Genomic DNA, 115343 nt, shown 5'->3' on the forward strand with positions numbered 1-115343 from the left:
TACCAGCTAAAGCACCGGCGATAACAGGAATCTGGTCGTAAGGAGTGACACGCAGTCCGTCTTTTTTCACGGTTGCCAACTGGAGTTTGCCCATCAGATCGTCCACCAGATAGCCGCCACCATGAACTATTACAATCGCTCGCTGCGCTGACTGCTGATAATCCTTAATGGCACCAAACAATTTTCCCAGCGTTTCGCCGCACTCTAGTGCGGCTCCGCCCAGTTTCACGACAAGTGGATTCTGTGTACTCATCATCAAATTCCTTATATCAGTGCTGTCAGTGGCTCATAGCCAAAACGTAGGTTAAGGCATTGCATTGCTTGACTGGATGCGCCTTTCAAAAGGTTATCTATTGCTGAAACCACAATGACGTGCTCGCCCTGTACCTTCCAGCCCAAGTCGTTAAACGGCGTGTTTTCGACTTGCTGAATCGCAGGTAATTTGTCACCGAACAAACGCACTGCAGGTTTGTCGCCATAAGCATTGTGGAAAGCGTCAGCGACGGCTTGCTCCGTCACACCTGCTTTTAGCTTCATAGTAATAGTCGCCAGAATGCCACGCTTAAAGTTGCCAAGGTGAGGCGTGAAGATAACGTCACAACCCAAGTGAGACGCAATTTCTGGCTGATGACGATGGGCAAATACACCATAAGCCTGCATGGACACTTCGCAGAAGCTATTGGTCATAGTCGCTTTTCTTCCGGCGCCGGATACACCGCTGGTCGCGTTAATCACTGGCCATTGATTGGTGTCGACTAATCCTGCATTCAGCAATGGTTTAATAGCCAATTGGGAAGCCGTTGGATAACAGCCTGGAACCGCAACGAGTTGTGCTTCGGCGATATCGGCTTCGTTCCATTCAGCAAGCCCGTATGCAGCTTTATCTAGCCATTCAGGATTGCTGTGATCGAAGCCATAAAAAGTCGGGTAAAAATTTTCTTTCTGAACACGGTATGCGCCGGACAAATCAAACACGGTGCACCCTTGTTCTAACAAAGTCGGCGCTAAGTCGTGGCTGACTTCATGAGCAGTAGCAAGAAAGACGACATCAGAGTCTTTAGCCACTGCTTCAATATCAGTAAGAGGTGTTACAGGCATGTCCACGACGCCAGTCAGTTTTTTGTGTAGCTCTGAGACTGGCTTATTTGCGTCGACGCTATTGGCGGACACATACAAACCTGATAGCTTGAGATTCGGGTGTTTGGCAACCATTAAGGCAAGTTCTGCCCCTGTATATCCGCTGGCACCTATGATCGTGGTTTTTAACATCTGCAACACATCCAATTCGCGGGTCACTTCATTTAGTGAAAAGTGACTATCCATACTTGATTATTAGCTCAATTTGAGTTTTTATTCACTTATTGTGATTTAATATGTGTTTTATCGTTTTCAGCTTTATCTGTCAACAGTGGAAGTGAAGTTAATATGCAATTACCTGGTTTTATCGATATCTACGGTGGCTTAATTTCCACCTCTTCTATTAGCTCAAGTGATCCAAGTTGGGATGAAGGGAACAGTGAAGTTATTGCCAAGCTGGCTACCTGGTTTGAAGATCTGGGGTTTGAGACCCAGGTTGTCGAGGTAGAAAAAGGCAAACACAACCTGATTGCCAAGATGGGGAAAGGGGAAGGCGGTCTTTTACTAGCAGGGCATACGGATACCGTTCCTTTCGATGAAGGGCGATGGAATTACGACCCACACGCACTAACCGAAGCCAACGATCGCTTTTATGGTTTGGGCACAGCAGATATGAAAGGTTTTTTTGCTTTTATATTAGAAGCAGTAAAAAAGACAGACTGGAGCCAGCAAACCAAACCTCTTTACGTATTGGCAACCTGTGACGAAGAAACCACCATGCTTGGTGCAAGACACTTTACCGAAGATGCTCCCTTCAAACCGGACTATTGCATCATTGGAGAGCCAACCAGTCTCGTCCCGATTCGTGCGCACAAAGGTCACGTCGCAAATGCCATTCGCGTCACGGGTCACTCAGGTCATTCCTCAAACCCAGCACTCGGTGTCAACGCAATTGAAGTCATGCACGAAGTGTTGTTTGCTTTAATGAAGCTTCGGGACGACCTGATTAAAGCGTACCATCACCCTGGCTTTGATATTCCCAACCCAACTTTAAACCTTGGGCATATTCATGGTGGAGATAGTGCCAACCGAATTTGTGGATGCTGCGAGCTGCACTACGATGTTCGCCCTCTTCCGGGAATCAGCTTAGATGGCTTAGATAATATGCTGCGAGAAGCGCTCAAAGAGGTCGAAGCCAAATGGCCAGGCAGAATAGAAATTAAACCACTGCACGAACCCATACCGGGCTATGAGTGCGATCACGAACATCCGTTTATTGAAGGCATGGAGCAAATTTGCGAGCAGCCTAGCGAAACCGTGAATTACTGCACTGAAGCACCATTTCTTCAACAACTCTGCCCGACTCTAGTGTTAGGTCCTGGTTCCATTGACCAGGCTCATCAGCCTGATGAGTTTCTGGCATTTGAATTTATCGACCCAACCATCAAGATTCTCGACAAAGCCATTCATCAATACTGTTTCTAAACATTTCAGAAAGTTATTAATGGGAGCGACCTTATTCGCTCCCTTTTTAACCACGCCTAAACCTGATTGCAGCAAGCCTCAGCAAAAATTGAAAGAAAATTTCACAATGCAGTTACATTGACCGTATCAAAAGTGAGCAATATCAATAGTTGCTCGAAATCAGCCCTTTCAGTGTCGGATTATTTGACTCACGCCAAACAATTTCGCTAGATTGTGTCCTTACACACAACAACGGATGTAATAAATTTACGAGGTGGGACACAATGAATGAAAAATATGCCGCGCTAAAAAGCAATGTGAGCATGTTAGGTCGATTGCTTGGCAATACCATTCAAGATGCACATGGCGAAGCGATCCTAGAGAAAGTCGAAACCATTCGTAAACTCTCAAAATCAGCAATGGCTGGTGGTCAGGAAGACAGAGAGAACCTCATCAAAGAAATTGAAAGTCTGCCCGATGAGCAACTGACACCGGTTGCCCGCGCATTCAATCAGTTCCTTAACCTCACTAACATGGCAGAGCAATACCACACGATTTCTCGCCATTGTGAGGAACACGTCTGTGAACCAGACGCTTTAAATAGCTTATTCTCAAAACTCAGCCAGAACAGCATCAGCAAGCTCGACACGGCACAAGCCGTTCGTGACTTAAACATTGAGCTTGTGCTGACCGCGCACCCGACTGAAATCACGCGCCGCACCATGATCAACAAGCTGGTGAAGATCAACGAATGCTTGTCGAAACTGGAGCTGAGTGACCTTTCTTACAAAGAGCGTCAGAAAACTGAGCGCCGTCTGGAGCAGTTACTCGCTCAGGCATGGCATTCTGACGTTATTCGTCAGCAACGCCCTACACCTCTTGATGAAGCCAAGTGGGGCTTTGCCGTTGTAGAGAACTCTCTATGGCAAGGCGTACCTGACTTTCTGCGTGAACTCGACGAGAAGCTAAAAGGCTACCTGGATGAAGGTCTTCCAATTGACGCTCGCCCAGTGCACTTCTCTTCCTGGATGGGTGGTGACCGAGACGGTAACCCGTTTGTTACCCACACCATCACACGTGAAGTAATGTTGCTTTCTCGCTGGAAAGCGGCAGACCTTTACCTGAATGACATCAATGAACTGGTCAGCGAACTGTCGATGACCAAGTGCAGCGATGCGCTACGCGAACTGGCAGGCGAAGGACAACACGAACCTTACCGCGCCATTCTGAAACGCATTCGCGATGTGCTGACTGAAACTCGTGACATTCTTGAAGCAAAAATCAATGGTGAGCAGTTAGCGGTCAAAGCGCCGCTTAAATCCGTTGATCAGCTTTGGGAACCACTGCACGCGTGCTACCAGTCATTGCATGAGTGTGGCATGGGCGTCATTGCTGACGGCTCTCTGCTTGATACACTTCGTCGAATCAAAGCGTTTGGTATTCATCTGGTTCGTCTGGACATCCGACAGGAAAGTACCCGTCACTCAGACGTACTGTCTGAATTGACTCGTTATCTTGGTATCGGAGATTACGATCAGTGGAGCGAGCAGGACAAAGTTGCCTTCCTAACCGCAGAGCTGAGCTCTAAGCGTCCTCTTCTCCCACGCGACTGGGAACCTTCAGAACCCGTTAAAGAAGTACTGGATACCTGTCGTATCGTGGCAAGCCAGCCACGTGAAGCATTCGGTGCTTATGTTATCTCAATGGCGAGAACCGCATCTGACGTTCTGGCTGTGCATCTTCTTCTGCAAGAATCAGGCTGTCCCTACCGCATGGACGTATGTCCTCTGTTTGAAACGCTGGACGATCTGAACAATGCGGAAGCGGTGATTACCCAGTTAATGGGTATCGACCTGTACCGTGGCTTCATCCAGAACCATCAAATGGTGATGATTGGCTATTCCGATTCCGCCAAAGATGCTGGTGTAATGGCAGCAGGCTGGGCGCAGTATCGTGCCATGGAAGCCTTGGTTAAGGTTTCTGAAGAAGCAGGCATTGAGCTGACTCTATTCCACGGACGTGGCGGTACGGTGGGTCGTGGTGGTGCTCCTGCACACGCTGCACTGCTGTCTCAGCCACCTAAGAGCCTTAAAGGCGGCTTACGTGTAACGGAGCAGGGCGAGATGATTCGCTTTAAGCTGGGCTTGCCAGAAGTCGCAGTGAACAGCTTCAACATGTATGCCAGCGCAATTCTTGAAGCAAACCTGTTGCCACCACCAGAGCCGAAGCAAGAATGGCGTGATCTGATGGATGTGCTTTCAGAAGTCTCCTGTGAAGCTTACCGAGGCGTGGTACGTGGTGAACCTGACTTCGTCCCTTACTTCCGTGCTGCGACGCCAGAGCTGGAACTGGGCATGCTGCCACTGGGTTCTCGCCCGTCTAAGCGTAACCCTAAAGGTGGAGTAGAAAGTTTACGTGCGATTCCGTGGATTTTCTCATGGAGTCAGAACCGTCTTGTTCTTCCTGCGTGGCTGGGTGCTGGTGAAGCCATTCAGTACTCAGTAGATAAAGGGCATCAGTCGCTATTGGAAGCTATGTGTCGCGAGTGGCCATTCTTCTCGACTCGCTTAGGCATGCTGGAAATGGTGTACTCGAAATGTAACATCGAGATTTCCCGCCTCTACGATCAGAAGCTCACAGACGAATCATTGTGGCCTTTAGGCGATAAACTGAGAGCTCAATTGCAAAAAGATATTAAAGCTGTTCTTAATGTTGAGAATAACGAAAACTTGATGCAAAGTGATCCATGGGGATTGGAATCTATACGCCTTCGCAACATCTATGTAGAGCCGTTGAATATGCTACAAGCAGAACTGCTATACCGCACAAGGCAGACAGAAACTCCGTCATCTGAGCTTGAAGAAGCATTAATGGTCACAATTGCTGGTATTGCTGCAGGAATGCGCAACACCGGCTAGGCAGTGTATTATTCTTCAAATGAGACAAAAAGCCGCTAAATGCGGCTTTTTGTATGGCACCAAAACACTATTGAGAATTTTGTCAGTTTTTACAACCAATCATATTCTTTATTCTACTTAATGCTTATTATTATTGATAAGCTATCTAATCGCTGTAACTATTTCTAATAACTATCCGCAGCATCTCTATGGCATTGAATTTGATCTTTTAGGTCTCATATTCAATAGCTGCCATTTTCTAGGTGATATAAGGCTAAGAAGGTGACAGGGCCATCTAAATTTGTCTTTAGATTGGTATGAGCACTAATTCACACAACATAAACGTACCGTAGAAGTACAACCGGTGAATTGGCGTTCAAGTTTTACAGTTTGATTGACCATTGGATTGAAGACATGTCATTACCGCACGTAATCCTTACTGTTTTAAGCACTCGAGATGCAACTGGATACGACATCACTAAAGAGTTCTCATACAGTATTGGCTATTTTTGGAAAGCGAGTCACCAACAGGTATACCGCGAGCTAAATAAAATGGCTCAAAACCAACTTGTGACTTGCGTGCTTGAGCCGCAAGAGGGCAAACCAGACAGGAAAGTTTATTCGATAACAGAAGAAGGACGCCGAGCACTTGGGGAGTGGTTTGACCAACCTACTGCACACCCGACCGTTCGCGATGAGTTCTCTGCCAAGTTAATGGCATGTTCCGTACAACCTTCTACTTCTTATATCGAACAGTTGACTGGTTTGATTGAAGAGTCCCGTCAGCTAGTAAACCACTACAAAGAAATTGAGTCGGTTTACTACGCAACGCCAAGTACTTTGGACAAGCAGGCTCGTTTAGAGCGCCTGACTTTGCGTCGCAACTTGTTGCTACGTGAAACTTGGGTAACCTGGGCTGAAGAAGTGCTTGCTGAACTTGAGGCGATGGCGTAATTACTCGCCTCTCACAAACAACAAAGGTTGGCGCATGCGCCAACCTTTTTTTATTTCTATTGAGCAGCAATTACCCCTGTGGGCGAACACCTAGGGTGTGGCACAACGCGTACGTCATTTCTGCACGGTTCAGAGTGTAGAAGTGAAAGTCTTTCACGCCTTCACGACTCAGGATACGCACCATATCAATCGCCTGACTCGCACCCACTAACTGACGAGTGGTCGGATCATCATCCAAGCCTTCGAATTGCTTCGACATCCACCCAGGAACTTTCACGTTGTTGATGGCAGCAAAACGAGACGCTTGCTTAAAGTTCGACACTGGCAATATCCCAGGTACGATTTCCACATCAATGCCCGCTGCAACACAGCGATCGCGGAAGCGAAGGTAGCTCTCTACATCAAAAAAGAACTGAGTGATGGCACGGTTTGCGCCTGCGTCTACTTTACGCTTCAGGTTAAGCAAGTCTGCCTGCGCACTTTTCGCTTCTGGATGCACTTCTGGGAATGCCGCTACAGAGATGTCGAAGTCGTGCTGAGATTTCAGCAGCTCAACTAAATCTGATGCGTACATGTCTGGTGCACCGCCACCCGGTGGAATATCACCACGAAGCGCAACAATGCTTTCAATTCCATTGTTCCAGTAATCGTTCGCAATGTTCACCAATTCGTCACGAGAAGCGTCAATACAGGTTAGGTGCGGCGCAGCGACCAGGCCAGTCTGGTCTTTGATCTCTTTAATGATGGAGTGCGTACGGTCTCGCTCACCAGAGTTTGCACCATAAGTTACAGACACAAACTTAGGTTGAAGGGTTTTCAGGCGGTGAACGGAGTTCCAAAGGGTCTCTTCCATCTTTTCACTGCTAGGCGGAAAAAACTCAAAGGAAACGTTGATGTCATCAGAAAGTTCAGCAACGTTCTGATTCAAAGCATCTATATGACTGGCGTGGGTATAACTCATGCTTCTCTCCCTGTGGCACCACCACAAAAAACTCTTTTTTAATCCGTAACGACGTTTAGACGTCTATATGTCCAAAGAATGTCTTTTATCCGATTTAATGTCAACTGGATCACTATGAATTTTCTTCATGATGCTACTGAACATTTTTCAACATGAAAAATTACGGCATTTTTAAGAGATTGGGAATATATACCCAAGTGACCTCAAGTTGCAGGATTCAGAGCTTCATATACTGTTTCAGTTCAAGGAAAAGAATGCAGCGGAATGACGAGTCCTTTCCAAATTCTTTGACGCCGAAATGGGACAGTATATGAGCTCCCAAGGGCGAGTTTAACTGGCTTTCATACTGCGTTACCGATTCTAGATTTAGAACCACTAGATCTTCAAATCGGTTTCTTGTCTGAAAACCAGTTAATTCTCACTGAACCTAACATCTTGAGGTCACTTGGGTATGAAAAAGGGCGTTACACGCCCTTTTCTTAAAGAAGACCAGATAGCCTGTTGAGGTCTGATTGAATCGCCCCAGCGGTCACCGCTTTACCTGCACCAGGCCCGCGAATCACCAGCGGGTTATCTTTGTACCATTTACTCTCGATAGCAAAGATGTTGTCACAAGGAAGCAGGTTCGCTAAAGCATGCTCTCGTGGAAGCGCCTCAACACCGACAGAGGCTTTGCCGTCTTTTTCTAGCCTTGCTACATAGCGAAGCACTTTGTCTTCTCTCTGAGCCTTTTCAAGGCGCTCTGCAAGGAGCTCGCTTAAGATTTGTCCGTTGTCTAGGAAGTCATCCAGAGGCAAATCTCTCAAAGACTCTGGTACCAAGGACTCAACTTTTACGTTTTCTGGTTCAAGCTCTAAACCCGATTCACGCGCCAGAATCACCAGCTTACGCATCACGTCGGAGCCATCTAGGTCGCAACGAGGGTCAGGTTCAGTTAAACCTTGCTGCCAGGCCAGGTCCACCAAGTCGCTGAATGGTACCTGTCCATCAAACTGCTGGAACAACCAGGATAAGGTGCCTGAGAAAATACCGGACAACGCCAATATGTCATCGCCACTTTCACGCAAATCGCGAACGGTATGGTTAACTGGTAAGCCTGCCCCTACCGTCGCGTTGTAGAACCAGTGGCGACCCGTTTTTGAAAACGCGTCCTGTACCTGATGGTAAACCTCACCCGGTGCGGAGCCAGCCACTTTGTTTGCAGAAATCAAATGAAAACCGTGTTCTGCAATACTTACGTATTGATCGGATAGTGCTTCACTTGCAGTTACATCCAAAACAATGACTTCATCGTACTTCTGTTGGTGGGCAAGTTTGTCCAGCCATTCTGTGCCGTCATTGCTGATCGCTTCATCGTCAAACCGACCGAATACTTCATTGGCATCAATGCCACTAAAGTCGAGCCAGTAGGTCTGGCTGTCTACTACCGCTACCAGATCAAAGGTTTTGCCGTAGCGCTTTTCCAGTTCGTCTTTCTGTTCTGAAAACAATTCAAGCCAGCTGGAACCGATGTTGCCTTTACCACACAATGCGATAGCCACACGTTTCTGCGCTTGAAATAGCTGGCTGTGAATACCGGTAATCAATCGTGAAGTGTCAGTCTTGCGAAGAATCGCCACCAGACTCAGTCCAGATTCTGCTTCGCTGATAAACTCCACCGGACCGTTTTTCAGTTGCTGGTAGAATCCATAGCAGTGGTTCGGGTTATTGGTCACGCCCGCCCCCACAGCAGCAACCAGAGAATAGCCTTCTTTTAGTTTAATCTCGGCGCCAATGGACACATCCTGAAGGTGGGATAGCGCATCCCCCGCCACTTCGCTGGTGTAAGCCAGAAGTAAACAGCCCTGATCTTCTTGTGCTTCAAAAGCCAGTGGGCTTAATTGAGCGCGAGTTAGAGTGGTGAGTACTTCTTTCGAATGATGATCAAAATCATGACCATGCCCGAAGTCCACTTTCACTAACAACACTTCATCCAGAGAAGTAATGATTTTTGCGCCGCGACCAGACGCCAGAACGCGCTCGATACGGGTCGAACCCGATTCAGGTTGGTAACTACAACGCAAATGCAGTTCCATCGCACTTTGAGCGACAGGCTGAAGTGTACGGCTATGGAGTACAGGAGCAGCCAGACGAGCCAGTTCACTGGCTTCATCAAGACGAAGCAGTGGCAATAGACAAGCATCAGATACCTTGCGCGGATCTGAGCTGTATACCCCGGCAACATCACTCCAGATAGTCACGCGAGTAGCTTCAGCCAAAGCACCGATTACCGTTGCAGAGTAGTCCGAACCATTACGACCAAGCAAAACGGTTTCACCATCGTCGTTTTTTGCCATAAAGCCCGTAATCACCACTCGGCACTGACGGTGCTGCGCCAGCGACTCTTTGATAAGTGGGTAAGAGCGCGCGCGATCCACTTCGGGCTGCGCACCGTGCTCTGCTCGAAGAAAGTCACGCGAATCCTGAGAGACGGCCTCAAGGTTGTTGTGGTTCAGCAGTTCAGCCAGCAGTCTTGCCGACCAAAGCTCACCGTGTCCCATTGCGGAAGATTTTTGCGCGCTTGAAAGCGGGAACGAAAGCTCACCCAATCCGGAGAATTCGGTATTCAGAGCATCCAATAACCCAGCTGCACGCTCTTCAGGCAATAGGCTTTCAATCAGATTAGTCTGGTATTGTCTTAGTTCTTGCAACATCTCATGAGCGACACGACCGTCTTTTTCTAACGCCCCTAACCAGGCAATCAGTTGGTTGGTGGTGCTTCCTGCCGCCGACACCACCACAAGGTCGTTCGGCTGAGAATATTCTTTAAGGATGTTGACTACGCGCTGGTAGCACTCTGCATCAGCCAGGCTGCTACCACCGAATTTGTGTAATTGGCGTTCAACCGTCATTACGCCACCTCCCTGGCTTTGACAAACGCTTGTTCTAGGTCAGCGATCAGGTCATTCACGTCTTCAAGACCGACAGAAAGACGCAACAATGTTGGTGCAATGCCAGCTTCAGCCTGTGCTTCATCGCTCATGGCACGGTGCGTCATAGAGCCTGGATGACAAATAAGACTTTCTACGCCACCCAGCGATTCTGCTAACGAGAACAGAGTCAGCGAGCTGGCAAAGACCTTCATCTGCTCCACGCTTCCGTTAAGTTCAAAACTCAGCATAGAACCAAATCCAGACTGCTGCTTTTTGGCAATATCATGACCTGGGTGCTCTGGCAAACTTGGGTGATAAATGGTGCCCACCAGCTCGTGCTCTTTCAGGTAAGCCAGAATCGTGTTTGAGCTTTCTTCATGCACGCGCATACGAGCACCCAACGTGCGTAATCCACGCAATGTCATGTAGCTGTCGAAAGGCGTACCAGTTGCACCAATACAGTTACCCCACCACGCCAGTTCTTCTGCATGTTTTTCGTCTTTGCAAATCAGTACACCGCCAATCACATCCGAATGACCATTAATGTACTTGGTGGTCGAGTGGATAACAAAGTCAGCACCAAGCGTTAAAGGCTTTTGGTACACAGGTGTCAGAAAGGTGTTGTCGACCGCAACAAGTGCACCAACCGCTTTGGCTTGCTGGCATATTTTTTCAATATCCACCACGCGAACCAATGGATTTGAAGGGGTTTCCAGCAATACCAGTTTTGGTTTCTTGCTGATTGCAGCTGCCAGCGCCTCATCGTCTGACTGATCGACAAACTCAACTTTGAAATCTCCTTTCAAAGCGCGAGTGTTGAATAAGCGATGGGTTCCGCCATAGCAGTCGTGTGGCGCAACGATAAGATCATCAGGACCCAGAAATGCCGTTACCCACAGATTAATTGCTGCCGTACCTGTGTTGGTAATGATGGCATTTGCGCCTTCTTCGAGTTCAGAAAGCGCTTGCTCCAGCAACCCGCGGTTTGGGTTTCCGGAGCGGGTGTAATCGTATTTTGGTACTTCACCAAAAGACGGAAAACCATAGTTTGTCGACAGATAAATCGGTGGGACAACCGCGTGATACTGGGTATCCGCTTCAATACCAGTTCTTACGGCAATAGTGGCTGGCTTTCGTTGGCTCATATAGTTGGTCTTCCTTTCCAGTGGTGCGTTTTACTTGAGCATCTGTTATACCAATTACAAACGCTGGATAACATGCAAGTGACGTGTTTTAACTGAGAGTGTCACGATTAATGTGCAACACTTTAGCGTCATCATTTTGGGACGTCAACACTTCTAGACGTCCATATGTCTTTGCTTATGGCGGTAAAAGTCGCTAAAATCCCACTTTATGAAAGGCTAAGTCGCTAAAACACATGAAAACAGCTTGCTGGGCGAACTAGTCATCCATTTTAGATAAATTATAACTGAAGGTGCGCAATGGCAGATTGGAATGGCGAGTACATCAGCCCCTATGCTGAACATGGCAAAAAAAGCGAACAAGTCAAAAAAATTACCGTATCAATCCCGCTAAAAGTACTAAAAGTACTGACTGACGAGAGAACCCGCCGCCAAATCAACAATTTGCGTCACGCGACTAATAGCGAACTGCTTTGTGAAGCCTTCCTTCACGCCTACACAGGTCAGCCTCTTCCAACGGACGAAGACTTGCGTAAGGATCGCCCGGATGACATTCCAACCGAAGCGAAAGCCATTATGACGGCAATGGGCATCGAATTCGAAGCTTACGATGACGAATAAAAAGAAGGGACAGCAAATGCTGTCCCTTCTTTATTGAATCGCACGACTTGGCAATTTATCCAAGTCGTTTTTTATTCCACCTAGTTTTTATTCTAATTGGCTTTTATTCCAAATAGCTTTCAGGCATGTCGATTCTCGCAACCCCAGAATCAATCGCTGCCTGAGCAACCGCTTTTGCCACTCGAGGCAACAAACGTGGATCCATAGGTTTAGGAATAATATAGCCAGCGCCAAATTCCAGGTTCTCTACTCCCGCTGCTTTCTTCACTTCTTCCGGCACGTCTTCTTTTGCCAGTTGGCGAATCGCGTCAACCGCCGCCAGTTTCATTTCATCATTAATCTCGCTGGCACGAACGTCCAATGCACCGCGGAAAATGAATGGGAAACAAATAACATTGTTGACCTGGTTCGGGTAATCACTGCGACCGGTTCCCATGATCAAATCGTCACGAACTTCGTGCGCCAGCTCGGGTTTGATTTCCGGATCAGGGTTAGAACACGCAAACACTACTGGTTTGTCTGCCATTAGCTTTAACGCTTCTGCTGGCAGTAAATCAGGGCCAGACACACCCAGGAACAAATCGGCACCGTCAATGACATCCTCAAGCGTGCGTTTGTCGGTGTTATTGGCAAACAGTTGCTTGTACTCGTTCAAATCGTCGCGACGGGTGTGAATCACCCCTTTGCGGTCCAGCATGTAGATTTTCTCACGCTGCGCGCCACATTTAATCAAAAGCTCCATGCAGGCAACGGCTGCCGCACCAGCGCCCAAACAGACGATAGTGGCGTCTTCCAGCTTTTTACCTTGTAGTTCGATGGCGTTCAGCATACCAGCAGCAGTAACGATAGCCGTACCATGCTGGTCATCGTGGAAAACAGGCACGTCACAACGCTCAATCAAGCGTTGCTCAATCTCGAAACAGTCTGGGGCTTTGATGTCTTCCAGGTTAATGCCACCGAAGGTGTCGGCAATGTTGGCAACCGTATCGACAAACTCGTCGATGGTGCGATGCTTTACTTCAATATCAATCGAATCCAGACCAGCAAAGCGTTTAAACAGAAGGGATTTCCCTTCCATCACGGGTTTTGACGCCAGAGGACCCAAGTTACCCAAACCAAGGATGGCGGTTCCGTTGGAAATAACGGCAACCATATTTCCTTTAGCGGTGTACTTGTAAACGTTATCGGCGTTTTGCGCGATTTCACGGACTGGCTCTGCCACACCAGGACTGTACGCAAGAGCGAGGTCTTCGACGGTATTGGCAGGTTTTGTCAGTTCGACAGAAATCTTTCCGGCTGTAGGTTGAGCGTGATAGTCCAGAGCTTGTTGGCGAAAATCTTGTAGGGTGTTGTCTTCAGACATGTGGGGACGTTCCAATTATTGTTTTTTGTTGGGGTAAAGTGCATTTGTTGCATGGTGAGCTGATACCGACCGCAAAAAAGGCTCAAGCTCTGTTGTTATACTAAAGTATGACTTGCATTCTTCATAGATTAGCTAAGTTAAAGAAAGGCAATTTTGGAAGAGCTAAGACCACTTAACCGAGAGCTAAATCAAAAAATATTTATTTCATCAACGAAAAAAGGACGCCGAGGGCGTCCTTTTCAAATTTGGTCAGTATTACGAGTACGTAATTACTTCTTGCTGCTTAGAGCACCGAAACGCTTGTTGAAGCGATCTACACGGCCGCCAGTATCAACGATACGCTGCTTACCTGTGTAGAATGGGTGACATTTGTCACATACGTCCAGGTGGATTGACTCTTTTTCTAGAGTTGTCTGGAACTCAAACGTGTTGCCACAAGAACAAGTTGCTGCAACAGATTTGTATTCTGGGTGAATACCTACTTTCATGGGATAACCTCAAATTGGGCCGTGTCGCTATCCGATTCTATGCCGGACACCACACGTAGTTTAGATAATTCGATGCAGAATGACCACATCATCAAGGCGCAGTATAGTAATGAAACATGAGGGTAGGATCAACCTATTTGGCAGTTTTTTCGCCAACTATTTTCACAAACAGTGTGGTTTTATTTCGCCTTACCCTAGAGGGTAAGACATTCGAATTTCAGTAACACAACACCGTTAGGTTACCTGACCTTACTAACTCAGTTATAATCAGATCATTCCTATCAGGTTCATTATAAAAGATTTATGCGCCCTTCTATTGCCAGAGTCGCCTTGCCCGTCCCATTAGACAAGCAATTTGACTACCTTATCGCTTCCCACCAGTTCCCGGTTATTGGTGGGCGCGTTAGCGTACCTTTTGGCAGGCAGACTCTGGTAGGCGTTGTGACCGAGCTTGTTTCTCAGTCGGAGTTTCCTCTACACCAGCTCAAAACCATTAAAGAAGTGCTTGATGACAAGCCTGTGTGGTCAGACTCGTTATATTCTCTTCTTCATTGGTGCAGCCAGTTTTACCTTTATCCGCTTGGTGACACGCTAGCTAACGCCATGCCTGCAATGTTGCGAAAAGGGCGTGCCGCCGACTTTACTGCGTTGAAAGAATGGTTCATCACTCCGGCAGGTAAAGACCGCTTGATGACTGGTTTTGGGCGTGCGGTTCAGCAAGCAAAGGTAATGGGATTACTGGAAAATGGACCGGTTTCCCATCAGGCGATGCTGGATAATGAAGTCTCCAGCTCCGTTTTGAATACCTTAGAGGACAAAGGCTGGATAGAGCAGCGAGAACGCCAGCCCAAAGCCATTAACTGGTCAAACGAAGTAGAAAGTGACGACGACAAGCCCAAGTTGAATGAAGAACAGTCCGTCGCGATTGCTGCGGTAAACAGCCATCAAAGTTATGGCTGCTTCTTACTTGAAGGGGTGACAGGTTCAGGCAAAACCGAGGTTTACCTCAATATGATCAAGCCTGTTTTGGAAAAAGGCAGGCAGGCATTGGTACTGGTTCCTGAAATCGGGTTAACACCACAAACCATCAATCGCTTCAAACGGCGCTTTCAGGTTCCGGTTGAAGTGATCCACTCTGGGCTGAACGATACCGAGCGCCTTAACGCCTGGTTGGCTGCGCGGGATAAGCACGCAGGCATCGTAATTGGCACTCGCAGTGCGCTCCTGACGCCGTTTGCTGACCTGGGCATCATCATCGTCGATGAAGAACACGATGCCTCCTACAAGCAACAGGACAGCCTTCGTTATCACGCGCGGGATGTGGCAGTGATGCGCGCAGCCAAAGAAAAGATTCCTGTGGTTTTGGGTAGCGCAACACCCGCACTCGAAACGCTGCACAATGCCCTGACGGGCAAATATCATCACTTAACGCTTTCAAACCGAGCGGGGTCTGCCGTACCCACCACCAATAAAGTATTGGATGTAAAAGGGCTGTATCTCGAAAGCGGGCTGTCTGCTCCGCTGATAGCGGAAATGCGTAAACACCTCAATGCGGGCAATCAGGTGATGTTGTTTCTTAACCGACGCGGTTACTCCCCTGCTCTGATGTGTCATGAATGTGGGTGGATAGCGGATTGCCATCGCTGCGATGCTTATTACACCTTTCACCAACACAGCCGTGAAATGCGTTGTCACCACTGTGGGGCACAACATCCTGTCATACACCAATGCCAGGGCTGCGGCTCAACACAACTGGTTTCCGTGGGAGTGGGCACAGAGCAGTTGGAAGAACAGTTAGCCACTTTATTCCCCGATTTTAAAGCCATTCGAATAGACCGAGACAGCACTCGTCGAAAAGGCAGCCTGGAAACCGCGCTTAAGGCGATTCGTAATAACGAGTACCAGATTCTGATTGGCACACAAATGCTGGCGAAAGGGCATCACTTCCCGGACGTCACGTTAGTAGGGCTTATCGATGTGGACAGCTCACTCTATAGCTCAGATTTTCGAGCATCAGAAAGACTGGCTCAATTGTTCATTCAAGTGGCAGGGAGAGCAGGGAGAGCCAGTAAAGCCGGTGAAGTTATCCTTCAGACTCATCACCCAGAGCACCAACTTCTACAGGCGCTCATTCATAAAGGCTATCGTCATTTCGCCAGCACAGCTTTAGAAGAAAGGAAGCTCGCGCTGCTGCCGCCTTACGCTTTCTTGACCTTATTTCGCGCCGAAGCGAATCAGGAAGGAGCTGGAGAATTATTCCTGCGTCAGGTCAGGCAAACTATTGAATCACATCCGCTTTTCAATGATGAATGTATGGTGTTGGGACCAATGCCTGCACCTCTGGCACGCCGTGCGGGAAAATCACGATGGCAATTAATGTTGCAAGCCCCATCACGTTCTTTAATGCAACAGTTACTGTACAGTTCAAAACCAGTCATCGACACATTGCCGATGGCGAAAAAAGTGCGCTGGACCACTGACATCGAACCGCAAGATCTCTCCTGATAAGTAAAATCTCTGTAAATTGATGTGATGTCAGTTCTGTTACTGGATCAGACTTTGTAGCTAGTTTGAGAAAACGAATATGATCCTATGTGATTGATGTCACGGTACTCATGCAAAATTTGTTAATCTGCCCGTAAATTAATCTTAATTTAGAGCATAAAATATCCAATAAAAAGTTGCTCACGTCAGCGCTAGGTTTAATTGTTATAGATGCTTAAATACAGCCATGAAAAATAAAGAGGACAACTTATTATGGCGACAATGAAGGATGTTGCCCAGCTAGCAGGAGTTTCAACTGCAACGGTATCGAGGGCTTTGATGAATCCTGAGAAGGTTTCGTCGACGACACGTAAACGTGTGGAAAGCGCCGTTTTGGAAGCTGGTTATTCGCCGAATTCACTGGCAAGAAACTTACGACGTAATGAATCCAAAACTATCGTTGCAATCGTCCCTGACATTTGCGACTCCTACTTTACAGAGATCATTCGCGGCATTGAGGATGTAGCCGTGGAAAACGGGTATCTCGTATTGTTAGGAGACAGCGGTCAGCAGAAGAAACGAGAGAGCTCACTGGTCAACCTGGTCTTTACCAAACAAGCAGACGGCATGTTGTTATTGGGGACACACCTGCCGTTTGATGTCAGCAAACCGGAACAGAAGAACTTGCCACCACTGGTCATGGCTTGTGAATTCGCACCGGAACTGGAATTGCCGACAGTGCACATTGATAACCTAACGTCTTCGTTCGAAGCGGTGAACTACCTCACCCAAATGGGTCATTCGAAGATTGCTCAGATTTCAGGGCCTGACGATGCAGCATTGTGTCAGTTCCGTAACCAAGGTTATCAGCAGGCTTTACGTCGCGCTGGCATCACCATGAATCCAACCTATAAGGAAATGGGCGATTTCACCTTTGAATCAGGGCAAAAGGCAATCGCAAAACTTCTGGCACTTCCGGAACCACCAACTGCCGTTTTCTGCCACAATGACGCCATGGCAATCGGCGCTATTAAGGGAGCAAAAGCGGCTGGATTGAAAGTACCTCAAGACCTGTCTGTTGTCGGGTTTGATGATATTCAGTTCGCGGAGTTCTGTGATCCACCATTGACGACGATTACCCAACCTCGCTACGAGATCGGTCGTCAGGCAATGTTGATGCTGCTTGAGATACTCAAAGGCAGAGATGTACATGCCGGATCACGTCTACTGGAAACAGAACTGAAAATCCGAGACAGCGCAGCGCCTCCAAGAAGCTAAGGCTTCATGGGTCTGTGACCCAAAAGATGGACACACCTGCAAGCTTTTCAATGGTAACACTGGTTTTCCAGAGTAATTCTGGATTACCATGTTACCCGTTTTTTATTGAACGCAAGCTGTTAAACCGTGGCAAATAAAGATTACGTAAGAAGAGGACGTGGGCAAAAAAAGCCTACCAGAAAACAAACATCCAATAAGAAGCCGTGGAAAGCAGGCATCGTCGCCATATTACTGGCTGGCGCATTTGGTTATGGGCTTTATACACTAAGCCAGGACCCGGAACCGCCTAAACCACAAGTGGCGGAAAAACCGAAAAAGCCCGTCAGCAAACCAAAACCACTGCCACCTCCACCAGAGGAAAAGTGGGAGTACGTTGAATCACTGCCCAAACGTGAAGTACAGGTCGAAGCCAAAGAACAAGTGGTTTCTGATATTCCTTACATCATGCAGTGTGGTGCATATAAAACTCTGGCGCAGGCAGAAGCTCGTAAAGTGGATATTGCTTTTCAGGGGATCAGTAGCAAGATTCGTAAGAAAGAAGGCAGTAGCTGGTATCGCGTCGTATTGGGGCCTTACACCTTCAAACGCGATGCGGAGCGCGATCGCCATAAACTACAACGGGCAAAAATCGAACCGTGCGCTATTTGGAAAGAATCGCAATAACCGATGTATAAAACACAAAACATCAAACATTCTCAGGGGAGCCAGCCGGCTCCCTTGTTTTTTTCTCTCCTGCCCTCATATTTCACATATATCGCGAGCGAAACAAAAGGTTAATAAAAGTGACTACTATCGTATCTGTACGCCGAAATAATAAAGTCGTCATTGCTGGAGACGGTCAGGTTTCTTTAGGAAATACCGTCATGAAAGGCAACGCAAAGAAAGTACGCCGCCTCTACAATAATAAAGTACTGGCAGGTTTTGCTGGCGGTACGGCTGATGCATTCACACTATTTGAGCGCTTCGAAAGCAAACTGCAAATGCATCAAGGGCATCTGACCAAAGCCGCAGTAGAACTGGCAAAAGACTGGCGCAGTGACCGCGCACTGAGAAAACTCGAAGCACTGCTTGCGGTTGCGGATGAAACCGCTTCGCTGATCATCACAGGTAATGGTGATGTGGTTCAGCCAGAAAACGACTTAATTGCCATTGGCTCTGGTGGTAACTTTGCTCAGGCAGCCGCTACTGCTTTACTGGAAAACACCGAGCTTGATGCCCGAGAAATTGCTGAAAAATCACTGAAAATTGCTGGTGATATCTGTGTATTCACCAATCATCACCACACGGTCGAAGAACTCGACACAGCAGCGCAAGAATCATAAGGAATTCAATATGTCTGAAATGACGCCAAGAGAAATTGTTCACGAATTGAATCGCCACATCATCGGACAAGACAAAGCAAAGCGCGCTGTGGCGATCGCTCTTCGTAACCGCTGGCGCCGCATGCAGCTTGAAGAAAGCTTACGCGTCGAAGTCTCCCCCAAGAACATTCTGATGATCGGTCCGACTGGTGTCGGTAAAACAGAAATCGCTCGTCGCCTTGCCAAGCTGGCCAATGCCCCATTCATGAAAGTGGAAGCCACTAAATTTACGGAAGTGGGTTACGTGGGTAAGGAAGTGGAAACTATCATTCGCGATCTGACGGATGTAGCCATCAAGATGACTCACCAGCAAGCGATGGAAAAAGTAAAATTCCGCGCTGAAGAGCAGGCAGAAGAACGCATTCTGGATGCCCTACTTCCGCCACCGCGTGAAGGCTGGGGTTCCGGAGACGCCACTGAAGAAAAGTCCAATACACGTCAGATCTTCCGCAAGAAACTTCGCGAAGGTCAGTTAGACGACAAAGAGATCGACATCGAAATTGCGGCTCCGCAAATGGGCGTAGAGATCATGGCGCCTCCTGGCATGGAAGAGATGACCAATCAGCTTCAGGGCATGTTCCAGAACCTTGCTGGCGACACCAAGAAAAGCCGCAAGATGAAGATAAAAGACGCGTTCAAAGCTCTGACAGAAGAAGAAGCAGCAAAGCTGGTCAATCAGGAAGAGTTGAAAGAACAAGCTATCTACAATGTTGAAAACAACGGCATTGTCTTCATCGATGAAATCGACAAGATTTGTAAACGTGGTGAGAGCTCAGGTCCGGACGTATCTCGTGAGGGGGTTCAACGTGACTTGCTTCCTCTTATCGAGGGCAGCACCGTTTCCACCAAGCACGGCATGGTTAAAACTGACCATATCTTGTTCATTGCATCTGGTGCATTCCAGGTAGCGAAACCATCAGACCTGATTCCAGAATTGCAGGGTCGTCTGCCAATTCGTGTGGAACTGGAAGCGCTAACCAGTGATGATTTCAAACGCATTCTGACAGAGCCTAAAGCTTCTCTGACCGAGCAGTATTCTGCTCTGATGGCGACAGAATCCGTTGACGTTTCATTCACTGAAGAAGGTGTTGATCAAATTGCCAATGCCGCGTGGCAAGTGAACGAAACCACTGAAAACATTGGTGCTCGTCGTCTTCACACTGTGATGGAGCGTCTGATGGAAGAGATTTCGTTTGAAGCAACCGACAAGAGCGGAACTGCTGTGAAAATTGACGCCGAATACGTGAAATCCAAGCTGGGTGAGTTTGTTGAAGACGAAGATCTCAGCCGCTTTATCCTGTAAGTCTGCATTGGATACATCCAAATATTTGATGTAAAACAAGCCCACCTCAGTTAGGTGGGCTTTTGGTATTCCCCTCTGCTGGCGCGTTGATATACTGAATACAAATCGGTCAACGACGTACGACGCATGAGACAATCACTAAGTGTATGGCTTGATGCCGCTCGCCCCAAAACACTGCCACTGGCGTTTGCTTCTATCGCAACAGGCAGCAGTGTTGCTTTATTCAATGGTCATTTTTCATTCCCAGTCATGGTACTGGCTCTTCTTACCGCAATACTGCTGCAAATCCTTTCCAACCTTGCGAACGACTATGGTGACGCAATAAAAGGGACGGATAATCAGGACCGTATTGGTCCGACTCGCGCCATTCAGTCTGGTGCGGTGACTCCACAGACCATGAAACAAGCCATCATCATCAATATTATTCTGACTGTCGCATCGGGTCTCGCGCTTATCTTCTATGCCCTGCAAACGCCTACCAGCATCATGGCATTCATCGGGCTTGGGCTTTTGGCTATCATCGCTGCCATTGCTTATACCGTGGGCAACAAACCTTATGGCTACATTGGCTTGGGGGATTTGTCGGTGTTTATCTTCTTTGGTCTGCTTGGCGTGGCGGGCACGTTCTTCCTCCATACAGGGTTTATTGATGCCGCCACATTTTTACCTTCAGTCGGATGCGGTTTGCTGGCGGTAGCCGTTCTGAACATCAACAACATGCGAGACATTGAGAATGATGCAGCCTGCGGGAAACGCACTATGGCCGTTCGTCTGGGAGCGGAGCGAGCCAAGCGCTACCACCTGCTTTTACTCACCGGTGGGATTGTTCCTTTTATCGCATTTTTAGCTCTGCACAATACCGCATTAGCCTGGGGTTTAGCCATGCTGCTGGCGGTGCTTCTCACTGTTAATCACGGTAAAGCGGTACTGGCAGCGACGACTCCAACTGAGCTTGCGCCTATGATGCCAGTTATCGTCAAATGTGCTCTGGTCACTAACCTGTTGTTCTCAATCGTGATCACGGGTCAAACTCTGATGACTTAATTGAGTCTTGTCATTGCATTGACTTACTAGGCATATATACTCGAATACAGAACTGTGTAACAGAAGACGACATTGCTTATGGAATACAACACCTCAGCACTATGCGATATCTATCAGGATCAGGTAGATGTAGTGGAGCCTATGTTCAGCAATTTTGGTGGTAGCGCCTCATTTGCAGGTCAGATTACAACCATCAAATGTTTTGAAGACAACGGGCTGATCCGTAACACGCTTGAACAAGATGGTGTTGGTCGAGTATTGCTGATCGATGGTGGTGGTTCATTACGCCGCGCGCTTATCGACGCTGAGCTTGCGTCTCTGGCAGAAGAAAACGAATGGGAAGGCATTGTTGTTTACGGATGCGTTCGCGAAGTTGATGAACTGGAAGACATGAATCTCGGTATTCAGGCCCTAGCCTCAATTCCCGTTGGTGCCGCGCAGCAAGAAATTGGCGAGCAAGATCTAGCCGTTAATTTTGGTGGAGTCACCTTCTTACCTGACGACTACCTTTACGCTGACAACACAGGCATCATCATCTCTCAGGAAGCTCTTGATTCCGACCTAGAAGGCGAAGAAGAAGACGAATTCACCGAAGAAGACGAAGAATAAGACTTCCGTTCACCCAATACCAAAAAAGCAGCCATCGGCTGCTTTTTTCGTTTAGACGGTAATTTTTCAGCAAAGTACGCTTGTGGATTTCTAGGAGGTGGCGCGGAATTTATAAGCATAAATGAGCACCACCGACAACGAAATACGCGAGCGTACGAAGCGGAAAAGTGATTTACTCTACTTCGTCCATCTTGCCGAGTAGATTCCGAATACGCTCCTGCCATGCATTATGCTCTTCACGCATTTTAAGGTTTTGGCTTTCCAGTTCCTCACGGCTGTTTTTCAGCTCGTTTGCTTCAGAGTTAAGTTGAGCGTTCTGCTCTTTCAACTCTTCTACTTCCATTTGTAGAAGTGCGATGGTATCAACTGCGGTTTGGATTTTTGCTTCTAGCTGCTCTAGGACTTCTAAAGACATGTTAGCCACCTGTTTATTTTGATTCAGTCTACGTGAATGAAAGTTCACAAATTATTCCACATTCTACTCAGCATCCCGCGTCGACACACGTTCAAAATTGGTGATCTTTGCTCGGTTGGTCAAAAAAAAGGCTATCTTTAACCAAAATTTGACGTTCGCTATCAATCTATTGGCGATCACTGGAAAAAATTGATGCTGAGCAATCCACAGGGCGTTTCACGGATGAAATAGCAAACGTTTCAATATGGCTGTGTTAGAATCGCCGCCAATTCTTTCCTGTTTTGGTTTCGTATCTGGAGTTCACATGAAACGCGATTTGGCGATGGCTTTTTCCCGAGTCACTGAGGGTGCTGCACTGGCTGGTTATAAATGGCTGGGACGTGGTGATAAAAACGCAGCGGATGGTGCTGCAGTTGAGGTCATGCGAGCACTACTGAATAAAACGGAAATCTCGGGTGAAATTGTCATCGGTGAAGGTGAAATCGATGATGCGCCTATGCTGTACATTGGTGAGAACGTCGGTATTGGTGGCGATGCGGTTGATATTGCTGTTGACCCGATTGAAGGCACTCGCATGACCGCTATGGGTCAGTCCAATGCATTAGCGGTATTGGCGGCAGGTGAAAAGGGCAGCTTTTTGAAAGCACCTGACATGTACATGGAAAAACTGGTTGTTGGCCCGGGTGCAAAAGGGGTGATCGACTTAGACAAACCTCTGGCTGAAAACTTAACCAACGTAGCTGAAGCTCTCGGCAAAACGCTGGACACTCTGACGGTGATCACTCTGGCGAAACCAAGGCACGATGATGTGATCGCAGAAATGCAAAAAATGGGTGTACGTGTATTTGCTGTGCCAGACGGTGACGTGGCAGCATCTATTCTAACGTGTATGCCAGACAGTGAAGTAGACGTTATGTATTGTGTGGGTGGCGCGCCTGAAGGTGTGGTTTCTGCTGCGGTTATTCGCGCACTAGACGGCGACATGCACGGTCGCTTATTGCCACGCCACGAAGTGAAAGACGATACGGAAGAAAATCGCGCTCACGGTGAGCAAGAGCTGGAACGTTGTAAAGAAATGGGCGTCACGGCTGGCATTGTTTTACGTATGGAAGACATGGCACGCAGCGATAACGTGGTATTTTCAGCAACAGGTATCACCAAGGGTGACTTGCTTGAAGGCATTACTCGTCAGGGCAATATTGCAACAACGGAGACGCTATTGATTCGTGGTCGTTGTCGTACCATTCGTCGTATCAAATCGATTCATTACCTTGAAAGAAAGGATGATGAAGTCCGCAACATCATTTTATAGCCCAGGCTCAAATCGAGTGTTATCAAAGCGCAGCCAGGCTGCGCTTTTTTAATCCTGAAAATGGTGATTTTTCCTGAAAAAATTAACTATCAAGGTCACGCGTTAATGCGTCTTTAAGTTCTGATACCAAAACTTCAGCACTATTGCGGATTTAATCAAGAGTTTGCTTTATTAACTTCATACCTCATAATAGTCCCAAGGGTGAATGCCCTAGCTATGAGGGGAAGAATGAAAACAACGGATCGTATCTTACATAAAATCAAGCGTGAAGGTGCCATCACCGCTAAGAAGCTATCGCAAGACTTTTCCATGACTACCATGGGCGCTCGCCAGCACCTACAGAGCCTGGAAGAAGATGGCTTATTGATTTTTGAGGATGTGAAAGCCAAGGTTGGACGCCCCACTCGCCACTGGTCGCTGACAGATAAAGGTCATGAACAGTTCTTTGACGGTCATAGCGATCTGATGATCAACATGATTGATGCTGTCGAAGCGGTGTTCGGTAAAGAGGGAATGAAAAAAGTCACCGCCGAACGTGAAGCCAGCACACTTCGTCAATACCGCTCAGCCATGGCACATTGTCAGACTCTCGAAGAAAAACTCAACATTCTTGCAGAGCTCCGCGAAAGTGAGGGCTATATGGTTGAGTTGCTAAAAAACGATCAAGGGTTTGAATTAATTGAAAATCACTGCCCAATTTGTCGTGCTGCGAAACGCTGCCCTAGCCTCTGCCTTTCCGAGATAAATGTCTTTCGTAAGCTTTTAGGAAAAGAATACTCCATCGAACGCACCGAACATATCATCCAGGGTAAACGTCGGTGTAGTTACCAAATTAGCGCGCAATAATTTCCCAACGGTATCATTTACTTATACAGCAAGCTCATCCTGTCGCTTTTGTTTATTGGCTCAATTGCATATATCAATTGTGAGACTGAACAATAATAGAGCAATTAAAGTGCATTTTTTGAGCTAATTTTATCGTATGCTCTGCTCATGTGCTGTAACAAAGAAGTAGGAGGGTGCAGATGGGACGCGCTCAATATGATCAAACTTTACCTCCATTTGAGGAGCTTGTCGCTCTGGCTCAGGATGACCCAGAAGCGTTTAACGAATTTCGTCAAAAGATGTGTGAAGAGATGATCACTTACGCTTCGGTTGAGATGCAGCCTCGATTAAGAGCTCAGCAAAGCCATATCGAGAGAGTGATCGACCGATGCAAGAATCCAACGCATGCCAATGTGGCACTAATGAATGAGCTGACAATTCAAATCGGCAAGTTTCAAGATGCGTTGCACGGTGATATCACCAAAGAATCCGCCGATATTGTTCCGTTCAATCTAGAACGCAAGCAATAAGGTATGAAAACAAAAACGGACCTGAATTCAGGTCCGTTTTTTCATTCGTAGACAAATCACCTTTCCGGGGGTGCGCCGTACTGGTTCTCTTTTTGGTCGCCGGGTAAAAATCCACATTCGACAAGAATCCATGCTCCTGCAACTAAAGCGAGTAAAGAGGCAACCGTCTCGATTGCGGTTGTCTGCATCTGAACGCCCGGAGCCGCAACAGGCGCAAGAACACGCCCCGCAATAACTGGGATGTGCAGCGCAAGCCAGTACACCGATTTGCCTCTGTCATGCCAGCGCTTTGCGGTGATCGCCAGATCGGGATAAAGCATACATGCCAAAAAGAAAATGGCGATAACGTTGCCCAGCTCTGGGAACAGCCCTCCTGCCCCGTAACTGAATCCAATCACTATTAAGTAGTAAAACGCGTTCCAGATCCAGAATACCTGACGTCCGACACGTCCTTGAAAAGAAAACAAATATTGCTTAATCGACATCTCTTACCTTTGCTCAATTGAGCACTTTTTGAAAACATTTGGTGTCCATATCCCGGACATTGATCGTCAAACTATGAACAGCGCTTGCCTGCTCCTGGAGAATATCCATCAGTTGACGAGACAGGTTGCGCTTTTGCTCTTCTGTTCGTCCGCTCAGAAGATCGAAGGTGATATGGATGAAATCCACCGTATCTTCCTGATCACCCACCAGCCAGTGGTGGCAACGGAAAGCTCGTGACTTAACAGAAGCGACGTCAAACAACCCACTCTCTATGGCTGCCTGATGCAGATCTTCCAACAGAAGCGGAACATTAACGCGCTCGTCCACTGAATTTGAATACTCCATCACTAAATTTGGCATTGCTACATCCCTGTTATTCTTTATTGTGACAGCGCTTAACATACAGGAAAATAAGCGCCTTGGTGCACCACAGACTGGATTTTGCCTGCCTGATCACTGCAAATTACTTTCTTAGTGACAACATGAGATCTGACCTTACAGCCAGATCGCGGAAAGACATGACACCAGTCATGATTTAGCGGTATTAATCTGTTATATTCTTTCGCAATCACGTTTATTTTTTACATTAATTAATGGAGATATTCCTATGCGTCGTCCTGTAGTGATGGGTAACTGGAAACTTAATGGCAGCAAAACTATGGTCACTGAGCTGCTAAACGGCCTTAATGCGGAACTTGAAGGCGTAACTGGCGTAGACGTTGCAGTTGCTCCACCAGCACTTTACATTGATCTGGCTGAGCGCTTGATCAAAGAAGGCGGCAACAAAATCATCCTAGGTGCGCAAAACACTGACGTGAACAACAGCGGTGCATTCACAGGTGATACTTCTCCAGAAATGCTGAAAGACTTCGGTGCGTCTCACATCATCATCGGTCACTCTGAGCGTCGTGAGTACCACGTTGAGTCTGACGAGTTCGTTGCTAAGAAATTCGCTTTCCTAAAAGAAAACGGTCTGAAGCCAGTTTTCTGTATCGGTGAGTCTGAAGCACAAAACGAAGCAGGCGAAACTGAAGCAGTTTGTGCTCGCCAAATCAACGCAGTAATCGACGCTTACGGCGTTGAAGCGCTAAACGATGCAATCATCGCATACGAGCCAATCTGGGCTATCGGTACTGGTAAAGCAGCAACAGCTGAAGATGCACAACGCATTCACGCTTCTATCCGTGCTCTAATCGCACAAAAAGATGCAGCAGTTGCAGAGCAAGTAATCATCCAATACGGTGGTTCTGTTAAGCCTGAGAACGCAGCTTCTTACTTCGCACAACCAGACATCGACGGTGCTCTAGTTGGCGGTGCGTCTCTAGACCCTAAAGGTTTTGCTGCTATCGCAAAAGCAGCAGCGGAAGCAAAAGCTTAATTTCGCTTTTCCTCCAGAATGACAAAGACCAGCCTCGGCTGGTCTTTTTTGTTGTGTGTGTTTACCTTCACTCAAACTGCACTTTTGCCAAAGCATTAGCGGCTTTATTGAGAAAGGGGAGGTAAAGCCTTAGCTCTTCCAAAGATTTGCGGATTTTAGGGGCATGTACAGACACGGTAAAACAGACACTGCCTTGTTTGTCCCTCACTGGTACAGCAATCGCCACCATACCTTCCATAAATTCTTCCCGGTCAAATGCAATACCTTCACGACGAATCTGATCCAGCTCTTCTTGCAGTTGATTAGAGTCCGTTAAGGTAAAAGGTGTGTAAGACTTTAATGGCGTCGCATGAACGAGCTTATCCCGCACTTTGGGCGTCATATGTGCCAACAGCATTTTCCCGCTGGCGGTACAGTGCAGTGGCAACTGCGACCCGACGGGCAGTTGTATTCGATAGGGCCAGTTGGCTTCCACGCGATCAAAATAAACCGTGTGGTCACCATCCAGCATGGTGCAGTTGCAGGTTTCATCTACCTCCTGAGACAGCACTTTTAAGATGGCGTGCCTTGGAGCACTGAGCGCATGATTCGACATGATGCCCAGCGAAAACTCTCTTGCTCTGAGACCGGGAATGTAACGCCGGCTGACGGGTTCTCTTTCCACCAGCCCTTCCTGTTCCAGTTGCTGAAGAATACGATTTAACGTGGGCTTGGGCAGCCCAAGCTCCTCAATTAAATCGGATGTTGATACGGGTTTGGGGGCCTGTACGACTTTCTCCAGAACCACAAACCCTCGCATGATAGTGGGATGTGTTGCTCGTTCCCCGTCCATCTGCCTTTCCTTCTTTTATGCACCACCACACTGGAGGTGATTGACTTAACCAGCTCCGCCGAATTGCAGCAGGAATGTTGAAAGCGGAGGCCAGAAAGCAATAATAAGCCAAGCCACCATCAATGCGAACAGATACGGTAAAACATGACGAACAATCGTGAAGTACGGTATCCCGGTCATCCCACTGGCCACATAGAGATTTAGCCCGTAAGGCGGCGTAATAAACCCGATGGCATCGCCCACTAAGAACACCACTGCAAAGTGAATAGGATCAACACCCACACTGTAAGCAATCGGTGCCAGAATAGGGGCTAAGATGATAGTGTTGGGCAAACTTTCCAGTACGGTTCCCGCCATTAATACCAAGAACATACACGCTAATAGCACGAATGTTGGATCGCCGATACTCGACATCCAGCCATTCACTACCTCCCCAGCCCCTAGTAAAGACAACAACTGTTGCATCACCACAGAAACCGCAATCAAAGGCGCAAGCATGCCTGTGATCTGACCGGAACGAAGCAATATTTCAGGTAACTTAGACAGCTTTATCTGACGTGTCACCAACACACCCGCTATCAGGCAAAAACCGACGGTTACGCCTGCCGCTTCTGTTGGTGAAAATGTACCGGAATAGATGCCGTAAATAACAATCGCAATTGCCAGTATCCCTAGATACGCCCTAAACCCTGCGCGCACAATGCGTTTCGGCTCAAAGCGAATCATGTCGCCCCAGTTATTGCGTCGGCTGACGAGATAGCAGGTGACCTGCATGGCAATCACCATCAAAATGCCTGGAAGCATGCCTCCGATGAACAGGTCACTGATCGACAAATCGAGCAAAAAACCGTACACGATAAAGATAATGCTGGGAGGAATGATGATTCCGACCGTCCCTCCGGCAGCCACTGTTGCCGCCGCGAATCGCTTGTCGTATTTGTTGTTTTCCATTTCAGGCTGCATGATCGAGCCGATGGTGGCCGTTGTTCCGGCATTCGAACCAGAAATAGCCGCAAACATCCCACAGGCTCCGATAGTTGCCATCCCCAGTCCGCCTCGCACCCAGCCCAATATGGAATAGGCAAAGTCCGACATTCGCTTCGCAATCCCCGCGGCATTGATCAGGTCGCCCGTCAGAATAAAAAGCGGGAGTGCCAGCAAACCAAAGAAGCTCAACCCTTCAAACAAGGTGACCCCCACGTTTGCCAGAGTAAAGTCAATCACCAGGCTGCACCCTACAACCCAGAAACCGATCACAAGAAAAATCGGCACTCCCAGCAAAAATAGCCCCGTGACACCAATCGATATCAGGGTAATTAACGTTCCATTATCCATTTGTACTCCTTAATCCAATAGCGATGCCTGGAGCACAAACGGCTCTTTGTTGCGGTAACGTGCAATGTCCTGCATCAGATTCTGCAGCACCCGAATCACAATCAGCCCCCAAGCCAGAGGGGTCGCTAGGTAAAACCACCACTCCATTACATTGTCTGTACCTCCGACAATGGCAAAGTTGTCATAGGCGAGCCAGGTTTGCTGGTAGGTGTAGTAAATGACGATGATGGCGAACGTAACCCAGAGAACCGCATCGAGCACGAAACAGAAAAACTGCATGCGATACGACAGACGAGACCGAATTTCAGTCAGCGCCAGATGAGTGCGCTTTTTAATGTTGTATGACGCACCAAACCAAGTAACCCATAAGAACAGCAAAACAGGAACCGTCGTACTCCATGGCACCTGCTGGTTGAATAAGAAGCGCCGAATCACCTCAACAAAGATAATTCCCGCCATGGAAATGTAAGTAATCAGAATGATCACTTTTTCGGTGTTGTTATCCAGCCAACGAAAAAGCACTCGAAGAAACGTCATATCCCTATCCTGTATTCCATTGAATGAAAGCGGCAGCGGATGCACAACACACCCGCTTCGCCTGTGTTTAGCTTTGCCACCAGCGCTGAGGCTCAACGTTTACCGGAGCCATGTCTTTGGGGATCTCGCGCGCAATGTCATAAATTTCCTGATAGGTATCATGACCACCCGACCATTTGTTCAGGCGCTCACGCCACGCTTCCCAAGGTTTTGGATTGAATTCTGGCGAACACATCTCTTCCGCTTTTCTCAGCTCGGCATCAGACAGGGTTGCCACGCGGACGTTGTTCTCAGCAAAGATGGTGCCTGGCTTTTGCGGGTTGGTTGCTCCGACAATGTCGTACAAACCTGCCTCGTTCATCCCCTGAGTGTAGATTTGAGCAAGATAGGCCGACTCCATCACCGCGTCTTGCAGCTCCGAACCCAGCTTGTCGAACACCGACAGGTTCATCGCGGTGTGCTCCGTACCACAGAAGAATTTCAGATCGACACATTGCGAGACCACTGGCGCCATACCGGCGTACGCCACTGCACCCATCCAGGTTTCAGCGCCATCAATTAAGCCTTGCTTCAATCCGTCTAACGTTTCTTCCCACGCAATGGGAACCGGATTCAGGTTCATTAGCTCCATGGCGATTCGCCCAAGCTGCGTCCCCGTGACTCGGTTCTTTGTTCCTGCTAACTGGTCGACGGACGTCACGGTCGGTTTGTCCTGCCATTTCAATCCAAGCTGTATGCCGCGCAATTCGCAGTGAGTAAACAAGAACTGGACATTATGGCGTTTTCGCAAAGGTTCACGAAGCAGTGCCTCACTCTTTTTGCTGTAGAAGAAGTGGTATTGCGCCGCGCGAGACGGGAACATGTAGGCGTAATCCAATACATTCAGATATGGTGCGCCACCAGCTGAGTTCTGAGTCGAGGCAGAATAAATATCAACAATGCCCTGCTGGGTCTTCTTAATGCAGTTGGTCTGTCCACAGATTTGGTTGCTGCCAATAAACTCCACCCGAATAGCACCATTGGTACGCGCTTCCAGATCTTTGGCAAAGAACAACTGACCCGACTTTTGAATATCGAGGTTTTTTTCGTTAAAGCCCGACGCGCCGAACTTCAACTGAAACTTGGGTTTCACGGCATAGCGCTTTTTGGCGGTTTGCTCAGCAGCATTTGCCAGCTGAGACAAAGTTGCTCCGGCACCCAATGCGCCAGCAGCCAGTAGTGTGGATGTCGCCCCGTATCGGGCAGACACTTTCATAAATCCACGTCGGGTTAATTTTTCGTCTCTCATGGTTATCACTCCATTGACTAAAAATGAACAGCGCTTCCCTATTTCTGACTACCGCTTTTCGACAAACTCAGGGGTTTCTCACCTCAATACACAAGCATTGCAATAGGTCGAACAACACGCCGTTGTAGTTATTGAATCTCCTCACATTGCCCATTTTTAACCCAAGCAAATGTTAAATTTTCTGATTCAACATTGCTCATTTATTACACAAAAAAATAAAAAAACAACCCTTGACTTAAAAAATTGAGCCGCTTAGTCTCAATAAATGAAACTTAAGACTTATTGGATTTGATGGCGAAAATTTCTGAGTCGCCATCACACGATGACAGGGAATGTGAAAAAAATGAGCACATCGGAAGCGCAGTTTGACTACATTGTGGTTGGGGCAGGATCCGCTGGATGCGTGTTAGCCAACCGGCTTTCTGCTAACCCCAAAAACAAAGTTCTGTTGTTGGAAGCGGGAGGGAACGACAACAACCCATGGCTGCACATTCCGGTTGGTTATTTTAAAACCATGCACAACCCAAAAACCGACTGGTGTTACCTCACCGCCCCCGACAAAGGCATCAATCATCGCCAATTACAATGGCCGCGAGGGAAAGTTATTGGCGGTTCCAGCGCTCTCAATGGTCTGTTGTATGTTCGTGGTCAGGCGGAAGATTACGATCACTGGGAAAAGCTGGGGAACAAAGGCTGGTCATACGAAGAGGTGCTGCCATACTTCAAAAAGTCTGAAGATCAGGAGCGCGGAAAGAGTGAGTTTCACGGTGTCGGTGGACCGCTCAAGGTGTCGGATTTGCGGTTGCGTCGCCCCATTGCGGATTTTTTCATTCAGGCTGCCGTGCAGGCAGGTATACCAGAAAACCCAGACTACAACGGAGCATCTCAGGAGGGAGTAGGTTATTTTCAGCAAACTGCTTACAAGGGCTTTCGCTGGAGCACGGCAAAAGGTTTTCTGAAACCCGTACTTTCCAGACCGAACCTGACAGTGGCATTGCACGCTCAGGTTCACAGAATACTCTTTGAAGGAAAAACGGCGATTGGGATTGAGTACCAGCAGAAGCAATCCAAAGTCATCGCCAAAGCTTCAAAAGAAGTCATCCTGTCTTCTGGTGCCATTGGATCGCCTCAGATTCTTCAGCTTTCTGGAATTGGTAATCGTGATCTGATGGATCAACTTAACATTCCATTGATCCACGCCTTACCCGGAGTGGGCCAAAACTTGCAGGATCATCTGCAAATCCGATTGGTGTTCAAAACCAGCCAACGCACACTAAATGACGAGGTCAACAGTGTATTCAAACGCCTGTGGGTAGGCATGCAATACGCGTTTAACCGCACTGGACCTCTGACCTTAGCTGCCAGTCAGGTGGCGGTATTTACCCAATCCAATGAATCGCTTTCCAGACCCGATATTCAGTTTCACATGCAACCACTGAGTGCTGATAAACCAGGCGAAGGTGCACATCCATTTTCGGCTTTTACGTCTTCGGTTTGTCAGCTTCGCCCGTACAGCCGTGGGTATGTGCAGATAAAGTCTAGTGATCCAGCAGAGCATCCGGAAATACAGCCAAATTATTTGTCGGATGAAAGAGATGAAAAAACAGTGGTAGACGCCATCAAAGTAGCCAGAAAAATTTCGGCACAGCCAGCGCTGGCAAAGCACATTCTCGAAGAGTTCGTCCCGGGAGGCCAGTATCAGACTGATGAGGAGTTACTGGAAGCCGCAAGAAACTTCAGCCAGACCATTTACCACCCCACCAGCACCTGCAAAATGGGCAATGATGATATGGCAGTGGTGGATGAACGTTTAAGAGTGCATGGGGTGAAACGGCTTAGAGTGGCAGACGCATCCATCATGCCGGAGATCGTATCAGGCAACACCAACGCCCCCACTATCATGATCGCCGAAAAAGCCGCCGATATGATTCTGGAGGACAATGGAAACTAGGGAGTTAGTCACTAACTTTCAATAGGATGCGAATAAAATGTTCGTCTTCGTAATCGACGTCATAGTCAAACTGACTGTTGGCGTATATCGCCCCTAAAAAGGTGTGTCGGTGAGACTGATTGCCGCGAAACAACATGGGAATGCCCACCTGAAGCTGGTTGGTATCGTTAAAGTGTACGTTCAAATCTTGTGAAAGCACCGCCACCAGACAGCCATTTTTATTGTGGTCGAGATCCAGCGCTTCTGGCGTTGAAAGCACAACCGTTGTCCCGAGTTTCTTTTCTATCTCATTGATCAGCAGCAGGTAGCCATCAAGATGCGGGTAACCGGGTTTTCCGTCTTCACCCAATACCAACCCTTCAAGAAATCGCTCTAAATTGGCGTTCGAATGCTTATTTAGCTGTACAAAAAGCTTGATTTGCTTGCGGATGGATTTGTATTTATTGAGCTTTAACTTGGGTTTGAACCAACGCACCAACGCCTCGTTTTTCTTTGCTGTTGAAAGCAAAGTGCGAGGGTTTGACTGAATTTGAAACTGAAGATGCAGCAACGCATGTAGAGTCAGAGTTTTAAAAAGTTGCGAGTGTTCCATTTAACCGACGTTATGATTTTATTATTAGAATTGTGAAGGAGGAGTTTACAGGCTCCAAAGACTATAAAACCACTTGAGCGACAATTACTCAAGTGGTTCAGTTGGCGATGTGGACTATATACCGTCTCCGCCGATGAAAGTCTGGGATTTGCCGTTAAATTGCTGATCCATGTCGAGTGAGGGCTTGTCACTTTTTGGTCGACCGACGATTTTGGCCGGTACACCAGCGACGGTGGTATGCTCAGGAACCGCCTGTAAGACCACAGAACAGGAGCCAATCTTAGCGCCTTCGCCTACCTCGATGTTGCCAAGAATCTTAGCACCAGCTCCGATCATGACACCTTCGCGGATCTTCGGATGTCGGTCGCCGCTCTCCTTACCCGTACCACCTAACGTCACGTCCTGCAAAATAGACACATCATCTTCAACCACTGCGGTTTCACCGATGACGATACCCGTTGCGTGGTCGAGCATGATGCCTTTTCCTATCCGCGCCGCCGGGTGAATATCCACCTGACATGCCACCGAAATCTGATTTTGCAGGTAAGTGGCTAGCGCAACGCGCCCTTGTTTCCACAACCAGTTTGCCACTCGGTAACCTTGAAGTGCGTGAAACCCTTTCAGGTAAAGCAATGGCATAGAATACATGGCAACCGCTGGATCTCGATTGACCGTCGCACAAATGTCGCATGCTGCAGAGGCTGTCAGATCGGGATCTGAATTAAATGCCTGTTCCACCACTTCACGTACTGCCATAGCTGGCATTGAGGCTGTCTTGAGTTTGTTGGCTAAGATGTAACTCAGCGCAGCCCCCAAACTGTCATGATTGATGATGGTTGCATGGTAGAAACTGGCAAGCATCGGCTCTTGCTCCGATTGCTCTCTCGCCTCTCTGACGATGGCTTTCCAGACCTTCTGTTTTTCACATTGCTTCATTGTGGTATTCCGATCTTCCTTGAAAATGAGGCAGCGCCAACTGCCACAAAGTCATTTAAGCTTCTGCTTTTTTGTCACGCGCGAGCAGGTCTTGGGCCGCCATGCGCGCATCCTTACCTTGATACAATACTTGATAGATTTGTTCAACTATTGGCATTTCAACACCCATGCGCTCTGAAAGTACCCACACTTCTTTGGTGTTGCGATACCCTTCGACTACCTGACCAATTTCTTCCTGAGCAGTATCTACATCTTTGCCCTGCCCAAGTGCCAAACCGAACCGACGGTTTCGAGACTGGTTGTCGGTACAGGTCAGTACCAAGTCGCCTAATCCGGCCATTCCCATAAAGGTTTCAGGCTGCGCTCCTAATGCAGCGCCTAACCGGGTCATTTCAGCCAGACCTCGGGTGATCAGTGCCGTTCTTGCGTTGGCACCAAATCCGATGCCATCAGACATACCGGCACCGATGGCAATCACGTTTTTCACTGCACCGCCAAGCTGCATACCAATAAAGTCGCTATTGGCGTACACGCGGAATGTCTTGCTACAATGGATTTTCTCCTGCAGATCTTTCACAAAGTCCGAATCTGGAGACGCCACTGAAATAGCCGTTGGCAATCCTTGAGCTAATTCTTTTGCAAACGTAGGACCAGACAACACCGCTAAAGGATAACGTTCACCAAGTTGTTCTTGCGCTACCTCTTTTAGCAAACGACCTGTTTCCGGCTCCAAACCTTTCGTCGCCCAGCAAATTCTGGAATCTTCACGCAAAACAGGTTTGATGCTATCCAATACAATGCCAAAGACATGGCTTGGGACAACCACCAGCAGATCGCGGCTTGCCTGTACGGCTTTCTCTAAGTTGTCTTCAATAATCAGTGTGGGTGGGAATTCAATTCCTGGCAGAAATTCGTGGTTTGCTCTGTCGGCTTGCAGACGCGCCATATGCTCCGGCTCGTGCCCCCACAGAATCACATTTGCACCATTGCGCGCTAATGAAATAGCCAGAGATGTGCCGTAAGAACCAGCGCCAATCACAGTCATGGCTATCTCTTTGCCATTGTAATTATTGGTACTGTGTTGGTTGCTTTGAGGTTGTGTCATCGTTCCACCCGATACATGTCGTGAGTATGGAGTTAGTATACTCAAAAAACGTTACCGTATGCTTGTGAGGCAGGTACATAATAAAAATGCACATCGCATCGTGAGATTTGATGTGCATAACAATCAAAATTCCACAGCCTTTTCAGGCTGTGGTTAAGGCGATTAAGCTTGCGCTTCGCCTTCCTGAGCTTGCTGCTGTAGGTAGTTCATGAACAGAGCGTCGAAGTTAACTGGCGCTAGGTTCAGTTGAGGGAACGTACCTTTAACCACTAGGCTGGAAATCGTTTCACGAGCGTATGGGAATAGGATGTTCGGGCAGAAAGCACCTAGGCAGTGAGCCAGTTGACCCGCTTCCATGTTTTCTGCTGTGAAGATACCACCTTGCTGAACTTCACATAGGAAAGCAGTTTTCTCATTTTCTGTGTCACCGTTTTTCACAGTAACAGTCAGACGAAGTACAACTTCGTATACGTTCTCACCCAGTTCACGGCTTTGCGTGTCCAGATCCAGTTTTACGTCTGGCGTCCATTCTGTTTGGAAGATTTCTGGAGAGTTTGGCGTTTCGAAAGAAACGTCTTTTAGGAAGATACGTTGAATTGCAAAGTTTTGGTTTGCTTCTTGAGGTGCTGCTTCAGCCATTGTCAAAATCCTTTAATCAATATATTTGCCCCGGCAACGCCAAGGCATGAAAACCTGTGTAGGTATCTGTGAAAATTATTTCTTACCACGAACCTTATTTCTTACCACGTACCAATGGTAGATTCGCTTCATTCCACGCAATCAAGCCATTTTTCAGTAAGTAAACCTTCTCAAAACCAGCTTTGTTCAGCTCATTCGCACTTGCTTGCGCAGTTTGACCTGTTTTGCATACCACAATGATTGGGTTCGATTTATGCTTTTCAAGGCTCGCGATGGAACCATTTTTGATATCTGAAGGCAAAATGTGAACTGCGCCTGTAATATGACCTTTCTTGAATTCGTCCTTGGAACGAATGTCAACAACCACGCCATCTTCGCGGTTCATCATGTTGGTCACTTCTGCGGCAGTCACTTCTTTATAGCCTGCGGTTTTGCTCTTAAAAATATTGACGACAAGGGCGACGAAAATACCGGCCCATACCATCACTAGAATGGTGTTATTGGAAATAAAATCTAAATATTCTTGCATGTCCTACGCTCTTGCAACGCTTACGCGGGTGTCTGTAAAGGGCAGAGTATAACGTCGAAGGTGCCGAAATTCGATAATGGTTGTTGAAAGAAGTGAAATAAGAGGCAATGCTCACCTTTCAGGTCTCCAATCTTTGGCTTCTGACCCAAGATTGACAATAGTTTTGGGGTTTTGAACCAAACTCATAAAAATCGATACTATTGAATTAAATCAACAACATATGCAATGACATTTATACAAACCGTTGGAGATATTGTATAGTCTGCGCACAATTGCAATTAAATACGACCAGTTGAACTATTCGGTAAAGGAACCGCCATGAGACGACTTGTTCAAATCACGCTTGCTTTCGCTTTGACCCTTTGCTCATTTCTGTCATGGGCAGACGCCAAAATCAGCTACCTCGGGAATTACACGCACAACGGTGCTTCCGCCATTATTGTGCAGTTTGATGAGCAGGTGCCTTTCCAGAATGCGGTGTCCATCTCGACCAAAGGTGGTGAGGAACTACCGAATACCTGGGTATTCAATAAAGCCAAGACGGCGCTTATCTATGCAGACATCGAGGTGGGGAAGAATTACGTTCTCACTTTGAATCAGGGGCTGAAATACGAGGATAAGTCAGAACACACGGTCAGTATCTATCGAAAAGACCCAACGGTGGAAGTCATCGGGCGAGGACCTGTGGTGCCAGCCAACGGAAAGCGCAGTATCCCGATTTCTACGGTGAACGTTGAACAGGTTTCAGTTGAAGTATTGAAGGTTTCTAACCCTGCAGCGTTTCTCAACACTTCGCATTACTCTTCACAACCTGATCGATGGGCACTGAACCGGCTGACCAGTTCAACGGCTCCGATAACGGTTCTGAATTTCGATATTCCTGCTGGCAAAGCCAATCAGTCCCAATACACTGAGCTTTTCTTACCTGACGAGCTGGTCAATGGCTGGTACCTGTTGATTATTAAACCGACTGGCAGCTACAGTTACGACAGTGAAAAAGCCATTCAGGTGGCACTGACCGATGTCGGTATTCAAACCAAAGTCTTTCCTGAGCAACTGGCGGTCTACCTCTCTTCTTTCTCGGATTCATCTGCCATCACTGATGCCAACATTTCGATCCATCACAGAGACGGCAATGTCACGGCACTTGGCAAGTCGACGGACGGTTTTGCTCAATTCGATTACGAAGTCAAACAGGGCGATATCCTGTTCGTTCAGAAAGGCGAAGAGGTCAGCCTCCTTCCACTTCGTGAAATGCCTCTGGATCTCTCGGATTACAAAGTAGCGGGCAGACAATATCAAGACCACGAAGCCTTTATTTATTCCAATCGGGATCTGTTCCGTCCGGGAGAAGTTCTGCCTCTCAATATCATTGCCCGAGATCAGGATGGTGAAGTACTGCAGGACGTGCATCGCTTGTATGTGGAATACATCAAGCCCGACCAGAGTATTGCCGCAAGTCGTTGGTTAAACCCTGCTTCAGCAAATGGCTTCTTCAGTGACGAATACGCCATTCCAGCCAGTGCGCCATTAGGTAAGTGGGTCGCTCAAATAAAGCTACACAAAAAAGCCAAAGCGCCGATCAGCACATTCACCTTTGATGTGAGCGAGTTTGTTCCAGAGCGTATGGACTTGACGGTGGATATGCCTAAATCCATTAAATTAGGAGCCGCTAAAACCACGGTAGAACTGGAAGGTAAATATCTGTTTGGATCACCGGCAGCACAGAATCGTGTCTCGATAGACACGCATTACCAGCCAACCCATTACTTTGACACCGACCTGAGTGATTTTTATGTCGGTCAGCCGTTTAACATTTCTTACTGGCGCGATGTTCCTGATATCGAAGACATCAAGCTTGATGACAATGGTAAGTACTCCCTAACCTTCCCACTGTATGCGCCTGAACTGATGAAGTCGCCGGTCAATGCCTTATTCACGTTTGAACTGTTTGAGACGGGTGGTGCAAGCGTTTCTCGCAATCAGCAGCGTCAGTTGTGGTCAGGAAAACCATTAGCCGGAATTAAAGCACCAGATGATGACATTAACTCATACAGCAGCGTTGAATTTCAGGTGGGTTTGCTCAGCGGAGATGGTAAAACCCTGCAAGCAGGCAACCTTGATTATGTTTTAGAGCGCAATGCGGGCGGATACTACTGGGTTTACAGCGAAAGCAGTGGCTGGGATATTCGCAGTGACGATAAATGGCGACCAGTCCAGGCAGATAACCTTCTCACTGAAGCAGGAAAAGCCATTCCACTTCAAGTGAATGTCGAGTGGGGACGCTATCGCCTTACGATAACCACCGAGCAAGGTACAGTTACACGATTCCCTTTCTGGGCTGGTTGGAATGAAGGCAGCGCACAGCAACCTGTAAAACCGGATCAGTTGTCTATGACGCTTGATAAAAAGCGTTACACGGCAGGCGATGACGTTCAGGTAACCGTATTCAGCAAGCAAGCGGGTGAACTTCAGTTGAGCCTGGATGGCGGACAGTCGCTTTTGCAGCAGCGTCATGTGATTGAAGCAGGCGAACATCAGTTCACTCTGCCAATTGATGCCAGCCTGAATCGTCACGACCTTTATGTCACTGCCACGTTAGTCAGCAGTGCCGCTGAGCAGCAAGCAGGAGCTAAAGCTCTGCCTAGACGTTTCTTTGCTATTGCCCCCGTAATGCTTGATCGCAAAGACAGGGTTTTACCTGTGAGTATTGAGCACGCGGATAAGCTGCTGCCACTAGAGCCTGCTACCATCAAGGTCAAGCTGGACAAACCCTTAGAGCAAAAAGCGTGGGTCACGCTTTCTTTGGTAGACAGAGGCATCATCAATCTCGCGAAGTATGAGCCGCCTGTGATGGCAGACTGGTTCTTCTCGCACCGTCGCTACCAAAGTGATGTCATCGATATGTATTCCCGCTTCTACCAGATTCGTCCGGATTCCTTCGTGACGCGTCACCGCTATGGCGGCGATCAGGAGATTGACCTGAACGTGAGCAATGATGATCTGGTAGAAAGCAAAACCATCACCATTATGTCTGAATTGGTGCAGTTCGACCAAAATGGCGAAGCCAACATCACCGTGGATATCCCGGATTACAATGGTCAGGCTCAGGTTGTGGCGATGGCATTTACCGACAGCCAATATGGTCAGTCGGAGTCTAATGTGACTATTTCGGCACCTATTGTGGCGGAGTTGGCAGTACCACGTTTCCTGACTCCAGAGGATTCGAGTCAAACTTACATGGAGCTGTTTAATACCTCCGGTACAAATCAGACGGTGAAAGCTTCGATAGAAGGTGGAGACATTCTCTCTTTACCGGGGGAAACGTCGTTCGAGTTTACCCTTCAGGATGGCGAGCGCACTGGTGTGCCCGTTCCGTTCAACATTGGCAAAATTCAATCAAATTCAGAAATTATCACTCTGAAACTCACCATAGATGCGACGGGTGAAGATGGTACTCGCTACCACCAGCAGCGTGACTGGGATATTCCAGTGCGTATCGGGCAGCCCATGGCAAGCCAGCGCACTCTGATTACACTAGCGCCCAGTTCGGATGCTATTGATTCAGGTACCGCCGAAGGCAGCACTTACACCCTTACACCGGACTTATGGAAAGATTACCAGGACTTTACCGAGCAGTTTGCCGCTGTCACCTTCTCTCGCTCGCCTCAGGTCAACATTGCTGAATACGCTCAGGGGCTGTTCCGCTACCCGTATGGCTGTGCTGAGCAGACCACCAGTAAAGCAATGCCGTGGTTGTTTGACGATTCAGACTTAACGGCAATAAAAGCCAAAGCAGCGGGCGATAAACCCGTTCGTCAAATCATTGAAGATTCGATGAACCGTTTGTCTACCATGCAGAAAAGCAACGGCAGCTTTTCCCTGTGGAGCAGACATGGTGACGCGGACGACTGGCTCAGCATGTACGTGACCGAATACCTCCTGGAAGCCAATGCACGCTTTCATGATGTGGTTCCTGCCAAGATGCTGGAGCGAGCAAAAGAAAACCTGACACGACTCATCCGAAATGGCAAAGCAGATCAAGCCAGTCATTTCTATGCCTTGTGGCTCGGAGCTAAAGCTGGTCTGGTCAACAATGCTCAGCTGTACAACACATCGCAGCAGTTGACCGACAAACCAAATCACGCCATTTCACGCTTATCCGCAGCGCATTTTGGCGGCGCATTCCTTCTGAACGGTCAAACCAATCAAGGGGAGAAATTCTTCAGTTGGACAGAGTCGGACACGATGCGCAGCCGGACTCGTTATTACGAATACGGCAGTAATATTCGCGATATGGCGATGACGATTGCGATCCTGGAAGACGTTCGCAAGGTGATAAAACTGAGCCCTGAAATGCTTTCGCTGAGAAACCGACTGGCAATTCGCGTTATGGAACTGTCTGCTCAGAGAAACTGGCTCAGCACTCAGGAACGCATGGCACTAGTTCGTGCAGGTATTGCATTGAAGCAAGATAGCGGCACATCGGTTTCCATCGAGATTTCTGAAAATGGCACTGAGCGTGAGTCGACGGCGAAATCTTCTGGGCACGAGCTGCTGGCAGTAGGAAGTACCCTTTCCAATCCGAGTAATCAGCCCGTTTTCATTCAGATCGCAACCAAAGGGCTAGCTAAACCGGAATACTTACAATCCACGATTCAGTTCCGACAAGCCATCCGTTCTTACCGCTATGAAAACGGCGATAAGTACAAGGGAGAACCACTCAAGGTCGGTGACAAGCTGATAGTGTCTGTCGATTACAATCTTAGGGAAAAAACAAACAATGCACTGATTGTTGAATACCTTCCGACGGGCTTTGTGCTTGAGAACCCTCAATTCACCAACAGCGCAGAAATCATCAAAGCAGCGAAAGTGGTGAAAAGCAGCAGTTGGGACATGCTTGAGTATCGCAACGATCGTCTGGTGGCTTCTACTAACATGAAATCGGGCAGTCAGTATCGCATTAACTATGTATTACGAGCTGAAACCCCAGGAGAATCGGCAATTCCAGCTATGTTTATGGAAAACATGTATCAGCCTGAGAAGCTGATTTACAAGCCTTATCAATCCATTCCGTCGATCACCATTCGACCATAGAGGCTAAGCCGAGGTATGGCTTTGAAACTCAGAAAAGGATTGGTTTGGGCTGCAAGTATCACCGGCGTCATGGTGGTACTTGCAGTCTTGTCTTTTTTTGTTGCCAATGCTTTGTCTCCTCTGGATCTTGAGGAAAAGTTTGACCACAGCACGACTGTCTACAGTCGCAATGGTGAAGTCCTCAGACAGTTTTCTAATTCCAAAGGTATATTTCGCATTCCAATCCATCATCAGATTGAGGAAGGCAATGTTAGCCGACCGGTGTCTGAGGTTTATCTCAGCGCCCTTTTGGAGTACGAAGACAAGTATTTTTACTACCATCCGGGGTTTAATCCCTTTTCGTTGGCTCGCGCCCTTGCTCAGCAAGTTTTAAACGGGCGTGTCATTTCAGGCGGTTCAACCATTACCATGCAGGTCGCTCGTATGTTTTACCCGTATGAGCGTTCTTATTGGGGTAAGGCTGAGCAAATTTTTCGGGCTCTCCAGCTTGAACTTCACTACTCAAAGGAAGAGATTCTCGATCTTTACCTGACGCACACCCCTATGGGTGGCAACATTGAGGGAGTGGAAGCGGGTGCCCAGCGATATTTTGGTAAGTCGGCTCAGGATTTAAATTTAACGGAAGCACTGACTCTGGTGGTACTTCCACAGCGCCCCACCAGCACCAGACCAGATCGTCACCCCGAAAAAGCCTTGGCGGCAAGAAACAAAGTGTTGAAGCGCGTTCAGAGTGAGTTAGCACTTACCGATGAAACGTTAAAGCTCTTGTTGGCGACACCTCTGGATGCCTCTCGCTATTTCCCGCCCGTTTTAAGCCCTCTTCTGGCGAGAAGGCTTCATTTAGCCAGCCCTGAACAGCCGACGTTTAGCACTTTTGTTGATCAAACTTTGCAGGCGTCGATTGAAGACTTGATAACTCAGCGTTCAGTGAGTTGGTCAACCGCGCTGTCGAGCGCTGTTTTAGTGATGGATAATGAGTCAGGGGAAGTGATTGCTTACAAAGGATCTGCCGACTTCAATAACCTGCGCCGTTATGGACATGTGGATATGGTGCACGCATTACGCTCTCCGGGTTCCACGCTCAAGCCTTTTATCTATGGTCTTGCTCTGGAAAAAAGACTGGTTCACAGCGGCAGTTTACTGATGGATATCCCCATTTCGCATGGAGACTATCAACCGCAAAACTTTAATCGCTATTTCAGTGGTCCTATTCGGTTAGATCGAGCATTGCAGCTTTCAAAAAATGCCACCGTTGTTCAGGTGCTGAGTCAGATGGGATCACAACAATTTCTCGACTGGCTCACCAGCAGCCACATTCCCTTAAAAGCGAATGACCCGAACCTTACGGTTGCACTTGGCGGGGTGGGTACTAACTTATCGGGATTAGTTTCTTTGTATTCAGCGCTTGCCCGACACGGAACCGCTGTTCATCCCAGATATGTAAAAGACGCTCCCAGCCACGTAACACCATTACTCTCCCCTTCTGCAAGCTGGGTAATATTCGACATCCTCTCGCAGATTCCGCCACCCGAGCGTTTTGCGCCAGCTTATGGCAGAAAGGTGGCATGGAAAACAGGCACCAGCTACGGTTTTCGCGATGCCTGGTCTATCGGGGTCAGCAAAAAATATACGGTCGGCGTATGGGTTGGCAGACCGGATGGCTCTCCTAACGTTGGAAAGACTGGCGCCAAGCAAGCAGCGCCCATTATGTTTGATATTTTTGACCTGCTTCCACCAGAAAACGAACCAATACTCAAACCAGAAAATGTCACGGCCAGTGAGGTTTGCTGGCCAAGTGGACTAATGAAAAACAGTGTTGAAAGCGAACACTGTATCAGTGCACAAACAGCCTGGCTCATTGATGAACAAGCGCCACCGACGTTGCGCTTCCAGGAGCCTTTAAACACGTTACACAAGTGGCCAACACCACTTCTTCAGTGGTCTTTAGCCAAAGGTGTTTCCTTAACGGACGAGACAGAAAGTGCCACCAAAAAAGTGAAGGTACTCTCCCCACAAAGCGGGATGCAGTTTTTTCCTTATCCAAACCAAACTTTTCAATTGAAAGCATCGATAGAACAGGTTGACTGGTATTTGAATGATGTGCCGATAGAAAAATCTATTCTAACCTTTGATTCTATGCCAACAGGCAGCCATACGCTGACAGCGTGCTCTATTCATTGCGATAGCATAGACATTTATGTTTACAAGTAACACTGAGCCAGCATAATTCGCCCCTCCCCAATTGCGCTACTGATGAAAATCATTTTCTTTATGGTGCATAATTCGCAATAATTCCCGGCAGATAGCGGTGATTTTGAAAACTTGTAACAGCCAAGCCTCATCATTATTTGATCTAAGGCTACAGTTTGCCCTAAGAAGTGTAGTAAAATTACGCTAATTTGATTTAACAGTTACTTTGAATTTGACGAGGTTAGAACTATGTCAGCTAAGAAGCCAATGGCTCTTGTTATTCTGGATGGGTGGGGACACCGTGAAGAAATCGAAAGCAACTCGATTGCGAATGCAAATACACCGGTAATGGACGATCTGCTTGCCACTTGCCCAAACACTCTGATCTCTTCATCTGGTATGGATGTGGGTCTGCCTGACGGTCAAATGGGTAACTCAGAAGTGGGTCACACCAACATTGGTGCTGGTCGTATTGTTTACCAAGACCTAACCCGCATTACAAAGTCTATCGCGGATGGTGAATTTGAGCAGACAGAAGCACTCGTTAGTGCTATCGACAAAGCAGTTGAAGCTGGCAAAGCAGTTCACCTGATGGGTCTGATGTCACCAGGTGGTGTTCACAGCCATGAAGATCACATCTACGCAGCTGTTAAAATGGCAGCAGCACGCGGCGCTGAAAAAATCTACCTACACTGCTTCCTAGACGGTCGTGACACTCCGCCACGCAGTGCAGAGAACTCACTAAAGCGTTTTGATGCACTGTTCGCAGAGCTAGGTAAAGGTCGTATTGCTTCTCTGGTTGGTCGTTACTACGCTATGGACCGTGACAACAACTGGGATCGCGTGCAAGCGGCATACGAACTTCTGACTGAAGCAAAAGCAGAATTCAGTGCAGACAGCGCTGTTTCTGGTCTTGAAGCGGCTTACGCTCGTGACGAAAACGACGAGTTTGTTAAAGCGACGGCTATCAAAGCAGAAGGTCAAGAAGACGCAAGTATTCAAGACGGCGATGCAGTACTCTTCATGAACTACCGCGCTGACCGTGCTCGTCAAATCACCCGCACTTTCGTTACAGATTTTGCTGGTTTTGAGCGCAACGTATTCCCATCTGTTGAATTTGTCATGCTGACTCAATACGCTGCAGACATTCCTCTTGCAACAGCTTTCCCACCAGCATCTCTAGACAACACACTAGGTGAGTGGCTATCTAAGCAAGGTAAAACTCAGCTTCGTATGTCTGAAACTGAAAAGTACGCACACGTAACTTTCTTCTTCAACGGCGGTGTTGAAACTGAATTTGAAGGTGAAGATCGCAGCCTGGTTGCTTCTCCAAAAGTCGCAACTTACGACCTTCAGCCAGAAATGAGCTCAGAAGAGCTGACAGACAAATTTGTTGAGGCGATTAAGTCTGGTAAGTACGACTCCATCATCTGTAACTACCCTAACCCAGACATGGTAGGTCACACAGGTGTTTACGAAGCAGCAGTAAAAGCTATCGAAGCAGTAGATACATGTGTAGGTCGTGTAGTTGAAGCCATTCGTGAAGTAGGCGGCCAGGTTCTGATCACTGCGGACCACGGTAACGCAGAAATGATGGTAGACCCAGCAACAGGTGGCGTTCACACGGCGCACACGACTCTTCCTGTACCGCTAGTATACGTAGGTGAGCGCAACGTTGAGTTTGTTGAAGGTGGTAAGCTTTCTGACCTTGCTCCGACTATGCTTGAGCTAACAGATACAGAAATCCCTGCGGAGATGACTGGTCAGGTAATCGTTAATCTGAAATAATCATTGTCATAATCAAGAGGCTGAGGAGATTCAGCCTCCCCTTATGGCGGAATTATTGTTAAGGATGAACCTGTTTCAATCACAGCATTCATTTAACGCCAGTGCCTTTCGCACTGGCGTTTTGTCATGTTTTCTGGCTCTCATTTTCCCAGCTCTCAGCGTCAATGCCGCAACGCAAACCGAGTTAAAAGGCGTTAAGTCAGAGATTTCACGCCAGCAGACGCAGCTCAACAAGAATCAAAAGCAGCTTAATCAGCTTCAAAGTGCGCTAAAGAAACACGAGCTTTCTATCAACGCGATAGAGAAAGCAATCAGCCAGACTCAATCTGCCCTAAAAAAAGCCAATGGCAACCTGACTCAGTACCAAAAACAGAAATCTGAATTGGAAGCCCAGCAGAAGGTGCAAAGCGATACGCTAAAAGAGCTGGTCAAAACCTACTACATTACCCGTCGCAAGTACGATGCCGCCACACTGCTTCAAAGCGACAATAAAGCCGAATTAGATCGAATTGGTCACTACTTTCAACACCTTGCTAAAGAGCGCACTAAAGCCATAGAAGCGCTCCAAAAAACAGAAGCCGATTTAGAACACAACCACCGTGCACTGACTCAAAAGCAAAAAGAAATCTCTGACTTGTTAGCAATGCAGAAATCTAAAAAGAAAGAGCTAACCACATCGCAATCCAGCCGTAAGAAAACCGTTTCTAAAATTAAAAGCACGATAAAAAACGACAAAACCTATCTCGCCGAACTTCAGCGCAACGAAAATCGCCTGAAAGCCGAGATAGCCAAAGCCGCCAAGCGCGCTTCCATTCCAATGAATGGTCTAAGCAGACAAAAAGGCAAGCTACCATGGCCATTAAGAGGCAGAGTGCTTCACAACTACGGTACTAAACAAACCGGTCAGGTAAACTGGAAAGGCATGGTGATTTCCGCCAAGCACCAACAACCAGTTAAAGCGGTGTACCCTGGTACTGTTGTCTTCGCTGAATATCTTCGTGGGTATGGGTTATTGGTACTTCTAGACCACGGGAAAGGGGATATGACCCTGTATGGCTTCAATCAAACCTTGATGAAAAAAGAAGGCGATAAAGTCACCGCCGGAGAAACCATCGCATTAGCGGGGGACACTGGCGGGCAAGACAAAACATCACTTTACTTCGAAATTCGCCGAAACAGCAAAGCGCAGAATCCTAAATCTTGGTTGGTGCGGTAATCCAACATTCAGATAAAAGAAAGGGAGCGTTGAAGCTCCCTTTCTTTTAATAAGTCGAATAACCAGATTTAGTCACTACCAAATAAATCGCGTGTGTACACTTTTTCCGTTACATCGTTGAGCTCTTCAACCATACGGTTAGATACAATCACGTCAGAGACTGACTTAAATTCTTCAAAATCTGTCATCACACGGGAATTAAAGAATTGTTCTTCCTTCAACACTGGCTCGTAAACGACAACTTCAACACCCTTTGCTTTCAGGCGTTTCATAATCCCCTGAATACTTGAAGCGCGGAAGTTATCAGAACCCGCCTTCATTATAAGACGATAAATGCCTACGACTTTTGGCGACTTCTTCAGAATCGACTCGGCAATAAAATCTTTACGAGTGCGGTTGGCATCAACAATCGCCTGAACGATGTTGTTTGGTACATCCTGGTAATTCGCCAGAAGCTGCTTCGTGTCTTTTGGTAAACAGTAACCACCATACCCAAACGATGGGTTGTTATAGTGGTTGCCAATTCGGGGATCCAGCCCAACACCTTCAATGATTTGTCTTGTGTCTAGTCCCAGAGATTCTGCATAAGAATCTAACTCGTTAAAATACGCTACGCGCATGGCAAGGTAAGTATTAGAGAACAGTTTAACTGCTTCTGCCTCTGTCGAGTTTGTGAACAAAACTTCGATATTTTCTTTTTCAGCGCCTTGCACCAACAAACTCGCAAACTTCTCTGCTCGTTCACTCTGTTCACCAACAATAATACGAGACGGGTAAAGGTTATCGTAGAGCGCACGCCCTTCTCTCAAGAACTCTGGAGAAAATATCAGATTCTCACAACCTAGTTCTTTTCTAATACGTTCGGTATAACCCACTGGCACTGTAGACTTAATCACCATAGTCGCGTTTGGGTTGATTGCCATAACGTCTTTGATAACAGCCTCGACTGAAGAGGTATTGAAATAGTTGGTAACCGGGTCGTAATCCGTTGGAGTAGCGATGACGACAAACTCAGCATCTTTATATGCTTTTTCTTTGTCCAATGTGGCGACAAGGTTTAATGGTTTGTCCTGAAGAAAAGATTCGATCTCACTGTCTGATATCGGTGAGAGCTTGTCATTGATTAGGTTTACTTTTTCTTCAATGACATCCACTGCTATTACTTGGTTATGTTGAGCTAACAAAACTGCATTGGATAAACCTACGTATCCCGTCCCTGCTATCGCAATTTTCATCTATACCTACCCTACCGACAAAGTCAGATGCGTACCTGTTTAATAAGTACAGCATCAATCTAGATTTGCGCAACTTACACGCTTATTTCGCTCAATGAAAAAGACAATGAGCTTTGTGGTAAATCTAACAAACTAGATTAGGGTAGGATTATGAAACGGGGATGAAATCAAAGACTAAGAGAGTATGAGGGAGAAATATAAAGAATAGAAAAAAGTAGCGACCTACTCATTTGTACAGATCACACATGAAGACTAACTCTCCTTTAAAATCCACCTCTTGAAAACTTCAACTCTCGTTGTCCTGAGTTGAAAAGAAAAACTCGTTAAACCGAAAGGTAAGTTTGTACAGTAGCTTCTCTAAGATGCTGGGGTGTCATTTGGACTAACTTGCTGTATATAAATAGTAAACGCATTTTGGTACATAAAAACTACATCTGCGAGCTGTTTTAATGGTATGCTTACACATCCCTCTGTAGGGGAATTTTAATAAATCTCAAGCATATAAATTCAACTTTACGTCATGTTTCTAGAACTACTATTTGTATTCTTCTCCTCGTTTGCTACGTTATTTTTGATGCGTAAGGTAGCCAAGCGTATTGGTTTAGTCGATACCCCTAATGCAAGAAAAATACATACGGGTACAATACCTCTGGTTGGGGGAATATCAGTTTGTATAACTCTGAGTCACTTCATTTTGTTTAAGTCCGATCTCATCCAAAATAGCGAGCTATTTCTAGGGTGTATTGCATTTCTTACAATTCTGGGGGCTCTTGATGACAAATTTGACGTCAGCTTCAAAATTAGGATGGCTTGCCAAGCTTCACTTTCCATTATCATGGTGTACTTTGGGGGATTAAGCCTTCATTTTCTTGGAGACATGTTTGGTATTGGCAATATTATTTTTGAATCTCCGTTACTCAGCTTGTTTATAACTACGCTTGCTGTAATTGGAGCTATAAATGCATTCAATATGGTAGATGGTATTGATGGATTATTGGGTGGTCTATCAATAGTAACTTTTGGTGCGATCGCAATATTGTTGAGTTTAGATTCTCAGCATAATTTAGCTTACCTTTGCTTAGTGATTGTTGTCGCAATGATACCCTATATATGCATGAACTTAGGCTTATTAGGCAGAACTCGTAAAGTATTCATGGGAGATGCAGGCAGTATGCTAATTGGATTTAGCGTTATATGGATACTCTTAAGTGCCAGCCAAAACAGTAGAGAGGCAGGAGAAACTTTGATACGGCCAGTGACTGCTTTATGGCTAATAGCCGTTCCATTGATGGATATGGTCGCTATTATGTTTCGTCGTATCCGTAGAGGTGACTCACCATTTAAACCTGACCGGGAGCATTTACACCATATTTTCCAACGTATGGGACTAGGTCCAAAACAAACTCTTGTAACAATTTGCTCTATTGCTATGTTGTATGCGAGTTTCGGAATTTATGGCGAAACTGCAAACATTTCAGAAGCAATTATGTTTGGTCTCTTCGTTACGTGCTTTGTCATTTACTCGATTACGTTAGCATACATCTGGAAAATAACTAGCTACTTAAGGGCTAAATTAGGCAAAGCACCTAATGTTCAACGTTCAAAGGCGTAGTCCAACTCAAAATGTGTTTGGAAGACTAGATATGTTAATAAATATCGACACATACTTCTTAGCGAAAAATAGATCATTATGGATTATGCTCAAGTAATCATTGTACTTCAGTGTAATAAGTGGGGCTAAAGTATTCTTTCGAGGGATGCTGGAAGAAGGTTTTATTATTAGGTTAAGCTTCAGCACGTGACAATATTACCTAGTCACGCAACCCTGTTGCTAAGATTTCATGGGTGAAGTGCATACCATACTTTTCGATAAAAAATATGACGTCAACCCTTTTGTAAACATCTCTTCTTTAGTAGTGGCATCCTAAGTTAGAGTTTTCCAACAATTTTAACTTAGTAAGGAATTCTAATGGGGTCATGTCAAGTGAGCACATTCATCTTTACATCCTCAAATCTAGTGTTCCGTTAATTCTCGTACCTTTATTAATGTTATGAACACATACATATTGAGTATTTCATATTGCTCCGCCAATTCAGCTAAAGTGGTTGAGACGAGCTCCAGACTGTTGTTCACGCAACCGACTCGGATAAGCTAACCACGCGATGATGCGCTCCAATACATGAATAACCCTTTGAGCGGGAAGGTTCAGTCAATTTCAATGATCAGCTCTTCACAGTTAAAGTCATCGATAACATTGAGCGCCCTGAAGTGTCTACCCACATTAGTGAGTCACTCATGAATTCCATTGTTCAGCATTGGTCGAATGTATTTTGGCATACAGAGAAACAATGGCTATCTTGTTGATAACCACTTTTTCCCACGAAGGCATTTGTTCAGCTTCAGTTCGCAGCAGAGTCGATGTATACGCTTATGATATCCCCATCTATGAATAGTATGCCAAAACCGTATACAGAGTAACGTTCATCGGCTGCTTGCAAGACAATAATAACAAGGGTATCTCTTTACCTATCTGGTCAATAACGGTACGCCCATTACGCCAAAAGCTCTTCGCAGGCTCACGTCGTGATAGTTCTTTACGTAATCCGAACTCATCAAACGGCTGTTTTACATCTTTCTTTTTGACGCTATCCTTAATAGCCCTGTGGTCGATACAGAGTTCAGTGAACGTTTGCTTCAAACATCAACTCTCTTCTTCAAGCTCTATTCAGTCGCTTCATATCAAAGAAATCCATACCACCGCACTTGGATATCCAGTTATGGTACGTTGCCAGAGGTGCCATACTCTCGATGGACCTGTTTGAGCAGCCTCAACTTTTTTCTGGACCTTAACAAGTTTCATTTCTGTATAAGGTGCCTTTTTCATCAGCGTTCTCCGATTGGTTTTAATCTAAACCGCAAACTCTAATTCTAGATGCCTCTAGTCTAGGGAGATGATTACATCTTATATAGGTTTGTTCGGGCATCACTGTAATAGTAAAACGCAATTAAGGACAAAATACAGACAAAGAAAGCTGGATGGAGCTTAATATAAATACCGCTACTTGGTTGAAAACGCATTTGAAAGAGTTAAACATTATTAAGCTATTTCAACCAGATTCAAAAATTTGAAAGGAACGATACCAGCATAGTATCACTGGTATTCATGTTAGTGCGACTATCAAGGTATTATTGGCTGCAATAACATACAAAAAGATCAACAAACTCTAATAAAAATGAAACGCTTTACGCCCAGATCTACAGTTTTATGAACCTAACGAACCTTTACGATTGTACTGACGCCTTTATGTCCGTTTAATAGTTCTAAAACTGAGTCAGACATTATGTACGTTTAAGCGGTGAAGTGAATGACACATATTTATCTTTTAAAAAACCTGCTAAGTGAATCATCGGGAAGCCACTTCCTCAGAAACTCATGAGTTTTTTTTCATTTCTTACCAACTTCTTGTATAGAGTAACTCAGCCGCTTCATTATGCACTGCCTCTGATATTTATTTATGAATTCATGGCGCTTTGAGTCTGTATTAGATAGCTCATTAAGAGCTGAAACTGCCTTTTCTGCGTTTCGAGGAGGAAAAACTGCAGAATTAGGTAACTCGCATGAAATAAAATCTGCTGCGTATCCAGAAACACCAGCCCAAATAGGCTTCCCTGTTGCACCATATTCAAATAGCTTAGACGGAAGTACCTTTTCAAATGCTTCATAAGCATTTAGATGAAGAAAAAGTATGTCCGCTTGTTTGTACAGCTTATTTAATTGACCTCTATCTACCGGTGGCAGGATCTCCACATTTGGTATTTCTTCGGATTGTCTAAGAAGTTCATTTTTCCTCCCACCATCTCCGATTATCATAAATTTGAATTCTGGTAATTTTTTTGCCAAACGGGGAATTATATGCTCTAACCCCTGTCCTTCACCAATATTACCTGCATAAAGAACGGTGTTACTTGGAGATTCGTTTTGGTAATCATAACCAATAAAATTATCATCGATACCATTAGTGTAAAGACTATATGAAGAGCATGAAAATCTATCTTTGAAGTAACTCTCGAACCCTTTTGAAACTAAATTGATATGATTAGCACGATTGAATGTGTACTTTTCTATCGATTTTAGTATTGGGGCAAGCAATTTGAATAAAGTCGGGGGCAATACGTCTTTTAAAGTATCGACAAATATATCCCTAACATCCAAAAAAACGGGAGCTTTATTCTTCAGACCTATCCTTACTCCTAAAAATGCAGTAAACAACCTAGAGCTTGTCGCATATACCAAGTCGTACTCTTTATCACTGGTCAGCTTTAATGCCTTTCTATAAAAGCTAAAATAAGAAATCACTTGATCAAGCATGCCACTTTTATGAGAAGGAAGAGATACACGGTGAACAACCACATTTTCGTCTTTTTCATAATTTTTAGCTTCTGATTTAAAAGACGAGTATCGATTTGGCTTTGTTGTAACTACATCAACCTCTACTTCAGAATTTTGCTTTAGCTGCTCAACTAAAGCTGTCGTTCTAAACGAGCCAGCACTTAGGTCGGGTTTAAAGTAAAATGATAAAACCAGTATTCTCACGAGTCCCTCTTAATTTGTTTAATTTCCGTTCTTAAATTGCCGTTTGCAAACTCTATCTCAATCTTATTATTTGCAATGGACTTACCAAATTCAGGGTGCCAAGTACTGTCTTTGATATTTATGGGCTCTGCGCTACTAATTAAGCAAAGTACTTCATCATCTTTTGTGATTTTAAGCTCTTTCTCTGAAAGTTTAATGACATCAATATCTGGGTGAAGATGCAGGTGAAAACAAGCAGGGAGCTGTTTTGATAACATGTCACTGATAATGACACTGTCAGGAGAACACAGTAGTTCTCGTGTATGCTTAACCTTGGGGCTTTGCTGCAAATAGCCATTGTGACTGGCGACTAACTGTACATTATCTGTGCTACTGACTGACTTTTCTAATTTTGCATACGCCCGTTTAGCCACCCTAAAACCTGACCAAACCTGTGAAGAGTCGCACCCTAAAACAGAGACAGTGTTATGTGCTGCTGTTTGACGTTGCCTTATACGCTCGGCGCTTGTGCCATATAGAGACGTACCAGAGTTTACGAAGACACGTTGTTTACCCATTGATAATTCAAAGCTTAACGTATCAGCATGTGCGTGCCCTGGTAAATAGTCAGGTCCAACATTGGCATGGTCGAAAATAATAGCATATTGCTCGTAAGAAACACGGCTATATCCACTATCTTGATTGGTAATTAACTGCTGATTTATTTTATCGTGATTGAGCCCTAACTTGCGTGCGTAAGAAAATATCTGTTGTGGTTGCATCGCGATACCAATAGCAGCATCATTAAAAAAGCTTACTTCGCCATCTTCATGAATCATGGATGACAGCCAATTCAATGCTTTTCTTGCGATACCAGTCCACTTGGGTAAATGCTCAGTTAGCTCAGGTTTGCCACTCGTAATCGCCAAATCAATCAGTTCAAGCAAATCCCATAACAAGATCTCATGGTACATTGGTGAGAGTTCAAAATGAGCACCATCTGGTAAAAACTGCTCATCAAGCTCTTCATCCAGTAGCTTGATCCCTTGCGCTAACAACTGTGCAGAGTTTTCTCCTTGCAAATAAGCGCCAACAAAGGTTAATGCCTTGGCATTGGCAAATAAATGATTTCCAAGGATATGATACTCTAACAGCTGCGTTAGCACATTTGCTTGGTCAAGCATACTCTGAAGACACTTGGGAGGCACTTGGGGCTGCACACTACACCACTTGACCCAATTTACCAACCGCAAAGAAATAGGGTAAGGTTCCCAACCATTCCCACTGCACGGTGGGTTTTCTGAAATCCATTTTTCAATAAAGTCTTTATGAAGAGTGTATCTCTGCACACCATCTTGTGAGCTCAAGTCATCAAAATAATGTAAGTTATATAACCATAACTTAGGCTTACTTGCGCAATTCCAATCGGCAGGAGTTTTAATCGTCCCCGCTTGGTTAAGAAACTTAACATCGGTATTGCTGAACAAGCTCTGCGTATTCAGTAATGGTCCGGACCACTGCCATTCAGAGCTGTTTGGCTGACCACTCTCGATAAACTTTGGCTTACGGAATCGAAAGTAAGCTCTGAAATATACCTGTTTAAACTTAAGATATTTCACAGTGTGAAATATCTTAAGTATCCTTTCTAATTGACCACTCATTGTTGTCTAAGTTGCTCGGCTATATCGATAGATATCTTCGCAACTTCAAAAATCTCATTTATATCAATTGGCGCCTTTTTCCCGTCACGGATTGAGTCTAAGAACAATTGCGAGCAGAGGTTTTGACCTTTATCTTGTTTCCAAAGGTTCATTTTCTTGAATCCTTTAAAGCCAAAGCCCTTTAACTTTACAAAGTTATCTAGCTGTAAAACTTTACCGTCAACAAACACTTCTATTCGCTCTTTAGGGAAACTTGCCGCACCATTGGCATAATAATGAATCGTGCCAATTGAGCCATCAGCGAAACCGAGTATGATCGCAGCTTTGTCTTCCGTGATGTCTATCGCATCACTATCACCTATTCTACGCGCTTGTACCGACACAATTTCGCTACCAACAAAGAAGCGCATTAAGTCCACAAAGTGACAAGCTTCTCCGATAATTCGCCCACCACCAACAGTGATATCTTGAGTCCAATGATCGGCAGGAATACTACCCGCATTCATGGTCATAATGAACGACTTCGGTCCTTTTATTGGATCAATCAAAGATTTCATTTTTCGTATTTGTGGCGCAAACCGACGGTTAAAGCCGACCATTAACTTAGGAGGATTCGCGGACTGAGAGGCTTCTTCATAAGCAGATTTAACCTCCTCAAGTTCCTCATGAGTGATCGCTAGAGGTTTTTCTACGAAGACATTCTTTCCGGCATTTAAGGACTGCTTAACAAAATGAGCATGGCTATTGTGGCGTGTAACAATAGCCACTGTGTTTATCTCATCACTTTCAATTAGCGCGTCAGTGTCAGTTGTCGCTTCTTTAAATCCTGCCTGATTTCCATGGATAGCGCCGTTAATCCCACCTGATGTAGAGATGCTACTTAGCTGTGCTCCTGCATTTTTGAATGCGGGGATAAGTACTCGAGACGCATAGTTGCCAGCGCCTACAAACCCGACAATAGGCTCACCAGTTTTATATTCTACCTGAGGGTTTAATACTACCTTAGATGCATGACGAGACTCAGAAGCAGAACTATACTGTAGCAAAATACCTAATGCAGACTTATCACTGGTCAACAAATCATAGGCTTCTGTCGCATTTTCAAATAAAATACGGTGTGTAATCAATGGCTTTACATTAAGTTGACCACCAGCCATCATATCTAGAATAGCTTCAAAGTTTCTCTGTTCAGTCCACCTAACAAAAGGTAATGGGTAGTCATTACCTTTATTTTCATAGTTAGGATCATAACGACCTGGTCCGTAAGAACAAGACACCTGGAAAGTCAACTCTTTTTCATAAAAGTCGGCACGACTTAGCTCTAAGCCTGTTACACCGACTAAAATAATGCGACCACGTTTACGGCTCATGCGAGCGGCTTGTGTTACAGGTTCATTCGATTTGGTAGATGCGGTTATAATGACGCCATCAATACCATTGCCGCGGCTAAATGCCATACCAGCAGCGACGGGATCTTCACCTAGACCGGGGTTACAAATTTCTGCCCCAAATTCTTTTGCCATATCCAACTTAGTTTGGTCAAAATCTATAGCAAGAACTCTGCAACCCTGCGCTCGTAGCATTTGTACGGTTAACAAGCCAATGAGTCCAACACCAGTAACAACAAAAGACTCTCCCATCGTTGGATTAGCAAGACGAATGCCTTGCAAACCGATACTTGCCACTACAGTAAATGCGGCTTCTTCGTCAGAAACATTCGCAGGGATTTTTGCAACAAGATTTTTAGACACGCGCACCACGTCAGCATGTGGTCCATTTGAAACTACTCGCTGTCCGACTTTAAACTCGTCTATTCTACTACCGACTTGCTCAACAACGCCTACATTACAATACCCTAAAGGCAAGGGCTGAGCTAATTTGGATTTCACAGCATCGACAGTGGTCATAAGTCCATCAGTTTGAACTTTTTCGAGAACCATTTTGACTTTATCAGGCTGAGAGCGAGCTTTATCTATTAAGTTTGCTTTACCAAAATCCACAAGCATTCTTTCCGTACCAGCAGAAATTAATGTTGTGGTAGTATTAATGACAACATGGTTCTTAGTTGCTTTTGGAGCCGGAGCCTCAACAATTGACGATCCACCTTTCGCCATATCCTGTAGAATTTGCTTCATGTTACTTTCCTAATTGTGAGCGTGCGATCTTTCTGATCTCAGCTAGGGTATCTTGAGTTAAGTAGTTGATTAGCACTGCTTTATAAACACCTTTAAAGACAAAAAAGCTCCCTGCAGAGGCTCCAATGACTTTAAATTTTCCAATCAGTTTTAAGATGTCTTCTGATGAACCTGCGCCGCCAAGTATTGTCAGTGGCACACTAGCAAGATCTCGCACCTTTTCAGCTAACTTCATATCGTAGCCTTTCATCATTCCATCTTGATCTATTGAGTTGATGACGAGCTCACCTATCCCAATTTCTTCGAACTCAGATATAACTTGCTCAAGTTTCTTTTTTACTTTTTTCTTACCGTTATGTGTGTAGATCTCATAACTACCAAACAAGGTCTTTTTGACATCCAAAACCACAACTACACTTTGTTTGCCGATAATATCAGCCATTTCTCGAAGCACAGAAGGGTTGTTCAACGCTTCGCTTGAAACTGCCACTTTTTCAACGCCCAGTTTAATAATTTCTTGCGCTTGTTGAGGTGTTTTAATACCTCCGCCATAGCACAATGGCATCCTGCTCTCATTAGCGAGGTGCTTGATCATTTGATAATCAGGTGACTTGTTTTCAACCGTTGCGTCTATATCTAACACAATCAATTCATCGACTTCTTTCTCATTAAAGATTTTGACTGCATTAATCGGGTCCCCAACATACTTCGAATCTTTAAACTTTACTGTTTTGACTAGCCCTTTATTGTGGACGAGCAAACAAGGGGATACTCTAGATCTCAACATAATGAAAACTCAGCAAAATTCTTAAATAAGTTAATACCATTAGAATGACTTTTTTCTGGATGAAACTGAAACCCGAAAATATTATCTTTTCTTACGGCACAGCAAAAGTCAGCACCGTAGTGAGCTTTTATTAGCACATCCTTTGGATCGTGTGCATCAAAGTAATATGAATGGATAAAATAGAACCCTTTTTCACAATCTATGCCACTTAAAAGCGGGTGTGATTCTGTCGGTTCAATCTCATTCCACCCCATATGCGGCAGCTTTGGCTTAAAATCTATTTTTGATTCATCGAATTTCTTAACTGAAGCATCAAACCAACCAAGTCCAGGTAGTTCACCTTCATCACTACTTTTCGCCATCACTTGCAAACCAACACAAATCCCTAAGACAGGTTTCTTTTCAACCATTGCAAAGTGATCTAGTGCAGCCCGCATCCCCGACTTTTCTAGTTGGTTCATCGCTTCATCAAAAGCACCAACCCCTGGCAAAATAATCTTGTCCGCTTTTTTAAAATCTTCTGGTGTACTTGCAAAAAAGGTATCTATCTTTAACTTAGTAAATATGTTTTGAATGGCTTGAATATTCCCAGAGCCATAATCTACTATTGCGATCATCTTTTGCCGCCTTTCTCAAGACCAAGCTTTCTCATCACCTTCGCACCTATATCATAAATAAATTGTTGGTTTTTATAATCTTTGTAAGTTTTATTAGGTGCTTCAAAATAATCTTTTAGTTCATCGGATGTGATACCGAGCTTGTTGGCAATATAACTAAAATCATCATCGATCGTCTCTGGGTCATATGGTGGCTTTTTGAGTCTTTCCAATGCGTCTTCGCGAGTCATTTGACCAGTAACTATCAAACTAGAGTACTGTACTTTTCGTGTGTCATAACCAAACTTTTCATAAAGCCAATAAGCCTCATAGAAGCGTGTAAAGCGGGACTCGAAGTGTTTTTGCGCGTAGCGCTGATAGCCGAAGTTATCAACTAAAAACTGCGTTGCTTCCTCTTTATCGTAAGGCATGAAGTCAAGCGGTCTATAGAGCTTAATCCCTTTGATATAAGGCAAGTAAACTTTGTGCCATAAGATATTTGTTAGTGGAAAGTTTTTCAGTTTTTTAGTACCAAACTTCTCCTGAATATCTTTAATTTGACGAGAGTCAGACTGGAAATACATCCATTCCAATGGGTTTCGAATACACTCAGTTGAATAATTACCACCTGTCAGGATGTGCTTAATTTTATGTTTTGAGGCAAACTTGTACATAGTTGCAAAAAAAGCATGATCTTGAGGTGTATCCGTATGAGAAACACCAGCCTTAAAGAAAGAAAGTTGTAAGTCTTTCATTTCTTCCCAGTCTATGACTTCTGTATAGAGATCTAAGCCTAGACGATCGACGATTTGCTCTATATTGTGCACAGCCTGTTGTGAATTCCAACCAGCATCAACATGAAAAACCAACGGGCGTAAACCCAACTTTTCCTTCGCTAGATATACAAGATATGAGCTATCAATACCACCACTCATACCTATAATGCAGTCAAACTCTTTGCCTTCGCCTTCTTTTTTAATATCGGCAGCAATTTTGGTTATCTCAGCCCATCCCGTTTCATCTGTGTGCCAATTAGGCTTAATATCATTGTAAAATGTCGTGCAATGATCACACACACCATTGTCATCAAAGATAATTTTTGAATCTGTCGTGTCCATAACACAATTAGAACAAACCTGAATTTTTCTGTTTTTCATATTGCTAGTAATCGCCTTAGAATATAGCCATAAAGCTATTTATTAAAAATCTAAAAAGTATTTCCCATAAGAAAGAATCAACAACCTATACCCGTGATCATTGAAGATGCTTGATTTTTCCTTAAAGCAGGAACATGCTAAGCACCAAGTAAACTATACTGACTCCTCAACAAAAGCAGCAGCTTGAACAGATGCACGATTCTACTCGTGATTGACGAGTGTGTGACCGTATTAAAGCGGTTTTACTTGCTTCTGAAGGTTGGAGTCAGACCATGATTTCTCAGGCTCTTCGCACTTATGAATCGACTGTCGCTCGCCATCTCAGCGACTACGTTCTTTCAGAAAAGCTTAAGCCGAAAATGGTGGCAACCAAAGCAAACTTCCTGCCGCTCAAACCATGCAACTCATCGAACATTTGACTGAGCATACCTATGCTCATACTCATCAAATTGTCGCTTATGTTCAAGAGACGTTTGACCTTAGCTATAGCGTTTCAGGAATGAATAAATGGCTTCACCACAATGGTTTCAGCTACAAGCAACCGAAAGGTATTCCGCACAAGTTTGATGAGACAAAGCAGCAAGCTTTTATTGAAGCTTACGACGATCTAAAAGCGAGTTGTGGCAAGAATGAGTCGATAGTTTTTATTGATACCATTCATCCCACACTGTCGACCAAAATCTCCCATGGTTGGATACGCACTGGTCAAGATAAAGTACTGGAAACAACAGGTAATCGTAGCCGACTGAATATAATTGGTGCACTGAACCTGTCGGATATCGGAGCGACTATTGTTAGCGACTACGAAAGCATTAACAGCGAAAAAATTGTTCGCTTTTTCTACAAGTTCAGAGAGAGCTATCTATTGACTCACAAGCTCCATATCATCTTAGATGGAGCAGGATATCACCGCAGTGATTTAGTTAAAGATGCGGTATTTGTCCTTAATATTTAGCTGCATTACCTCCATCATTACAGCCCAAACCTCAATCCAATAGAGCGGCTCTAGAAGGTAATGAACGAGAAGTCGAGGAATAATGTTTACTTCAAAAATAAGTGTGACTTCAAGGAAGTAATTGACCAACTCTTTACGGTGACTCTTCCAAAGATCGCAGGCTCATTGACACCTCGAATCAATGATAATTTTCAGGTGTTCAAACCTGCATCTTCAAGTTGATTAGGTATAGTTATTATTCTTTGACACTTCACTCAAGATCTTCCAAGTTTCTTCAGAGCAATTCTTCCAAGTGTAGCTCTGCGATAATAATCTCGATTTTCTATTTTTATCAATTCCTAATTTTTCTTCGTTTTTTATTTTTAAGATTGCATCAAATATACTATCAGGGTTTTCAGGATCAAAATAGCTTCCAGTATTTTGCAAAACCTCGGGCATTGGACCACGATTTGAACAAGCGACCGGCAAACCAGATGCCATTCCCTCCATCAGGGTAATTGGCATATTTTCACAACTTGAAGCAAACACAAAAACATGAGATTTTGCAAGGATTTCTGGTAGTTCTTCATTTTCGACAAAAGGTAATTGAATTACAAAGCTTTTTTTAGGATCAAACCTTTCTATAGCCCTATCCAATAGCTCTTGGGCTGTACCTTGACCGCCACCGACCAATAAAAGCTGAGAGTGAACGCCATATTTATTCAATATATCTACAGCTTCCACCACCTTCCATTGGTGCTTGTACATTGCAGCATTTGATATATAAACAATTTTTAATACGTTCTCATCAGTTGCTACCTCAGGCTTCTCAACCCTTAAAAATCGCTCATTGATACCATGATTAACCACTATTGTACTTTTAAAGCCTCTAGTATGAGCCTCAATTGTTTTGCGTGCATAGTCAGTAAGAAATAAAGCTACATTTGCACGTTTAAGAGATGATAATTGTACGTATTTTAATATAAAAAGTCTGAGCCAAGATTTTCCAAACCAATAACGATCCATTTCACCTTTCTCAAAGGAAAGCATATCTTGACTTAATGTAACACATGGGGTAAATGTGCAAACAGTGCCCGCATCGGTATTGAAAAGCACATTGCAACCATGTTTCTTAGCTTCTTTAGGTAAACTGTAAAACTGCCACCACAACTGAGAAATTATATTCTTACTAGTACATTCTGGTTCTATTTTGATTAGCCAATCGTAGTTAGGAAGTTGATCTAATAAGTCTTTATAACCCCATAATACAATCTTGTTAATATCATACTTGCCATGTTCATAGTGTAAAATTATACCTTTAACATGAGCGACTGCACCACCAGAACGGTTTCTAGTAGCGTCTACACCTATATTAACCTTTATCAAACCTGTCACCATATTCTATAGCTGAAAGTAAACTTGCTGCACAAACTTCAGGCGAATTCCTATAGGATAAATCTAAGCTACGTTTCCCCATTAAAATCCGCTCTTCACTATTCATTGATTCCATCTGCTTCATTCGATTGGCAAGCTCAATAGCAGAACCAGATTCAAATATAAGGGCATTATAATTATGTATGCCAAATACAGATGCAGCACCTACATTAGAAGATAGAATTAACGGTAACCCTGAGGATGCTGATTCGTGAACCACTAGTGGGAAAAAATCCCTATGACTTGGCATAATAAATGCGCTAGCTTGAGCAAACTTTTCTGCAATAAAAATCGCGCTTGAAAAAGGAAGTAATTCAACGTCTTTTAAATTCTCCAAATCACGCTTTAGTACCATTTCCGATACATGTCAAACCCCAAGTACCAAGTAACTTTTCTTTATAAATTTTATATGCATCGACTAAAACATCGATACCCTTTTCTGGAGAAAATCTACCTACATATATGAAAGTAGGTTGTCGTTCTTGAACTTTCCTAGTACGAAATATCGTTGTATCGCATGTCAGGAGGTTATAAATTACCTCCGCATCAGAAAATCCAATGCGTTTAGCATACTCATACTGCCTTGGTCCTGCCACCCAAGCGTGGCTGTAGAATTTTCTTCTTATCCATTTGGGACAAAAAGATAAAATTCTTTGTTTGACTGTCCCTTTCCACCAATCATCAAAACCTGTTACAACTGGGATTCCTAACTTTCGAGCTGAATAAACAGCCTTCATATAGCCTTTATCCATCCAACCTGAAACAAAAATAATGTCATACCCTCCTTCAATAATTAGGGATACTAACTGGTTTGATGAAAAGCTAGACCGTGGTAAGTAATTGACTCCTTTAACACTAGATGGAGTATAAGGGGTTTTAATCTTTTTATCCCAATAAACAACATCAACGTTTGAATTATAATCAGTAGTCAATACTTGAAAAGTAGGTAACCAACTAGGAACCATTTCTGCATATAAGAATAAAACATTAGTCATTAATTTCGCTCTCCAATAAGGAAATATATTTTAACGCGACTGAATCCCATGAGAAATGCTTAAGTACATGCTGTCGCCCTTCAAGACCTACTTTCTCTAACTGGTCCATTTGCGACAGCAAATATATTAATCTATCACAGTATTTACTTCTATCATTTTCAATAAATCCGGTTTCTTCATCTATCATATTTATAGCATCTGCGACTAAGTTATTTGTCAAAACTGGCACCCCCATAGCCATAGCTTGGAGCACATTATTTTTAATACCAGCACCTATATCTATAGGTGCCAAAAAACATAGAGCGTTTTTGAATGCGTCTCGAAGGTCATCTACGTCAGACATCAACTGCACATAATCAGGGATAGCACTCTTCAGTGATGCCGTTGGTTTCCTACCCGCAACAACAAATTTAATTTTTGGTAGTTTATCTCTAATCAAAGGGAAGACTTTGTCAAGTAGAAACAAGCACGCCTCTTCGTTACCAGGATTTGATAATACGCCAGTAAAAACTAAAGTGTCTCTATCAACATATTTTATTGGTGAAAAAAATTCCGAATCTACGCCATTTGGTATAGTTTTAACATCTTGCTTAACTACGCTAGATAGCTTATACGCATCATCTGAACTAACTGCTGTAATAGTAGTGAACTTAGAAAAATAATACCACTCTATAAATCTACGCTGTGCACCTAAAAACTTTAGAAGAAAACTCTTTATGGTTGAAGGTTCTAATTCAGACTGTAGGAATGCGGAAAAAGAAATTGCATCCACCGAAGACATCACTTTTGGTAAGCACCTAAACTCTGTAACATATTGTGACATAAAAGTTTGTTCTACAAATATGGCATCTGGTTGATAAGTGTTCAAAGCCGACTGAACTGCGTGCTTAAACTCTTGTGAGTAATAGCGTCGAGGCGAAACTGTCTTTTTAATTCCTCCTAACACTCCTCCTTCAAATTCAAAAGGAATAACATTATAGGTACAAAATGACCTTAATTCACTTTCTTCAGCACTACTGAGAGTGTGCTCACCAAAAGAAATGAGGTGTATGTCTACATAATTTGATAAACTCTTAAGGAGATTGTATACCCTTACAGTTAGACCATCCTTATAAATAGGGTAAGGTAATGATTGAGACAAAAATAAAAGTTTCATATATTAGCTTCTTAATTTTTTGTTTGATATATTAAACAAGAACTCAATAATAGTTAAAAAGGCACAGACTAAAGTTAATCTATATATTGAATCATCTACTGTACCTGCCATTGTTGAATTCAAAATTTCAAATGCCAAAAAACATTTTAAGCTAACTTCAAAATGCTTTAACTTACTTGACAAAGACCATATTAACATTAATAAGAAATAGTAGATTACAACCAAGACAAACCACATATTACCGGCTAAAAGTAATGAAGCTCCCAGTAATGAAGGACTAGAAGCATGACCTGACATGCTTAATCTCAAAACTTCCCTAGTATAATAGTTTGCTACTGAACCGTATTCAAAAAAGGCGTTAAAATCTTGAACTTCCACCCCCATAGCAACAATTCCTGCTAATTGTGTAAACCCTAACAATCTGTGAAAAAAGCTTGATATAGCTGATGTTATCATCCCCCCATTGCTAAAAGAGGAACCTAGTTCCCCAGAAATAGAGGTAACGTAACTTGTATCAAATAAAACGATTCGATATATAGTAACGATCGGAAACATCGCTACCGACAAAATAAATACCCAAATAATGAATTTTCTACTTAAAGTATGTGAAGTATCTATACCTCTAAAGTAAAGGATCAAATACAGGACAAACAAATAAAGGGCTAAATTTAATAGAGGAGATTTGGAAGCTCGAACTATAATTTCAGAAATTGCTAATAAGAAAAACACTGCCACAGCTAAACGAAATATTTTCTTATTCTTTTTACAAATACTTAGCTCTAATATATATATAAGAATAATAGGTATGAAAATGGTTCGACCATAATAAAGCAAGCCAGATAATCCATAAGGTAGACTTACTCCTTCAGACCCCATAACAGCAACTCCATAATGCTGCATTACAATAGCGGAAACACTAATGAGGACAGCAGAAAAATAACATAAAGAGGTTGCTAGCCCGTTAGCTATGTAAGATTTAACATGAAAACTTACATTTTGTTCATTAACATAGCTATATAATGACAGAAGAAGCACTAGAATAAAGTGTGCAGCTAAAATAACCCACAGAGACTGTACATATGCATGTTCATCAATAAATACCCTTATTGTTGTGTAAACATATTTTGAGTTCAACCCTGTAGCAGGTATAACAATCGCTTTAAGCACATAAATAAAAAAAAAGCTAAAATACGCTATAATGAAAAATAAAGATTCTTTTTTTACATCAACTTTCAACAAAACAAAAAAAGTAATTGCTGAGTTCGAAAGAATGAATATGAGCATCTCTACCTTGGAGCTTTCAATAAAAAATAATGCTAAAAAAGCCATTATTAGGTATAAAATTGAAAAGAAAAATAAAAAAAATTTTTTAGTCATTCTTGTCTTCACTCAATCGATGACCATCTACTAAAATGGCTTTTAAAACCTCTTCAAGTTTTACTAAACTATAGCCAAATCTTCTTTGATAAAAATCCCGTTCACTAAGTTTTAAAAAGAAAACTGTTAAGATACTCATCTTAATATCAAAATGAGTAAATTTCATATGGAGTAATTCATCTTTGATAAGGTTGATTAAGTCATCCACTAAAAAATCAATAGAAGACAATTTAGACTTCAAGTCTACACCATTGATTTCTTCACTCTCCATTATATATAAGTAACAGTAATCAAAAGCAGGGTGAAAATACAAAATTTTATCAAAATCAATCAAAACCGGTTCACTTTGATCATTAAACATTATATTTTCTACCCACATATCACCATGGCATAATCTGAATTTCTTCTTCCACTCACCATTCTTAGCTTCTTCTATCTGGCGAGCAAGTCCAACATATGGTGTTAACTCAGCATCACTTTCAAAGTCATGCAAAGCATACATCAAACTTATTCTAGAACTTAAAGTTATTCGCGTCTTTAAGTCTGAGGTTACGTCCAAATTATTAATAGATAGCAAAGGTTGCTTAGAGAACCTTATTAGATCAGAAACACAATAAGAAGAAGCAGCATCTAAGAGCTTTTGTTGCTTCAATAGTAGGAATTCGTTATCTAACTTAATTTCATAACCAGTAATAATATTTAGAACATAATATAGATCTGAGTAAAACTCAAAATTATCTAAATAAAATTTACGTACAATATCCTGCTCTATTACAACAGCAGTAGAATTTGTTAGATTTACATGTACTCCCCCAAAAAAAGAAACCCTAGAAAAAAAGAGTTTATATCCGTTATACTTACGCCTTTTAATTTTAGATTTGATTAGTTCAAAAAAATTAAAACACACTGTAGAATAAATAAAACATAAAACAGATAAAAAGTACTTTAGGTAGCTATCAAAAAACTTTGAAGAAATTAAGAAATCATTATTATACCTAAAAAGTCTAAAAACTTTTTTCTCCGAGTAAACTTCCTGATTTATTATTTTTATATATTTCCTATACATATTTATACTTATATCACAAAATTATTTCTTGAATTTCCATGAATACATCCTCTACACTCTTTGCAGTGTCTACATAATAGATATTAGTCTTATCGACGTTTTCTAAAATCAAATCATCCAAAACCTGTTTCTTATTTTCATATACTTCTAGGGGATGTTCTTTTTTTCTCTCCCATAATGTAATAGTGTCTCCAGTTAAATAAATGACAAGATCAGGTTTAGGGGCTATCAAGTGAAGAAGCTTATCATAAATTGTATATTTACTAGTAGACTTTATAGTTTCAAAAAGAGGATGGCGATCTGTAATAGTCATCACTCCCGTATCCGTTTGCATGGCTCTTTTAAAGAATTCAAATGGCAAAATAATTAAAAAAACCAAAAGATAGAACTTATATAAAACACCTTCGGAGGAGTCTCGAAGACAATTTATTTTCTTTATTATCCCTAACTCATATCCAGAATAACCTAGATAGATAGAGTTATATGGAATTCCTATTTCAACAAGCTTTTCTTTAAGAAGAGAAATATAAGTGCCTTTTCCGGCACCATCCAAACCAACGAATGTAATATTTTTATTTAAAGACCTCTCTGAACGAACTTTATCTGGCATATGTAATGACGGTCTTCTACTCTTTTGATTATAAGCAAGAGCTTTTATTAAAACCCCTTTGCTATATTCAATGCTACTTTCTGCGTTACTCACATTTTGAGTGCTAAATGTCACATTTATAATATTTAACCTATCATTTAATACTCTCTGAAACTTATAGAGTAAATATTTTTTACTATTTGAGGCTGGTTTTCGAGAAACCTTAAATTTCACAGGCATATTACTTAACAGGGCTTCTAAAGCAGTTTTAACGTCTTGAGATTTCCCGTCGCCCATTGGTGGCAACTCGATATAAACCCCCTTTTTGGTTGATAATCTTTTTAACTTATTTAAAAATTTTGTCGACTTACTTTTAAAGTTTGATGATTGGTGAATACCAAAATAGTGTAAAATCTCAGATTTTATCGAAAGTACTCCTAGATGATCACCATTATATAAATAAGAAAAAACATTCGCCCCCAACTCCCTCCCAAGGAAAACTGTAAGGGAGTTACGTAACATGTTCGAGTCAGCTAATGCTCCTTCTTTTGCTTCTCGCCAATATTGTTCTTTGAACGTTCCTTTAAGTATTGATCTGATTACTTTGAGAGCTATCAACATTGAATTAGAAAGCTTATAGCTACCATCTGAATATTCACATTGAGTCAGGATTTTATCAGCACTTAAAAGCACTTTTTGATTCCAATCAATCCCTGATTGTAAATCGATATGGATTACTTCCCCTACCCCATCTAGAAAAGCAAAAAACAAATGAATATGACAATCACGACGCACACTAAAAACTTCAACAGCCCCCAAGTTTTCAGCTGAACTTTTAATCAATAAGGCTGCTTTAGTAATATGCTCTTTCTCTACAACTAGATCAATATCTCCATCAAGAAGGTTATTGCTCCATTTTAGATGAATACATGGGATATTGCACTCTTCTATAGATACCAATGATTTGGCAATTAATGATTTAACCCTTAACATTTCAAATTTTTTTGTTGTCATTTCTTACCAGCCTCTTCATTCGTTCTTAATTTTAGAAATGGTAGATAATGTAGAGCTTTATTCAGATGCTGTATAAGATAATTTCTATGAGGCTCAGTTAACAATGTTCGCCAATAGAATTTTAAAACTATATAGAATAAAATGAGAAACAGTATAAATCTTAATACAATATCATTACCTAATGAAATAACTAATGAATCTGATAGATAGATAACAATAGAAGGTCCTAGAAGCCCCACAAAATGCTTATGATTAAATACATCCTGTAAACTCCAAGACATAAAATAATAGGCGGAGTATACATTCATTAGAAGAGCTAATGAGCGACCAATAGACCAAGATAGCGCTGCGCCAAATAATCCATTGCTACTAATTAAAATAACTGAAAGACCCAATATGATTGGAAGGCGAATTAACTGACCTTTGGTTGTTATGTCAGGTCGCCCCTCAGCTTGGAAAAGAGCCAGAAGCAGTAGATTTAATGAACTCGCAGTAACACCTAATACAAGAATAACAATAAGATCTTTAGTATTTTGAGCAAATTCAAAATCTATCCATAATGTTAATAAAAACTCAGAAAATATTGCAATAGGAAAAAGAATAATAAAACAAGCTATAAGAATGAAGTTTATACCTAAATCATATACTCCTTTAAGCTTACTTTTAGAGTGAAGAGCAGCATTATTCATTTCGGGAAATATTGCCGATACCATACCACCTGTTACTATGAACACTCTTTCTAGGACATCTTTAGGTATCATATAGTAAGTCAACAAGGAGATAGGCATCATTGAAGCCAATAAAAACTTCTCAAGATTCTCTTGAAAAAAGGAAATTATATTGGTGGCAGCTACCCATCCACTAAAACCTAGCATTCTTCTAAAACACTTTTGACTAAACACTGGAAACAATGAAATATTACAATGTTGTAGCTTGCAGAACACCAACGATACAAAAAGCTGCATTAATTTAATTATAAAAACTACCCAAAGTACATCTACCAAATCCGACTCTGAAAATAAAACAATTAAAGGGGCGAGATATGTTACACTACTAAAGATTACCTTCACTAAATTAACTAGATCAAATCTAGATGAGGCTTCTAACACCCCCCTATATGTATTTGCAACAATAACAAAAGGAATTGTCAATGCGCATATATAAAATGAGCCCTCTGCAATATCTATATAGCCAAGCGGAATATTAAAGACGTTACTAACTAAATAAGGTGTTAATACAGAGAAACTTAAAGCAATAACTCCACCTATTAGAAGTTGAATACTTACCGAAGTACCTACTATAACGTTTATATATGAATACTGCTTTTTTACCAACACCTCATTAACATACTTTGTTACAGCTCGTGACAACCCCATATCGAAAAGGCTGACTCCCCCAATAAACAAAAAGACAGTCAACAAAATGCCAAACTGCTCTTCACCAAGACCTTTGTAAGCAAATGGGGTGGAGAAAACACCTATAACTGCCGGAACAATCATGCCTGCTATATTCAAAAATGTATTTTTTCCAATACTTGTCATTATTATTACTTAATTTGTAAATTGCTTGGATTTTGTATCGCTATGGAACCGCTATGTACTTAGGTATTACTTGCGATTTTAGACTTGATTAGATCTACGAGGGACAGAGCTTTTGCATTTGAAGCACATTCTATATAGACCCTTAACTCAGGCGCATTACCAGAAGCTCTTAAATGAACAACATCACCATTTTCTGTTGTCAACCTTACGCCATCTTTTTCACAAATAGACTTCGCTTTTGCCAGTCCTAAACTCATTAAAAAAGCACTCGGATTTTCGCTTAGTTCAGCTATCAGAGCTTTACTCTTATCAATCGCAAAATCCTTAAGTCTATCACTTGCAGTAAAGCGTTGTGGTAGCACTGTGTGAAAGTTTGCGATAGTGTCACCCATTGTTGCTAAAATAAGTGCTGGTAACACAGCATCTCTTGTTGGTAGCGCTTTCAATGCTTTACCATTAAATTCAAAGTCACTCGCAAGTAAATAGCCACCATTTGCTTCAAAACCCGCTACTCTCGCATAGGTTTTGTTTAACCCTGCAAAAGCCTCAATGACATAAGGTGAGCCAATTTTTGTTCTGGTCACTGTTTTAAAGCTACCTGACAATTCAATGGCTGTATTACAACTAATGGGAGTCGCCAGCGCCTCTATTGAGAGTGCTTGGCTACAAAGTAGACCTAGAATATCGCCTCGTAGCCACTCGCCATCTCCACCTGCAACCAGCGGTCTATCGCCATCACCGTCCGTTGAGAACAGCATATCCAGGCGATACTCACTTACCCACTTTTTGGCTCTTTGCTTATCCTCATCAGATACAGCCTCGGTATCGATTGGAATAAATTCATCACTGCGCCCTAAGCAAATAACCTCTGCGCCAAGTTGTTCAAATAGTGATTTATAAATATCTCTACCCGCACTCGAGTGCTCATAAATACCCACTCTTTTTCCGGCTAACGTCTCTTCGCTAAACAGGCTTGTATATCGAGCAGTATAAGCATCGCTTGCTTTATCACTTGTTGTTAAACTGATATCGGCTAGGTTCAAGTCAGTAAAATTAGAATCAGCAGACAGAATGGCTTGTTCATCTTGCTTAGTAATTTCACCATCTGGTCGATAAAACTTTAAACCATTTCTATCAAATGGAATATGACTACCTGTAACCATAATACAAGGCATATTGTCTTGCATCGCTGTATAAGCAAGCGCTGGAGTTGGCACCACACCGTAATAAACAACATCTATATTTAGTTGCTTTAAACCTGCTGCGCAGGCTTTGGCGATATCAAAGCTGCTTGGACGATTATCAATCGCAATGGCTATTGTATTAAATGCAAATTCACTTTTAATACTCTGAGCAAACGCGATTGAAAAGGCCGCACACACCTCAGGTTTAAAGTCGACAACAAGACCTCTGGCACCACTAGTACCAAATGCAATGCCACTTGTTTGAATCACTGATTTTGTATTCATGACTTAACCTTCCACTCTTCCGTAGCGGTCTTCAAAGCGCACAATATCATCTTCGCCTAAGTACGAACCAGACTGTACTTCAATAAGCTCTAAATCTACTTTACCTGGGTTTTCTAGTGCATGAACTGCAGTAATTGGAATATATACCGATTCATTTTCAGTGACAAACTGCTCTGTATCATCAATTTGTACTTTTGCAGTGCCAGAAACTACAATCCAATGCTCTGCTCTGTGGTGATGCATTTGCACTGATAGCTTTGCACCTGGTTTAACCGTAATACGTTTTACCTGGAAGCGCTCACCGTTGTCTACTGAGTCATATTTGCCCCAAGGGCGATATACTTCACGATGGAATGTAACTTCTGAGCGTTCGTCCGCTTTTAATTGACTAACGATTTGTTTTACTTTTTGAGATTCGTCTTTGTGCGCAACCAGTACAGCATCTTTTGTATTAACGATGACTAAGTCTTCAACACCAACTGTTGTTACTAACTTATCTTCACCAAACACTAGAGTATTTTTTGTATCAACAGATTTAACGTCACCAATAAAAGCATTACCGTTTTCATCTTGCTCAGACACTTCCCATAATGCTGCAAAGCCACCTACATCATTCCAATTTGCATCCATTGGTACCACAACAGCATCCTGAGTATGTTCCATGACTGCATAATCAACAGATTCATCTGGACATGCTTCAAATGCGTCTTTGTCTACACGCACAAAATCCATGTCATTATTTTGTACTTGAACCGCTCTTTCACACGCTTCATAAATATCTGGACGAAATGCTTTAAGCTCTTCAAGGTAGCGACTTGCCTTGAACAAGAACATGCCACTATTCCAGTAGTAGTCGCCACTGGCAATATATTCTTGAGCTGTTTCAAAACTTGGTTTTTCTACAAAACTATCAACAACAAAACCGTGCTCAATTTCTGCACCACGCTTGATATAGCCATAACCAGTTTCAGGTGTATTACCGACAATACCAAAGGTCACTAATTTACCTTGTTCAGCTAACATTTTTGCTTTGTGAACACCTTCTTGGAATGCAGCTTGATTTTCAATAACATGGTCAGCAGCCAGAACAAGTAATAATGCGTCTTGATTGTTTTCAACTGCTTTAAATGCTGCCAATGCAATGGCTGGTGCGGTGTTACGACCTACAGGCTCTAAAAAAATACCGCTATGCGGTACATCCATTTGACGAACTTGCTCTGCTGCAATAAAACGATGCTCTTCGTTACAAATTAGCATCAAAGGTGCATGCTCAAGACCATTTAGCCTTAAAATCGTCTCTTGCAGCATGGTATTTTCACCACACATTTTTAAAAATTGTTTTGGGTAGTTACCGCGCGATAAAGGCCATAGACGAGTACCTGAACCGCCAGCTATGATAATTGGTAAAATCATTCGGAAGTACCTACGCAATTAACTAAGTATTCACTACTAAAAACTCCACTTTCCTTAAATTCTTTATGAGCAACTAAGACTACAGAAATATCAGCCTTCTCAATAGCTTCAATTTCAGGTACAAGCTCAAAGCCATGTTCTTCTAGAGTCAGTATATTTGGTTCAACCGCTAATACTGTTCCACTATGAAAAGAGGCTATTTTTCTTGTAACCTCCATAGCAGGGCTTTCTCTAAGATCATCTATATCAGGCTTAAATGAGAGACCAAAGCAAGAAATAGTAGTATCTTTTGCTGTTTTATTTGGATGCGCGATTAAGAAATCTGCAATAGCAGCCTTAACTTTGTCAATAACCCATTCTGGTTTCGCATCATTGACTTTACGAGCTGTATGTATAATTTGAGCTTCTTCTGGTGTTTTACTCACAATAAACCAGGGATCTACAGCGATACAGTGCCCACCCACACCTGGACCTGGTTTTAAGATATCAATTCTAGGGTGACGATTTGCTAATGAAATTAGTTCCCATACATCAATGTCTAATTTATCACATATTATTGATAGTTCATTCGCAAATGCAATTTGTACATCTCTGCACGAATTCTCTGTTAACTTCGCCATTTCAGCAGTGCGAGCATTTGTTTTAACACATTCGCCTTCAACAAATGTTTTGTATAAGTCAGTTGCTGCTAGTGAGCATTTTGATGTCATACCACCAATAACTCGATCATTTTCTACTAACTCTCGTACTACATGACCTGGCAAAACCCTTTCAGGACAATGCGCTATACGAATATCAGAGTTTTCATTCTCTTGTTGAGGAAAAGTTAAATCCGTTCTTGCTTCTGCCAACCATTCAGCCATCTGCTCAGTTGTCCCAACAGGCGAAGTGGATTCTAGAATAACTAGATCACCATTTTTTAAAACAGGGGCAATAGCTTTACTAGCTGCTTCTATATAAGACAAATCTGGCTCAGGCACTGTTGAGCCATTATTTTTAAATGGCGTAGGTACTGCAATTAAGAAAGCATCGGCAGGCTCTGGAGTGGTTGTTGCTTTTAAATATCCTTCCGTAACTGCGGCATGAACTATCATATCAAGCTCAGGTTCGACGATGTGAATTTCACCGCAATTTATTGTATCAACCGCATACTGACTAACATCGACACCTATTACTTTTTTCTTACGAGATGCAAACATAGCGGCTGTTGGTAAACCTATGTAGCCTAGACCAATTACTGAAATAGTTTCAAAAGACATGATAACCCTTTTACAAAGACTGTAGCTGTAAGCAAAAAATTAAATTCTAAATAATTTCGGTTAGTTAGCTATAATATCGCAAATTCGTGAGCAAGAATTGCCATCACCATAAGGGTTATGTGCTCTGCTCATCTCAGCATAACTATTTTCACTTGTAAGTAATTCTGTTAATAAAGATGTAATCGAGTCAACATTTGTACCAACCAATTTAACTGTACCAGCCTCTACTGCTTCAGGTCTTTCAGTTGTATCTCGCATTACTAATACTGGTTTGCCAAAACTTGGAGCTTCTTCTTGGATACCACCTGAGTCAGTTAAAATGATGTGAGCTCGATTCATTAAGTATACGAATGGTAAATATTGCTGAGGCTCGATTAGATGAACATTACGAACATCCTTTAAGATTCTTTTCACAGGCTCTTGAACATTTGGGTTTAAATGCACTGGGTACAAAATCTGTGATTCTGGATGGGCTTTAGCTGTTTGGGCTAATGCTTCGCAAATACGTTCAAACCCCTCCCCAAAGCTTTCTCTACGATGACCTGTAACTAAAATGAGTTTTTTTGATTCGTCCAAAAATGGGAATTGCGCTGAAAGAGTTGAAGATAAGCCGCTATCTTGTTCAATTTGAGCCTTGACCATCAATAAGGCATCAATAACAGTATTGCCTGTTACAAAAATATTCTGTTCATCGTAATTTTCAGCTAGTAAGTTCTGCTTAGATGTTTCTGTAGGTGTGAAATGATATTGTGTTATGGCACCTGTCAACTTTCGATTCGCTTCTTCAGGCCAAGGTGAATAGATATCCCCTGTGCGTAAACCTGCTTCAACGTGACCAACTGCAATTTGCTCATAATAAGCAGCAAGGCTAGCTGCAAAAGTTGTTGCAGTATCACCATGAACTAAAACAACATCAGGTTTAAACTCTTGCAATACTGGTTTTAACTCCAATAAGATTCGAGCAGTTACGTCATTTAGTGACTGACCTACTTTCATTAGATTCAGATCATAATCTGGCTTGACATCAAACAGCTCTAAAACTTGATCTAGCATTTTTCTATGTTGGGCAGTTACACAACATTTCGCTTCAAATCGTTCATCAGCCGCCAAAGCATGTAGCAAAGGCGCCATTTTTATTGCTTCTGGCCTCGTACCAAAAACACTTAAAACTTTCTTTTTAGACATGGAGTTACCACTTTTTGCTATTTGGGAGGACTAACAGAAAATACTGTATAGCCCTTTGAAAATATGAGCATTTATGTTGTTTCCGTAGTGTAAGCTCCCTTTGTAAAATTAAGAGCAAGAACAACCAAAGCACCAAACATGCCACCGGCTAGAGTGGCTAGTACACATATGAGAGTTCGCTTTGGTCCAGCTTTTTCTTCTGGTATCACAGCTGGATCTATAGTTTTAAAAGCAAATTCGGTTTCTACTTCTGCCAACATCAAGTTTTTAGTTTGCTCTTCAATTAACTGGAAAAACACCGTTCGCATATCAGATATATTAGTTTTGTCTAGCTGTTGCTCCAAATATCCAATATTGCGTTTTGTTTCACTGAGAGATTTTTCCTTCATCCAACTATTTAAGTCCGATACTAACCAGGCAACCCACTGCTGTGCAATTACTGGTGAATAATGGGTGATAGACAGACTGACTAATCCCGAGATTTTATCTTCTGAGTTAGACAAAATTTCTTTAAACGCTTTATACGCTTCCCAATCTGTTGGCACTACCGATTGACCTGTGGGTACCTGTCGAACCCATTGCTTAGTAGTGACGTCATATAATTCCCTATTGAGTTCAAGTTCACCACTGCCTTCATTCCATTTAGTTGAAGCCATTAATGGCACCAACAAATCGTGTCTGTGAATAAACGAATTTATAAACTGGCGAGATTGTAATACTGCCAACGCCATGGCTTTGCTATCAGTCCTTCCTTCACCTATGTTGATACCCGCTAAAGAAGCTAAACCTCCAAATTGCGATGCCATTGCAGCCATTCCACTTTTACCATTATCACTCGAAGAAACCAAAACTGCTGTTGCTTTGTAAACATTGGGTTGGGAAAGCGCATAGCCCCCCCCCCCAACAGCGAATATGATTGTGAAAAGTAAAACTATCCATTTTCCTTTCCAAAGCACCAAAAAAATTTCTTTTAGATCGATTTCATCTTCTTTAGCAACTGGGGACAGGTTTAGATGTTGAGGATAAGGCTGGTTTGGCGGTAATTGTTGATTCATAGTATTCCTAGAAATTGAGCGCGAATCTAATCACGCCCCAAATGCATATTTTGAGAATTGTTTAAATCGTTTGATTAGTCTGAAACGGCTTTCCAGGCGACACCAATTTGATAAAGAATCTGAGTTGCTGAAGTAAGTGTGCTTAACCCATCCAGGTAGTCCGTATCAATCGGTACTATGATGGTGTCACCTGGTGCTAGAGGTTTATCTTTTCGACTAAACCAGAATGAATTATTTGGTAGCATTACTGAGCCGTCCGCTCTTACTATGTAGATACGGTCTGTATCCGCCTGTTTTTTGGTACCACCAGCTGATTGCAAATACTCTTCCACAGTCATGCTTGGGCGGAAAGTGTGGTTCGAAGCGTATTGAACTTCACCCATAATACTGATCGTAGGATTTTTCGCTGGAATGTACAGCTTATCGCCTTTTTCAAGCATTACATCCGATATTGGGTCTTCTTCCATCGCTTCAGGCAAATTGATTACAAGTCGCCCTACCGCTTCAGTTTTAGAAAGCTCTTCTGCAATCTCCATTGCCTGTGCAGGCGGGGTTGTATAAGTTGCGGATGAATTTTGCCTTCTAAGTGCAAGATTACCGATCTCTTGTTTAAGCTGCATATTAAGCAACCTCAATCGCTCTTGCTCCTGCCGCTTAAGTCTTACACGGCTGAACACAGCACCCTTTGCATAAGCATATTCCGTTAAACCACCAGCACGGTTAATCACATCACTCAATGTTTCACCACGCTGAAAACTATACTTTCCAGGAAATACGACTTCGCCTTGAAGCTCGATTACCATATCTTGCTGCCAGTTTGGCTGAGTTTTAACTACGATATGATCTTGTGCTTTTAGTTCTAGATTTGAGTTTCCAGCTAGAACATCACGCAATGAAAATGGAATGTGGCGGGACTCAAAACTTTCACCAGTACGTTGACTACGAGTGACCTCCGCTTGTGTCAAGTAAGCTCTTTCACTCAAACCACCTGCTGCTTCAAGTAGTTTGTTGAGCGTTTCACCTGAAGGTAAAGGATAGGTACCTGGAAACTTTACTGCCCCTGAAATTTCAACTAGCTTAGCTGGTTCTTCAAAACTTGATTGTGCCTTCAGTCGCTCGATTATTGGATTGAGTAACTGTTCGCGACTTGATTGTTTGATGTTGTCTGCATTCGCGATCGTATCCGCTTCTTGAACGTTTATTTCATTCACGCTGTCATTGATAACAACCGCTCCCGTTTCAACATCAATCATTTCTTGATGCTTCTCAACCAAACCCTTCTTGGTCTGGGCTTTTTTGTTCTTTTGGGTGCCGTACCAATAACCAAGCTCTAAACCATTATCGAAAACAAAGATTTGGTCTCGTTCTTTCAGTCTCAAGTTCTCTTTAGATCTTCTATTTTCTATAACTCGACCAAGGTTAAATTGGAGAACTTCGACATCTCTGTTAGCGTTGATTTCTCGGACGATAAGCGCATATTCAAGATCAGCGTTGAGTTTAAGATCATTTTCTACGGAGCCTAGCACATCTGAGATTCTCATCCCTTTTTTATAAGCAATGGCGCCCTGCCTGACTACTTCACCACGAATAGCGACAGCACCTTGAAGGTTATTGGAGGAAGTGGCGACCTCAATTTCATCTCCTGACTTAACCATAAAATTAAGACCTGAGGATTCTGTAACGTCGAGTGTAAATTGCTCTTGACCACTAGCTGTTTGTCTACGAACACTTATCTTTGAAAGGTATGCTTGAGGCAGCATGCCACCAGATAACGATAATACATTTTCTAAAGATGTAGAACCAGAAAGCTCATAGATAGCAGGTCTTAAAACCTGTCCATCAACGGCAACCGTAGACGACTTAGTTGGAATAAAGAGTGTATCACCAGCACGAAGGCGCACATCTGACGATGTATCGCCATCCATAAGGAGTGCATAAAGGTCTAATGTTGCAACCGTTTCGCCTTTTCGTTTTAATTGAATTTTTCTTAAACTTCCGGTTTCTTTTATACCGCCGCTGGCAACAAGCGCCTGTGTCATCGTTGTAAGACCGTTGACGTTGTAAGCACCAGGCTGCGTCGTTTCACCAACGATGTAAACCTGCATAGTTCGCATGTTGCCCATGGTCACAACGACATCTACGCCCAAAACTTTTTGCTCTACCAGCTGTTTTATTTGTTCTCTAATTTGAACGAAGGACTGACCTGATACAGCTACTGGACCAAACTCTGGAAAATAGACCTTTCCTTCTCTATCAACTTTTAAGCGAAACTCTTGATTGGTTTTGCCATAAAGTTGCACTTTTAACTCGTCACCAGATTCCACAACATAATCCAGCGGTACCGGAATATTATCTATTGCCGTAAAGCCCTGAGATTCGCCAAGTAGAACATCGTAACCGAATGCTTTGAGCTCATCGTCATCTAGATTGGCTTCAGCTTCAGTTTTAGCATCAGTTTCAGTCGTACGAATGTTCGGTGTTACTCTTTCAGGAGCATTAGTCATTTTTTGTACGTCATGGGAAACCGTTTCCCCATTACCAGGAAGCGCATTTAAGTCAATACCGTACTGACGGGCCAGTAGCTCTTGTTGGGCTTTAGGCAAACTCTTAAATTGAGCCATTTGGGCTGCTGTTGGTGATGCTGCGATCCCGCTAAAGCTCACAGTTGATATACACAAAGCTAAGAATCGAGTTTTGAGGGAGTTTTTCATACTTACGTCACTGTTGAAAGCTCACAGACACTAATATCGCGAGCAAAAAGTCATTTATTTTAATTGGTTACATATCGTATTTAACTAGAAGCGGAACTCGTATCCCGTCCAAAATGAGGTTTGATTATCTTGACCATCAATTTGACTGAACCCAATTCCAGCATGAACCATACCTGCTAAAGCAGGTAATCGATAAGACAGCTGGCTCGTTCTACGTTGCTGCTGATCTTGCTTGGAATTATGCACAACAAGACCAAGTTTATGATCATTTTCTAGCTGGACATACAAGGAAGCAGAAACACTGCTGTCTAGAATGTATGTGTTTCGCATTTGATTGTTATGAAATGAGGGATAACTGTTTCTTTGCCAATGCGAATCACCATTTTCAAGCTTGTCTTTTGTTGAGTTTTGTTTTTCTAGAACCAATCGCCACGTTTGGTCAAATAAATCGATCTGCCCAGTCCAACCATAAAGGTACGCGCCAAGCTTTGTTGTATCAGAAGTTGACGCTAGCTCAGTATAGACAGAGTGGTACATTCCATTCATTTCTGGCAGAGAGAGTTTCAAATCCAATGCACTTTGCTGCTCACCGCTTCCAAGGTTCGCTCCGTCAAACCATGTTTGGTAAGTAAGACCAATATCTAGCCAACGACTGGGTTTTGATGTGAAACGAGAAGCTGTGTACCGCTCATAGTCAGAATCGTCGGTAAAACCGATGATGCTTTCAACACTCCATCCACCCAGGTAGTCATTACTGCTTATATAGCTAATACTGAAATCTGGACTAGAAGCACTATTAGTGCCCAATATTAAATTGTGTTGCCAACCCTGCCCCCACCAACGGTCTAAATCGCCGAAAGAAAGCAACCACTTTCCAGCATTTAAAGAAAGATAGCTATCATTCCAAACAAACTGGCTTTCATCAATTTGATTGGCATATCCAGTTGATACGCGAAAAGCAAAGCTATCTTCTAAAGACTCATAACTAGCATATGCTCCCCATTTCTTTTGGTTAAACTCACCGAAGCTATTAAGTTCAGGATCATGATTTCCCAAGATGACCTTTGCAGCGCGATTGCCGCGCAGATATTTTGCCGAATTCAAAGCGTAGCCAACATGCGCATTGGCTCGCTCAAGTTCTAAATTGTTGTAAGTAGAACGGCTTAAATCATCGCCGATGGTCGCCCATCTTAAGGGATAGTGGTTGACTGAAGAACGAAGCAGACCGGCGTCAGAAAGTAAGGCAACATCTGAACGAAGGAAAGGATCAGTAGCTTCTAACCATGGGGAGGAAAGTGAAGGCATCGGGATGAAACACAATGAAGATAGAGCAGCTAATCGCTTTAAAGCTGGTCTTATCAAAGCCAAAGAAGTGCAATGAGAATTTATCACGGGGGTGTGTCCTGTCATAATGCAACTCGTCTTTTAGACATGCTACCGCCCATTAGCAAACGTATAGCCACATTACGTATCATCTATCCAAGATTTGTATTCGACACGGCACTTTCTAGGTATCTTCTTACTATCTTAATATCGTGCCGTCGGTTTGGGTCACCATTATCCACACTGCGAGTCAAATCTCAACGTGCCTAATCTGCTATTTGATAAAAATACATCATTCATTTATCTCAAAAACACAGTCAAACCACATAGCCTCTAGGTTTTATATGGAACGCTTATTCAGAATGACTGTGTAACTATTTATTTATACGAAAGAAACTTCAAATATCATCTCAAACAAAAACAAAAGTCATACCTACAAAAATCACTTCAAATCATCGCTACTTAAACTGCTGTAATATCTATCCATTATCGAGCATTCGAACGATACATGACGACAAGACGGAGTTTCCTTCTGATGTTGCATAGGGCTGAACAATACTCATCATTTGTTTAACCCCACTAATTACGTCACTCTTCATGACTCTTGTCTCACACTTCAATGCCGTCTGATAGTTAAACCAATTAGTAGTGATTAAATGCATATTTGTAATAATTGCTTCTTGCTCTTTGTCATTCATCGCTAGTAGCTTTGCATCCCGAAAAAAAAGACAGATTTGCCTCAAATTCTCCCTCAAACGCTTTTGAGTAGCTGAGTACCTTGCATGCAATTCACCATCATTGGAAAGGAGCTCCGGAAGGTTAGAGTAGAAAAAACGATATTTCCACATCATATTAAAGATACTGCCCATATACGCTTCGAAAAGATTAACCGAATTGTCTGATTCTATAGGTGCAAATGAAGTCAAAAGTTCATTTTCGTAGATATCATATATGCTTTGGATAATTTCTTGTTTGTTTCTGAAGTGATAATATAGATTACCAGGACTTATGTTTAAATTTTCGGCAATATGATTTGTGGTGACATTTCGCTCGCCCCTTTCATTAAAAAGCTGCAAGGCGGTATGCACAATTTTTAATTTTGTCTTCATAAGCGGTCCATCAAATGGTAAATCGTATCAGAAACTACGACAGAATATTTTGACAAAAAATATCACTGAACTTGGTCTGATCTGCTACTGATTATTTACTTTTTCTAAATCAGTACACTAGAATAGGGTTGAGGTAAATTTCATAACCTCATTACATCGATGTAAAATTAGTAAGGATAAAAAATGAAACATATCGCTCTAGCAATGCTGGTTGCACTAGGTGCTGCAGGTAACGCTTTTGCCGCTGGTGAAGCGGCTAGTTCAACGGCTGCTTCTGGTGGCGCAGCTGGTGGTGCAGGTGCTGCCGGCGCTGCTGTAGGTACAACTACGGCAATCGTTGGCGGTGTTGCAGCAGCTGCAGTTGTGGCTGTTGCAGTAGCTGATTCAGCTACGACTTCTACGTCTGTATCTCAATAAGCGCACACTACACTGCAATCGCCCTGACATGTTCAGGGCGATTTTTTATCTGCGTATTTAGGAAATCAGAATTGTGCAATTTGGACCTTTAAAAATCTTAATCTTTGCGGCATTGATAATTCTTGCATCAGGTTGTACGCAAAAAATGACTGATGTAGGTAGTAGCTTATCGGAAGCATTTACAGCATCTGATGATGTTACACTTTCATCTGACGAAATATCAGAGCTCCCTTATGCTAGTACCTATGTTCGTATCAACGATGGCAAACAGGTTTTTATGGTTCTGGCGTTCGTCGACCTCAATCCCCAAACAGGTAATACCCAATTAAAATGGGTCTCCGCAGACAGCTCGATTATCGTTACTGAAAAAGGGAGAATTGTTAAAACGAATGGATTTGATAGCGACAACCTAATGCAGCTTTCAGGGTCAGGTCTTAATAATGGATTATCCTCTCAAGGACAATGGAATGCTGTGTATGACTGGTCACCAGATTATCGTTATCTATTCGAAGCAACAGTAAGCTCTAAGCTTGTTGCCAGCGAGACTCTAACAACAAGTCAATGGACGCTAGAGACCAAAAAGATTGAAGAAAAAGTCAGTTTCAAAGCGTTTAGCTCAAACTTTACTAACCTATTTTGGGTTGCAAACGATGGAAAGGTAATGAAATCCATTCAGTACATCGGTCCTGATATGAATAAATTTGAGATGACTATTCTCAAAACGTTTGCACCAAACGAGTAACCCGTTATGAAAACACTTTACTCCCTACTAAAAAGTAGTCCTTTTGTTTTATTGTTTTTCCTTAGCAACGCGTTAAGCGCACATCAACTGACAGTTCATCTACCTAATCAACAGGTCAATCTCAGCTACATGGTGCCTGCTCGTCTCTCTCAAGTTATCTCAGATACCCAAGCCCAAAGTACGGACAACTTATTCTTTCCAGCGGCGGTACTGGCGAGTCATAGCAAGCAAAAAGAAGTTGATACACTAAGACACTCGATTTCCAAACAACTTACTCGCAAAAATTCTGATTACAGTTCGAAAGTTCTTAATCAACTCACAGACTTTCAATTCGTTGGAAGAGAATGGGTTAGCACAGATTTTGATGAACTTCGCTTAAAGCCAGAACTTAATCCGTTGCTATCGGGTAGCTATGACTTATATGTCTCCTCTCGAAAAAACACAGTGAAAATTGTGGGTTACGTAAAAAATTCAGGACCTCTATTGATGTCAAGCAGCCAAGATTTAACTCATTATCTAGATTCTGTTGAAGTACTCGAAGAAGGTAATTTAGATCAGGTATATCTTATACAATCGGACGGTAGCGTAATCAAAACAGAACTTGGATATTGGCAACCCAAGCGATATTACCTTAGCCCTGGAGCTAAAATTTTTATCGGCTCAAAAAATAATCCGAATCTGAATAAAGAAATCGCGGAACTTCTAAGATACGCAGTGGAGAAACCGTAATGCGCTTGTCTATAATCAATGCTTCAATCTTCATATGTTTCTACGCGAACGCCTCAAGTCATAATTATTTTCAGCCAGTTACCTATACCCCATCCCAAATGGATTTTGGTGGTGTAGGGTTAATAAAAATGCCAACAGGCAGAATGGCACCTGAAGGCGAGTTCAACCTGAGCGCTAATATCAACCATGAATACCGAATGTACAACGCCTCGATAGTTCTTTTTCCGTGGTTTGAGACTACCATTCGCTATACAGTGATACCAAACAAGAGAATGGGCCCAGAAGACTTTAGTGGTGATAGTCCATATTTAGATAAAGGAATTGACTTTAAAATTCGACTATTTGAAGAGACTAAATGGCTACCAGAAACATCATTTGGAGTTAGAGATTTTGGTGGTACTGGACTATTTGACGGAGAATTTGTTGCAGCTTCTAAAAAAATCTATTCAAATAATTATGGAGTTTTTGATTTCACCTTAGGTATCGGATGGGGTTACATGGGCACACATAGTAACGTGACAAATCCCTTCTGCAAAATGAATGATAAATTCTGCGTCCGTCCACAAGATTTTGGCGGTACAGGTGGAGAAGTAGATTATCATCGATGGTTCAAAGGACCTGCAGCTATTTATGGTGGAATCGAGTATCAAACTTTATATGATCCTCTGAAAATAAAAATAGAATACGACAGTAATAATTACACTGAAGATCGCCCTACAACAGATAATCCATCTGATTTTTACAAAGTCGACATGACACAACATACACCATGGAACTTTGGCTTAATCTATCGTGCCCACCGAAACATCGACCTTCGTTTAAGCTACGAGCGGGGAGACACGGTCTCAGCCGGGTTCAGTTTGCGTACCAATTACAATGAATTGGCTTCACAATGGCGAGATGAACCTGTTCCGAGACCAAACAACAGTAAGCCACTAGAAATGGTAGACGTTGATTGGCAGTCTATCGAAAATCAGCTTGCTGTTGTTGCAGGCTATGAGAATGCCAAAGCTTACCTAGATGAAAATACCATCATCATTGAAGGTGAACAGATAAAGTACCGCGACTCTGAACTTGCTCACGAGCGCGCTGCGGCAGTTTTACGCAACCAACTGCCAAAGAGTATTGATACCTACAAAGTGATTAATACTCAACGGCACATTGCGACAGAATCTGTCGATATTGATGCAAAAAAATACGACCAAGTTGCGAATGTAAACTACATCAACCCTCACATTTCGGATGCCTCTACGACAAGTGAAAATACCCGTACGACAGGCAGCTTGTTACATGATGGCTCTGAACGCCTTTACTATGGTGTTTCACCAACCCTTCGTCAGTCCATTGCAGAGCCCGAAGAGTTTTACATTTTCAATCTTGGTATTCGCGGTGAAGCCAGTTATTGGTTAACAAATCAGCTTCAGGCATCTGGGTCAATTCAAGTAAACCTTTACGACAACTATCCTGAGCTGAATTTTATCGTGCCGCCAGATGGCACCACGGTGCCGCCAAGGGTGCGCTCGCTGGGCAGAATGTACTTTCACGACAACCCAGTTCGCATGGACACCCTTCAACTGACCTGGTTTGATAATTTTGGCGACAGTATTTATCAGCAAACTTATGCTGGCTATCTCGAAAGTATGTTTGCTGGAGTAGGAACTGAGTGGCTGTATCGGCCGAGAGGTAAAAATTGGGCGATCGGGGCTGATATTAACCTTATCGCGCAGAGAGATCCGGATAGTTGGTTTGGAGTATACCAGCAAGAAAATCAATTCAGTGAAAAGGACGGACGTTCATTCAAAGTACTAGACAAAGGCTACACCGGATTTGTTTCTGGCTATTACATGCCAAAATGGTCCTGGTTAGATGACACTCTCTTCCGAATAGACGTCGGTCAGTATCTGGCTCAAGACGTCGGTGTACGCGGTGATTTCTCCAAGCAATTTAAAAGTGGTGTTATTGTTGGAGCATACGCAAGTATGAGTAACCTTTCTGCTGAAGAATTCGGAGAAGGCAGCTTTACCAAAGGCTTTTATATCTCCATTCCATTTGACGTTATGACGGTCAAACCTAGCCGAAATCGCGCTAAGTTCGACTGGCAACCCCTGACCCGGGATGGCGGGCAGAAACTCAACAAAGAACACGATCTATTTAGCATTACTGATTCCGCATCACCTTGGTATACTAGGAAAAATTCCGTCCCTCAGCCCTAAACTGACATACAGAGGCAATATGCCTCTGTATTTTTTAGCGCCTTATTTGATACACTCGCATCAATTCAATATTAAGCTTGGTGAAAACATGATCATTGTAACTGGCGGCGCTGGCATGATTGGCAGCAACATTATCAAAGCCCTGAATGAAAAAGGCATCAGCGATATCTTGGTAGTTGATAACTTGAAGAATGGCAAAAAGTTTAAAAACTTGGTTGATCTTGATATTGCCGATTACATGGATCGTGATGACTTCCTGACTCAAATCATGGCTGGTGATGACTTTGGTCCAATAGACGCTATCTTCCATGAAGGTGCCTGTTCTGCAACCACCGAGTGGGACGGTAAGTACATGATGCTCAACAACTATGAGTATTCAAAAGAGCTCCTGCATTACTGCTTAGATCGTGAGATTCCTTTCCTATACGCATCTTCCGCTGCAACCTATGGCGAGACCGCTGTATTCAAGGAAGAGCAGCAATATGAAGGCGCGCTCAATGTTTACGGATACTCAAAGCAGCAATTTGACAACTACGTAAGAAGAGTTTGGCAAGATGCGGCAGCACATGGTGAAAAACTGTCTCAAGTGGTTGGCTTTCGCTACTTCAATGTCTACGGACCAAGAGAAGATCACAAAGGCTCAATGGCATCTGTCGCTTTTCACCTAAATAATCAGATGAACGCAGGCGAAAACCCGAAATTGTTTGAAGGTAGCGAGCATTTCAAGCGTGACTTTGTCTATGTAGGTGATGTGGCCGCCGTTAACCTCTGGTTTATGGAAAATGGTCCATCGGGTATTTTTAACCTAGGTACAGGTCAAGCTGAATCGTTTGAAGAAGTGGCTAAAGCAGTTATCGCACATCACGGTCAAGGCCAGGTCGAAACCATTCCATTCCCGGAACACCTTAAAGGCGCTTATCAGGAATATACGCAGGCGGATATGTCTAATCTACGAGCGGCAGGGTGTGATCATCAATTCAAAACGGTTGCACAGGGCGTCGCAGAATATATGAAATTAGCGAATGCATAATATCTGTATACAGGCTCTAGATTATTAGAGCCTGTACCAAAGACTGCTGCAAAGTATCAGGACGCTATACTTTCATTAAAATGATCACGCGATAGGATTCAAAGATGATATCGTATTGTGTTTCGATGAGTATTCAGTGAGCAATAAGATGAAAATTCTGGTAATTGGTCCTTCATGGGTAGGTGACATGGTGATGTCGCAAAGCCTGTATACCGAACTGAAGAATCAACACCCAGAAGCTGTAATTGATGTTCTTGCCCCCGCATGGTGTAAGCCCATCTTAGAGAGAATGCCAGAAATAGCCAGGGCAATCGAAATGCCTTTGGGGCATGGGCAATTTGATCTAATGGGTCGCCGAAAAATTGGCAAATCTTTGTCTCAGGAAGGTTATACGCATTCCTTCATCTTGCCTAACTCCGCCAAATCGGCTCTCATTCCCTGGTTTGCTGGTATTCCGCATCGCATTGGCTGGAAAGGAGAGATGCGATACGGTCTATTGAATGACTTGCGCCCGGATAGAAGAGTATTTCAATACATGGTTGAGCGTTATGTCGCACTTGCTCACTCAAAAAAAAGGATGTTAGAGTCCGTTTCTCTGCCGGATTGCCCGACACCTAAGCTCACTATCGACGCTGAATCTCAGAACGGCGCAATGCAGCGACTAAACCTTTCCAATGAGCGTATTGCGGTAGGATTATGCCCCGGGGCAGAATACGGTCCAGCCAAACGATGGCCAGATCATTACTATGCTGAAGTGGCAAAATTTGTCATTCAACAAGGCAAACAAGTGTGGCTTTTTGGTTCCGCTAAAGACAGAGAAGTCACCCAGAAAATTCGCTCCGCCTTACCTGTAGGACTTCAGAATCACTGCCATGATCTGGCAGGCGAAACCAGCTTAATTGAAGCAGTAGATTTATTGGCAGCATGCGATACCGTTGTGTGTAACGATTCAGGGCTAATGCATGTGTCTGCGGCAGTGGGTTGCAATATTGTGGCCATATATGGTTCTAGTTCACCAAAATATACGCCACCACTCACCGAAAAGTTAACTATGCTGCATACCGACATTGAATGCCGACCTTGCTTCAAAAAAACGTGCCCCTACGGACACATGAGATGCCTGACCGAGCTGCCCCCTAGCCGAGTTATTTCCGCTCTAAGCTCAATAAGGCTTTCAGCATGATAGTAAGAGCGCTCTACACCTTTATCTTGGCAATAGCCGCTCCTTTTCTGTTGTATGGACTATTTAAAAAACGTTCGAATAAGCCTTCAGTCGGAAAACGCTGGAAAGAACATATTGGGTTTACTCCCAAATTAAATTTCGATAAGCAACCCATATGGATACATGCGGTTTCCGTCGGAGAAGTATTGGCTGTGACTCCTTTCATTAAGGAACTCAATTCACGTAAGCCAGAGATACCTATTCTACTGACGACGACGACCCCAACAGGAGCAGAACAAGCGGAAAAACTGTCTGCGATAGCTATACACCGTTATATGCCGATTGACTTTGACTTTGCGGTTAAGCGTTTTTTAAAGGTCACCAGCCCTTCGCAAATGATCATTGTTGAAACCGAGCTTTGGCCTAATACCCTGCATGCAGTAGGAAAAGCAGGTCTCCCAATTTCAGTATTAAATGCTCGGTTGTCTGAGAAATCTCGACGGGGCTATCAAAAAGTTCGCCCCCTGTTTAATGAAATCAGTAAAAACTTAACCAAAGTACTTTGCCAACACCAAGAAGATGCTGATAACTTCAAAAAGCTCGGTGTTTCCGAAGAAAAACTGCATGTAACTGGCTCGATAAAATTTGATATCACGGTTTCGGATGAAGTCATTCAAGCTGGTAACTTACTTCGAGAACAAATAGGACAAGACCGCCCAGTATGGATTGCGGCTAGCACGCATCAAGGTGAAGACGAGCAGGTATTAAACGCTCATAAAGAAATCATGAAAACACTCCCAGATGCAGCTTTAATTCTCGTCCCTCGACACCCAGAAAGATTTGATGCGGTTGCACAACTTGTAGCCAATGAAAACTTTTCTTTTGCAAGACGAACTTCTGCGGACTCTCTCGACTCTATTCAAGTATATATCGGCGATACAATGGGCGAGATGCTCACTCTGATGCAAGCGGCTGATGTGTGCTTTATGGGTGGAAGTTTGATTGGCGATAAAGTTGGTGGGCACAATTTATTAGAACCTACAGCAATAGGAATTCCTTCATTAATAGGTCCGAGCTTTTACAATTTTAAGGACATAACAGAAAGATTAATTGCTATCGGGCTAACTGAAGTAGTGAATAAAAATGAATTAGCAAGTAAAGTACATCTGCACTTTTCATCTAAAAATCATGGTTTTTGGAGCTTATCTAGAGAGTTTATCCTTAAGAAAAATTCCATATCATCGTATATAAATTTACTAAATATTTAGGCAAAAAATGAGTAGAGACAAAGTAGCCAAAGTCTTAGATTCTGAAAGGTTCATTCTTCTAATGGTATTCAGTGCTTGTGTATATGCAGCATTTAAGGATTCATGGCGGTTATTTGCTGATATTTTTTAAACTTTTTTTTTATTGGCGTCTTTGGCAACGTTAATAGTCCATTGGTCTTTTTTTAAAAAAGAAAAACTGCTATGGCTATTGCCTATAGCATTGATGGTCCAACTAAGTAGCTGGATTTATTCCTTACAATTTCATCCAGATATAGCTACTGATTCACCACAGCTAGGAAGATTTCTTGAGTTTTTTATTTTTTTCTTTATCGCATTTTGGCTGAGAGGTAATGAAAAGTACATCTGGACTATGCTAGTTTGCTTTGTTTTGGGTTCTATTTTCACGCTCAACTATCATGCACCTATTCTCGAACAAATCTCCTTGGGTTTATCAGGTAGACGGGTAGAATTTGACTATAGAAATGCTCAGCACGGTGCTTTAATTATTGGTGCATCGATTTTAATTTCTTTGCTCTTTCTTTCTAGACTCATTAAAGATTCACAGAAAAACATCGCCACATTATTAACCTGTTTATTAGTAATGGCGTTCCTAATTATCATTCAAATTGTATTACAAACTCGACAAGCTATACTCGGAATTACGGCAGCCATTATATGCACAAGCCTTTATGGTTATTACATTAAAGATAAATTGAACATTAAAAGCATAATGTTTATTCTTGCTATTACAATTATAGTAATTTTAATAGGACGAAATTCTGACATTATTTATCAAAGATTAAGTTCAGAGCTTTATGTTATAACCGATTATATTCTGATTGGAGACTTTTCAAACATACCTTATACAAGCGTTGGCATTAGAGTTCAGTTGTGGCTCGAGTCGGCTATGTGGATCATCAAAAGCCCTTTGTTGGGATTTGGTAATGGAGCCGAAGCATTTATAATTGAACAATCATCACGACTACCACAACGTATCGCTATCGAATTCAAACATGTACATAATTCATATATAGCCACCTTACTCAGGTTTGGTCTTCTGGGCCTATTACTAGGTTTTGCTATCTTAATATTTCCAATAATAGATTTATTTAAATCAACTAAAGGCAAAGAAAATATTCAATATATCAAATATCTAGCTATTATGTTTTTAGTCTACTGGCTAGTCGTCAATACTTTCGAATCTTTTTGGTATATGAAGGCCGGGCTATGGACATATACCGTCCTTATGGCTGCAATCTATACCATTCCTTTATCCCAAAGATACGAAAAGTATCAAGCTTCGTTAAAAAGCTAGCTTATTTCCATCTAAATAGGGGCTTCTGGTATTCATACAATTTGCCAAGAAGTCCTTTATGTTTAGATTTTAAATAAGGAATCTCATTGTTTTCCCAAGTATGCTGATACCAATGTATCAAATATGCATTATCTGGATGAGAAAATTCAATAGCTTGCCCCTGATAGGAAAAAAAGTACTCCGTATCTAATATTTTAACTGAACTATCATCTTGAGACTCCTCAAGTATCCGCGTCATGATATCTGGTCCCATGTACAAGTCAGACTCCATTATGCCTTTTTGATAGAAATCCAACAATTTACTTAAAACTTCGTTTGAGCGTTTTGCAAAAATAGAGGCAGTGCCAACCAAACTATCATTTTCACGTCCAACGCAGAAATCGCAGTCACTAAATAACGGAAACGGTTCTCGCACTATCGTCACATCCGTGTCTAAGTACAAGCCACCAAACTCAAATAAAATGCGAATTCTTAGATAATCACTAACGAATGCAAAAAGCCCTCTCTTGTAACACTCTTTTGTAAACTCGCATTCATCAATCCAACTTAAAACCTGCTCAGACGAATCTGTCCATAGTTTCACTTCATACCCTTGTTTTTTCCAGTCATTAACACAGGCATGGGAAAGAGGGGGCATTTTGTTACCAAGCCAAATGGCATGAATCAATTTACTCATATGAATTAGAAGAACTTTATTATGCGTGGTCTTGTGTTGCTATGTTAAACTACATCCCGAACTAAGTCAGCAGATACAGTTAATAGACCATGGACATCTTCATCATAAGTTTGGCGGAAGCCACTGAGAGACGTTCAAGAATCACAAGTATTCTTGACGAAACAGAGCTAAGCTATTCCATCTTTGATGCTGTCAACGGGCACAAGGGGTTACCTAGCGAGCTTATCGGTTTACCTGATGACCAATTTCGAAAAGTATATAAAAGCCGACCTCTTTCGAGTGGAGAGCGTGGATGTTATGCAAGCCACTATTTGCTTTGGCAAAAGTGTATCGAATTGGATAAACCTATTGTTGTTCTCGAAGATGACGCCATCCCATTAGATGGCTTTAGCAAAATACTCAGTAAACTCAAAGAACTTCATACTAAATACGGTTATGTACGGCTAGAAACACAGTCGGGCAAGCAGTCTAGAATTCAATCAGTAGACGAGTCCTTCGACTTGGTGTATTGGGATTCCAATGATATGCGAACTGGTGGCTATTCAATATCACCAGCAGGTGCTAAGGCATTTCTTGAAGCAAGTTCAAGATGGTGTTACTCGGTTGACTACTTTATTGGAAGCTCTTATTTACATAAAGTACCTTCTGTTGGCATTGAGCCTCCAATAGTATCTGCGCCCAATGATTTAGGCACCCATATACAATTGGACGCTAAAACAAAAGTTCACTTCTTCTATAAGATCACACGTGAAAGCTACAGGTTTTATCGTTTTTGTCGAATGAGATTGTGGAACTTAATGTGGAAGAAACACGTTTCCTAGAACCAGAAAAAGGTAAACATGAGTCTCGTTAAACCATTAGCAAAGATCTACCTCTATTGCCGAGCAATACCAAAAAGCATTCTCTTTAATTTTTGGTATTTGCCGTTTCCTCAAGCCATTAGGCTACCTATCGTCGTATCTCACCGAGTTAGAATTTTACGCTTAAGCGGGAAGCTAGACATTCCCAAATCAGCAAAAACCGGGAAAATCCGATTTGGCTTTGGTCAAGTTCAAGTTCAAGTTGCTGATAGTCACCGCTCTCGCATGCTTTGGTCATTAGGAAAATCCGGAAAGATAACACTGGGCGAGCGAGTAAAAATCGGTACTGGCTGCAAACTATTTGTGGATGGGGCACTTAATATTAGAGCTAGAACAAACCTCACTGGTGAGTCCACTATAGTCTGTGAAAAAGAAGTCCATATTGGTGAAAGTTGCCTTATTTCATGGCAAACCATCATTATGGACACTGACTTTCACCCTATCTTCGACACTAAGCAAGACACAAGATTAAACCCAAACTCCTCTGTTACTATCGGAAATAATACGTGGCTCGGCGCAAGAGTGACTATGAACAAAGGGACCTCAATCGGAAGTAATTGCGTGGTTGCTACCTCGACGCATATTCACAAACCATTCAATCAGGATGACATCATTCTGGGTGGAAACCCTGCCAGGGTAATCGGTAGTATGAAAGACAAGCATTTCACTGACTAACCAGCGATACAACATATTCAGACATTAAAACCAAGTTGAACAAAAAGCATGACCTTAAAACACAAACTACGTAATACTTTATTGCTTACTGTATTGCTTTCAGCAACCTTGTATTTCACCGAATATCTGCTGCGTTCAATTACAGATATTACGTCTAGCCAAAATATTTCTGAGAGTTTGCAAATCTCTCTAGTGCTTAGCTTACTTATCGTTTTTTCAACTAAGAAATTCAAGGTCTTTCTTTCTGCGTTTATCTCTATCGCATTGATTTTTCAAAGTTCAAACGCACTTTTTTATGGAGGGTGGATCGATCCTGTAAATCTCTATCTGTTCTTTGAAAACCTGTCTGAAGTGGTCAATATCCTCCCTAAGCTGAGCCTCTCAATTATATTGAAATCTTTGGCTTTTATTGCCGTATCAATAGCCCTACTGTATTGGTGCTATAGACTTGCTAAAGACTCATCTGGTTACAAAGCAGTTAATATACTCATCTTGTTAATTTTTATATTCCAACCCATTAGAGATGGCTTGCTTTATCCAGAAAAGATTGAGAAGAGATTCACGAAAGACACGCACAGTCTAATTCGATCTTTTCACAACTCATACGGTATTTTTGCTTCTATGCTTATTTCCGATGCAACGGGGGGAAATCTATACTCGAGTTTCAGACAAGATGAGTATCAGGATTTAAGAAACAGCTCGTCTGAAACTCCTAATATCTTCATTTACTTTGGGGAGAGCCTAAGCTCAAAATACATGGGAGAGTATGGCTATCATTTAGACACAACACCAATAATTAGCCAGCTCATTGAAGACAGCAACATACACGCATTATCAAAAGAAACCGTCGCTGGGGCAGCCGCCACGATGCCGTCAAGTGTGCGATTTTTCCACATGATTGATAAGCCGGATGCGAGAAAGCAGGCATCTTCATTCAATACAAGTTTGTTCCGATACGCAAAACTTGCTGGTTATGAAACGACTTATCTAAGCACACAGGGAGAAAGCTATGTGAATCACATCTATAAGCTGATAGCAGGCAAATATAGTGACCACTACTTTACCCCCCCACTCATGGATAGTCGCTTTAATGACAGGCAGGAGTCAGATGACAGACTCGCCATTGATCAGTTCGCAAATTTGGAGCTTCAAGAGCCATTTTTTGCAGTATTACAACCAAATGGAAGTCATGCTCCGTTTGACGCAAAATCTCCTAGTGATAAAAAAGTCTTCGGTACCGGTACCGAGTTGAAGGAATATGAAAACTCTGTGTACTACACAGACTTAAATATCAAGGCGATCATAGAACAAGTTAAAGAAAAATCTAAATCTAAGCCTTGGATCATTTTCATTACTTCCGACCACGGTACACACGTTGACGGAAAGCGAATCAGTCGCTCTTTGGATTTACCAGCATCCTATATGGTTCCTGGTATTGTGCTAACGAACTCTCAGAGTATCTACAATACCATCGTCAAACCTTATGCAGACTGTAAAAAGCTCTTCCATAAAAATTTCAGCGAGATGATAGCGAAAGCCTTAAACAGAGACGTCCCTATTGGTTCTTGCGATAAAGGCGTTTTGTTTAACGGATTGCTCAACGGGTACGACTCAAGGTTTGTCGATATAGATGAAGACGGTGCTGTTAAATTATCCGTTTTTTCCGAGACTAAAAGTTAAGTAATATATCTCTATGTTCACTATTTTAATGTATTCATATTGTGAAGAATAAGCTGGTACCTGAATCAATCTGCATTGTCAGACTCTCCGCTCTCGGAGACGTCTGCAATGCCATTTCGGCTGTCCAGGCGATTCAGAAACATTACCCTTCTGCGAGAATAACTTGGGTATGCGGTGCAGTAGAAGCGCACCTTATCCAGCTAATTCCTAACGTTGAAGTCATACCATTCGATAAAAACAATGGTATGAGAGACTACTTTGATATTTGGAAAAAACTCAAAGACCACCAATTTGATGTCCTTTTGCATATGCAATACGCATTGCGCGCTAGTTTTGTCGCTTTGGGTATTAAGGCAAAACGTAAAATCGGATTTGATGAAAACCGCAGTAAAGATCTCCAGCACTTGTTTATCAACGAAAGAATCAAAAGCTCTGACAAAAAGCATGTGCTAGATGGAATGATGGGATTTGCTGAAGCAATTGGTGTAGAAGATTTAACACCACTCTGGAATATTCCGCTCTCTGAATCAGACAAAAATTGGGCAACAGATCAGCTATCAAAATCAGGCTCAAACTTAGTTATTGCTCCAGCAACCAGCAAAGCCTACAAAAACTGGACGACAAAAGGTTACCAAGATTTAATAAGCCATGCTCTCAACCTAGGTTGGAAAGTTACGCTTATTGGCAGCCCTGATAAGACCGAGATAGCACTAGCACACGACATCGTGAACCATTTTGAGGACACCCAAATTAATAATTTGGTTGGAGAGACTACGATAAGTCAGATGATCGCGATTATAGACCAAGCTGATCTTCTCGTTGCTCCGGATTCGGGTCCGACGCACATCGCAAATGCAATGCAAACTCCGGTCATAGGGTTGTACGCACACCATAATCCTGTAAGGACTGGTCCCTATTTTCAGCTTGATAACGTTGTCTCTGTTTATAACGAAGCTATTTTGGAAGAAACAGGGAAAACATCAGATGAACTTCCATGGCGAACCAGAGTGAAAGATCCGAATGCCATGGAGCGTATTACTTCTGATATGGTTATTAACCAATTTGAAACTGTTGTTAGCCGACTCCTAACGAACAAAAAGGAATCATCGTGAGCAGACCAACTACTCTTGCCGTTGCTCTTATAGTTAAAAACGAAGCTGCACATCTAGAACAGTGCCTCTCGACTGTCCATGAGTGGGTTGATGAAATCGTTATTCTGGATTCAGGAAGCACAGACAATACAGAAGAGATTGCAAAGAAGTTCACTGATAAGTTCTATGTGAATACTGACTGGAAAGGCTTTGGACCTCAACGTCAGCTCGCTCAATCCTATGTCGAATCGGATTACCTGTTCTGGCTAGATGCTGATGAAAGAGTTACGCCAGAACTAAAAGGCAACATTCAGATTGCATTGGAAAAAAGCCCTTCATCCACCGTTTTTCAGATACCAAGATTAAGCTGGGTATTTGGTCGATACATCAAGCACAGTGGATGGTACCCAGACAGAGTGCTTAGGCTTTACCCAACAAAGCTCACCAGTTACAACGATGCGTTGGTCCATGAAAAAGTCATCACCGACGACAACATGAAGATTGAATCACTTGAGGGTGATCTACACCACTATACGTACAACAATCTAAATCATTACCTCGTTAAATCAGCTGGATACGGCAAGGCGTGGGCAGACCAAAGGCAGGCGAAAGGTAAGAAAGCGTCTCTTTCCCAAGGAATCGTTCATGCGTTGGCATGTTTTATCAAAATGTATGTATTGAAACGAGGGTTCTTGGATGGAAAACAAGGCTTCTTAATTGCACTGCTGTCAGCGCATTCAACCTTCATCAAATACGCGGACTTGTGGGCACGAGATAACGATCAACACTACAAGCTGTAATACGAAATATCCTTGGATAAACTAATTCAGATTTACCCACCACTTATTGGTTTCTTCCGCGCACTCCAACACATCAATCCGCGACATGTCTTCTTGTTGTTCTTTACTGCTGGCTTCTGGTGGGCAAAACGCAATGTGCTTGCCTTCTGAGTTGATAGGTCGCCAGCGAAGTGGTGTAGCGGAGCGTTTTCTTGGGAAGAACCCGACTGTTGGGACATCTAGAGTCGCAGCAATGTGCAGCGGTCCAGTTGAACCAGCAATAAAGAGATCCGCGCAGGCGATGGATTGAGTGAAATCGACCAAGCCATCATTTTTGCTGTATACGACTGACTCTACGCCCAATTGACTTAGCAACACTTGAAGCTCAAGTGCTTTTTCTTCTTCTCCCGGTCCCGCCGTAAGAATGTATTCACTATCAAGCTGCCAATTTTGAATAAACGTTGAGTACTGCTTCAAAGACAGGTTATTGGCCGAGCCACCACTTCCGGCATGAACAAACACCCAAGGTTTGTCTTGGGATATTTCCAACTGATTTGCCAATTTGTCCTTTTGTGCAGCCAAAACATCCGCTTTCAAATCCAAATAAGGCGCACTTGGCTCAATAATCTTGTGACCATTATCCGATAGAAATGAGCGAATGAGATCCAGATTGTATTCAAACTCCGGTTTCGCCGATTGAGAGCGTTTTTGTTTGATTCGCTTGTTATAGAAAATCTGTGCGATCTTAGTCGCTGGCGCAAGCCGATATGGGATTTTCGCTTTCCATACTAGAGAGGCATTATAAGTCGTCGAAAACAAGTTGATTGACGCATCAAACTGCTCCGCACGTAAAGCTGAGACAAGTTCATTTTTGTCTGTCTTGGCGGCTTTAGGACCGCAATCCACCATCACAGCATCAATCCACGGGCACATCTCTGCCAAAGCTTTGGTGTAGTTTGGAACCAAGGCGGTTATTTCAACGTTGGGTAGAGACTGCTTGAGCATGGCGAAGCTTGGCCATGCCAACATAAAGTCGCCAATTTTATCGTTTCGAATAACCAGTATTTTTTTCATTGTGATTCCTAGGTCGTGGTTCGCCCCACATGATAACCACTTCCATGGCGAAGTTTGAGCGTTTTTTGCTATGATGACAGCAGATTAACGAATATAAAAAGTGAGTAAGCAGTGTCGCCAAAACGCATTTCTCGAGTCATTTACCCTGGTACTTTTGACCCTGTGACCAACGGTCACCTCGATCTTATTGAACGTGCCGCAACCATGTTTGATGAAGTGATCGTTGCGGTAGCGGAAAGCCCAAGTAAGAACACCATGTTCAGCTTAGAAGAACGAGTCACATTCACTCAGGAAGTCACTAAGCATTTGGATAATGTCACATCAAAGGGTTTTTCTGGTCTCATGGTGGACTTTGCCCGTGATGAGCAAGCCAATGTTTTGATTCGGGGTCTGAGAACCACGGTCGACTTTGAGTACGAATTTGGTTTAACCAACATGTACCGCCGCCTATTACCTGGTCTGGAAAGTGTTTTTCTAACGCCAGCAGAAGAGCATGCGTTTATCTCTTCTACCATAGTCCGAGAAGTCGCGATTCATGGCGGAAATGTCGAGCAGTTTGTTCCCGCCATTGTTGCTAAAGCGCTAGAAGATAAATATCAGGAACGCTCAAGCGGCTGACATTCCGGGCAGTAGAAGGTGTTTCTCTGCCCGATCTTCACCTCTTCAATTTCAGCTTCACACGCTTGGCACTGTTCTCCAGTACGTCCATACACCTGCAACACCTGAGCAAAGTAGCCCGGTTTGCCGTCCACTTGGTTGAAGTCTTTTAACGTCGTCCCGCCTTGCTTAATTGCGGTTTCCAATACAGCAATAATATTTTTATGCAGTAATGCGAGCGCATCATCGGTGAGTTGATTGGCAGGAGTTTGCGGATGAATACGAGACATAAACAGTGACTCGTTGGCGTAGATGTTTCCCACCCCTACCACCACTTTATTGTCCATGATGAACTGCTTCACCACCGTTTTTTTACGCTTGGCTTTATCTACAAAATATTCAAGGCTGAACTCTTCAGTAAGAGGCTCTGGACCAAGGTGGCTTAATACTTCATGTTGTTCACCCGGCTCTGCATGAAGCCAGGAACCAAAGCGACGAGGATCGTTGTAGCGAAGCACTTTGCCATTTTTCAAAACCAGATCCACATGATCGTGCTTTCCTGGTTCGATCATCGCATCTAGAATTCTTAAGCTGCCAGACATCCCCAAGTGCACCACGGCACTGCCTGCTTTGGTTTCAATCATCAGGTATTTGGCGCGGCGAGTAATGTCTACGATCTCTTCTCCAACCAACGATTGAATACTATCTGGCACCATCCATCTGAGTTTCGGTTGCCTGACGTGTATGGCTTTGACCTTCTGCCCTTTTAGATGAGGCGTAATACCCAATCGACTCACTTCAACTTCTGGCAACTCTGGCATCTTAAATCCTTGATTAGACTGTCTGCGTAGCAATAGCGTAGTATTATATACATAAATACTTCTGTTTGAGGCACTCAATGAAGCTATCCCGCCGTGGCTGGAATAACGTTCTGATCTTAGCGATCTTGGCATTCATCGCCGTCATCAATGCCCCTAGTGTTCTTCGGGAACATTTTGGTTTAGGGCAGACAAGCGCTTTACCTTATGTATTGGACCCCAATGAAAAGCCGGTCGCACTGCACTTTGCACAGTGGTCAGTAGAAAATACGAATAACGAATGGCAATCGACCAGACAGTTGTCTGTTGAACCGCTTCAAGCTGCACTTCGCTGGACAGAGTTGACAGGGACTTCCGTAGATCAAGCCACTTACAACAAACTAAAAGACAACCTTCCCCCGGCCAGGACTCTAGAAGTTTGGTACTCAAACGTCGAAGAGCCTGCGAGAATCACATTTTATCAAACACCGAGCTTTTGGTTACTTCAGAATTGGGAAAAAGAGTGGGTTGCGGTATCGGTAGATAAACAGTATTTGTTCCCGTTTTTATAAAGCATTCTGAATCTCACCTCGGAGAGCAGGCAATAAAAAACCCAGTCGATTGACTGGGTTTTAAATTTTTACAAAGATTTTAAAAATCAATTACTTGATTTTCGCTTCTTTGTACATAACGTGCTTGCGTACAACTGGATCAAACTTTTTGATCTCAAATTTGCCTGGCATGTTACGCTTGTTTTTGTCAGTTGTGTAGAAGTGACCAGTTCCAGCAGAAGATACTAGACGGATTTTCTCACGAATGCCTTTAGCCATTGTTCAATTCCTCTTATACGTTCTCGCCACGAGCACGGATATCAACAAGAACAGCTTCGATGCCTTTCTTATCGATGATACGCATACCCTTAGCAGTTAGACGTAGTTTAACAAAGCGCTTTTCGCTTTCTACCCAGAAACGATGAGTTTGTAGGTTCGGCAGAAAACGACGCTTGGTAGCATTTCGTGCGTGTGAACGGTTGTTACCCGTTACTGGACGCTTACCAGTTACTTGGCATACTCGGGACATGAATGTCTTCTCCAAATCGTTTCAGCTCGATATCAACCTTGGTGGCCGAACCTCTCTATCTATCATTAGAAGACTGGAGGCCAAAAACCGTTATGGAATACCCATACAAGGCTATCAAAGGTCGCGCATTATACTAACTTGATATGCATTGCTCAAGTCCCGAACAGATCCTTTTTCAAGGTTTTCGAGATCTTTTTTAGGCAGAGCTGATTGAGGTTCAAAAATTTCAGTGCGGGGATGATAGCAGATTCTGACCACCAGACAACAAAAATGTGACTTTCCCACAGGCTAAATTCCCACTCTGCAAGCCTTGGTACCTATCTTTCTATTTTTATGACGGTTTTCATGCGAAAAAGGTCATAAGCTTTTATATCCACCCCCTTTCTGCAAAAGACACCACCTCGCCATCTCCAATCACAAAGTGATCCAAAATACGGATATCTACCAATGCCGTCGCATCCACCAACCGGCGTGTGATTCTTCGGTCTGCCTGACTGGGCTCCGCCACACCAGAAGGATGGTTATGGGCAAGAATGAGCGCCGCAGCATTATGATGGAGCGCCCGCTTGACCACTTCTCTTGGATACACAGAAGCCGCGTCAATGGTACCTTCGAACATCACTTCATCCTGAATCACCCGGTGCTGGTTGTCTAAAAACAGTATATAGAAGGCTTCTCGATGCCTATCTCGCAAAATACTCGAAAGATAAAGCTTGGTGTGTTCTGGGCTGGTCAGTGCATCTCCTCGCTTCAACGTTTCGCCTAGGTAACGCTGAGTCATTTCCAGTACGGCTTGAAGTTGCACGTATTTCGCCTGCCCCAAGCCTTTACGTAGGCAAAACTCTTCTAAGCTTGCAGAAAACAACGCCCTCAGCGATCCAAACTCTTTTAACAAGAGAGAAGCCAATTCAATAACGTTGGTGCCTTTAATGCCCGTTCTTAAAAAAATTGCCAATAACTCAGCATCCGTTAGAGCACTGGGTCCCTGATGAAGTAATTTTTCTCTGGGTTGGGATTCTGAGGGAAGATGCTTGATGCTCATACCGCCTACTCCAATCATAAAATTGGGCGTATTGGATAAGGGATAGCGTATGTTATCAATCCAGATTGCGGAATCTTCGAGCGACTTTAGAACTTCATGAAACTGAGGATTTGGTTAATTCCATTCAGATGCGGGAAACAGATTCCCGCATCTGACCGAGCTTAACCTACGTCTGGTCTTGGTGTATTCACCGTTGAAGGTGGCAGTGCAGGCAGTACCACCTTGGGTTGATCCCCAGTTAAAGACTTAAGGAACTCGGTAATCTTAGTCGCTTCTCCATCCGTTAACGGCTGACCTAACTGGATGTCTGCCATTGTTTTCACCGCTTGTTTGAGATCCCACTCTGAGCCGTCGTGGAAGTATGGGTAAGTCAATTCCACATTTCTAAGAGTCGGGACTTTAAACACGAAGCGATCAAAGTCGTTCCCCGTTATCGCTTTTCGTCCTTCATCTGGGTTGTTGGTTTCAAACGGCTTCACCAAGCCCATTTTTTGATACATCTGCCCACCCAAAAGAGGTCCTGCGTGACAAGCGGTACAGCCTTTCTGTTTAAACAAGGCATATCCTTCTTTCTGTGTATCTGTCAGAGCGGTTTTGTCTCCTTTTAACCACAAATCAAAGGGAGCATTCGGGGTTCTCAGTGTCTTCTCAAACTCCGCAATGGCAATCGTCACCTCATCAATATCAAATTCCTTCTTACCAAACGCTTCTTTAAATAGAACTTGGTATCCCGGAATGGATTTAATGGTATCGACCGCCAAAGTATGGGTAAACGCCATTTCTTTTGGGTTTTCAATAGGGCCTGCAGCCTGAGCTTTGAGATCCTCCGCTCTTCCGTTCCAGAACTGCACAAAGTTCAGCTCGGCATTAAGAACAGTGGGAGAATTAATAGGACCGATTTGCCAGCCATGACCAATAGAGCTGGGAAGGTTATCTACCCCTCCAGTCGCGAGGTTATGGCAAGAATTACAAGATATGGCGTTTGATTTGGACAAACGTGGGTCAAACCACAGCTTTTTTCCCAGTTTCACCAAGGATGGATTTAAGCCTTCAACAGGTTCTATCGGTTGAACAGGCTCCTGTGAAGACACTTGGGCTTGCACGCTAAGCGATAGCGCGCTCAATGTTACCAGTGCTTTTATTTTCATTGTTGTCTTCCTTAAATTGCCCAAACATTGTCTGTTTGGTATTCCGACATCACATAGGTGGCAGCAAGTAAACACCTGACAACACAGCTTGTTTTACAAAAACCACACTATGTATGAGCCATTAAAAATAAGTGATGAAAAAAAGAACAACGCAAAAAATCGATTGGATTTATCGACAAATTAGATGAATAAATGAGCATTTGCTTATTTATCTTCAATTTCAGTCAATTAATCACATGCACCTGTGTAGTTCTCATTAATGAGTCAGAAATTTATCTCAACCTTTATTGATTAAGGTCAAAATATAACCACATGAAAAATATACGGTTCAATACCAAATATTGACCTCAATAACCCAGAAAGAAAGCGAACAACAAACTGTCAGGTCTTATAGACAACTTCATAGCTCTGAGATTTAAATGACTGGGATTCACACCAGCGCTCGCGGGCTGCGGTAGATATGGTAAGGTTGATACCCAAACTGCCTGAAGACGCTATATTCAGCGAGAAGGACTTGGCTTTCAGACAAGACATCGATTTGAAGATCTAGTGGTTCTAAATCTAAAATCGATAACGCAGTATGAAAGCCAAGTAAACTCGCCCTTGGGAGCTTATCTTCTGTCCCATTTCGTCGTCAAAGAGCTTGGAAAGGACTCGTCATTCCACTTCGCTCTTTTTCTAGAACTGAAACAGAAGATAGAGCTCTGAATCAGGCGTCTCCAGGCAGTTTGGGTATATACAGGAATAGCTTGAGAAACAAAACATGCAGACATTAGCTGGAAAGAAAATACTGTTAGGGATCAGCGGCGGGATTGCTGCTTATAAATGTGCAGAGCTGACGCGTCGATTGACTGAACGAGGTGCAACGGTTCAGGTTGTAATGACTAAAGCAGCCAAAGAGTTCATCACGCCACTCACTATGCAAGCCGTCTCTGGAAGACCGGTTTCCGACAGCTTGCTAGACCCTGCCGCCGAAGCGTCGATGGGTCACATTGAGCTGGCAAAGTGGGCGGATCTTGTATTACTTGCCCCTGCCACCGCTGATCTTATTGCTCGTATGGCTGCTGGCATGGGGAACGATTTACTGACGACATTAGTACTCGCAACCGACGCACCTATTGCAGTATCCCCAGCGATGAACCAGCAAATGTATGCCAATATAGCCACTCAAACCAATATTCAGACACTCGCCGATCGAGGAATGCATATTTGGGGACCCGCTTCTGGTGAGCAAGCCTGTGGGGATGTAGGTAAAGGTCGAATGCTTGAACCAATGCAATTGGTTGGGCTCTGCGAGGAATTTTTCACACCTTCTGAACTTGCAGGCAAAACCGTCGTAATCACCGCAGGCCCCACTCGCGAAGCGATCGACCCGGTTCGATACATCTCCAATCACAGCTCTGGAAAAATGGGCTTTGCCATTGCAGATGCTGCAGCAAAGTTGGGAGCCAATGTCACCCTAATTAGTGGTCCTGTTTCTTTGACCACCCCAGCAGGCGTGCAAAGAATGAATGTCGACAGTGCCGTCGAGATGCATCAAGCCGCGCTTGAACAAGCTATAAAGAGTGACGTGTTTATCGGCTGCGCCGCCGTGGCCGATTACCGCCCGGAATCTGTTGCCGATCAGAAAATTAAGAAGACTGATGACAGCGACAGCATGACCGTCACCATGGTGAAAAATCCAGATATCATCGCTTCGGTAGCACAGCTTTCAGAAAACAGACCATTCACCGTCGGCTTTGCCGCCGAAACGCAAGACGTTGAAACCTATGCTCGCCGCAAACTTTCAAAGAAAAATCTCGATATGATTTGTGCGAACGACGTGTCCATCTCGGGGCTTGGTTTCAATAGCGACAGCAATGCGCTCCACCTATTCTGGCAAGACGGCGATAAGATATTACCAACCACCAGCAAAACTGAACTTGGTAAAGCATTGATGAAAGAGATTGCATCGAAATTGAGCTAATCACCAAATTCAGTGGTATTAAATGACTACTGAAAAATGCGATTTTCTCTATTCAGCGAAAATCGAGACTTCATCTCTAGCCTACTCTGCAAGCTGGCGCTAAAATGCTGGCTTGTAAATTTTCTGCCAAAATTAAGGAATGGACTGAATGACCGGCAACCGAAAATCCAATCGTCGTGAAGAAATCCTGCAGGCACTGGCTGAGATGCTGGAATCCGCTGATGGGGCATCCCGCATTACCACAGCTAAACTAGCCAAGCAGGTAGGCGTCTCAGAAGCCGCGTTATACCGTCATTTCCCAAGCAAAGCTCGCATGTTTGAAGGGCTAATCGAATTTATCGAAGATGCTCTGATGTCACGTATCAACCGCATCCTTGATGAAGAAAAAGACACACTTCAACGCATTCGTCTCGTCATGCAGCTCATTCTGGCATTTTCGGAACGCAATCCGGGTCTCACACGTATTTTATCTGGTCACGCTCTGATGTTTGAAAATGAGCGTTTAAGAGAACGCATCAATCAACTATTCGAGCGCATCGAAACTCAGCTTCGCCAGATCCTACGTGAACGCAAATTGCGTGAAGGCAAATCTTTCCCGGTGGACGAAAGCATCCTTGCGACTCAGCTACTTGGTCAGGTTGAGGGAAGCCTAAACCGCTTTGTCCGTTCCGATTTTAAGTATCAGCCAACCGACAATTTTGAGGAATACTGGGCACTACTTAGTGCGCAGATTCAGTGATTCATTCATGAAAGAATTCGAAACTGCCACCTTCCACAAAGGTTTACTCCACCCTCGATACTGGCTTGTCTGGTTTGGTTTTGGGCTGCTTACCCTAATTGTGACGATTTTTCCTTACCCGGTCCTTAAGAAATTGGGGAGAGGTCTGGGGAAGCTTGTTGCACCATTGATAAAAAAGCGCGCCAAAATCATCCGTAAAAACCTTGAGCTTTGTTTCCCAGATATGGAAGAAGCGGAAAAACAGCGCATTACCGATGAGGTCTACAAGAATTCTGGTCTCGCTTTAATCGAAACGGGTATTGCCTGGTTTTGGCCGACATGGCGATTTAAACGCATCATCAACTTCAAGAATCATCAGCATGTTCTTGATCTTGAAGCTCAGGGAAAAGGTGTACTGGTGGTGTGTACTCACATGCTAAACCTTGAAATCACCGCACGCGCCTTTAGTTTGTTTGCCCCAGGGTATGGGGTATATCGACCTCACGAAAACCCAGCGGTGGATTTTATTCAGAACTGGGGGCGCACTCGTTTTGGCCATCAAATGGTGGATCGCGAAGATGTACGCGGCATGGTACGAGTCCTGAAATCAGGTGGACGCTTGTGGTACCTGCCGGATCAAGATTACGGCAGTCAGAATTCCGTGTATGTCCCCTTCTTTGCTTATGACAAAGCTTGCACCCCCTCAGGGACCGGGTTTCTGGTAGACATGGGTAAATGTGCAGTTATTACCGCTTCCAGCCTTCGTGATGGTAACCAGTACTGCCTGGAAATCGACAGCGATATCAGTGCCAACTTCCCGCGCCGGGATCCAGAAGGCGCAGCCGTTGTGATGAACCATGCTATAGAGAAAGTCATTACACGCGGTATGGACCAGTACATGTGGATGCACAGACGATTCAAAACCATGCACGACGGCAGTGAACGCGGACATCTTTACAACGATTAACTCTTTGTAAAAAATCAAAAAAGACAGCCAAGGCTGTCTTTTTTGTTGTCCAGAAAGTGACTAACTTTGGTTAGTTAAATTCCATATTCTGCTCGGTACGCTTTTACCGCTTCAAGCTGCTCAGGGTTACCACCCTTCTCTTCCAGGTAAGTAATTAAATCTGTCAGGCTGACAATTGAGATCACTGCACAACCAAAGTCGCGTTCTACTTCTTGAATGGCAGACAGTTCACCTTTGCCTTTCTCTTGACGGTCAATCGCGACCAGAACACCCGCTAAGTCTGCACCGTTGGCTTTGATGATTTCCATCGACTCACGAATCGCTGTGCCTGCAGTAATCACGTCGTCCACCAACATGATACGACCTTCAAGTGCACTACCTACCAGGTTACCGCCTTCGCCGTGATCTTTGGCTTCTTTTCGGTTAAAACAGTATGGCGTGTCCACATCGTGGTGATCAGCCAATGCTACCGCGGTTGTTGTAGCGATAGGGATCCCTTTATATGCAGGACCAAACAACACATCAAACTCAATACCCGAATCTGCCAATGCAGCCGCGTAGAAGCGACCCAGCTTTGCCAAATCACGCCCAGTATTGAATAAGCCAGCGTTGAAGAAGTAAGGGCTCTTACGACCTGATTTTAAAGTAAACTCACCAAACTTAAGCACTTCTTTCTCTAGTGCAAACTCAATAAAATCACGCTGGTATGCTTTCATTTTTCGCTCTCTAATGATGGTTATAATCGAAACCAAGTAAGGTGAATGCCTTCTCCGGCTTCTGCTCAAAAAAATAGCCCCTCAATGAGGAGCTACCTTTCAAAATCAATTCTCTAACGCTTTTTTCTGCGTTTCTACAATGGTGCCAATACCGGTCTTCGCCAGTGCCAGCAGCTCAAGTAATTCTTCGTGGCTGAACGGTTCGCCTTCTGCGGTGCCCTGAACTTCGATCATACGACCATCTTCTGTCATGACCACGTTCATATCCGTGTCTGCTGCGGAATCTTCAACGTATTCAAGATCGCACAGCGCCTTGCCTTCGACCACACCAACCGACACTGCAGCCACATGCCCTTTCATCGGGCTGGCTTTCAGTTTGCCCTGGTCAATCAGGTGTTGGAATGCATCTGCCATTGCAACGCTTGCACCGGAAATAGACGCGGTACGCGTTCCGCCATCAGCTTGAATTACATCGCAGTCAACGGTAACCATAATTTCGCCCATGGCTTCCAAATCAACTACTGCGCGTAGGCTACGAGCAATAAGGCGCTGGATTTCCATCGTACGTCCACCTTGCTTGCCACTCGCCGCCTCACGACGGTTACGAGTGTGCGTGGCGCGAGGCAACATGCCGTATTCAGCTGTCACCCACCCTTTACCCTGACCTTTCAGCCAACGAGGTACGTTTTCTTCCACACTGGCATTACACAGTACTTTGGTATTGCCAAACTCAACCAGCACAGAGCCTTCTGCATACGCTGTGTAGCTACGAGTCATTTTGATTGGGCGAACTTGGTCCGCAGCGCGATCGTCTGGACGCATGGAATCTTTACCTTATAAGGGAGGCGAATCGGATTGGGAGCAAAGTATATAGGAAATCGCTCGGGCTGCCTACCTGTATGGCGTGTTAAGAGGGAACTAAACATCTTGTCGATTATGTTTAGCCAGATCGCTTAGTGAGTCTTTCCAATAATGGTAATTTTGTGTGCACAAAAAAACACCGTTTGTTTTCAAGCTAGTGCGAGGTACTCAATGAAAAAATTCCTTATTTTAGCGATAGCAGCGTCGCTTTCCGCATGTGGCGGTGGCAGTGATGACTCAGGCTCTTCTTCAAACAAAAACTCTTCTAATAACAAATCATCTTTCAACATACAAAGTCGTCCTGATATCGCTCTTACAGAAGCTCAGATCAGCCAGTTAAGATCTGAATCATTCAGTGCTCTCAACCAAACTGGTTTCAAATCACCAAAACACTTCGAATAAATTGCGGAATAAGGAAAACCCACATGAATAAGACAACCTTAGCTTTGCTTATTGGTGCTTCCATAGTGAGTGTCACCTCTTTTGCCAGCGAGCTGAATAACTTACAGGGCTACTACAAATCGAAAGCTTCCATTAGCCATACAGCCAAGAAAATTCAGCAAAACAAAGTAGAATTTATGAACTTGGATGAGGCTCTAAAAACGCTTTCACCAGGTAACTCTCCTCAAACACTTCGCTCGATTTCTGATATCGCCAATGGCAAAGGGCAAGTCTATCTGGACACTTACAAGAAGTTTAATCTGAGTAACAAAGTGTGTGTGGTTAGCAAAGCCGGAGCAACGGTCGCTTTCGAAGCCAACGATGGCGACACTAGCTGCTCATTTAACGCAGGGAAAGTGTCAAAAGCGATGGCGAAGTCCAGTAAGGGGCTGACTTTCTACCAACAATTTGGCACAGGTTCAAACGCACAATATTCAATAGACAGAATCAGTGCTGATGGTTCAAAACTATCGTCTAGTTTCTTGTTTAGCTTTAAGGGTCAACTTGTTGGCGAAGTTGCGATAGTTAATAAAGCACTAAATTCCGGGCTTTACACGGTTGAACATTATTCTGACTATGGATCAGCGGATGGTGATAAATACGCATACAAAGCCTACCAATGGACAAATGAATTTAGCGAAAGCTCTGACGCAACAGTAAACACATTTTCGCAATTGTCAGCGACGAATGTTCCTCCTTATTACTGGGCAGCAACAGATACCGTGAAAAAAGTACCCGTGACGTCAAATGCCGAGCACTTCACCGTATCGCAAGTTCAACAGTTCCAGCAACCTGTCTCGGGTGGCGTAGCCATTAAATATAATTACTCTGCAGCCGATCCTGGTGACCTCATTGCCTACATTTTTAACAATGAAAATAGACTGGTTGGATTGAGTCCTGATGCTTGTACGATTAAACAAATTGCTGATGGAAAATCGCCAGTGGTTTGGTACAAAGGCTGGAACCGAGGGACAAGCTGTGGATCTGCTGGAGCGAATTCAGAGAAAGTATCTTCAACCACTTTGCTAAATGATGCGAGCAAAGCTATTCCTGTCAACACTCTTCAGTCCAGTGCAAAGACAGCCATCGAAGCAGTTGGAAACTTGTCGACATCAAATTCACAAATGACAGACCAGCAATTCAATGCATTAAAAGTTAAGTACGAAAGCGCATTAAAAACGTTCTCTAACTTTAACAGCCTTGAATTTTGGAAATAATTTACCCAAAAGGTTCATCGAAAGGCAGCACTGGCTGCCTTTTTCTTTAAGCTAAATTTGAAGCCTTTGGTCGTCTATCCCTGTTGATGCACAACTGTGCTACTATACCGCCCATTCGACATTTTCATCTCCGCGAGCAAAGGATAATTCAATGATCTACAGCATGACTGCTTATGCACGAAAAGAAATCAAAGGTGACTGGGGCAGCGCAGTTTGGGAGATTCGCTCCGTAAACCAGCGTTATCTGGAAACTTACTTTCGATTGCCAGAGCAATTTCGAGGTCTTGAGCCCATCCTGAGAGAGCGTTTTCGTAAGAAATTGGCGCGCGGTAAGGTGGAATGTCACCTGCGCTTTGAAGCTAATCCAGCAGCCAAAGGTGAGATCACTATCAATCAAGATTTGGCTAAGCAAGTGATCAATGCTGCAAATCAAGTGATGTCGATGACGGGCGAAGAAAGCCGCATCAATCCTTTCCACGTGATGAACTGGCCAGGCGTGATGGAAACACCAGAGCAAGACATGGACGCTATCAATAAAGAATTGCTTGGCGCATTTGATGAAGGCTTGAAAGACTTCATTGATGCTCGTGGACGCGAAGGTGCGAACATGAAGGCGCTTATCGAACAGCGCCTGGAAGCCATCACTGAACAAGTCGTCAAAGTACGTTCTCGAATGCCAGAAATTCTAGAGTGGCAACGTGAGCGTCTGCTATCTAAATTCGAAGAAGCAAAAATTGAGCTGGACGGTTCTCGCGTTGAGCAAGAACTGATTCTACTGGCTCAAAAATCCGATGTTGCCGAGGAACTAGACAGACTCGATTCACACGTAAAAGAAGCCAATAACATTCTTAAAAAAGGCGGTGCATGTGGTCGTAAACTCGACTTTATGATGCAGGAGTTCAACCGCGAATCCAACACCCTAGCCTCTAAGTCCATTAGCACCGACATCACGGCATCTGGTGTGGAACTGAAAGTGCTGATCGAACAAATGCGCGAGCAGATCCAGAACATCGAATAAATCAAACAATAAACGGGTCACTAATTATAGTGACCTGTTTTCATTAGAGGTGTTCGTTTCGGCTACACACCAAGCTTTTCACAGGCTTTAGCGCTTAAATGCAACCCTAAGAGTAATACAGCAAACGTTGCTACTCCAACAATGAACATCATGACGACAAACTCTATGTTTCCGGTTTCACTGGCTGAGGCAGAAAGATCAATACCTATTATTTCCGCACCAATATGCGCTGCCAGCATACCGGCTGCGCCAGTAAAAAAACTTACAGGTATGAGAAGCAAGTGTCTCACCACTCGTTTAAATAAAGAATCAGCTTCTAATGTATATATGTGTTTCATATTAAGTAACCACCTACAAGTGCTTAAAAAGTACACCTCGCTCCAACATTAAAACTTCCGCTTCCAGAATCACCTGAGCTATTTGGGCTTGTATGTCAACTAACAAACATTGGTGCCTGCCTTGCAAATGAACGTCACCGACATCACGGCATCTGGTGTGGAACTGAAAGTGCTGATCGAATAAATGCGCGAGTAGATCCAGAACATCGAATAACAAGAAGGGAGAGATCGCTAAAATAACGACCTGTTTTCATCGGGCACATTGGTTTCAGCTACACATCAAGCTTTTTACACACTTTGCCGCTTAGATATAAACCTAATAAAAATACAGCGAATGTTGCTACACATCCAAAAAACAATGCGACAAACCCAATGTTTCCAGTTTCACTGGTAGGGGCAGAAAGATCTATACCTATCAATGACGCAACATAATGTGCTACTAGCATACCAACCGCTCCAGCCAAAAAGCTAACTGGTATTAAGAAAAGATGCCTCACCACCCGCTTAAAGACAGTATCAGCTTCCAATGTATAAATATGTTTCATGTTGTCCCTAAAAAACAAACGATCCTAACCTAACTATTTAAAAAAACGTCTTTTTTCGTTGCTACTACTGTGATTTGGGAGTGACTCCACACATTCTTGTACCTGAAAATGTGTCTAACTTAGTCAGTCATGCAAGAAATTACTTTGTCAAAGAGACAGGTTGAGAGATTTTGTTTTTGTTCTGGTAATCTATGTGAAACTTTTTCAGGCAGTTAACTCATAATACGAACTCTGGCCTTACTTACTACGCGAATACTGACCACACCCCGAGTAGACAATGATAAGAAACATCGTAAAACTCTTTCTATTCTTCTTGCTGACGGCATTTTCCAGCAAACTGATTTTTCTATCCGCTGCCAGTTATATTCCTATCGGCATTTTCAGTGCAGATGGCGTTCTAAGTTTGCTCTACGGATTGAGATTTGATGCCACCATCGCAGCATTGCTCACCGCCCCTGCTGCATTAGTCTTATTGGTATTGAACTTTATTCGCCTGGATATGCGCTGGGCAGTACGCTTATGGGCGGCGCTTGCATCTTTATGGATCATCGGCACCACAGCATCTGACACTATTTATGCTGAAGATGCGCGAAAACACGTCACCTTTGAATTGTTTACGGCTTCAGGTCTGGTGGATTCCGTACTGATTACCGCTTTCACTTTATATTACCCTCTCATCATTCTGGGGTTTATGCTAAGCGCAGTGTCAGTTTCCATTGTCTGGCGTATCCGTTGGGTCAATATGAAAACCAGCCGCCTCACTGTTGGCAAATACACGTTGGCAACTTTGTCTTACTTAGTTCTTACCGTCACTTTTATCCGAGGTGGTTGGTTTGACGCCCCTCAATCCCCGATGAGTGCCTATAAGATTGGTCACAACGATCAGGCGTATCTGGCGTGGAGCGCTCCCTACAGCGTGACCTACTATCTAGCGAATGGAAAACACAAGTCGGTTTCACGCGTAACAGCAAGCCCAGATGAATCCGTGCAAGAGGCATTTAAAAACGCACTCAATCATGAGACCCGACCGAATATCAGTAATCTGAAAAAAGCGAATGTCGTCTTTATTTTACTGGAGAGCTGGGTTTCTATAGACATGAATAGTGAGAATCCCGCTCATCACTCCACACCGTTTTTCGATGAGCTGCGCACTAAGTCTCTGACTGCAGATGCCATGTATGCCGATGGCTATCGCACTGTTCAAGGTGTGTTTGCCAGCATGTGCAGCTTCCCGAACCCAAATGGTGGTATCGTGGCGGGCACACATCTTCAAAACAGCAAATATAAATGCTTGCCGCATATGCTTCGTGAACAAGGCTGGGATACCCGTTTCATTCAGGGAAGCGGAAAAGGGATCGTAGGAGCTTATTCTCAGTCTCTTGGGTTTACCGAGTCTTACGGTAAAGAAGACTTTGACTTTGAAGCGCCTCATAACGAATGGGGATTCCAAGACGACAGCATTTATCGCTTCTCCATGGATCGAATCAAAGAAATTCAGAACAGCGATTCTGACTCACCATTTTTCGTCACGATAAATACAGGCACCACCCATGGCTCGATTCTGCCAAACGAAAGTGATTATACTTTTGGTAAAGAATCGATGCCTGAACTTCGTCGCAGCACCATGCATTATGCCGATCTTGCGTTAAAAGACTTCATTAAGGAACTGCATGAAACGGTGAAAGAGCCGACTTTGGTGGTCATGATGTCGGATCATACCGCGAAGATTGTCGAGCCAGGTCTAGCCAAAAACTCTATTCCGTTCCTTATCTACGCGAATGACGGCAGTGTACCGGCTCTGCACCACAAAACCGCAGTATCTCAGCGGGATGTTGGTGCGACGATACTTGACTGGCTTGGGGGTTCCGCTCCTTGGTTTACCGGCAGTTCATTACTGGATGAAAACTTTAACGGGCAATCGAGCTTCTCAGACGGCAGCCTGTTCTTTTGGGTAGATGGTAAAAACATGGTGACCATTGAATCCAGCAATCATGAATTACAACAGTGTTTCCATATCCAGAAAGACACCGTGACTTTACAAAAAGCCGACTGTTCAGAACCTTGGGTCGAGCCTTTATACCAACAAGGTCGAGATTTTAATGCCCTTACCCAAGAACTTCTGTTCAACGGTGAGACAACCCAGTATCGGGATATATTCAGTCAACAAAGACCAAGTAGCAATTGAATACTAGGACGACAAACATAGAATCTAGAGAATAAGCAGAGGACACTGTTCTTTGATATACCCAAACTCCTAATATACGGTGGTTATTTTATGACATTCTTAGTAACAGGCGGAGCTGGATTCATTGGTTCTGCTGTCATCAGGTATCTTATTGAAAATACTAGCAGCACCGTCATCAACGTCGATAAACTTACCTACGCTGGTAATTTAGATTCCGTGAAATCGTTAGAGAACTCACCTCGCTACCATTTTGAAAAATTAGACATATGTAATCAGCATGAGCTCCTGAAAATATTCAACGAATACCAGCCAAGTGTAGTTTTGCACTTAGCAGCAGAATCACATGTAGATCGCTCTATAGATAACCCCGTCTCATTCATCCAAACTAACATAGTTGGGACATATTCCTTACTAGAGGTCTCTCGACATTATTGGGAGAACTTGAACAAAGAAAAGAAAGATAAATTTCGATTTCATCATGTTTCTACTGATGAAGTTTATGGAGATTTGGCGTCAACTGATGACTATTTCACGGAAACAAGCTCCTATAAGCCCAGTAGTCCCTATTCTGCTTCAAAAGCATCTAGCGATCATTTGGTTAGAGCGTGGCAACGAACCTATAGCCTACCTACCCTGATAACCAACTGCTCGAACAATTATGGACCATACCAGTTTCCTGAAAAACTCATCCCACTAGTTATCTCTAACGCATTGAATGGTAAACCAATACCGATTTACGGAAATGGTTTGCAGATTCGAGATTGGTTGTACGTTGAAGACCATGCCAAAGCACTTTACAACGTCGCAGTAAAAGGTGTTGTAGGTGAGACATACAATGTTGGTGGTAACAATGAGAAAACAAATATTGAAGTTGTAGAATCAATATGTGAGTTACTTGAAGACTTGGCACCAGACAAACCATTAGGCATAAATAAATACAAAGATCTTATAACCTACGTATCTGACCGCCGAGGTCACGACCAGAGGTATGCTATCGATTCTAAGAAGATTCAAAACGAACTTAGCTGGTTTCCCGAACATACATTTGAACAAGGTCTCAGAAAGACAGTTAAATGGTATTTGGCTAAAAGGGTCTAGACATTATTTCGAAACAGAATTTCATACCACTTTCTTACAACACTTGGCTTGGGTAACTATCAAAATGAAAGGTATTATTTTAGCTGGAGGCACTGGGACTCGTCTCTTCCCATTGACAAAAGGAATCTCCAAGCACCTTCTGGCAGTTTACGACAAACCAATGATCTATTACCCAATATCGACTCTCATGCTCGCCGGTATTCAGGAAATATTGATCATAACAGCCCCTGAAGATTTGAATAATTTTAAACGTTTACTTGGTGACGGAGAAAATTTTGGAATAAAAATTGAGTACGCTTGTCAGCAAAAACCAAATGGGATTGTGGAAGCATTTATCATTGCCGAAGAATATATCAATGGTGATTCAGTTTGCTTGATACTAGGAGATAATATTTTTTATGGTCAGTCATTTACAAATATACTCTTAAACGCTCAGAAGCTAAGTACTGGTGCCACAATTTTAGGTTATCAAGTAAAAGACCCTGAACGATTTGGTGTGGTAGAGTTTAATGAGGATTTGAAAATACTATCTATCGAAGAAAAGCCAGTTAAACCAAAAAGCAACTATGCCATTCCCGGACTTTATTTTTATGACAATCAAGCCGTTAGTTTTGCCAAGACAATCAAGCCATCTTCAAGCGGAGAGCTTGAGATAACTAGCCTCAATCAAATTTATCTAGAAAATGATTCTTTGCAGTTACAACTACTAGGTCGCGGCTTCGCGTGGTTAGATACAGGGACTCAGGAAAGCCTTCATGAAGCATCTTCATTTGTGCAAGCTATAGAGAATGTACAAGGTTTAAAAATTGCGTGTTTAGAGGAAATTGCCTGGCGCAAAGGCTGGCTTACGAGAGAGAGAATATTAGAGATAGCAAAGCCTATGTTAAACTGCGAATACGGGCACTACCTAAATTACATAGTAGGCAATCAAAGTCTTGAATAAAATTCACTTTTCCTTTTTTGGGAAAGCGTAAGAATTAGTATTAACCTTACGTACGGTCAAAGCAAAGACAAGCATTGAGATGATCGAACAAAAAATGCTATCCTTTCGCCCCATTTTTTAGGCATCTTATCCTACTGTGATTTAAACTTGCAGGCAGGTAACCAGGAATCAACAAGCGGAATTTTCATGGGTAAAGGTACGTTATACATAGTGTCAGCGCCAAGCGGTGCAGGTAAATCTAGCTTGATTTCAGCGTTGTTGGAGAAAAACCCAACCTACGCGATGAAAGTCTCTGTATCTCATACGACTCGTGGCATGCGTCCTGGTGAAGAAGATGGTGTCCATTATCACTTTGTCAGCAAAGATAAGTTCGAAGAACTGATTGAGCAGAAAGCGTTTTTGGAATACGCCGAAGTATTCGGAAACTACTATGGTACATCACGCCCGTGGATTGAAGAAAACCTGGAAAAAGGCATTGATGTGTTCTTAGACATCGACTGGCAGGGCGCGCGTCAGATTCGTGAGCAAATGCCGCTGGCTAAGAGCATCTTTATTCTTCCACCTTCAAAAGAAGAGCTGGAACGTCGTCTTAACGCACGCGGTCAGGACAGCGAAGCTGTGATCGCCAAGCGCATGAACGAAGCACAATCTGAAATTTCTCATTACAATGAGTATGATTACGTCATTGTAAACGATGACTTCGACACCGCAGTGGTCGATTTCAAAGCGATCCTTCGCGCTGAACGCCTGAAGGAAGACAAACAAGCCGCTAAATACAGCAGCATGTTAACAGCGCTATTGGCCGAATAAGCTATTAGACTGTATAATTTCTCGTCATATTAAATTTTTAGTTAAATATTGGAGTCCTCATGGCACGCGTAACTGTACAAGACGCTGTTGAAAAAATTGGCAACCGTTTCGACTTGGTTCTGATTGCGGCACGCCGCGCTCGTCAAATGCAAACTGGCGGCAAAGATTCACTAGTGCCAGAAGAGAACGATAAGCCAACGGTTATCGCACTTCGCGAAATCGAAGAAGGTCTTATCACGAAAGAAGTTCTGGATGCTCGCGAGCGTCAAGAACAGCAAGAACAAGAAGCAGCAGAACTGGCGGCAGTTAGCAGCATCGCTCACAACCGTTAATCGCTCCACTTCATAAAAATTCCGGGCCCGTAATTTGTATCTTTTTGAAAGCCTAAAAGAAGTTGCCCAAGAATATCTGACAGAGCCTCAACTTGAGGC

At 43.6% G+C, this 115343-nt stretch carries 101 protein-coding genes and 3 pseudogenes (2 of these 104 running past the window's edge); 49 read left to right on the forward strand and 55 right to left on the reverse strand.

Annotated elements, in window-relative coordinates; all coding sequences use genetic code 11:
* Together argB and argC are read right to left on the reverse strand one after the other, a co-directional pair.
* On the reverse strand, positions 1-253 hold the start of the coding sequence (argB, locus tag QMG91_RS16900) for an acetylglutamate kinase (protein WP_281827784.1). It extends 533 nt beyond the left edge of the window; the window shows 253 of its 786 coding nt (coding positions 1-253); it begins with the start codon at positions 251-253; its stop codon lies off the left edge, out of view.
* An 11-nt stretch (positions 254-264) separates the two neighbouring features.
* Complete coding sequence (gene argC / locus QMG91_RS16905) at positions 265-1269, reverse strand: N-acetyl-gamma-glutamyl-phosphate reductase (RefSeq protein WP_281827785.1); 1005 nt, start codon at positions 1267-1269, stop codon at positions 265-267.
* 156 nt (positions 1270-1425) lie between these two features.
* On the opposite strand from argC, the gene argE reads away from it, so the two are divergent.
* The 3 genes from argE to QMG91_RS16920 all read left to right on the forward strand — a co-directional run bounded on the left by argE (position 1426) and on the right by QMG91_RS16920 (position 6392).
* Positions 1426-2562 carry an acetylornithine deacetylase gene (gene argE / locus QMG91_RS16910; RefSeq protein ID WP_200766253.1) on the forward strand — a complete coding sequence of 379 codons (1137 nt, stop codon included), beginning with the start codon at positions 1426-1428 and terminating at the stop codon, positions 2560-2562.
* 263 nt (positions 2563-2825) lie between these two features.
* On the forward strand, positions 2826-5459 hold the full coding sequence (gene ppc / locus QMG91_RS16915) for a phosphoenolpyruvate carboxylase (protein ID WP_281827788.1): 2634 nt from the start codon (positions 2826-2828) through the stop codon (positions 5457-5459).
* A 393-nt stretch (positions 5460-5852) separates the two neighbouring features.
* Positions 5853-6392 (forward strand): PadR family transcriptional regulator, encoded by a 540-nt coding sequence (locus QMG91_RS16920; protein WP_022551979.1) that lies wholly within the window; start codon positions 5853-5855, stop codon positions 6390-6392.
* Positions 6393-6462: 70 nt separating this feature from the next.
* Here QMG91_RS16920 and metF read toward each other — a convergent pair whose 3' ends face one another.
* The 3 genes from metF to QMG91_RS16935 all read right to left on the reverse strand — a co-directional run bounded on the left by metF (position 6463) and on the right by QMG91_RS16935 (position 11410).
* The gene (gene metF / locus QMG91_RS16925; protein ID WP_004405358.1) at positions 6463-7353 is read right to left on the reverse strand and encodes a methylenetetrahydrofolate reductase; all 891 of its coding nucleotides are present in this window, start codon (positions 7351-7353) and stop codon (positions 6463-6465) included.
* Between the two features lie 479 nt (positions 7354-7832).
* Positions 7833-10244 (reverse strand): bifunctional aspartate kinase/homoserine dehydrogenase II, encoded by a 2412-nt coding sequence (locus QMG91_RS16930; RefSeq protein ID WP_281827792.1) that lies wholly within the window; start codon positions 10242-10244, stop codon positions 7833-7835.
* Entirely contained in the window at positions 10244-11410 is a 1167-nt protein-coding gene (locus QMG91_RS16935; protein WP_004405360.1) for an O-succinylhomoserine (thiol)-lyase, read from the reverse strand. Before QMG91_RS16935 ends, QMG91_RS16930 begins: the two co-directional genes overlap by 1 nt.
* Positions 11411-11707: 297 nt before the next feature.
* On the opposite strand from QMG91_RS16935, the gene metJ reads away from it, so the two are divergent.
* Positions 11708-12028, forward strand: a complete 321-nt coding sequence (gene metJ, locus QMG91_RS16940; RefSeq protein ID WP_004405361.1) for a met regulon transcriptional regulator MetJ — start codon at positions 11708-11710, stop codon at positions 12026-12028.
* 103 nt (positions 12029-12131) lie between these two features.
* On the opposite strand, the gene QMG91_RS16945 is transcribed toward metJ, so the two are convergent.
* Positions 12132-13391 carry a malic enzyme-like NAD(P)-binding protein gene (locus QMG91_RS16945; RefSeq protein WP_045963009.1) on the reverse strand — a complete coding sequence of 420 codons (1260 nt, stop codon included), beginning with the start codon at positions 13389-13391 and terminating at the stop codon, positions 12132-12134.
* 269 nt (positions 13392-13660) lie between these two features.
* Positions 13661-13879 carry a 50S ribosomal protein L31 gene (gene rpmE / locus QMG91_RS16950; protein ID WP_004405363.1) on the reverse strand — a complete coding sequence of 73 codons (219 nt, stop codon included), beginning with the start codon at positions 13877-13879 and terminating at the stop codon, positions 13661-13663.
* Positions 13880-14182: 303 nt separating this feature from the next.
* On the opposite strand from rpmE, the gene priA reads away from it, so the two are divergent.
* The 7 genes from priA to rraA all read left to right on the forward strand — a co-directional run bounded on the left by priA (position 14183) and on the right by rraA (position 21958).
* The gene (priA, locus tag QMG91_RS16955; RefSeq protein ID WP_281827797.1) at positions 14183-16384 is read left to right on the forward strand and encodes a primosomal protein N'; all 2202 of its coding nucleotides are present in this window, start codon (positions 14183-14185) and stop codon (positions 16382-16384) included.
* Positions 16385-16636: 252 nt separating this feature from the next.
* Positions 16637-17641, forward strand: a complete 1005-nt coding sequence (gene cytR / locus QMG91_RS16960) for a DNA-binding transcriptional regulator CytR (protein WP_004405365.1) — start codon at positions 16637-16639, stop codon at positions 17639-17641.
* A 126-nt stretch (positions 17642-17767) separates the two neighbouring features.
* Positions 17768-18304 (forward strand): SPOR domain-containing protein, encoded by a 537-nt coding sequence (locus QMG91_RS16965; protein WP_022551984.1) that lies wholly within the window; start codon positions 17768-17770, stop codon positions 18302-18304.
* Between the two features lie 119 nt (positions 18305-18423).
* Positions 18424-18963 carry an ATP-dependent protease subunit HslV gene (gene hslV / locus QMG91_RS16970; RefSeq protein ID WP_022591191.1) on the forward strand — a complete coding sequence of 180 codons (540 nt, stop codon included), beginning with the start codon at positions 18424-18426 and terminating at the stop codon, positions 18961-18963.
* A 10-nt stretch (positions 18964-18973) separates the two neighbouring features.
* Positions 18974-20305, forward strand: coding sequence for an HslU--HslV peptidase ATPase subunit (gene hslU, locus QMG91_RS16975; RefSeq protein ID WP_022591190.1), 1332 nt, complete (start codon positions 18974-18976; stop codon positions 20303-20305).
* 126 nt (positions 20306-20431) lie between these two features.
* The gene (locus QMG91_RS16980; RefSeq protein WP_281827802.1) at positions 20432-21349 is read left to right on the forward strand and encodes a 1,4-dihydroxy-2-naphthoate polyprenyltransferase; all 918 of its coding nucleotides are present in this window, start codon (positions 20432-20434) and stop codon (positions 21347-21349) included.
* A gap of 78 nt (positions 21350-21427) precedes the next feature.
* Positions 21428-21958 carry a ribonuclease E activity regulator RraA gene (rraA, locus tag QMG91_RS16985; protein ID WP_281827804.1) on the forward strand — a complete coding sequence of 177 codons (531 nt, stop codon included), beginning with the start codon at positions 21428-21430 and terminating at the stop codon, positions 21956-21958.
* A gap of 172 nt (positions 21959-22130) precedes the next feature.
* Here the strand turns inward: rraA and zapB are convergent, their stop codons facing one another.
* A complete protein-coding gene (zapB, locus tag QMG91_RS16990) occupies positions 22131-22373 on the reverse strand; it encodes a cell division protein ZapB (protein ID WP_004405374.1) in 243 nt (80 codons plus the stop codon).
* Positions 22374-22677: 304 nt separating this feature from the next.
* Here zapB and glpX point away from each other — a divergent pair, with 304 nt between their 5' ends.
* The 3 genes from glpX (at position 22678) to QMG91_RS17005 (ending at position 25040) form a co-directional block, all read left to right on the forward strand.
* Complete coding sequence (gene glpX, locus QMG91_RS16995) at positions 22678-23685, forward strand: class II fructose-bisphosphatase (protein WP_281827808.1); 1008 nt, start codon at positions 22678-22680, stop codon at positions 23683-23685.
* Positions 23686-23913: 228 nt separating this feature from the next.
* Positions 23914-24531: a helix-turn-helix transcriptional regulator gene (locus QMG91_RS17000; RefSeq protein ID WP_004405376.1), complete on the forward strand. Its 618-nt coding sequence runs from the start codon at positions 23914-23916 to the stop codon at positions 24529-24531.
* Positions 24532-24710: 179 nt separating this feature from the next.
* The gene (locus QMG91_RS17005) at positions 24711-25040 is read left to right on the forward strand and encodes a DUF3135 domain-containing protein (protein WP_004405378.1); all 330 of its coding nucleotides are present in this window, start codon (positions 24711-24713) and stop codon (positions 25038-25040) included.
* 56 nt (positions 25041-25096) lie between these two features.
* Here the strand turns inward: QMG91_RS17005 and QMG91_RS17010 are convergent, their stop codons facing one another.
* The gene (locus tag QMG91_RS17010) at positions 25097-25525 is read right to left on the reverse strand and encodes a DUF805 domain-containing protein (protein ID WP_004405379.1); all 429 of its coding nucleotides are present in this window, start codon (positions 25523-25525) and stop codon (positions 25097-25099) included.
* Positions 25526-25538: 13 nt separating this feature from the next.
* Entirely contained in the window at positions 25539-25886 is a 348-nt protein-coding gene (locus QMG91_RS17015) for a 5-carboxymethyl-2-hydroxymuconate Delta-isomerase (protein WP_022551991.1), read from the reverse strand.
* A 247-nt stretch (positions 25887-26133) separates the two neighbouring features.
* Between QMG91_RS17015 and tpiA the strand changes: the two genes are divergently transcribed.
* Positions 26134-26904 carry a triose-phosphate isomerase gene (gene tpiA / locus QMG91_RS17020; protein WP_004405381.1) on the forward strand — a complete coding sequence of 257 codons (771 nt, stop codon included), beginning with the start codon at positions 26134-26136 and terminating at the stop codon, positions 26902-26904.
* Positions 26905-26971: 67 nt separating this feature from the next.
* Here the strand turns inward: tpiA and QMG91_RS17025 are convergent, their stop codons facing one another.
* From QMG91_RS17025 to QMG91_RS17040, 4 genes are all read right to left on the reverse strand, one after another.
* The gene (locus QMG91_RS17025; protein WP_004405382.1) at positions 26972-27736 is read right to left on the reverse strand and encodes an IclR family transcriptional regulator; all 765 of its coding nucleotides are present in this window, start codon (positions 27734-27736) and stop codon (positions 26972-26974) included.
* A 45-nt stretch (positions 27737-27781) separates the two neighbouring features.
* On the reverse strand, positions 27782-29071 hold the full coding sequence (locus QMG91_RS17030; RefSeq protein ID WP_022551992.1) for a TRAP transporter large permease: 1290 nt from the start codon (positions 29069-29071) through the stop codon (positions 27782-27784).
* A 9-nt stretch (positions 29072-29080) separates the two neighbouring features.
* Positions 29081-29608 carry a TRAP transporter small permease gene (locus QMG91_RS17035; RefSeq protein ID WP_281827814.1) on the reverse strand — a complete coding sequence of 176 codons (528 nt, stop codon included), beginning with the start codon at positions 29606-29608 and terminating at the stop codon, positions 29081-29083.
* 67 nt (positions 29609-29675) lie between these two features.
* A complete protein-coding gene (locus QMG91_RS17040) occupies positions 29676-30896 on the reverse strand; it encodes a TRAP transporter substrate-binding protein (RefSeq protein ID WP_004405387.1) in 1221 nt (406 codons plus the stop codon).
* Between the two features lie 343 nt (positions 30897-31239).
* Between QMG91_RS17040 and QMG91_RS17045 the strand changes: the two genes are divergently transcribed.
* A complete protein-coding gene (locus QMG91_RS17045; protein WP_281827817.1) occupies positions 31240-32847 on the forward strand; it encodes a GMC family oxidoreductase in 1608 nt (535 codons plus the stop codon).
* Positions 32848-32851: 4 nt separating this feature from the next.
* Here QMG91_RS17045 and QMG91_RS17050 read toward each other — a convergent pair whose 3' ends face one another.
* The 5 genes from QMG91_RS17050 to QMG91_RS17070 all read right to left on the reverse strand — a co-directional run bounded on the left by QMG91_RS17050 (position 32852) and on the right by QMG91_RS17070 (position 36648).
* Positions 32852-33439: a DUF2913 family protein gene (locus QMG91_RS17050; protein ID WP_004405393.1), complete on the reverse strand. Its 588-nt coding sequence runs from the start codon at positions 33437-33439 to the stop codon at positions 32852-32854.
* Positions 33440-33553: 114 nt separating this feature from the next.
* Positions 33554-34375, reverse strand: coding sequence for a serine O-acetyltransferase (gene cysE, locus QMG91_RS17055; RefSeq protein WP_004405395.1), 822 nt, complete (start codon positions 34373-34375; stop codon positions 33554-33556).
* 55 nt (positions 34376-34430) lie between these two features.
* On the reverse strand, positions 34431-35480 hold the full coding sequence (gene gpsA, locus QMG91_RS17060) for an NAD(P)H-dependent glycerol-3-phosphate dehydrogenase (RefSeq protein ID WP_004405397.1): 1050 nt from the start codon (positions 35478-35480) through the stop codon (positions 34431-34433).
* A gap of 162 nt (positions 35481-35642) precedes the next feature.
* A complete protein-coding gene (gene secB, locus QMG91_RS17065; protein WP_004405399.1) occupies positions 35643-36119 on the reverse strand; it encodes a protein-export chaperone SecB in 477 nt (158 codons plus the stop codon).
* A 94-nt stretch (positions 36120-36213) separates the two neighbouring features.
* A complete protein-coding gene (locus QMG91_RS17070) occupies positions 36214-36648 on the reverse strand; it encodes a rhodanese-like domain-containing protein (protein ID WP_004405401.1) in 435 nt (144 codons plus the stop codon).
* 318 nt (positions 36649-36966) lie between these two features.
* Here QMG91_RS17070 and QMG91_RS17075 point away from each other — a divergent pair, with 318 nt between their 5' ends.
* The 4 genes from QMG91_RS17075 to QMG91_RS17090 all read left to right on the forward strand — a co-directional run bounded on the left by QMG91_RS17075 (position 36967) and on the right by QMG91_RS17090 (position 46939).
* Complete coding sequence (locus tag QMG91_RS17075) at positions 36967-41745, forward strand: alpha-2-macroglobulin family protein (protein ID WP_281827822.1); 4779 nt, start codon at positions 36967-36969, stop codon at positions 41743-41745.
* A gap of 21 nt (positions 41746-41766) precedes the next feature.
* On the forward strand, positions 41767-43956 hold the full coding sequence (gene pbpC / locus QMG91_RS17080; RefSeq protein ID WP_281827824.1) for a penicillin-binding protein 1C: 2190 nt from the start codon (positions 41767-41769) through the stop codon (positions 43954-43956).
* 228 nt (positions 43957-44184) lie between these two features.
* Positions 44185-45723 (forward strand): 2,3-bisphosphoglycerate-independent phosphoglycerate mutase, encoded by a 1539-nt coding sequence (gene gpmM, locus QMG91_RS17085; protein ID WP_281827826.1) that lies wholly within the window; start codon positions 44185-44187, stop codon positions 45721-45723.
* A gap of 64 nt (positions 45724-45787) precedes the next feature.
* Positions 45788-46939 (forward strand): murein hydrolase activator EnvC family protein, encoded by a 1152-nt coding sequence (locus QMG91_RS17090; RefSeq protein WP_281827828.1) that lies wholly within the window; start codon positions 45788-45790, stop codon positions 46937-46939.
* A gap of 68 nt (positions 46940-47007) precedes the next feature.
* Here the strand turns inward: QMG91_RS17090 and QMG91_RS17095 are convergent, their stop codons facing one another.
* On the reverse strand, positions 47008-48174 hold the full coding sequence (locus QMG91_RS17095; RefSeq protein ID WP_281827830.1) for a nucleotide sugar dehydrogenase: 1167 nt from the start codon (positions 48172-48174) through the stop codon (positions 47008-47010).
* A 520-nt stretch (positions 48175-48694) separates the two neighbouring features.
* Here QMG91_RS17095 and wecA point away from each other — a divergent pair.
* The gene (gene wecA, locus QMG91_RS17100) at positions 48695-49786 is read left to right on the forward strand and encodes a UDP-N-acetylglucosamine--undecaprenyl-phosphate N-acetylglucosaminephosphotransferase (RefSeq protein WP_281827832.1); all 1092 of its coding nucleotides are present in this window, start codon (positions 48695-48697) and stop codon (positions 49784-49786) included.
* A gap of 298 nt (positions 49787-50084) precedes the next feature.
* On the opposite strand, the pseudogene QMG91_RS17105 reads toward wecA, so the two are convergent.
* Positions 50085-51059: pseudogene (locus tag QMG91_RS17105) on the reverse strand (IS3 family transposase).
* A gap of 163 nt (positions 51060-51222) precedes the next feature.
* Between QMG91_RS17105 and QMG91_RS28950 the strand changes: the two are divergent.
* Positions 51223-51377 (forward strand): annotated as a pseudogene (locus QMG91_RS28950) (IS5/IS1182 family transposase); the annotation flags it as partial.
* Positions 51378-51620: 243 nt separating this feature from the next.
* Here QMG91_RS28950 and QMG91_RS17110 read toward each other — a convergent pair.
* From QMG91_RS17110 to QMG91_RS17135, 6 genes are read right to left on the reverse strand one after another with little or no spacing between them, the layout of a single operon-like run.
* The gene (locus QMG91_RS17110) at positions 51621-52769 is read right to left on the reverse strand and encodes a glycosyltransferase family 4 protein (protein ID WP_281827834.1); all 1149 of its coding nucleotides are present in this window, start codon (positions 52767-52769) and stop codon (positions 51621-51623) included.
* Positions 52766-54409: a heparinase II/III family protein gene (locus QMG91_RS17115; RefSeq protein WP_281827836.1), complete on the reverse strand. Its 1644-nt coding sequence runs from the start codon at positions 54407-54409 to the stop codon at positions 52766-52768. The genes QMG91_RS17110 and QMG91_RS17115 overlap by 4 nt, the downstream gene beginning before the upstream one ends.
* Positions 54406-56544, reverse strand: a complete 2139-nt coding sequence (locus tag QMG91_RS17120) for a bi-domain-containing oxidoreductase (protein ID WP_281827838.1) — start codon at positions 56542-56544, stop codon at positions 54406-54408. The genes QMG91_RS17115 and QMG91_RS17120 overlap by 4 nt, the downstream gene beginning before the upstream one ends.
* A 1-nt stretch (position 56545) precedes the next feature.
* A complete protein-coding gene (locus tag QMG91_RS17125; protein WP_281827841.1) occupies positions 56546-57331 on the reverse strand; it encodes an AglZ/HisF2 family acetamidino modification protein in 786 nt (261 codons plus the stop codon).
* A complete protein-coding gene (hisH, locus tag QMG91_RS17130) occupies positions 57325-57948 on the reverse strand; it encodes an imidazole glycerol phosphate synthase subunit HisH (RefSeq protein ID WP_281827843.1) in 624 nt (207 codons plus the stop codon). The genes QMG91_RS17125 and hisH overlap by 7 nt, the downstream gene beginning before the upstream one ends.
* Positions 57945-59084: an N-acetyl sugar amidotransferase gene (locus QMG91_RS17135; RefSeq protein WP_281827845.1), complete on the reverse strand. Its 1140-nt coding sequence runs from the start codon at positions 59082-59084 to the stop codon at positions 57945-57947. Before QMG91_RS17135 ends, hisH begins: the two co-directional genes overlap by 4 nt.
* A 191-nt stretch (positions 59085-59275) precedes the next feature.
* On the opposite strand from QMG91_RS17135, the pseudogene QMG91_RS17140 reads away from it, so the two are divergent.
* Positions 59276-60261, forward strand: a pseudogene (locus tag QMG91_RS17140) (IS630 family transposase).
* Here QMG91_RS17140 and QMG91_RS17145 read toward each other — a convergent pair.
* The 16 genes from QMG91_RS17145 to QMG91_RS17220 all read right to left on the reverse strand — a co-directional run bounded on the left by QMG91_RS17145 (position 60262) and on the right by QMG91_RS17220 (position 80714).
* A complete protein-coding gene (locus QMG91_RS17145) occupies positions 60262-61404 on the reverse strand; it encodes a glycosyltransferase family 4 protein (RefSeq protein ID WP_281827847.1) in 1143 nt (380 codons plus the stop codon).
* The gene (locus QMG91_RS17150; RefSeq protein ID WP_281870100.1) at positions 61391-61807 is read right to left on the reverse strand and encodes a glycosyltransferase; all 417 of its coding nucleotides are present in this window, start codon (positions 61805-61807) and stop codon (positions 61391-61393) included. Before QMG91_RS17150 ends, QMG91_RS17145 begins: the two co-directional genes overlap by 14 nt.
* On the reverse strand, positions 61791-62447 hold the full coding sequence (locus QMG91_RS17155) for a glycosyltransferase (RefSeq protein ID WP_281870102.1): 657 nt from the start codon (positions 62445-62447) through the stop codon (positions 61791-61793). Before QMG91_RS17155 ends, QMG91_RS17150 begins: the two co-directional genes overlap by 17 nt.
* On the reverse strand, positions 62440-63603 hold the full coding sequence (locus tag QMG91_RS17160) for a glycosyltransferase (protein WP_281827851.1): 1164 nt from the start codon (positions 63601-63603) through the stop codon (positions 62440-62442). The genes QMG91_RS17155 and QMG91_RS17160 overlap by 8 nt, the downstream gene beginning before the upstream one ends.
* A gap of 3 nt (positions 63604-63606) precedes the next feature.
* The gene (locus tag QMG91_RS17165) at positions 63607-64980 is read right to left on the reverse strand and encodes a hypothetical protein (RefSeq protein WP_281827853.1); all 1374 of its coding nucleotides are present in this window, start codon (positions 64978-64980) and stop codon (positions 63607-63609) included.
* Positions 64973-66046 carry a phosphotransferase gene (locus QMG91_RS17170; protein WP_281870104.1) on the reverse strand — a complete coding sequence of 358 codons (1074 nt, stop codon included), beginning with the start codon at positions 66044-66046 and terminating at the stop codon, positions 64973-64975. Before QMG91_RS17170 ends, QMG91_RS17165 begins: the two co-directional genes overlap by 8 nt.
* A 13-nt stretch (positions 66047-66059) precedes the next feature.
* Positions 66060-67649, reverse strand: a complete 1590-nt coding sequence (locus QMG91_RS17175; RefSeq protein WP_281870105.1) for a nucleoside/nucleotide kinase family protein — start codon at positions 67647-67649, stop codon at positions 66060-66062.
* The gene (locus QMG91_RS17180; RefSeq protein WP_281827861.1) at positions 67646-69190 is read right to left on the reverse strand and encodes an oligosaccharide flippase family protein; all 1545 of its coding nucleotides are present in this window, start codon (positions 69188-69190) and stop codon (positions 67646-67648) included. Before QMG91_RS17180 ends, QMG91_RS17175 begins: the two co-directional genes overlap by 4 nt.
* A 59-nt stretch (positions 69191-69249) precedes the next feature.
* Positions 69250-70659: a phosphomannomutase gene (locus QMG91_RS17185; protein WP_281827863.1), complete on the reverse strand. Its 1410-nt coding sequence runs from the start codon at positions 70657-70659 to the stop codon at positions 69250-69252.
* A 3-nt stretch (positions 70660-70662) separates the two neighbouring features.
* On the reverse strand, positions 70663-72072 hold the full coding sequence (locus QMG91_RS17190) for a mannose-1-phosphate guanylyltransferase/mannose-6-phosphate isomerase (protein WP_281827865.1): 1410 nt from the start codon (positions 72070-72072) through the stop codon (positions 70663-70665).
* Positions 72069-73331, reverse strand: coding sequence for a UDP-N-acetyl-D-mannosamine dehydrogenase (wecC, locus tag QMG91_RS17195; protein ID WP_281827867.1), 1263 nt, complete (start codon positions 73329-73331; stop codon positions 72069-72071). The genes QMG91_RS17190 and wecC overlap by 4 nt, the downstream gene beginning before the upstream one ends.
* 60 nt (positions 73332-73391) lie before the next feature.
* On the reverse strand, positions 73392-74516 hold the full coding sequence (wecB, locus tag QMG91_RS17200; RefSeq protein ID WP_281827869.1) for a non-hydrolyzing UDP-N-acetylglucosamine 2-epimerase: 1125 nt from the start codon (positions 74514-74516) through the stop codon (positions 73392-73394).
* A gap of 71 nt (positions 74517-74587) precedes the next feature.
* Entirely contained in the window at positions 74588-75571 is a 984-nt protein-coding gene (locus tag QMG91_RS17205; protein WP_281827871.1) for a Wzz/FepE/Etk N-terminal domain-containing protein, read from the reverse strand.
* 74 nt (positions 75572-75645) lie between these two features.
* Positions 75646-78282 (reverse strand): SLBB domain-containing protein, encoded by a 2637-nt coding sequence (locus QMG91_RS17210; protein ID WP_281827873.1) that lies wholly within the window; start codon positions 78280-78282, stop codon positions 75646-75648.
* Positions 78283-78366: 84 nt separating this feature from the next.
* The gene (locus QMG91_RS17215) at positions 78367-79692 is read right to left on the reverse strand and encodes a capsule assembly Wzi family protein (RefSeq protein WP_281827874.1); all 1326 of its coding nucleotides are present in this window, start codon (positions 79690-79692) and stop codon (positions 78367-78369) included.
* 392 nt (positions 79693-80084) lie between these two features.
* Positions 80085-80714: a TetR/AcrR family transcriptional regulator gene (locus QMG91_RS17220; RefSeq protein ID WP_281827875.1), complete on the reverse strand. Its 630-nt coding sequence runs from the start codon at positions 80712-80714 to the stop codon at positions 80085-80087.
* Between the two features lie 183 nt (positions 80715-80897).
* On the opposite strand from QMG91_RS17220, the gene QMG91_RS17225 reads away from it, so the two are divergent.
* The 8 genes from QMG91_RS17225 to QMG91_RS17260 all read left to right on the forward strand — a co-directional run bounded on the left by QMG91_RS17225 (position 80898) and on the right by QMG91_RS17260 (position 89590).
* On the forward strand, positions 80898-81131 hold the full coding sequence (locus tag QMG91_RS17225; protein WP_281827876.1) for a hypothetical protein: 234 nt from the start codon (positions 80898-80900) through the stop codon (positions 81129-81131).
* Positions 81132-81204: 73 nt separating this feature from the next.
* Positions 81205-81873, forward strand: a complete 669-nt coding sequence (locus QMG91_RS17230; RefSeq protein WP_281827877.1) for a YjbF family lipoprotein — start codon at positions 81205-81207, stop codon at positions 81871-81873.
* Positions 81874-81879: 6 nt separating this feature from the next.
* Positions 81880-82602, forward strand: coding sequence for a capsule biosynthesis GfcC D2 domain-containing protein (locus QMG91_RS17235; RefSeq protein WP_281827878.1), 723 nt, complete (start codon positions 81880-81882; stop codon positions 82600-82602).
* On the forward strand, positions 82602-84815 hold the full coding sequence (locus QMG91_RS17240) for a YjbH domain-containing protein (RefSeq protein WP_281827879.1): 2214 nt from the start codon (positions 82602-82604) through the stop codon (positions 84813-84815). Before QMG91_RS17235 ends, QMG91_RS17240 begins: the two co-directional genes overlap by 1 nt.
* An 88-nt stretch (positions 84816-84903) precedes the next feature.
* Positions 84904-85845 carry an ADP-glyceromanno-heptose 6-epimerase gene (gene rfaD / locus QMG91_RS17245; RefSeq protein ID WP_038195821.1) on the forward strand — a complete coding sequence of 314 codons (942 nt, stop codon included), beginning with the start codon at positions 84904-84906 and terminating at the stop codon, positions 85843-85845.
* Positions 85846-85993: 148 nt separating this feature from the next.
* The gene (gene waaF / locus QMG91_RS17250; protein WP_281827880.1) at positions 85994-87028 is read left to right on the forward strand and encodes a lipopolysaccharide heptosyltransferase II; all 1035 of its coding nucleotides are present in this window, start codon (positions 85994-85996) and stop codon (positions 87026-87028) included.
* On the forward strand, positions 87025-88275 hold the full coding sequence (waaA, locus tag QMG91_RS17255) for a lipid IV(A) 3-deoxy-D-manno-octulosonic acid transferase (protein ID WP_281827881.1): 1251 nt from the start codon (positions 87025-87027) through the stop codon (positions 88273-88275). The genes waaF and waaA overlap by 4 nt, the downstream gene beginning before the upstream one ends.
* A gap of 151 nt (positions 88276-88426) precedes the next feature.
* Entirely contained in the window at positions 88427-89590 is a 1164-nt protein-coding gene (locus QMG91_RS17260) for an O-antigen ligase family protein (protein ID WP_281870106.1), read from the forward strand.
* Position 89591: 1 nt separating this feature from the next.
* Here QMG91_RS17260 and QMG91_RS17265 read toward each other — a convergent pair whose 3' ends face one another.
* Positions 89592-90266: a glycosyltransferase family 32 protein gene (locus QMG91_RS17265; RefSeq protein ID WP_281827883.1), complete on the reverse strand. Its 675-nt coding sequence runs from the start codon at positions 90264-90266 to the stop codon at positions 89592-89594.
* Between the two features lie 89 nt (positions 90267-90355).
* Here QMG91_RS17265 and QMG91_RS17270 point away from each other — a divergent pair, with 89 nt between their 5' ends.
* Genes QMG91_RS17270 through QMG91_RS17290 form a run of 5 tightly spaced genes read left to right on the forward strand, consistent with a single transcriptional unit; the run spans position 90356 to position 95372 of the window.
* On the forward strand, positions 90356-91087 hold the full coding sequence (locus QMG91_RS17270) for a glycosyltransferase family 25 protein (protein ID WP_281827884.1): 732 nt from the start codon (positions 90356-90358) through the stop codon (positions 91085-91087).
* Positions 91088-91105: 18 nt separating this feature from the next.
* Entirely contained in the window at positions 91106-91801 is a 696-nt protein-coding gene (locus QMG91_RS17275) for an acyltransferase (protein WP_281870107.1), read from the forward strand.
* Between the two features lie 48 nt (positions 91802-91849).
* Positions 91850-93481: a sulfatase-like hydrolase/transferase gene (locus QMG91_RS17280; RefSeq protein ID WP_281827886.1), complete on the forward strand. Its 1632-nt coding sequence runs from the start codon at positions 91850-91852 to the stop codon at positions 93479-93481.
* Between the two features lie 41 nt (positions 93482-93522).
* Entirely contained in the window at positions 93523-94593 is a 1071-nt protein-coding gene (locus QMG91_RS17285; RefSeq protein WP_281827887.1) for a glycosyltransferase family 9 protein, read from the forward strand.
* Positions 94590-95372 (forward strand): glycosyltransferase family 2 protein, encoded by a 783-nt coding sequence (locus QMG91_RS17290; protein ID WP_281827888.1) that lies wholly within the window; start codon positions 94590-94592, stop codon positions 95370-95372. Before QMG91_RS17285 ends, QMG91_RS17290 begins: the two co-directional genes overlap by 4 nt.
* Before the next feature lie 21 nt (positions 95373-95393).
* Here the strand turns inward: QMG91_RS17290 and QMG91_RS17295 are convergent, their stop codons facing one another.
* Positions 95394-96425, reverse strand: coding sequence for a glycosyltransferase family 9 protein (locus QMG91_RS17295; RefSeq protein ID WP_281827889.1), 1032 nt, complete (start codon positions 96423-96425; stop codon positions 95394-95396).
* 111 nt (positions 96426-96536) lie between these two features.
* On the opposite strand from QMG91_RS17295, the gene coaD reads away from it, so the two are divergent.
* The gene (gene coaD / locus QMG91_RS17300; RefSeq protein WP_022552050.1) at positions 96537-97043 is read left to right on the forward strand and encodes a pantetheine-phosphate adenylyltransferase; all 507 of its coding nucleotides are present in this window, start codon (positions 96537-96539) and stop codon (positions 97041-97043) included.
* Here the strand turns inward: coaD and mutM are convergent.
* A complete protein-coding gene (gene mutM, locus QMG91_RS17305) occupies positions 97022-97843 on the reverse strand; it encodes a bifunctional DNA-formamidopyrimidine glycosylase/DNA-(apurinic or apyrimidinic site) lyase (protein ID WP_281827890.1) in 822 nt (273 codons plus the stop codon). The genes coaD and mutM overlap by 22 nt on opposite strands.
* A gap of 77 nt (positions 97844-97920) precedes the next feature.
* Here mutM and QMG91_RS17310 point away from each other — a divergent pair, with 77 nt between their 5' ends.
* The gene (locus tag QMG91_RS17310; RefSeq protein ID WP_022596477.1) at positions 97921-98391 is read left to right on the forward strand and encodes a hypothetical protein; all 471 of its coding nucleotides are present in this window, start codon (positions 97921-97923) and stop codon (positions 98389-98391) included.
* Positions 98392-98481: 90 nt separating this feature from the next.
* Here the strand turns inward: QMG91_RS17310 and rpmG are convergent, their stop codons facing one another.
* The 4 genes from rpmG to QMG91_RS17330 all read right to left on the reverse strand — a co-directional run bounded on the left by rpmG (position 98482) and on the right by QMG91_RS17330 (position 101089).
* Positions 98482-98649 carry a 50S ribosomal protein L33 gene (gene rpmG, locus QMG91_RS17315; RefSeq protein ID WP_004405486.1) on the reverse strand — a complete coding sequence of 56 codons (168 nt, stop codon included), beginning with the start codon at positions 98647-98649 and terminating at the stop codon, positions 98482-98484.
* Positions 98650-98662: 13 nt separating this feature from the next.
* Positions 98663-98899, reverse strand: a complete 237-nt coding sequence (gene rpmB / locus QMG91_RS17320; protein WP_004405487.1) for a 50S ribosomal protein L28 — start codon at positions 98897-98899, stop codon at positions 98663-98665.
* A gap of 367 nt (positions 98900-99266) precedes the next feature.
* A complete protein-coding gene (gene radC / locus QMG91_RS17325) occupies positions 99267-99941 on the reverse strand; it encodes a RadC family protein (RefSeq protein WP_022552053.1) in 675 nt (224 codons plus the stop codon).
* 161 nt (positions 99942-100102) lie between these two features.
* On the reverse strand, positions 100103-101089 hold the full coding sequence (locus QMG91_RS17330; RefSeq protein WP_281827894.1) for a cytochrome-c peroxidase: 987 nt from the start codon (positions 101087-101089) through the stop codon (positions 100103-100105).
* A 763-nt stretch (positions 101090-101852) separates the two neighbouring features.
* Between QMG91_RS17330 and coaBC the strand changes: the two genes are divergently transcribed.
* The 3 genes from coaBC to lpxL all read left to right on the forward strand — a co-directional run bounded on the left by coaBC (position 101853) and on the right by lpxL (position 104740).
* Entirely contained in the window at positions 101853-103055 is a 1203-nt protein-coding gene (coaBC, locus tag QMG91_RS17335; protein WP_281827896.1) for a bifunctional phosphopantothenoylcysteine decarboxylase/phosphopantothenate--cysteine ligase CoaBC, read from the forward strand.
* Between the two features lie 148 nt (positions 103056-103203).
* Positions 103204-103794 carry a nucleoid occlusion factor SlmA gene (gene slmA, locus QMG91_RS17340; protein WP_004405494.1) on the forward strand — a complete coding sequence of 197 codons (591 nt, stop codon included), beginning with the start codon at positions 103204-103206 and terminating at the stop codon, positions 103792-103794.
* 7 nt (positions 103795-103801) lie between these two features.
* Positions 103802-104740, forward strand: a complete 939-nt coding sequence (lpxL, locus tag QMG91_RS17345; protein ID WP_281827899.1) for an LpxL/LpxP family Kdo(2)-lipid IV(A) lauroyl/palmitoleoyl acyltransferase — start codon at positions 103802-103804, stop codon at positions 104738-104740.
* A gap of 74 nt (positions 104741-104814) precedes the next feature.
* Here lpxL and pyrE read toward each other — a convergent pair whose 3' ends face one another.
* From pyrE to QMG91_RS17360, 3 genes are all read right to left on the reverse strand, one after another.
* On the reverse strand, positions 104815-105456 hold the full coding sequence (gene pyrE / locus QMG91_RS17350; protein WP_022605216.1) for an orotate phosphoribosyltransferase: 642 nt from the start codon (positions 105454-105456) through the stop codon (positions 104815-104817).
* 105 nt (positions 105457-105561) lie between these two features.
* Positions 105562-106278, reverse strand: a complete 717-nt coding sequence (gene rph, locus QMG91_RS17355) for a ribonuclease PH (protein WP_281827902.1) — start codon at positions 106276-106278, stop codon at positions 105562-105564.
* Positions 106279-106466: 188 nt separating this feature from the next.
* Entirely contained in the window at positions 106467-106607 is a 141-nt protein-coding gene (locus QMG91_RS17360) for a hypothetical protein (RefSeq protein ID WP_281827904.1), read from the reverse strand.
* Between the two features lie 135 nt (positions 106608-106742).
* On the opposite strand from QMG91_RS17360, the gene QMG91_RS17365 reads away from it, so the two are divergent.
* Both QMG91_RS17365 and QMG91_RS17370 read left to right on the forward strand, forming a co-directional pair.
* Entirely contained in the window at positions 106743-107975 is a 1233-nt protein-coding gene (locus tag QMG91_RS17365; RefSeq protein WP_281827906.1) for a hypothetical protein, read from the forward strand.
* A 151-nt stretch (positions 107976-108126) separates the two neighbouring features.
* Complete coding sequence (locus QMG91_RS17370; RefSeq protein ID WP_281827908.1) at positions 108127-108993, forward strand: YicC/YloC family endoribonuclease; 867 nt, start codon at positions 108127-108129, stop codon at positions 108991-108993.
* Between the two features lie 62 nt (positions 108994-109055).
* Here QMG91_RS17370 and QMG91_RS17375 read toward each other — a convergent pair whose 3' ends face one another.
* Complete coding sequence (locus QMG91_RS17375) at positions 109056-109331, reverse strand: hypothetical protein (RefSeq protein WP_223095565.1); 276 nt, start codon at positions 109329-109331, stop codon at positions 109056-109058.
* A 272-nt stretch (positions 109332-109603) separates the two neighbouring features.
* Positions 109604-109876 carry a hypothetical protein gene (locus tag QMG91_RS17380; RefSeq protein WP_281827911.1) on the reverse strand — a complete coding sequence of 91 codons (273 nt, stop codon included), beginning with the start codon at positions 109874-109876 and terminating at the stop codon, positions 109604-109606.
* Between the two features lie 277 nt (positions 109877-110153).
* Here QMG91_RS17380 and QMG91_RS17385 point away from each other — a divergent pair, with 277 nt between their 5' ends.
* The 6 genes from QMG91_RS17385 to spoT all read left to right on the forward strand — a co-directional run.
* The gene (locus tag QMG91_RS17385) at positions 110154-112061 is read left to right on the forward strand and encodes an LTA synthase family protein (protein ID WP_281827913.1); all 1908 of its coding nucleotides are present in this window, start codon (positions 110154-110156) and stop codon (positions 112059-112061) included.
* Between the two features lie 90 nt (positions 112062-112151).
* Positions 112152-113159, forward strand: a complete 1008-nt coding sequence (gene rfbB / locus QMG91_RS17390; RefSeq protein WP_281827915.1) for a dTDP-glucose 4,6-dehydratase — start codon at positions 112152-112154, stop codon at positions 113157-113159.
* Positions 113160-113223: 64 nt separating this feature from the next.
* On the forward strand, positions 113224-114102 hold the full coding sequence (gene rfbA, locus QMG91_RS17395; RefSeq protein ID WP_281827917.1) for a glucose-1-phosphate thymidylyltransferase RfbA: 879 nt from the start codon (positions 113224-113226) through the stop codon (positions 114100-114102).
* A 186-nt stretch (positions 114103-114288) separates the two neighbouring features.
* The gene (gene gmk / locus QMG91_RS17400) at positions 114289-114912 is read left to right on the forward strand and encodes a guanylate kinase (protein WP_004405946.1); all 624 of its coding nucleotides are present in this window, start codon (positions 114289-114291) and stop codon (positions 114910-114912) included.
* A 59-nt stretch (positions 114913-114971) separates the two neighbouring features.
* Entirely contained in the window at positions 114972-115244 is a 273-nt protein-coding gene (gene rpoZ, locus QMG91_RS17405; protein WP_004405947.1) for a DNA-directed RNA polymerase subunit omega, read from the forward strand.
* Between the two features lie 34 nt (positions 115245-115278).
* Positions 115279-115343, forward strand: the 5' portion of a protein-coding gene (gene spoT / locus QMG91_RS17410; protein WP_004405948.1) for a bifunctional GTP diphosphokinase/guanosine-3',5'-bis pyrophosphate 3'-pyrophosphohydrolase. Its footprint extends 2059 nt past the window's final position; 65 of the gene's 2124 nt are visible here — the first part of the coding sequence; its start codon is at positions 115279-115281; the stop codon falls past the right edge of the window.

Source organism: Vibrio nigripulchritudo, from assembly GCF_027924785.1.
Taxonomy (GTDB): Bacteria; Pseudomonadota; Gammaproteobacteria; order Enterobacterales; family Vibrionaceae; genus Vibrio; species Vibrio nigripulchritudo.

Bases quoted from the DNA above. Each gene is read 5' to 3' on its own strand.
- argC (WP_281827785.1), bottom strand. From the start codon at position 1,269: ATGTTAAAAACCACGATCATAGGTGCCAGCGGATATACAGGGGCAGAA.
- argE (WP_200766253.1), top strand. From the start codon at position 1,426: ATGCAATTACCTGGTTTTATCGATATCTACGGTGGCTTAATTTCCACC.
- ppc (WP_281827788.1), top strand. From the start codon at position 2,826: ATGAATGAAAAATATGCCGCGCTAAAAAGCAATGTGAGCATGTTAGGT.
- QMG91_RS16920 (WP_022551979.1), top strand. From the start codon at position 5,853: ATGTCATTACCGCACGTAATCCTTACTGTTTTAAGCACTCGAGATGCA.
- metF (WP_004405358.1), bottom strand. From the start codon at position 7,353: ATGAGTTATACCCACGCCAGTCATATAGATGCTTTGAATCAGAACGTT.
- QMG91_RS16930 (WP_281827792.1), bottom strand. From the start codon at position 10,244: ATGACGGTTGAACGCCAATTACACAAATTCGGTGGTAGCAGCCTGGCT.
- QMG91_RS16935 (WP_004405360.1), bottom strand. From the start codon at position 11,410: ATGAGCCAACGAAAGCCAGCCACTATTGCCGTAAGAACTGGTATTGAA.
- metJ (WP_004405361.1), top strand. From the start codon at position 11,708: ATGGCAGATTGGAATGGCGAGTACATCAGCCCCTATGCTGAACATGGC.
- QMG91_RS16945 (WP_045963009.1), bottom strand. From the start codon at position 13,391: ATGTCTGAAGACAACACCCTACAAGATTTTCGCCAACAAGCTCTGGAC.
- rpmE (WP_004405363.1), bottom strand. From the start codon at position 13,879: ATGAAAGTAGGTATTCACCCAGAATACAAATCTGTTGCAGCAACTTGT.
- priA (WP_281827797.1), top strand. From the start codon at position 14,183: ATGCGCCCTTCTATTGCCAGAGTCGCCTTGCCCGTCCCATTAGACAAG.
- cytR (WP_004405365.1), top strand. From the start codon at position 16,637: ATGGCGACAATGAAGGATGTTGCCCAGCTAGCAGGAGTTTCAACTGCA.
- hslU (WP_022591190.1), top strand. From the start codon at position 18,974: ATGTCTGAAATGACGCCAAGAGAAATTGTTCACGAATTGAATCGCCAC.
- QMG91_RS16980 (WP_281827802.1), top strand. From the start codon at position 20,432: ATGAGACAATCACTAAGTGTATGGCTTGATGCCGCTCGCCCCAAAACA.
- rraA (WP_281827804.1), top strand. From the start codon at position 21,428: ATGGAATACAACACCTCAGCACTATGCGATATCTATCAGGATCAGGTA.
- zapB (WP_004405374.1), bottom strand. From the start codon at position 22,373: ATGTCTTTAGAAGTCCTAGAGCAGCTAGAAGCAAAAATCCAAACCGCA.
- glpX (WP_281827808.1), top strand. From the start codon at position 22,678: ATGAAACGCGATTTGGCGATGGCTTTTTCCCGAGTCACTGAGGGTGCT.
- QMG91_RS17000 (WP_004405376.1), top strand. From the start codon at position 23,914: ATGAAAACAACGGATCGTATCTTACATAAAATCAAGCGTGAAGGTGCC.
- QMG91_RS17005 (WP_004405378.1), top strand. From the start codon at position 24,711: ATGGGACGCGCTCAATATGATCAAACTTTACCTCCATTTGAGGAGCTT.
- QMG91_RS17010 (WP_004405379.1), bottom strand. From the start codon at position 25,525: ATGTCGATTAAGCAATATTTGTTTTCTTTTCAAGGACGTGTCGGACGT.
- QMG91_RS17015 (WP_022551991.1), bottom strand. From the start codon at position 25,886: ATGCCAAATTTAGTGATGGAGTATTCAAATTCAGTGGACGAGCGCGTT.
- tpiA (WP_004405381.1), top strand. From the start codon at position 26,134: ATGCGTCGTCCTGTAGTGATGGGTAACTGGAAACTTAATGGCAGCAAA.
- QMG91_RS17025 (WP_004405382.1), bottom strand. From the start codon at position 27,736: ATGGACGGGGAACGAGCAACACATCCCACTATCATGCGAGGGTTTGTG.
- QMG91_RS17030 (WP_022551992.1), bottom strand. From the start codon at position 29,071: ATGGATAATGGAACGTTAATTACCCTGATATCGATTGGTGTCACGGGG.
- QMG91_RS17035 (WP_281827814.1), bottom strand. From the start codon at position 29,608: ATGACGTTTCTTCGAGTGCTTTTTCGTTGGCTGGATAACAACACCGAA.
- QMG91_RS17040 (WP_004405387.1), bottom strand. From the start codon at position 30,896: ATGAGAGACGAAAAATTAACCCGACGTGGATTTATGAAAGTGTCTGCC.
- QMG91_RS17045 (WP_281827817.1), top strand. From the start codon at position 31,240: ATGAGCACATCGGAAGCGCAGTTTGACTACATTGTGGTTGGGGCAGGA.
- QMG91_RS17050 (WP_004405393.1), bottom strand. From the start codon at position 33,439: ATGGAACACTCGCAACTTTTTAAAACTCTGACTCTACATGCGTTGCTG.
- cysE (WP_004405395.1), bottom strand. From the start codon at position 34,375: ATGAAGCAATGTGAAAAACAGAAGGTCTGGAAAGCCATCGTCAGAGAG.
- gpsA (WP_004405397.1), bottom strand. From the start codon at position 35,480: ATGACACAACCTCAAAGCAACCAACACAGTACCAATAATTACAATGGC.
- secB (WP_004405399.1), bottom strand. From the start codon at position 36,119: ATGGCTGAAGCAGCACCTCAAGAAGCAAACCAAAACTTTGCAATTCAA.
- QMG91_RS17070 (WP_004405401.1), bottom strand. From the start codon at position 36,648: ATGCAAGAATATTTAGATTTTATTTCCAATAACACCATTCTAGTGATG.
- QMG91_RS17075 (WP_281827822.1), top strand. From the start codon at position 36,967: ATGAGACGACTTGTTCAAATCACGCTTGCTTTCGCTTTGACCCTTTGC.
- gpmM (WP_281827826.1), top strand. From the start codon at position 44,185: ATGTCAGCTAAGAAGCCAATGGCTCTTGTTATTCTGGATGGGTGGGGA.
- QMG91_RS17090 (WP_281827828.1), top strand. From the start codon at position 45,788: ATGAACCTGTTTCAATCACAGCATTCATTTAACGCCAGTGCCTTTCGC.
- QMG91_RS17095 (WP_281827830.1), bottom strand. From the start codon at position 48,174: ATGAAAATTGCGATAGCAGGGACGGGATACGTAGGTTTATCCAATGCA.
- wecA (WP_281827832.1), top strand. From the start codon at position 48,695: ATGTTTCTAGAACTACTATTTGTATTCTTCTCCTCGTTTGCTACGTTA.
- QMG91_RS17115 (WP_281827836.1), bottom strand. From the start codon at position 54,409: ATGAGTGGTCAATTAGAAAGGATACTTAAGATATTTCACACTGTGAAA.
- QMG91_RS17120 (WP_281827838.1), bottom strand. From the start codon at position 56,544: ATGAAGCAAATTCTACAGGATATGGCGAAAGGTGGATCGTCAATTGTT.
- QMG91_RS17125 (WP_281827841.1), bottom strand. From the start codon at position 57,331: ATGTTGAGATCTAGAGTATCCCCTTGTTTGCTCGTCCACAATAAAGGG.
- hisH (WP_281827843.1), bottom strand. From the start codon at position 57,948: ATGATCGCAATAGTAGATTATGGCTCTGGGAATATTCAAGCCATTCAA.
- QMG91_RS17135 (WP_281827845.1), bottom strand. From the start codon at position 59,084: ATGAAAAACAGAAAAATTCAGGTTTGTTCTAATTGTGTTATGGACACG.
- QMG91_RS17150 (WP_281870100.1), bottom strand. From the start codon at position 61,807: ATGGTACTAAAGCGTGATTTGGAGAATTTAAAAGACGTTGAATTACTT.
- QMG91_RS17155 (WP_281870102.1), bottom strand. From the start codon at position 62,447: ATGACTAATGTTTTATTCTTATATGCAGAAATGGTTCCTAGTTGGTTA.
- QMG91_RS17160 (WP_281827851.1), bottom strand. From the start codon at position 63,603: ATGAAACTTTTATTTTTGTCTCAATCATTACCTTACCCTATTTATAAG.
- QMG91_RS17165 (WP_281827853.1), bottom strand. From the start codon at position 64,980: ATGACTAAAAAATTTTTTTTATTTTTCTTTTCAATTTTATACCTAATA.
- QMG91_RS17170 (WP_281870104.1), bottom strand. From the start codon at position 66,046: ATGTATAGGAAATATATAAAAATAATAAATCAGGAAGTTTACTCGGAG.
- QMG91_RS17175 (WP_281870105.1), bottom strand. From the start codon at position 67,649: ATGACAACAAAAAAATTTGAAATGTTAAGGGTTAAATCATTAATTGCC.
- QMG91_RS17180 (WP_281827861.1), bottom strand. From the start codon at position 69,190: ATGACAAGTATTGGAAAAAATACATTTTTGAATATAGCAGGCATGATT.
- QMG91_RS17185 (WP_281827863.1), bottom strand. From the start codon at position 70,659: ATGAATACAAAATCAGTGATTCAAACAAGTGGCATTGCATTTGGTACT.
- QMG91_RS17190 (WP_281827865.1), bottom strand. From the start codon at position 72,072: ATGATTTTACCAATTATCATAGCTGGCGGTTCAGGTACTCGTCTATGG.
- wecC (WP_281827867.1), bottom strand. From the start codon at position 73,331: ATGTCTTTTGAAACTATTTCAGTAATTGGTCTAGGCTACATAGGTTTA.
- wecB (WP_281827869.1), bottom strand. From the start codon at position 74,516: ATGTCTAAAAAGAAAGTTTTAAGTGTTTTTGGTACGAGGCCAGAAGCA.
- QMG91_RS17205 (WP_281827871.1), bottom strand. From the start codon at position 75,571: ATGAATCAACAATTACCGCCAAACCAGCCTTATCCTCAACATCTAAAC.
- QMG91_RS17210 (WP_281827873.1), bottom strand. From the start codon at position 78,282: ATGAAAAACTCCCTCAAAACTCGATTCTTAGCTTTGTGTATATCAACT.
- QMG91_RS17215 (WP_281827874.1), bottom strand. From the start codon at position 79,692: ATGACAGGACACACCCCCGTGATAAATTCTCATTGCACTTCTTTGGCT.
- QMG91_RS17220 (WP_281827875.1), bottom strand. From the start codon at position 80,714: ATGAAGACAAAATTAAAAATTGTGCATACCGCCTTGCAGCTTTTTAAT.
- QMG91_RS17225 (WP_281827876.1), top strand. From the start codon at position 80,898: ATGAAACATATCGCTCTAGCAATGCTGGTTGCACTAGGTGCTGCAGGT.
- QMG91_RS17235 (WP_281827878.1), top strand. From the start codon at position 81,880: ATGAAAACACTTTACTCCCTACTAAAAAGTAGTCCTTTTGTTTTATTG.
- QMG91_RS17240 (WP_281827879.1), top strand. From the start codon at position 82,602: ATGCGCTTGTCTATAATCAATGCTTCAATCTTCATATGTTTCTACGCG.
- rfaD (WP_038195821.1), top strand. From the start codon at position 84,904: ATGATCATTGTAACTGGCGGCGCTGGCATGATTGGCAGCAACATTATC.
- waaF (WP_281827880.1), top strand. From the start codon at position 85,994: ATGAAAATTCTGGTAATTGGTCCTTCATGGGTAGGTGACATGGTGATG.
- waaA (WP_281827881.1), top strand. From the start codon at position 87,025: ATGATAGTAAGAGCGCTCTACACCTTTATCTTGGCAATAGCCGCTCCT.
- QMG91_RS17265 (WP_281827883.1), bottom strand. From the start codon at position 90,266: ATGAGTAAATTGATTCATGCCATTTGGCTTGGTAACAAAATGCCCCCT.
- QMG91_RS17270 (WP_281827884.1), top strand. From the start codon at position 90,356: ATGGACATCTTCATCATAAGTTTGGCGGAAGCCACTGAGAGACGTTCA.
- QMG91_RS17275 (WP_281870107.1), top strand. From the start codon at position 91,106: ATGAGTCTCGTTAAACCATTAGCAAAGATCTACCTCTATTGCCGAGCA.
- QMG91_RS17280 (WP_281827886.1), top strand. From the start codon at position 91,850: ATGACCTTAAAACACAAACTACGTAATACTTTATTGCTTACTGTATTG.
- QMG91_RS17295 (WP_281827889.1), bottom strand. From the start codon at position 96,425: ATGAAAAAAATACTGGTTATTCGAAACGATAAAATTGGCGACTTTATG.
- mutM (WP_281827890.1), bottom strand. From the start codon at position 97,843: ATGCCAGAGTTGCCAGAAGTTGAAGTGAGTCGATTGGGTATTACGCCT.
- QMG91_RS17310 (WP_022596477.1), top strand. From the start codon at position 97,921: ATGAAGCTATCCCGCCGTGGCTGGAATAACGTTCTGATCTTAGCGATC.
- rpmG (WP_004405486.1), bottom strand. From the start codon at position 98,649: ATGGCTAAAGGCATTCGTGAGAAAATCCGTCTAGTATCTTCTGCTGGA.
- rpmB (WP_004405487.1), bottom strand. From the start codon at position 98,899: ATGTCCCGAGTATGCCAAGTAACTGGTAAGCGTCCAGTAACGGGTAAC.
- radC (WP_022552053.1), bottom strand. From the start codon at position 99,941: ATGAGCATCAAGCATCTTCCCTCAGAATCCCAACCCAGAGAAAAATTA.
- QMG91_RS17330 (WP_281827894.1), bottom strand. From the start codon at position 101,089: ATGAAAATAAAAGCACTGGTAACATTGAGCGCGCTATCGCTTAGCGTG.
- coaBC (WP_281827896.1), top strand. From the start codon at position 101,853: ATGCAGACATTAGCTGGAAAGAAAATACTGTTAGGGATCAGCGGCGGG.
- slmA (WP_004405494.1), top strand. From the start codon at position 103,204: ATGACCGGCAACCGAAAATCCAATCGTCGTGAAGAAATCCTGCAGGCA.
- lpxL (WP_281827899.1), top strand. From the start codon at position 103,802: ATGAAAGAATTCGAAACTGCCACCTTCCACAAAGGTTTACTCCACCCT.
- pyrE (WP_022605216.1), bottom strand. From the start codon at position 105,456: ATGAAAGCATACCAGCGTGATTTTATTGAGTTTGCACTAGAGAAAGAA.
- rph (WP_281827902.1), bottom strand. From the start codon at position 106,278: ATGCGTCCAGACGATCGCGCTGCGGACCAAGTTCGCCCAATCAAAATG.
- QMG91_RS17360 (WP_281827904.1), bottom strand. From the start codon at position 106,607: ATGTTGAAAGATGATTTGTTATTAGAAGAGTTTTTGTTTGAAGAAGAG.
- QMG91_RS17365 (WP_281827906.1), top strand. From the start codon at position 106,743: ATGAATAAGACAACCTTAGCTTTGCTTATTGGTGCTTCCATAGTGAGT.
- QMG91_RS17370 (WP_281827908.1), top strand. From the start codon at position 108,127: ATGATCTACAGCATGACTGCTTATGCACGAAAAGAAATCAAAGGTGAC.
- QMG91_RS17375 (WP_223095565.1), bottom strand. From the start codon at position 109,331: ATGAAACACATATATACATTAGAAGCTGATTCTTTATTTAAACGAGTG.
- QMG91_RS17380 (WP_281827911.1), bottom strand. From the start codon at position 109,876: ATGAAACATATTTATACATTGGAAGCTGATACTGTCTTTAAGCGGGTG.
- QMG91_RS17385 (WP_281827913.1), top strand. From the start codon at position 110,154: ATGATAAGAAACATCGTAAAACTCTTTCTATTCTTCTTGCTGACGGCA.
- rfbB (WP_281827915.1), top strand. From the start codon at position 112,152: ATGACATTCTTAGTAACAGGCGGAGCTGGATTCATTGGTTCTGCTGTC.
- rfbA (WP_281827917.1), top strand. From the start codon at position 113,224: ATGAAAGGTATTATTTTAGCTGGAGGCACTGGGACTCGTCTCTTCCCA.
- gmk (WP_004405946.1), top strand. From the start codon at position 114,289: ATGGGTAAAGGTACGTTATACATAGTGTCAGCGCCAAGCGGTGCAGGT.
- rpoZ (WP_004405947.1), top strand. From the start codon at position 114,972: ATGGCACGCGTAACTGTACAAGACGCTGTTGAAAAAATTGGCAACCGT.